Origin of the sequence: Acinetobacter ihumii (genome assembly GCF_900625095.1) — a bacterium.
In the GTDB taxonomy this organism is placed as follows: Bacteria; Pseudomonadota; Gammaproteobacteria; order Pseudomonadales; family Moraxellaceae; genus Acinetobacter; species Acinetobacter ihumii.
In genome coordinates, this window is the sequence record NZ_LR130760.1 from 1,605,455 (window position 1) to 1,720,797 (window position 115,343).

Consider the following 115,343-nt stretch of genomic DNA (forward strand, 5'->3'; position numbering starts at 1 on the left):
ATTTAAAAGCTGGCGATGACTTACTCTCACATGGCCAATGCCACACTACCATCAGCGCGAAGAGGTTTCACTTCTGAGTTCGGGAAGGGATCAGGTGGTTCACTCTTGCTATTGTCGCCAGCAAACTGTTATGGATAATCGCTTTAGTCTTATTCACTTTTGTGATGCTTTGCTTTTTCCAAATGAGTTTAACGGATTGGAATCGATCTGAATTTTATGTTCTAGCGTTAACTAAATCAAGTTTTGTATCGAATTTATCTTGATACAACAACTGTTTGGGTGTTGTATAGTCAAGCCTCACGAGCAATTAGTATTGGTCAGCTTCACATATCACTATGCTTCCACATCCAACCTATCAACGTCCTAGTCTTGAACGGCTCTTTAGAGGACATAAAGTCCTAGGGAAATCTTATCTTGAGGTAGGCTTCCCGCTTAGATGCTTTCAGCGGTTATCCCTTCCGAACATAGCTACCCGGCGATGCGACTGGCGTCACAACCGGTACACCAGAGGTTCGTCCACTCTGGTCCTCTCGTACTAGGAGCAGATCCTCTCAAATTTCCAGCGCCCACGGTAGATAGGGACCGAACTGTCTCACGACGTTCTAAACCCAGCTCGCGTACCTCTTTAAATGGCGAACAGCCATACCCTTGGGACCTGCTTCAGCCCCAGGATGAGATGAGCCGACATCGAGGTGCCAAACACCGCCGTCGATATGAACTCTTGGGCGGTATCAGCCTGTTATCCCCAGAGTACCTTTTATCCGTTGAGCGATGGCCCTTCCATACAGAACCACCGGATCACTAAGACCTACTTTCGTACCTGCTCGACTTGTGGGTCTCGCAGTTAAGCGCGCTTTTGCCTTTATACTCTACGCGTGATTTCCGACCACGCTGAGCGCACCTTCGTACTCCTCCGTTACTCTTTAGGAGGAGACCGCCCCAGTCAAACTACCCACCAGACACGGTCCTCGTCCCGGATTACGGGACAGAGTTAGAACCTCAACATTACCAGGGTGGTATTTCAAGGATGGCTCCATTGGAACTGGCGTCCCAAATTCATAGCCTCCCACCTATCCTACACAAGTAAGGTCAAAGTTCAGTGTCAAGCTGCAGTAAAGGTTCACGGGGTCTTTCCGTCTAGCCGCGGGTACACTGCATCTTCACAGCGATTTCGATTTCACTGAGCCTCTGCTGGAGACAGCGCCGCCATCATTATGCCATTCGTGCAGGTCGGAACTTACCCGACAAGGAATTTCGCTACCTTAGGACCGTTATAGTTACGGCCGCCGTTTACTGGGGCTTCGATCAAGAGCTTCGCTTACGCTAACCCCATCAATTAACCTTCCAGCACCGGGCAGGCATCACACCCTATACGTCCACTTTCGTGTTTGCAGAGTGCTATGTTTTTAATAAACAGTTGCAGCGGCCTGGTTTCTGCGGCTGCCAAGCGCTCAGGGAGCTAGTCCCATCACCCTCAGCAGCGTACCTTCTCCCGAAGTTACGGTACCATTTTGCCTAGTTCCTTCAGCAGAGTTCTCTCAAGCGCCTTGGTCTACTCGACCTGACCACCTGTGTCGGTTTCGGGTACGATTCCTGTGTAACTGTAGCTTAGAGACTTTTCTTGGAAGTATGGTATCAGCCACTTCACTGTACAAGTACAGCTTGATATCGACTCTCAGCATAGAGCACCCCGGATTTGCCTAAGATGCATGCCTACAGCCTTCCACCTGGACTACCAACGCCAGGCTGACTTAACCTTCTCCGTCCTCTCATCGCATTACACAGAAGTATTGGAATATTAACCAATTTCCCATCGACTACGCCTTTCGGCCTCGCCTTAGGGGTCGACTCACCCAGCCCCGATTAACGTTGGACTGGAACCCTTGGTCTTTCGGCGAACGGGTTTTTCACCCGTTTTGTCGTTACTCACGTCAGCATTCGCACTTCTGATACCTCCAGCATACTTCTCAATACACCTTCTTCGGCTTACAGAACGCTCCCCTACCACTTGACTATTGTCAAATCCGCAGCTTCGGCACATAGTTTTAGCCCCGTTACATCTTCCGCGCAGGCCGACTCGACTAGTGAGCTATTACGCTTTCTTTAAAGGGTGGCTGCTTCTAAGCCAACCTCCTAGCTGTCTATGCCTTCCCACATCGTTTCCCACTTAACTATGATTTTGGGGCCTTAGCTGGCGGTCTGGATTGTTTTCCTCTTGACTACGGACGTTAGCACCCGCAGTCTGTCTCCCGGATAGTACTCATAGGTATTCGGAGTTTGCATCGGTTTGGTAAGTCGGGATGACCCCCTAGCCGAAACAGTGCTCTACCCCCTATGGTATTCGTCCGAGGCGCTACCTAAATAGCTTTCGGGGAGAACCAGCTATCACCAGGCTTGATTAGCCTTTCACCCCTATCCACAAGTCATCCCCTGGCTTTTCAACGACAGTGGGTTCGGTCCTCCAGTTAGTGTTACCCAACCTTCAACCTGCTCATGGATAGATCGCCTGGTTTCGGGTCTACACCCAGCAACTATTCGCCCTATTAAGACTCGGTTTCCCTACGGCTCCCCTATGCGGTTAACCTTGCTACTGAATGTAAGTCGCTGACCCATTATACAAAAGGTACGCAGTCACATAACAAAGTATGCTCCCACTGCTTGTATGCATGCGGTTTCAGGATCTATTTCACTCCCCTCACAGGGGTTCTTTTCGCCTTTCCCTCACGGTACTGGTTCACTATCGGTCAGTCAGGAGTATTTAGCCTTGGAGGATGGTCCCCCCATATTCAGACAAGGTTTCACGTGCCTCGCCCTACTCGTCATCATTGTGTGTGCCCTTTCGTGTACGGGAATATCACCCTCTACGTTCGCACTTCCCAGAGCGTTCCACTAAAACACACATAACTTAATGGGCTGATCCCCGTTCGCTCGCCGCTACTAAGGGAATCTCAATTGATTTCTTTTCCTAAGGGTACTGAGATGTTTCACTTCCCCTCGTTCGCCTTGCATACCTATGTATTCAGTATGCAATACCTACCTTATAGTAGGTGGGTTCCCCCATTCAGACATCTCCGGATCAAAGGATATTTGCCGCCTCCCCGGAGCTTTTCGCAGGCTATCACGTCTTTCGTCGCCTCTGACTGCCAAGGCATCCACCACATGCACTTAATTACTTGACTATACAACCCCAAACAGTCGTTAATACCTACAAGTAGTATTACCAACATTACAGTTTGAAGTACTGTGAACTTAATCACCGTACAGCTTCAATCTAAATTCATATACCAAAACGCTTGATTCAGTTAATTTGCTAGTTCTCAATTAACTCCAAGTTCAGAATCTCTTCTTCCCTCTTTGTTATTGAGTGAACAATTTATTTCAGACTCAATTCTCAATCTGTTAATGAATTAATGTAACCTCGTCAGCTACATTAAACTGTGATAAATCACAGAGGTTAATAAACCAAGATCTTTTCAATCTTCTTATTTATTAATCTCTATAATTTACTCTAGCCCGTACTCTTTAAGTACGTGGTGGAGACTAGGAGAGTCGAACTCCTGACCTCCTGCGTGCAAAGCAGGCGCTCTACCAACTAAGCTAAGTCCCCAGCTTAAAACCATTATGTATCTTTAGTCTTGGTGGGTCTGACAAGACTTGAACTTGTGACCCCACGCTTATCAAGCGTGTGCTCTAACCAACTGAGCTACAGACCCTGAGAAAGTTTTAAAGCTTCGCTTTAAAAGTTTCGCAAGACAAACAGCTCCGCTGTGCGTAGTGTTCGCTTTATCTCTTGCTTTATTTAAAGGCTTTACTCTAAATCTTCAAAGATACATCAAGAAGAACAACTTGTTGTGGATTCTTACCAATCAACCAATCTTTTCGTTAAGGAGGTGATCCAGCCGCAGGTTCCCCTACGGCTACCTTGTTACGACTTCACCCCAGTCATCGGCCACACCGTGGTAACCGCCCTCAATTAAGTTAGGCTAGCTACTTCTGGTGCAACAAACTCCCATGGTGTGACGGGCGGTGTGTACAAGGCCCGGGAACGTATTCACCGCGGCATTCTGATCCGCGATTACTAGCGATTCCGACTTCATGGAGTCGAGTTGCAGACTCCAATCCGGACTACGATCGGCTTTTTGAGATTAGCATCCTATCGCTAGGTAGCAACCCTTTGTACCGACCATTGTAGCACGTGTGTAGCCCTGGTCGTAAGGGCCATGATGACTTGACGTCGTCCCCGCCTTCCTCCAGTTTGTCACTGGCAGTATCCTTAAAGTTCCCATCCAAAATGCTGGCAAGTAAGGAAAAGGGTTGCGCTCGTTGCGGGACTTAACCCAACATCTCACGACACGAGCTGACGACAGCCATGCAGCACCTGTATGTGAATTCCCGAAGGCACCAATCCATCTCTAGATCGTTCTCACTATGTCAAGACCAGGTAAGGTTCTTCGCGTTGCATCGAATTAAACCACATGCTCCACCGCTTGTGCGGGCCCCCGTCAATTCATTTGAGTTTTAGTCTTGCGACCGTACTCCCCAGGCGGTCTACTTATCGCGTTAGCTGCGCCACTAAAGCCTCAAAGGCCCCAACGGCTAGTAGACATCGTTTACGGCATGGACTACCAGGGTATCTAATCCTGTTTGCTCCCCATGCTTTCGTACCTCAGCGTCAGTGTTAGGCCAGATGGCTGCCTTCGCCATCGGTATTCCTCCAGATCTCTACGCATTTCACCGCTACACCTGGAATTCTACCATCCTCTCCCACACTCTAGCCGACCAGTCTTGAATGCAATTCCCAAGTTAAGCTCGGGGATTTCACATCCAACTTAATCAGCCGCCTACGCACGCTTTACGCCCAGTAAATCCGATTAACGCTCGCACCCTCTGTATTACCGCGGCTGCTGGCACAGAGTTAGCCGGTGCTTATTCTGCGAGTAACGTCCAGTAGCTGGTAGTATTAATACCAGTACCCTCCTCCTCGCTTAAAGTGCTTTACAACCATAAGGCCTTCTTCACACACGCGGCATGGCTGGATCAGGGTTCCCCCCATTGTCCAATATTCCCCACTGCTGCCTCCCGTAGGAGTCTGGGCCGTGTCTCAGTCCCAGTGTGGCGGATCATCCTCTCAGACCCGCTACAGATCGTCGCCTTGGTAGGCCTTTACCCCACCAACTAGCTAATCCGACTTAGGCTCATCTATTAGCGCAAGGTCATTACTGATCCCCTGCTTTCTCCCGTAGGACGTATGCGGTATTAGCGTCCCTTTCGAAACGTTGTCCCCCACTAATAGCCAGATTCCTAAGCTTTACTCACCCGTTCGCCGCTATCTATTCTAGCAAGCTAAAATAAACCGCTCGACTTGCATGTGTTAAGCCTGCCGCCAGCGTTCAATCTGAGCCATGATCAAACTCTTCAGTTAAAATCATTTTGTGCCTTTCTTAAAGAACAAGACACCAATTCTGGCTCATCAATTTCCTGACTTAAATTTCGCTCAAATAAACTTCGAGTAATTTAAACCAATTCATCAATGATAATTTATCAATCAATCAATCAGTAAAAATCCACACAAGTTGTTCTTCTTCAATTCTTAATGATCTTTTTCCTGACTTAAATTTCGCTCAAATAAACTTCGAGTAATTTAAACCAATTCATCAATGATAATTTATCAATCAATCAATCAGTAAAAATCCACACAAGTTGTTCTTCTTCAATTCTTAATGATCTTCTCAACGCTTCGTCAGCATCAAGCTAGGTCGGCTATATTACTCTCAATCTCTTAAAAGTCAACACGCAATTTAGATATTTTTAAAACTCTTTTTACTCTTCCAACGTCTCAATCAAATCTCAGTGTAAAACCACTAATACCCAATCAACACACTGTTTTTCAACAAGTTTTTATCTAGCTCGCCGCCGATAGGTGCGCATTCTACAGCATCCTCACTCCAACGCAATACCTTTTTTATGAAAAATGCATCAAATGATCATTATTTACACCAAATTGTTTACTTAACTCTATTTAGAACTTTTTTTAAACAGTTTATTTCAGTAGAATTAAAAATATTTCACGTATTGATAAGTTTTAATGGCATGTTTCGCAAAATAAATAAGAGCATGATTTTTTTTGTGATCATTTGGGTCATTAGCGAACCTGTAACTGTTTTTGCAGCATCTGTACATAATGCTTATAGTATGACTTTGGCAATTTTAAGCTATAGCAAATGGCCCAATAATGTCACCCCCACGCTGTGTGTTATTGACAATCCAACAGCAACTCAAGCTTTGCAGAATTTAGTGAAACAATCCGCTTATAATTATCAAGTTTTAGGTTTAACTGCCAATAATTTTCCGAAATCTCAGTGCCATGCAGTTTTCTTTTCCAATATTTCTGCTGCTCAACAACAAAATCTCATTAATGTTTATCCCAATAGAAACTTATTGTCTTTTAGCAGCAATAATCCTGAGTGCGAAATTGGGAGTATTTTCTGTCTGTATTATGAACGCGGTTCTATGACATTTAAAGTGAATCTGGATGCTTTAACTCATTCCCAAGTTCATATCGATCCTCGCGTCTTGCTTTTAGCGCGTAATGCGGAGTAAGGCGAAATGATTGCAAATTTATACGAATCTAAATCTTTACATTCTTTATTCCGTAAATCTCAGGTGACGATTTTCGCAATCACATTTGTTATTTGTACATTCACCTTTGTTTTAATTTCTATTTTTACGATAGAAACCTACGCTAAACAAAATTTAAATATTTTAAGCTTAACCGTTAGTGAAAGGATTCAACCTGCACTGGTATTTAAAGATCAAACCACATTGCAGCAAATTTTAAATGAATACACTGAGCAACATTCAATTCGTCGTATTCTTATTTATGACAAAGCCAATCGTGAGTTAGCATCAAGTTCTAAACCACCAGTTTATAATAGCCAGTTACAGGAGTTCCTTGATCGTCTATTTTTAAAAGAACCTGTTAAGTTAATGGTTTATCATCACGACCAGAAGATTGGGGAGTTGGTGCTGTTTGGTAGCTCAGAAAAAATCATACAATTTATTATTACAATTTTAATTGGTCTAGCCATCGCAATGATTTTCATGGTGATCGCATTATGGTGGTCAACCAACTGGACTTATCGTTATATTATGCAATCTATGCAACCTTTAACTCAGATTGCACAAATGGTAAGCGACCAGAAAGCCTATAATTTACGTTTCCCTCATAATGATATTCGAGAGTTTCAAGATTTAAATCAGGTTTTTAACCAATTATTAGAAGAAATTCAAAAGTGGCATACGCATTTACAAAATGAAAATCAGCAATTATCGATCAAAGCCTCTCATGATCATTTAACTCAACTCCCAAATCGCAGCTATTTTTATCAGGAATTGGTCAATCTTTTTGACGATCCACACAAGCAAAACAATGCTGCCCTCATTTTTATCGATAATAATAATTTTAAGCAAATTAATGATCAATTTGGGCATTTAGCGGGTGATGCTGTATTACAAGAAATGGCCAAACGGTTGAAATCACGTTTAAGGCATCAAGACTTTATTGCGCGTTTAGGCGGTGATGAGTTTGCAGTCATTTTACAATCGATTCATCAGGTGGATCATTTGATTCATATTGCAGAAAATTTGATTGCCAGCAGCCAACAACCTATTTCATTTGAAAAACATACTATTCATTTTAGCTTTAGTCTAGGTATCGCGTTCTCCAGATATGCCTCAACTCCTGAAGATTTGATCACACAAGCAGATCAATCTATGTATAAAGCCAAACATTTAACTCATCACTGGTTTATTTATAAACCTTAATTTTCGGAATTTTCATGTTTAATTTCTCTCTTAGATTTTCACTTATTGCCGCGATCTGTATCGCTTTGTCAGGTTGTTTAAGTTTCGGGCCGTTAAAATATAAACAAGTACGCATGCTAAAAAAAGAAGGATTTGTTTTAACAGATGAAGGCTGGACTTTAGGTTTACCTGAACGCCTGTTATTTGGCTTTGACAGTTCAACAATTGAAGCCGCTCATGAACAACAAATTGTTCGTTTAAGCAATCAATTACAAAAATACGATCTACAAAAAGTGAAGATTGTCGGTCATACCGATAACGTTGGTGCTGTTGCTTATAATCTAAAACTTTCACATGAACGTGCACAAAGTGTTGCTAATATTTTCTTAACTCAAGGTTTTAAATCACAGAATATACAAATTATTGGGCGAGGATCTGAACAACCTATACGACCAAATACGACTGAAGAAAATCGTGCTGTAAACCGTCGAGTTGCGATTATTATTATTCCTTAAAATTAAATAGCCTCTATACTATTTTGTCTTAGAGGCTTTTAATTGAATAAAATCAAGATATTTAGACATAAAAAAACCGCATTTAAGCGGATGATCTATTTTCTAACAAGGAATAAAATGGTCGGAGCAGTAGGATTCGAACCTACGACCCCCTGGTCCCAAACCAGGTGCACTACCAGGCTGTGCTATGCTCCGATATCTCTTTTATAAAACATCTATAAAAAGAGTGGGGTGAATGACGGGATTCGAACCCGCGACAACTGGAATCACAATCCAGGGCTCTACCAACTGAGCTACATCCACCATCAAATTTGATTCTACAGTACCAAGCTACCAAATGGCGCGCCTGACAGGATTCGAACCTGTGACCATCCGCTTAGAAGGCGGATGCTCTATCCAACTGAGCTACAGGCGCGTAACCGATGATAAAACATATCATGCGATATTTCGCCGACCTTAAAATAATCCTAAAACTTACTTTAAGTGGTCGGAGCAGTAGGATTCGAACCTACGACCCCCTGGTCCCAAACCAGGTGCACTACCAGGCTGTGCTATGCTCCGATTTATCTCAGCTTTTGCTATATCGCACATCGTGCGGTACGGTGTGCATTCTAGGCGCGGCGTGTGATTACGTCAACACCTAGAATTAAAAAAAGTTAAAAATCCTTACCGAATGTATATTTAAGCATCATTTTAGCGTTTCAATGACGCACTAAATGCCAACATACGATCTAAAGGGAGTTTGGCACGTTGGGCCAATGCTGAATCTACGTGTATTTCCTGATCAGCATGTTGTAACACATGTAAAATGCCATCCAGCTCATTCATTGCCATCCACGGGCAATGCGCACAAGAACGACAAGTCGCCCCCTCTCCAGCCGTTGGTGCTTCGACTAATATTTTGTCTGGCACTGCCTGCTGCATCTTATAGAAGATTCCACGATCCGTTGCAACAATCAGACGCTGCTGTGGCAAGGTCTGAGCTGCTTTAATCAGTTGCGAGGTGCTTCCCACCGCATCAGCAATATCCACCACAGATTCAGGTGACTCTGGATGAACCAGCACAGCCGCATCTGGATACAAGGCTTTCATATTGGCAATACCACGTGCACGGAACTCTTCATGCACAATGCACGCCCCATCCCAAAGTAACATCTCTGCACCCGTTTTCTTTTGGATATAACGACCGAGATGCTGGTCTGGTGCCCAAATAATTTTTTCACCCAGACTATCTAAATGTTCAATGATCTCCACCGCACAACTGGATGTCACCACCCAATCAGCACGTGCTTTAACGGCTGCTGACGTATTGGCATAGACCACAACAGTATGATCTGGATGCTGATCACAAAATGCGGAAAACTCTTCTACAGGACAGCCCAGATCAAGCGAACAGGTTGCCTCTAAAGTTGGCATTAAAATGGTTTTTTCAGGTGATAAGATTTTTGCAGTTTCACCCATGAACTTGACTCCAGCCACCACTAGGGTGCTTGCCGCATGATCTCGTCCAAAACGCGCCATTTCCAGTGAGTCAGACACGCAACCGCCCGTTAACTCTGCAAGTTCCTGTACATCAGGATCACAATAATAATGCGCTACAAGGACTGCATCGCGTTTTTTGAGTTCTGCTGCAATTTCAGCAAATTTTGCTTGCTTAACATCTGGACTTAAATGTTGATCTTTTGGCTCGCCTAAACGATCTAAATGCGCTTGCACAATATTTTTTGCTTCATTCGCAATTAAATTCGCACTACTCATAAACGTCTTCTCATCCTTTACGCATACGGCTTGCATGCTTATAACGTTGCATCACAAGTGATTGGCAATGCTGCTATCACCTGTTACCACAAGAGGCTGTTAAAAAAGCCTCACGAAGGAGGCCTTTTGTTGCTGATATTATAACTGAATATTTAAGATCGGTAATCTGCATTAATTTTCACATAATCATAAGACAAGTCACAGGTATATACTGTATCCACAGCCTGACCACGTCCAAGATCAACACGAATCGTAATTTCTTTTTCAGCCATGACCGCCGCCCCCATTGCTTCGGTGTAATCGGGATTAGCTCCACCATCTAAGCAAATCTGCACGTCACCTAACCAAACTTGAACCTTATGGCTATCCAGATTTTCAATTCCTGCTTTCCCAATGGCCATCACAATTCGTCCCCAGTTTGGATCCGAGGCGAATAACGCAGTTTTGATGAGTGGTGAATCGGAAATACTATAGGCCACATCGCAGCATTCTTGTGTATTTGCCCCACCCTCTACGGTCACGGTAATAAATTTAGTTGCACCCTCACCATCGCGTACAATCAATTGTGCCAAACGATTCATTATACGAGCCAATACATCGAGCACTACCGTATAACGTGGGTCATCACTGGACTGGATTTCCTCTCCACTTGCCTGCGCAGTTGCGACAAAAATACAGGAGTCATTGGTTGATGTATCGCCATCAATGGTAATGCGGTTAAAAGAATGCTTAACTGTGGTCTGCAATAATTGTTGAACCATTGCCTGGCTGATCGGCGCATCGGTTGCAACGAAACTGAGCATGGTCGCCATGTTGGGACGAATCATGCCTGCCCCTTTGCTAATCCCTGTCATGGTATAAGTGATACCATCAAGCTCAAATTGTTCAGAAGCTCCCTTGGGTACCGTATCGGTGGTCATAATGCCAAAAGCGGCATCCGTCCAACTTGCTTCATCTAAAGTATTTAATGCTGGTTGAATACCATTGAGTAAACGTTCAATCGGAAGTTGTTCTCCAATCACGCCCGTTGAGAACGGTAAAACCTGATGAGTTTGCACATGGGTAAGTTCAGCCAGTTTTGCACAAGTTTTTTCGGCATTTTCCAAGCCAAGTTTTCCTGTTGCAGCATTGGCATTACCCGTATTGATAATTAAATAACGTGGCTGTTGTGTTGCCGAACTTTCATTTAAATGTTGTTTACTGATTAATACGGGTGCAGCCGAAAACGCACTTTGGGTAAATACTCCAGCAACCTGTGAGCCTTCTGCAAATTCGAAAATCACTAAATCTCGTCGATTTGGGTAACGTACATAAGCCTGTGTTGAGCCAATTTTTACACCCTTTACCACATGCATATGCGGCATTGTTACGTCACCAACAGCCATTTTAAATTTTCCAGTGCGTTCGTTATTGAAAAGAAAAGCTTAGTGCAAAATCATTTAAAAATCGAGCATTCAAACGGAATTTCAAACAATAAAAAACCAGCAATATTGCTGGTTTTTTCGACTCTGTATCTTTAATTGGCAGCCAATTGCGCTGAAGTCCCCAATAATGCCTGTTTGGCTTTTTCCTGACTTGCCGCAGACAATGCTGGATTGGCTGCAACAATACGATTCACATTGGCAGAATTTGCCGCAGTGATTGCCGCTGTTTTTAATACAATTGGACGATTTCCAGTATTCCCCAGTGTGTAACGGATTCCAGTTCGTGGACTTACAATCGTTGTAGTTTGATTTTCAACACTGACCTGAGCTGTAGTTGGACCTTGTGCCGCCAGCACTTTGTCTACAGTAGTCGTTTGATTCGATTGAGGTTGAACCGCATCAGTTGCAGCAAATGTAAACGTTGGAATAACCACAGCAGCCATTGCGAATGTTTGTAATACTTTTTTCATTGTCTTTACCAATTTTCACGTCAATGTGTGCAAGTAAATACCATTTAATCCAATAAACTGCAAACAGTATTCGCCACTTGCAACATCTCGTAAAAAAAGCAGAACATAAATGTTCTGCTTTTTTTCAATCATTTTGGTTTCTTAACCCAAACGACCATGACATTGTTTATATTTTAGTCCTGAACCACATGGACACGGTGCGTTACGGCTTGCAGGTGGAATAATTTCCTGCTGCGGTGCCATCTCATCAATTTCATGAGGGGTCACAGTGCCTGTTAAACCATCCACTTCATCATGTTCAAAGGACAAGCGCATAGCTTCAGCTTGCTGCTGTTGTTGCGCTTCAAGTTCAGCTAACTCTTCTGGTGTAGGAATATGTACACGAGATAAATCGGTCACTACGTCCGATTTAATAATACCCAACATATTAATGAATAAATTAAAGGCTTCTTTTTTGTATTCCTGTTCAGGATTTTTCTGCGCATAACCACGTAAATGAATACCTTGGCGTAGATAATCCATTGCCGCCAGATGATCTTTCCAGTGACGATCCAGAGAATTCAACATAAAGTGACGTTCTAGGGTAGCCGCAGTGTCTTCACCCATTTGGCTACGACGCGCACGATAACGAGCAATCACGTCATCGGTAATGCGCTCAACCAGTCCTTCTTCGTCCAGACGGCGATCTTCATTCAGCCATTGCTGAATCGGTAATTCAATACCCAAATCCACACGAAGTGCATTTTCCAAACCGTCGATATCCCATTGATCATGGATCGATTCAGGTGGAACGAAGTTTGCAATCATGCCTTTCATGACATCGCGATGCATTTCTTCAATGTAATCTTGCAGGGTACTTTCTGCTAAAACTTCATCACGTTGTGAATAAATGATCTTACGTTGTTCGTTATTGACATCATCATACTTCAATAAGTTTTTACGAATATCAAAGTTACGTGCTTCAACTTTACGCTGTGCATTTTCAATCGAACGACTCACCATTTTATGTTCAATGGCTTCATCTTCTTTTAAACCCATGGCGCGCATCATTGCAACCACACGATCACCCGCGAAAATACGCATTAAGTCATCTTCGAGCGACAAGTAAAAGCGTGATACGCCCGGGTCACCCTGACGACCCGCACGACCACGCAACTGGTTATCAATACGACGTGATTCGTGACGTTCAGAACCGACAATATGTAAACCGCCTGCATTCAGTACGGTTTCATGATCTCGCTCCCATTCTTCTTTTAAACGAGCTTCATCTTCCGCAGTTGGATTTTCAATCTTAGCCAGTTTAGCTTTCCAGTTACCACCCAAGATAATATCTGTACCACGACCTGCCATGTTGGTGGCAATGGTTACCGATTCAGGACTACCTGCCTGTGCAATAATATCCGCTTCACGCTCATGCTGCTTGGCATTCAGCACTTCATGCTTGATACCTGCCTGAGTTAATTTATGTGACAATACTTCACTGGCTTCAATGGTGGCAGTACCGACCAGAATTGGCGCACGTGTTTCCTGAATACGTTTAATTTCCTGCACAATCGCATCGTACTTACCATTACGATTGAGGTAAATTAAATCGTTTAAATCCTGACGCACCATCGGACGGTGGGTTGGAATAATGACCACATCCAGACCATAAATTTCTTTCATTTCCGCAGCTTCGGTATCAGCCGTACCGGTCATACCTGACAGTTTTTTGTATAGACGGAAATAGTTCTGGAAGGTGGTGGTCGCAAGCGTCTGGTTTTCAGGCTGGATTTCCAAACCTTCTTTCGCTTCTACCGCCTGATGCAGACCTTCAGACCAGCGACGACCTGGCATGGTACGACCTGTGTGTTCATCGACAATGATCACTTCGCCATTGTGGATAATGTAATGCACATCGCGGTGATACAAAAAGTGCGCACGAATCGCTGCGGTCACATGATGTACCAGATTGAGATTGGTCGCAGAATAAAGACTTTCACCTTCTGCCAATAATCCCATGGCAATCAATTCTTGTTCAACAGTTTCAAAACCAACTTCGGTCATTTCAACCGAACGTTGTTTTTCATCAATCCAGAAATGCCCGCCATCTGCAACCTTCTCTTCTTTTTGCGCACGAAGCTTAGGCGGAATGTTATTGATGGCTGCATAGAGCTGAGAAGAATCTTCACTTTGACCCGAAATAATCAACGGAGTACGCGCTTCATCAATCAAGATCGAATCGACCTCATCAATAATGGCATAATTTAGACCACGTTGTTTTTTCTCAGGAAGTGAGAACACCATGTTGTCACGTAAATAGTCAAAACCGAATTCGTTATTGGTCCCGTAAGTAATGTCGGCTTGATAAGCTTCGGCTTTTTCGACTGGAGATTGCATGGAATAAATCGTACCAATGCTTAATCCCAAGAATTCGAATAATGGACGGTTTAACTCGGCATCACGCTGTGCCAGATAATCATTGACGGTAATCACATGCACGCCCTGACCGCTGAGTGCATTTAAGTAACACGCCAAAGTCCCCATCAGGGTTTTACCTTCACCCGTACGCATTTCGGCAATTTTGCCTTCATGAAGGGTAATACCACCAATCAATTGCACATCATAGTGTCGCATACCCATGACACGTTTTGCTGCCTCACGACAGACTGCAAAAGCTTCTGGTAATAATTTATCTAGGCTTTCACCTTTTTTATAACGTTCTTGAAATTCTGGAGTTTTTGCAGATAAGTCTGCATCGCTTAGTGCTGATATCGTCGGCTCGAGCGCATTGATTTGATCGACAATTTTACGCATGCGTTTGAGTTCACGCTCATTTTTTGTACCGAAGATACCTCCGATCAGACTTGCCAACATGGATTAAACTCTCTAAATCTTGCTTGTCAAATGAATAAATTTTTTCTCAAAGCCTATTATGGAGCCAGAAATTTGAAGTACAAGGGTTTTACACACATCCACTGCAAAAAATGATCACGCACAATCATGCTTAGAATCGTTAAAGCAAACTAATTTAACAAATTTCATGAGCTCACGCAGAGCGTTTTATGACAAAACACCATAATAATTTTCAATGAATGACGTCCTCTTATATACATAAAATTCATAACAACATGCGAAAACAATAATTTTAAATGCAATAAAAAACCTGCATATTAAAACCATATAAGCCATTAACAATGAAATGAGGTTTTAAAATGAGTTTACGTTTAGGCGATACTGCACCCAATTTTGAACAACAGTCCAGTGAAGGATTAATTCATTTTTATGATTATTTGGGAGACCAATGGGGGATCTTGTTTTCGCATCCGGCTGACTATACGCCTGTATGCACAACTGAACTCGGCTATACTGCAAAACTTAAAGATGAATTTGCCAAACGTGGAGTCAAAGCGATTGCGCTTTCAGTCGATGATGTTGAATCACATCATGGCTGGATTAAAGATATTAACGAAACTCAAAACACGACGGTAAATTTCCCCATCCTTGCCGATAAAGACCGTAAAGTTTCAGAGCTTTATGGATTTATTCACCCAAATGCCAGCGAAACGACCACAGTGCGTTCATTGGTGATTATTGATCCAAATAAAAAAGTGCGTTTAATTATTACGTATCCTGCATCGACAGGTCGTAATTTTAATGAAATTTTACGTGTAATAGATTCACTACAACTGACCGACCATCATAAAGTCGCCACCCCGGCAAACTGGCAACAAGGTGATGACGTAGTAATTGTGCCATCTCTTAAAGATGAAGAAGAAATTAAACAACGCTTTCCAAAAGGCTATAAAGCAGTAAAACCTTATTTACGCCTCACCCCACAGCCTGAGTGAAGATAAAACGAGCAATGCTCGTTCTGAACGCAAGGCGAACAGCTATGCTGTGAGTAAATAAATTGAAGCAACGCTTCAATTTTTCGCAAGACAAGTAAAGCGCGTAGTCTAAGAACAAAACACTTCAAATCTTCGCAAGAAGATGAACAGCGATGTTATGAGTGAAAGGTTAAAGTAATGTTTCAATCTTTCCTAAGACCAATGACGCACTTATTATTAAATCAACACTTTAAATAAAGTTAGCAGGATAAAAATAAAACGTAAATATAAAAATAATAACTCATACCGCTGTTTCTCCACACAATGTCCACCTGATGGTGGGCTTTTTTTACTGGGCTATTTGGTAAAATCAGCAGACTCCGTTATAAAGAAAACAAGTTAATAAGAACAATCAAGCTATGATTTATAACATTCATCATTTACATTGTGGCACGATGTGCCCCGCATGCGCACCCTTGATTCATCAAAAAGGGATACAAGCGCATATTATTTGCCACTGTTTGCTGGTTGAAACTGATCGCGGCTTAGTCTTGATTGATACTGGCTTAGGATTACAGGATTATTTACATCCTCAACAAAGACTTGGCTCTCTTATTCATCAACTGGGTCAGATTGAATTGAATACTGGCTTGAGTGCCGTACAGCAAATTCAGCAGCTTGGACTTAACCCCAAAGACGTGCAGCATATCTTTGTGACTCATCTGGATTTTGATCATGCTGGGGGTATTTCTGACTTTCCTCAAGCTACAGTACATGTGCTTGCCTCCGAGTTTAATACCACGCAATCTTTATCTTTTAAAAACCGCATCCGTTACAAAACCAATCAGTTTAAGCAGCATCGTTTCTGGAACTTTATTGAACACACTCAAACTGAGCGTTGGTTTAATCTGGAAAAAGTGACAGGTCTACCTTTGTTTCAGGATGAAATTTTGATGATTCCATTATTGGGACATTCTGCTGGGCACGCAGGAATTGCCATTAAACAGGCAGAGGGCTGGATTTTATTTTGTGGTGATGCTTATTTTTCCTCACTCGAGCTAGATGCCTCAAAACAGCTAAAAGGATTACATCTGTTTGAAAGCATACTCGCGTATGACAACAAAATGCGTTTGCATAATCTCAAACAGCTGCAATCTCTGGCTCAACAACAACCGCAGATCGAACTGATTTGTGCGCACGACCTTCAAGAATTTATACGTTACCGACCATTATCATGAAAACTTTATTTTTATCTCCTTTGTTGATTGCATTCACTTTAAATCTGTCAGGTTGTATGACGCATCCTTCAATTCCAGATGCGCAACGTCCAGCGCATTGGGGCAAGCTGATTCAGGCAGAACATAATTTTTATAAAATTAGCGATGATTTATATCGCAGTGAACAACCATCACAAGCATTACTGCCACAGTTAACGCAGCAGCAGATTCAAACTGTGATTAATCTACGTAGCCGTAATGACGATATAAAGGTACTGGATCAACAGCAATTTGATTTAATCCATGTCCCGATTCATACATGGGCGATTGATCGTAGCGATTTATTACAAGTCATGCAGCATATTCAAACAGCGAAACAAAAGCAGCAGAAAGTGCTGTTACATTGTTATCACGGTTCCGATCGAACTGGAGCTAGCGTTGCGATGTATCGTATTATTTTTGAAAATTGGTCCATAGAGGATGCCGTTCAGGAAATGAAGCGTGGGGGCTATGGATATCATCCAATTTGGGTCAATATTGGAAATTTATTTACCCCTGAAAATGTAAAATGGATTCGGGAGCAACTCGCGAATCCATCTTAAAATATCAAAAATGCTTAACGTTGATCGAGTGGTACCCAGTCAATGACCCAAGCGGATTTCATATTTAAGCTGCTATCCGAGACAATTTTCTTACGCGCTGCATCTGCGGTTTCACGGCTTTTAGATGGCCCCACCATAATCCGAATGCCCTTTGACGTTGGACTGGTCGTTACTTTATAGCCTTTGGCACGCAGTTTGGACACCACAGCGTCGGCATTGGCCTGATTGGCTGCCAACGCCACTTGTACCATCCAGTTTTTATCGCCATTTTCAAGCAAATCACGGGCTTTGTCTGCATCGGCTTTTTTCTTGGCGTCTTCTTCCGCTTTGCGTTTTTTGTCATCTGCTGCTTTTTTCTCAGCTTCAGCTTTACGCTTATCTTCAGCGGCTTTCTTTTCAGCCTCTAGTTTACGCTGTTTTTCTTCGGCGGCTTTCTTCTCGGCCGCTTGTCGCTCTTGTTCACCTTTACGTTTAGCTTCAGCATCTTTTTGCTTTTTCAGTTCATCTGCTCTTTTCTGCTCGGCTTTTTGTACTTCAGCCTGTTTTTGAGCTTCGGCTTGTTTTTTCTGTTCCGCCAGCTTTTTCTCAGCATCTAGTTTTTGCTGATCAGATTTTTTCTGATCATCGGTCTTTTGTGCTGTATTTTGAGCAGCAGCTTTGGCCTGATCACTCATTTCAGGTGGAATATTGTCCGAGCTTTCCTGAGCCGCATTACGACGCGCATTGATGGCAGCGTATTCCTCGGCTGCTTTACGCGCTGCTGCGGCTTCTGCTTGTTGTTGCTGGGCGAGAAAATCAGCAGCACGTGCTTCTTGTTCTGCCACTGCTTTTTCACGGGCACGACGTTGCTCTTCCAATAGACGTTTTTCAGTTTCGACATCAACAGCAAGCGGTTGTAATTGAACCAGTTCACCCGCCTGATTTGAGCTATTGTTGTTCTTGGCAGGTTGTTGCACTTTTTGTTGTGTTTCAACTTGCGTCTGATGTATCTCTTCTTTTCCTTTGAGGAGTAATGCTGCCAATAAAACACCACCACCAAGTAAAACAACGCCACCCATCCAACGTTGTTTGTTATTCATTGACATTGTTCCAGATACTCCCACACCGCTTCTAATGTATGAAACGAACCACAGACTAAAATGAGCTGATTTTTTTTGCTCTGCTCAAGTGCTAATTTAAATGCATCTTGGATACTTTCAAAACTTTGTACGGTTTCACCGTGTAAAGCCGCTATCATTTGAGCCAAAGGCGCAGCACGTGGTACATGCAACGGCGCAATCTTCCAATTTAAAACAGTCGGCTTTAACAGTTCCACCACTGATTTTATATCTTTGTCTGCCAGCATTGAAAAGACTGCGACCACTTCTGTGTACTGTTTATGGTATTCCAAGAAATTTCGCAATTGCTTTAACAAAAATTCTACACCATGTGCATTATGCCCAGCATCAAAAATAATGGTTTTATTTGCGATGACTCGTTGTTCAAAGCGACCTGCTAATTGTGCTTTTTTAATCCCGTTGGCCAATGCAGCCTGAGTGATCTCTAAGCCACTTAACAGTACAGCAGCCACCGCAGTCGAGATGTTTTCCAGTGCTAAAGTACCAAGCGGAAGTTTGAGTGTGGTACCAGACGAAGCAAAATTCCAAGTTTGACCATCACCAGCCTCCTGATAAAAATAATCTTTTTGTGCGACATATAGCTTGGCGTTGACTTGTTCTGCTTTGGCTTGAATTGCTTGTGGTAAGTCTTGTAATCCTGCAAAAATCACAGGAATATCGGGACGCATGATGCCTGCTTTTTCAAAGGCAATTTTTTCAATGCTATCACCAAGCCAATCAGTATGATCCAGTCCAATATTGGTAATCACAGCGACATCAGGGTCAATCACATTAACCACATCCAGACGCCCACCTAAGCCGACTTCAAGCACCCAAACGTCACATTGTTTTTGTTTAAAAATAACGAAAGCCGCCAAAGTGGTGGCTTCAAAGAAAGATAAACTTAGCTCACACTGCCGGCGCGCTTGATCAACTTGTACAAAGGCATCAATTAAAGTCTGGTCATCGACTTCCTGACCATTTAATTTCACCCGCTCATTAAACCGATAAATGTGGGGCGATTGATAAAGTCCAACCCGATAACCTTGCTCAGTTAAAATAGAGGCTAATGTGGTAGTGGTCGAACCTTTGCCATTGGTTCCTGCAACGGTCAATACTCGAGCATCTGGCTGTGTCACGCCCAAGGCTTCAGCCACAGGAATAACACGCTCAAGTCCTAAATCAATTCCTGTAACATGAACATGGCCCCAATAATCGAGCCATGTCTCTAAACGATCTGTTATTTTTGGAGCTTCATGTTTCAAGGTAGACTCATTAATTTCGCCACAATACGCGATACAGTATCACGTAATGCATGACGATGAACAATTTGATCGATTACACCATGATCAAGCAAATATTCCGCACGCTGAAATGGCTCATCCAGCTTTTCACGAACGGTTTGTTCAATAACCCGTTTACCTGCAAAACCAATCATGGCTTTGGGTTCAGCAATATGCACATCACCCAACATCGCCAATGATGCCGTCACACCACCGTAGACCGGATGAGTCAAAACTACAATATACGGTAAACGTGCATCTTTCATTTTTTGAATAGCAGCAGACGTTCTTGCCATTTGCATGAGTGACAGCATACCTTCCTGCATACGTGCACCGCCTGAAGCAGCAAAACAGATTAAAGGTTGTTTCAGTTCCATGGCACGTTCAGCCGCCTGAACAAAGCGGTCACCCACTACGGTTCCCATTGAGCCCCCCATAAAGTCGAACTCAAAAGCACAGGCAACCATCGGGATGCTATTTACAGAACCTTGCATGACCACTAATGCTTCAGTTTCGCCTGTTTTACTTTGTGCTTCACGCATACGTTCAGGGTACGGTTTGCTATCGACAAAATGAAGAGGATCTTTTGCAACAAACTCCTGACCCAGTTCTGTTTGTACCTGATCAAAAAACCAGCTCAAACGATCACGTGCTTTCATACGAAGATGTTCGTCACATTGCGGGCATACATAGGCATTAAATGCCATTGCCGTACGTGTGACCAATGCGTGACATTCAGGGCATTCAATCGTTGGTTCAGTAAACGTTGCCTTAATCACCTGTTGTTCATCAGGCGTGTGGATTCCAGGAACCTGACGCTGTGTCCACGGTATCGATGGGCTTAGAATTTTCCCTGATTTCACTTCTTGATTCATACTAACTCATCGAGCGCAGCTCGAAGCTCCTTGACTTTATTAACCGTGTGTTCAACCGCTTGGTCGATCGCTAATGTAGCAAAAGGTTTAACCAAGGCACTTCCCACAATCACCGCATCGGCCACCTGTCCCATGGCTTTGGCTGAGCTTGCATCACTAATTCCAAAACCAACACCAACAGGTACGCTGGTATGCGCTTTGATTTTAGCAATACGTGCCGCAGCTTCAGCCGTATCCAGTGTGGCAGCACCTGTCACGCCTTTGAGAGAGACATAGTAAATAAATCCACTGGCCTGTTTCACCACATGCTGAATACGTTCATCGGTCGAAGTCGGGGCAAGCAAAAAGATTTGATCCATCTCGTGCTGTTTCAGCACAATATCTAACTCTTTGGCTTCTTCGGGCGGCATATCTACCAATAAAATGCCATCCACCCCACAGTCTTTCGCAGTCGATACAAATGTTTCATAGCCAATGACTTCAACAGGATTTAAATATCCCATTAAAACCACAGGGGTTTGGGTATCTTTCTGGCGAAATTCCTTAACCATCTTCAAGGCATCCAGCGTATTGGTACCACCCGCTAAAGCGCGTTCAGCCGCCAGTGCAATGACGGGACCATCTGCCATCGGATCGGAAAAGGGTAAGCCCAATTCAATCACATCAACACCAGCTTCCACCATTTTATGTAACAAAGGTACGCTGACATGCGGTTGCGGATCACCTGCCATCACATAAGAAACTAATGCTTTACGTTGTTGGGATTTAAGCTGTTCAAAACGAGTGGCAAGACGTGACATAGGGTTGTGTTTTCCTTGATTATTAAAAACCTGATTTTTAAAAAAGGGAGTTGTTTGTAGAAATACAGAACACCGCATTGTAACGCTATTTTTTGTTCATTGAACAGTATTCGCTTTAACAGATGAAATGTTGATGTGATTCCCTACAACCCAGACTGTACATTTATCAATATTTTACTTTTTTTCTCAATGATCAAAGCTTCCTATTTTTCAGCTGAATTTTGAAAAATAAAACGCTGCATTTGAGCAGCAATGATTAAAAAATCAATACAAAAACAAAATCATAGCTGGTTATTTTTTCTCTTTAGAGGGATCAAGCAATTTATAAACCATATGGCAGTTTCATCTATAAGACCACAAAACTTCTGTGCCAATCTTATTAATGAGTAGCGCTACGCACCAATACAACGTCCAAATTCAATCTCTTTCCTGTATAAACTTACGATTGAACTGATACTTTAAACCCGCATATTAAAAACCATGATTATTTTAAGACACAATTATTTTAAGAACTGTTTGGGGGTTTGTCCTGTCCAGCGTTTAAAAGCTCGACCGAACGCACTTTGGTCGGCATAACCCAATAATTCTGCGATTTCGACCAATGAACGTCCCTGTTGTAAATAGGATTGACTTAAACCAAGGCGATATTCATCCAGAATATCCTGAAAATTAAGCTGATAGGCTTTGAGCTGTCGTTGTAAAGTGCGTTCAGAACAATGCATTTGTTGGGCAACATGCTTCTGAATGACATCATTTTGCTGTTTTAATGCTTGCTCAATACATCCGACCACTTTTTGTTTTAATAACTGTTGTCGATGTTCAAAAGTATCCGTTTGTTGCAAGGACTGCTGGGCTTGCGTAGACAACACCTGATTGAGTTGCTGGTCGGCTGCGAAACTTCGCGCCAGCAACACCTCTTGATCAAAGCAAATTTTATATTGCCCCGCATAGATTTGAATGTTACATCCAAAAAATTGTTCATAATGTCTCAGTGACAATTGTGGAGTGAGTCCTAGTTGAATAAAACTAGGCGAGATTAACTGTTCCTGCACGATCAGTTTGGCAATTTTAAAAATCAGTGCCAGATTCAATTCATAAATTTCACGATAATCCTCATAATGCGCACTCCAGATGATCTGAATAAGCTGATGCTGTTCTACAATTTTAAGCTGCTCCAGATTGGTTTGTTTAAACAGCAATGGATAATATTGTTCCAGCAAATACATCGCCTGCTGTAAATTTAAACTGGTGGATGCCAGATATCCCATCATCCCGACATCTTGCAAGCTGGCATGTTCAGCCATTACCAGACTAATGGGACGTTTAAAATACTGTTGTAGCTGCTTGAGGAGTTGCACATACACTGTTAAATCAAAACCCTGTTCAGAATCGTGACCTAATGCCTGATTAAATTGCTTCCATTGCAATGGTTGTTCCGAACCCTGAAGTAAATGTTCAAGCTGATAATGTTGCAAGACACGCTGCAAAAGACGCACATATCCCACAATAATTTTCACTGTCATTCTTCCATCCTTCTCGGTCTACGTCGCTATTTGTATAAAATATGGCAACAACTGTCAAAACAAAACGGATGGTTGTCGCCATACTAAAATCATTGTTTCAACCGAGAATTAAAACAAATGAATGCGCATGTTCAATATCAAGTCGATCCAGTGGTTCGTAGTAAACTGGATTTCAAACTCGAAGAAGTTCCTCGTTTTTGGTTTGCAGGTGACCCGTTTCGTACCCGTGTCTTTGATGCCTTGAGTCTGACTTTTCCCGACGGTGAACGTTATTTCATTGAGTGCGTCCGTTTATTTCGCGACAAGATTCAGGATCCTGACTTGCAAGCACGTGTGGCAGACTTTATTAAACAGGAAGCGCAACATGGTATTGCCCATGACAAAATGAACCAACTGATGAAAGAACAAGGTATGCCTGTTGATCAGTTCACCACCATACTCAAGAAAATTTTTCGCTTTGAACTGACAAAACGCTCACCACAGTACAATATTGCCATGACTGCGGCGGCAGAGCATTTGACTGCACTCATGGCTGAAACTTTTTATAGCAAAAAAGAAACGCTACAAGAGGTACATCCTTATGTTCGTGCCTTATTGGCATGGCATTCCATTGAAGAAATGGAACATCGTGATGTGGCTTTTGACGTGATGCAACAGGTCGGTGAAGTTCCCGAAGCCACCCGTAAATTTACGCTGGCAATGACCACAGTTCTAATGCTGGGCTTTACCCTTTATCGTGCCAATGTCATGTTGCGTTGCGATGGCTTTACTGGAATGCAACGTTTGCAACTGTTTGCTAAAGGCCTGCCGTGGTTTCTAGGGCGCAAGGGAATTTTAACGGCGATGAAAAAAGAATATCTGGACTGGTACAAGGCCGATTTTCATCCGAGCCAGCACCCTGTGATCCACCAATACGATGTCTGGGTCAAAACCTATAACGAAACTAGCGATCCGATTTTAGCGGGTCAGGCATTTTGGGAAGCAGGCTATTGATGCCTGCTTTTGATTTAATGCTTTTGACGTCAATCAAATAAATGACTGAGAAAATTACCACTTGGCGTAATGCTGTTCCAGTAAAGCATATTCATGATTTAGGCAAATGACTTCAGCTTGTTCTAGCTGGATCTGCCCCGTCACTTTGGCCTGCCACTGACTAAACTGACTGCCGACCATTCTCAAATTAATATTTTCATAACGTCGCCAGCCTGTTTCAATTTCAAGTTGCAACTTTTCATCTAAAGAGCGAATACGCCAGTGATGTTCTTGTAGTCGCTCAAACAACACATCAGCGAGCGGATAAAGTCGTCCATTGACCCAAAGACAGTTTTCATTACCAAAACTTTCATTCACACCCGATGCCAGATTTAGACCAATGCGTTGCCCCTGAGTATCCCAAAAATGACAGGAGAACCAAAACCAAGCGGTTTCAGGACGCAAAAATCCACAGGTATCATCCAAAGCCGCAAAGGTTTTATCATTAAACTCGATCAATTGATTTTGTTTATTGATGAAATAGCCCTCAACTGCCAGCGTGGTTTTCTTTTGGGTATAGGTCCAGCCATTAATACCATTGGGTGAACATAAACTTAAAGGCTCTGTACCTGCACAAAAAATACGGGCACTGAGTTGAATCTCTCCATATTTACTCACGCGAAGGTAACGTACCCCATTGGCATGTTGCATTTCGATTTCAAATGGCGATTTATAAAAATAACTTTGATTGAATAACGGTTGTTCATCGACATGGGTTTTACGCGCCAAAGGCTGTATTGCGTTCCACTCCAAGACCTGTTGCGTCGAATGATCATAGATATAGACAAAGCTATGTCCGACCCAAGCGATATCTGCAATGGCTAGACCAATCGAATAATGTTCATGCTGAATACTACAAAACTTAAACTTTTTGTATTTAAGTTTGCGCCGCCAACCCTTTTCTATTTTGCCAAAAGGCGATTGATAGACATATCGATTCAGACTAATCGCACTCGGGATTTCTTTAAAACGACCATAACGAGGTTGTCCACTTTCTTGTATTAAATCCATTTTCAGCTATCCGTATCCATCATCCATTTTAACATCAGGACATACGCATAAATTTTACACAGTTTTGTTGATTGCTGGAAATAGATATTTGTTTTCTAAGATGATTGTATCAAGCCAAAGTGAGATAGGTATTTTGCCACTCTGTTGCTTTAAACTTACCCTGTACCAAATGTATATAACGTCCATGCACACAGTCAATCGCCAAACAGTCATCCACATCAAGCACTCGGTCAGTATGAGCTTTCTGCCACTTTCGATCGATATAAACTTTGCCCTTTTGTTTAGCAATCGCAACATTCGGCGCAAGTACTAAAACATAACGGTGTAGTTCACCAAATTCTTGTGCATCGTACCCCCCCAGATTAATCAAATATAACTTTTGATCGGTTGCAGCAGGCGCCATATTTGAAAATCTGACTTGATAAGACACGCCCTCAGACTCAATGCCATCCACTTTCATCCACGCATCAATATGTAAGCCTTTTAGCTCCCCAAACCATGCTTGCTTAAGTTGTGGCGTGATGTCTTCAAGTGATGATCCGACAGCAAACACTACATCATGCACTTCGGTATTGGCGCGAGCATGGCGACCACCGAGCATGACCACAAATAAGTTTGACATGTTTAAGTCCTCTTCATTGAAGAAAAAGGCCGCCTTGTGGGCAGCCTCCATCTTGAAAAATACATTTGTTATTGCTTACATCTCGACCATTTCAACACCATCGACACGGGCAACGGTCATCAAATCTTTATCACCACGACCTGAAACGGTTGCAATAATAATTTGATCTTTTGACATGGTTGGCGCAAGTTTGGTGACATACGCCATTGCATGAGCACTTTCCAAAGCAGGAATAATGCCCTCAATCTGGGTCAAATCACGGAAACCCTGTAAAGCTTCATCATCATTGATTGGCACATATTGTACGCGCTGCATGTCTTTTAAGAAACTGTGTTCAGGTCCGACACCTGGATAGTCCAAACCAGCTGAAATACTATGTGTTTCAATGATTTGCCCTTGAGCATCACTCATTAAGTAAGTACGATTGCCATGCAATACGCCGACATGTCCTGCATTGAGTGGTGCAGAATGTTTCCCTGTTTCAACGCCATAACCTGCGGCTTCAACACCGTACATTTTGACATCAGCATCATTTAAGAATGGATAGAATAAGCCCATCGCATTAGAACCGCCACCGACACATGCCACAAGTGCATCCGGTAAACGACCTGCCTGTGCCTGAATTTGCTGACGTGCTTCACGACCAATAATCGACTGGAAATCACGGACTAATTGCGGATATGGATGCGGCCCTGCTACTGTTCCAATCACATAATAGGTGGTATCAACATTGGTCACCCAGTCACGCATGGCTTCGTTCATGGCGTCTTTCAGGGTTTTTGAGCCACTTTGGACAGGCACTACCGTTGCACCGAGTAAACGCATACGATACACATTCATGGCCTGACGTTTGACGTCTTCGGCACCCATAAACACTACACATTCCAAGCCCAAACGTGCCGCAATGGTCGCCGTTGCCACACCATGCTGACCCGCACCAGTTTCCGCAATAATACGTTTTTTACCCGAAAGTTTAGCAAGTAATGCTTGCCCAATGGTGTTGTTCACTTTATGTGAACCTGTGTGATTTAAGTCCTCACGTTTTAAATAGATCTGCGCACCGCCCAACTCATTCGACCATCGCTCCGCATGATAGAGCGGACTCGGACGTCCGACATAAAAAGCCAGATCACGGTCGAATTCTGCCAAAAATTGCTCGTCATTTTTCATACGGTTATAGAGGCTTTCTAAATCCTCCAAAGCCGCCATGAGCGTTTCTGACACAAAACGTCCGCCATGAATACCAAAATGCCCACGCGCATCTGGGTATTGCGTATAGTCAACCATCTGACCGTTTTGACTAGCGTTTTGCTGATCCACGTTGGACTCCTTGCATAAATCGTTCTATAAGTTGTTGGTCTTTAATACCTTTGGCAGATTCTACACCACCACTCACATCTACCGCATAAGCTTGTGTTGTTACAATGGCCTCTGCAACATTGTCAGAGCTTAAACCGCCTGCCAAAATCAGAGGAATATCCAATTGAGGAAACTTGGTCCAATCAAATTGCTGCCCGGTTCCACCCTTCAGTTCAGGATGCCATGCATCGAGTAAAATTGCACTCGCTCCTGCCGCCTGATAACGCTGAATTTCTGCCACCACATCCAGATCAGGTTTCACCTGAATGGCCTTGTACCAACGGCGTTTACACGCGCGTCCAATCTGCTGACATTGCTCAGGCGTTTCATCGCCATGCAACTGAATGATATCTAAAGCAATCTGATTTAATGTGGATTGAATTTCGTCGGCATTGGCATTAACAAATAAACCCACTACCTGCACATACGGCGGAATATCTTCAATCAGTTGCTGTGCTTGCTCTGGACTAACATAACGCGGACTCGGTGGAAAAAATACAAATCCAATCGCGTCTGCACCTGCCTGAACTACCGATAACACATCTTGAGAACGGGTAATACCGCAAATTTTTGCGCGCGTTCGCATAGGGACAAGGCTCTTCAATTGCCTGATCTATAGCCATCTATAAATCATGAAAGTGGACTATTGTAATGCAATTTCGATCGGTTGCGTTAAAGTTAGCATGAATAGATCGTATTCAGATTGTTTAATTCGCAGCCAGACTTTATACTTCGCGAAAATGGCAACAAGTTATCGCAATCGCCATAGGGAAGCTGGTGAGACTCCAGCACTGCCCCCGCAACGGTAAAAATGTAAAGCATATTGATTAAACTATTTTGAGTTTAACACCACTGCATGGTGTCATGTGGGAAGGTGGTTATGTGAATATCGCAAGATATGACATTTAAGTCCGGAGACCTGCTTGTTGCTCTCTACCACTCAATCATTCACGTGGGGTGAATGTATGGAGCTTATTATGTCTATTTCTTTACAGCCTACTCGTTTAGTAGGCGCAATCGCTATTGCGATGGGGTTTTCATCTGTCTCTTTTGCTGATGAAACAACAACCGCGACCAAACTTGATCCAATTGTAGTGACGGCATCCAAATCTGAGGAACAAATCAGTCAGGTTCCTGCACGAATTTCAATTATTGAACCCCAAATTATCGATCAATCCCCAATTGCATCTTTACCTGATTTATTAATGAGCGAAGCAGCCATTAATATGGTGCAAAGTGGTGGTTATGGTCAAACCGCCTCGATTTTCTTGCGTGGTGGTAACTCTAATCAGACTCTTATTCTACGAGATGGTGTTCGTCTAAATTCTGCCACCTCAGGCATCGCATCTTTACCCTTTATTGACACCACTGATATTAAACAAATTGAAGTCCTCAAAGGGCCTGCTTCTGTCCTATACGGTTCAGATGCCATTTCAGGTGTAGTTCAACTGATTTCAAAAACACCAGAAAAAAATTCAGCCTTTGTTACAGGTGAAATCGGCGAAAATAAAACTTATAAATCTGTTGTCGGTGCAGATTTAGCTGAAAATGGTTTTTATGCGCAAGTACGTGGTCAACGCCTTGAAACTGATGGCACACCCGTAAAAGAAGCCGCGAATGCTCCTGATGCGTCTTATGATCAAAAAGGTTTTAGCACTAAAATAGGTGTCGATAAAGAAAATTATGCCGCTTCTGTCGACTATAGCCAAAATGAAGGCAATAGTGCTTATGATAATTTCGGTAATTTGGTCAATCAAGATTTTAAAAATGAAGTGATCAATGTAAAAGGCAAAGTTAAAATTGTGGATAACGTTGAATTAAATGCGCGTTTATCTCAGTTTAAAGATGAAGTTGATCAGAAAGATCCTAACTATTTAAATAGTTATGACTTCGTTCATAGCAAAACACAAGAAGCTGAACTTTACGGAAAATGGAACTTCACGGCGCATCAAAACGTTCTCTTAGGGGTAACGCAGCGTAATATTGATGGTGATGTTTTATCTTTTGGTGCACCGTACAGCGAAGACATTGATTCAACGGGTTATTACATTCAACATCAATATAACCAAGCTGGCTTAAACACCCAAGTCGGTGTCCGTGTTGAAGACAACGAAAAGTTTGGTACACACACTGTCGCTCAAGGGGCAATTCGTTATCAACTGCTTCCACTAACCAGTGTTTATGCCAATATTGGTTCGGCATTTAAAGCACCAACATTAAATGATATGTATGGTTATGGTGGTAATCCCGATTTAAAACCAGAAGAAAGTATTTCTTATGAAATTGGGGTAGATCAAAAACTTGCCTACAACATTTCAACTGGTTTATCACTCTATACCACTCAAGTGGATGATTTGATTAATTTTGGCAGCACTCGAATGGAAAATGTCGACAAAGCTAAAATGGAAGGCGGTGAAGCCTATGTAAAATGGCAGGGCGATAACTTATATGCCAATTTAGGTTATCACTATGTCCGAGCCAAAGATGACAAGACCCATGAAGATTTAAGCAGACGTCCACGTCAAAATATTTCGTTGACAACTGGCTGGCAAGATGACGTTTATGGCTTCTCCACTACATTTATGGCCAATAGTGGATACGACAACAGTGCTTATGACACTATCAAAGTGCCGGGGCATCTACGTATTGATATGCATGGACACTACAATGTAAACAACCATCTTCAAGTCTTTGCCAATATCCAAAATATCGGCGATTCAAAATATCGTACTGCTTATAGCAGTGGAAGTTACTACATCAACGGCGGTCGACTCGCCTCTGCTGGAGTGACACTTCGCTACTAAATTAAAAAAAGCATAAAAACATTTCAAATAGCGCAGTTTAGGGATAATGTAATGACCGACATTATCCTTTTTTTAATGTTCAATCACAGGAAAACTTATGGGACACCGTTTAAGTAAAATCTATACACGTACTGGCGATGCAGGCACAACAGGTTTGGGCGATGGCTCCCGCGTTCCCAAAGATGATTTACGTATTGCAGCACTCGGTGAAGTGGATGAACTCAATGCAATTTTAGGTGTATTACGCGCGCACATTGCACTTTCGGATTCACTTGAAAAAGCCAAATGGGAAAAACATTTAAGTCTGGTCCAACACTGGTTATTCGATCTGGGTGGTGAAGTCTGTATTCCCAATTACACTTTGTTGCAAGAGTCCAGCATTGATTATTTAGAAAATAGTATTGATCAGATGAATGAACAGCTCCCCAAGCTCAAAGAGTTCATTTTACCGTCTGGAAGTTTAGCCTGTAGCTATGCACACCAAGCACGTGCTGTCTGTCGTCGTGCTGAACGCAGTTTAATTACTGTACAGCAACGCGATCAAAATATCCAAAGCACATCTTTACGATTACTCAATCGTTTATCGGACTGGCTATTTGTCGCTTCTCGGACTTTACAACGTGAAAGTGGTGGCAGTGAAGTTTTGTGGCAACGCAATATCAATGACACTATATCTGATTTAACATAAATTAAATTGTAGATGATTTAGGCAAAATATGCAGATTATTGGTCATCGTGGCGCACGTGGCGAAGCACCCGAAAATACGCTGGGCGGCTTTCGATATTTAAGAGATTTAGGCATTCGCGCAGTTGAATTTGATATTCGTCAACTCAACAATGATCAACTTGTTATTATTCACGATGATAATTTTCTACGCACCACAGGCATTGCTGGCTCTGTATATGATCAAGACCTTGATCTCCAACAATTTGATCATCGGAAAAACTGGCGACACTGGACACAAGTTGAATACACGCCATCCCTTGAACAGGTTTTAAGGTTACTACACGACTTTAAGCATATCGAAGTTGAAGTTAAAGCGGTCAATCATCAAGTTGAAGCTGACAAGCTGACTCAACGCTTGGCTCAGTCTCTGGAAGGATTTGAACAGCAAGTTACCATTACCAGTTTCGATGAAAAAATTTTAACATCCCTACAACAACAAAATAGTCCGTTTAAACGTGGCTTATTGATTGAAGAAGACATCAAGGCCCTTGCCATTGAGATTGCCGAGCGCTTAGGCTGCTGTCATATTGGCTGGATGGATCAACTCGCCAGCCCTGAAATGCTTGCACTTTCACATCAAGCCAAACTCAATATCAGTGTCTGGACTGTCAATAATGTAGAACGCGCAAAACAGCTCAGAGATCAAGGTATTCAGGGCTTAATTACTGATTTTCCAAAACGGATGCTAGCACAGCTTTAATCTTTTAGAACTTGAATGTCCTCAATCTATATATAGGATGAGTTATTTTTTCTGGGCTTGCAATAAAATTTGTCCGCTTTGATCTAACATCAATAGCTCATTGCCCTGTAGCTTAAACCGTTTTACTCGCTGTAGAGCATCAATCAATTCGGCTTCCTGTGCTAAAGCACCATCACAGCTTTGATGACCTGCCCGAACATCCAGATCTAACTGCTGTAAAGCAAAATTATAGGTATAACGACCAAAAATTGCATTACAGCCTGTACTGCCCTGCACCGTTTGTACGGCTGAGTTCAAGACTAAAAAAGGAGTCTGATTAAAGAACTTGGTCCGCTTTTGATGAACAAGACTCAATGTCCATGTCACATCCTGTACCCCATCTACACTTTTTCGCGCAGGCTGAACATGCTGTGGACTCACCCGCGAATGAGCATGTTGCGAGGCAACCTTATTTTTTTGTACAGGAGCTGTTGTACTTTGGCAAGCTGCCAATCCCAAAAAAGAACCTAAAAACAGTAATTTGTGTAAAGATTTTTTCACAAAATGCCTACCCTTATTGAGTCATCGTTTATCTTTCATAAAGATGATGGATCTTGCGATAAAATCAATAAACACATTGTTGAATTCTGTTACTGTTTTGCGGGATACACTTGTACAATATTGCTAGTGAACATGTGTTCGCTCATGTTAGTATGTTCACTTCATAGCCCGTCATGTTGGTTATCGTTTCAGGGCCAGATCGAATTATTTAAACCTTTCATACAAAGGTTTTCAGGAGCGCTGATGGAGATGAATACTCCCGCAACTCAAGCCCCAATTAACTGGATTGCAATTTTTGCTTTAGTTTTTTTACCTATTGTCGCGATCATTGCGATTCCGTTTTATGCTTATCATCATGATTTTAGCTTAGCTGCATGGATCAGTATGTTTGTATTACTTGGATTCAGTAGTCTAGGCATTACTGCAGGTTATCATCGCCTATGGGCACATCGTGCTTATGAAGCATCCTTGCCTTTAAAAATTATGCTTATGATTATGGGAACCTTTGCGGTTCAAAATAGTATCTTGTTCTGGGCATCGGGACATCGTACCCATCATCGCCATGTGGATGATATTGATAAAGACCCATACTCAATTAAAAAAGGTTTCTGGTATGCACATCTAGGCTGGATGCTACGTGACTATCCTGCGGCAGAACCAAACTTTAAAAATGCCCCAGATTTGTTGAATGACAAACTCGTCATGTTTCAGCATAAATATTACATTGTCATGGTCGTTGCGGTTCACGTGGTGATTCTGGGTGCAGTCGGCTGGGCAGTCGGCGATATCTGGGGGGTGATGTTATTGGGTGGTTTGGTTCGTTTGATTTTGAGCCATCATGTTACCTTCTTTATTAACTCGCTGTGTCATATGTGGGGCAAACGTCCTTATACCGACGAAAATACAGCGCGTGATAATTTCTGGCTGGCCATTGCCACTTGGGGTGAGGGCTATCATAACTATCACCATATCTTCCAATACGACTATCGTAATGGGGTGAAATGGTGGCAATATGACCCAACTAAATGGTTGATCTGGTCTTGTTCAAAGTTGGGTTTAGCCAAAAACTTACGCCGTATCCCAAGCTTTAATATTCAAAAAGCCGAATTAGCGATGCGCTTTAAATATGCTGAACAGGATTTGGCAATTTATGGTCATGATGTCAATACTGACCTTGCTCAAATGAAGCAACGTATTGCGCAGGAATATGAAGCATTTACCCTGACTCTCAATGACTGGGCAAAGCTCAAAGAGCAAGAGTTACAAGCTAAAAAAGCAGCGGTGGCTGAAAAGATTCACCAAATGGATCATAAACTTAAAGTCGATTTTCAGTTACTTGAACATCGTTTAAGTCACCACCGAGAATGTTTAGAAACCTTGATGCGTAACGTTAAAAAACGCAATCCTGTTTCACAATAGAATATACACATCTAGCTCTCCATCAAAAAAGCCAATCAATGATGATTGGCTTTTTTGTGTTTGGACATTCACTACAGCTGAACGCGCAGTTAATTTCCTTGCACCAAGCGTCGCGCACTGATAATTCCTGGCTGCTGCTCAAGACGTGCCAACAAACGCGATAGTTGTGCAAGCCCCTTCACTTCAATCAATAGTTTCATATTGGCGATTCCATCTGCTTCGGAAATGGTGTTCACCTGACGAATATTAATCTGATCCGAGAAAATCACCTGCGTCAGATCTTTCAGCAAACCACGACGGTCATAGGCATCAATCACGATTTGCACACTTTGACCACGGGTCGGCTGCATTTCCCAATCCGCTTCGACTGCACGCTCTGGTTCATGCTTGATCATCCGCTGATAATCTGGGCAGCCAATTTTGTGAATACTAACGCCACGATTCAACGTGATATATCCACCAATCGATTCGCCATGCACTGGCTGACAACACTGTGCAATGTGCAGTTCGACATTGTCCAGACCATCAATCAAAATGCCATGTGCGGACAAGGTGTGACTGGCACGTGGATTCAGCGTTGGTTTTAATACCAGTTCAGGCTCATCATTATCCAGATGCATCTGACGATTAATCTGATTGATCAGTGCATGCAAACTAATGTCACCACTCACCAGATTCACCAGAATGTCATCACCTGTTTTAACATTGAAGTGCGATGAATAATCGTTCAGGTCGATACTTTTTGGGTGAATTGCTAAACGTGCCAATTCTTTATTTAGAATTTCACGTCCCACTTCCAGATTTTTGCTGCGATCCTGCTGTCTAAACCAGTGACGGAGTTTATCGCGAGCACGGGCTGTTTTGATATAACCCAGTGAATTAACCAGCCAATCACGATTCGGTTCACGATCTTTTTTGGTTAAAATCTCAACCTGTTCACCTGTTTTTAACGCATAAGTGAGTGGCACATAACGCTGATTGACCCGTGCGGCGTAGCATTTATTACCGACTTCGGTATGTACATGGTAGGCAAAATCCAAAACGGTAGAACCACGTGGCAATTCTTTAATATCACCATCACGGCTGAATACATAAATTTTTTCAAAGTCTTCAAAATTTTGAAGATCTTCCAGATTTTCCGACTCATCATCATGTTTATGCACATTACTTTCATTACGTTCCTGATAATGTTCAAGTACCGCACGCAAGGAATGTAAGCGATGATTAAAAGAATGATCTGTGTTTTTCGCACCTTCTTTATAGTTGAAGTGCGAACATACTCCAAGCTCTGCTTCTTCATGCATTTCATAAGTACGAATCTGTACTTCGAGTGATTTGTTTTCAGCAATCACCGCAGTATGCAAAGAGCGATAACCATTGGCTTTCGGATTGGTAATATAATCATCAAATTGATGCGGAATATGACGCCAAATCTGATGAACAAGACCAAGCGAGTGATAGCATTCAGGAATGGTATTGACCAGTACACGTAGCGCGCGGATATCATACAATTGATCGAAACTTAAGTTTTTACTCTTCATTTTTCGATAAATTGAATAAATGTGTTTTACCCGACCTGTAATTTCAGCCTCAATCGCATGTTCACCTAATTCCGTTTTGAGCTTATCAATGACAAACTGAATGTATTGCTCTCGCTCCAGCCGTTTTTCATTGAGCAAAGATGCAATTTCTTTATAACGATCTGGTGCCAGATAACGGAACGCTAAATCTTCAAGTTCCCATTTGAGCTGTGCAATCCCTAAACGGTGCGCCAATGGCGAATAGATCGTTAAAATTTCTCGTGCTACACGTTCCTGCCGTTCACGCGATGAAGTCGCTAACTCACGCAGTGCCAATGTACGTTCGGCTAATTTAATCAGTACAACACGCACATCTTCCGTCACTGAAATCAGCATTTTGTAGATGCCGCTTAAGTGTTCACGCTGGTTATTGTTAAAATGATCTTCTAAACGTTTATTCTTTTCAATCAGTTCAGATAATTTACCCATTGCCAAAGTGCCTTTGACAAGGTTATAGACCTGATCTCCAAATTTTTTCTGAATCTCGTCAAGTGTAATGACATTTTCACGGACGCAACGATACAACATGGCAGCACATAAAGTATCTTCATCTACATGTAAATGCGCCAGAATATCGGCCATACCAATCCCGGTTGAGAAAGTATGCGAAGAATGATTGGCACTGAGAGCCAGCTCTTTTTGTAGTATATGATAGGCAATACTTTCTAGCTGTTGCAGTTTAGCCCCGTCTAAAATTTCACGAACACGATCTAACCAAGTGGCAAGTTCGCGTTGTGCTTCTTCGGCATGTTCTACAGTCGTTTCCTCTGACAACTCAATCAGTCGTTCAGGTAACTGTTCACGTACTGTGACCATACCATTCTCCTATGGTGATACTCATATTTTAATCGTTTATCTCTTTGATTTTTTCAAATAAAGCAATGGATTCGACATGACCTGTATGGGTAAACATGTCCATTACCCCTGCCTTTTTTAATTGGTACCCTTGCTCAGCCAGTACACTTGCATCCCTTGCCAATGTTGCTGGATTACACGATACATAAACGATTCTTTTTGCTCCAAAGTTTGGGATATATTGCATAACCTCAAAAGCACCCGCACGTGGAGGATCTATCAATAATGCATCAAATCCCCGTTTTGCCCAAGAATGATGCGAAAGATCTTTTGTTAAATCTTGTGAATAGAACTCGACCTGTGAAATATTATTGCGTTTTGCATTTTCCATTCCACGTTGTACCATTTCATCACTGCCTTCGACAGCAACAACCCGCCCAGTAACACCGACACGGCGCGCCAAAGCCAAACTAAAGTTGCCCAATCCACAGAATAAATCAAGCACTTGCTCGCCTTCGCGTAGCTGTAGCAATTCACATGCCAATTGTACCATCTGCTGGTTTACACTTGGGTTAACTTGCGTAAAATCAACAGGAGAAAAAGCAAAATTTAAGTCAAAATCAGGCAAACTGTAATGCAAACGCATCTCAGCGCGCAGGTCATCTATACGTTTTAAGCTGCTGGTATGACTTTTCGGTTGTAGATAAAGCTGCCAGCCTTTGTTTTGAACATACTTCAATAATGCCTGCTGATCTATATCAGCTAAGGGCTGCACATGGCGAATTAACAATGCAATTTCCTGATCGCCCATCGCCAATTCTATATGACCAATATCCGCTTTGCCTTTTAGACTTTGGAGTAATTGTTTTAATTCAGGCAAGGCATCTGACAATTGTTTTTGCAGAATCGGGCAGGTGTGAATTGAAGTTAAATGATTACTCTGATGCTCTCTAAAACCCATCATTAACTTTTTCTTGGCTGCGAGATAACGCACCCCAATTCGCGCTCGATGCCGATAGTCCTGCCGCGCTGAACGGATCGGGCTTAACCATTCAGTTGCTTCTAACCCCGCAAAATGTTGTAGATGAGACTTTAGAACATTCTGTTTTAATTCAATTTGCTCATCAGGATGCATATGCTGCATGCTACAGCCTCCGCACACGCCATAATGCGGACAAATCGGATCGACACGTAAGGCAGAAGGTTCGCTCAACAATTCAAGCAACTCACCTTCTTCCAAGCGTTTGGTTTCATGGCTAATTTTGGCTCGAACAGTTTCACCGGGTAAAGCATAGCGAATAAATACCTTCTTGCCGGTTTTGGCTTGAGGATGCGCTACATCTGTTCCGAAATGCGCAATACCCCGCCCCTCATGCGATAAGGATTCTACCTGAAATGTATAAATCGCAGGTTGGGCAGAAGATTTAACAGCATGTTTCAAAAGATTACCTAATTATTTGACGGGTTGTTTGACGAATGGGCGGGTATGTCGTGAAAATTCGAGGGGAAATAATGTTGGGTGAACTGAGTCTGTTGCGACGTGTGTTGCCACACCTGCAAAAACTCCGTGTGCTGGGACTGCTGTTGTAAATAAGCAATGGTGGCTTGAATCCATTGCTCATGATCCTGCGGCAACAATTGACCTTTGAGTAACAACCAACGTAGATAAATCAGCCACGTGTTGAGCACATCACCTTCACAATAGCTGGTTAGCTTAAGCCATTGCTCCTGTTGAACATAGGTTGGAACATGATAGCCTGACTCACCTCGTTTTCCCGGGAAACCGAGCAGTGATGCAATATCATCCAGCTTTTGAAAATTTCGACCGTTGAACATTGCCATGACGTCCATGACATCGGTATGCCGATGATGATAACGATTTTGGTAGTTATTATAACGCTTTTGCGTATCTAACTCACCCTGATCGAACAAACTTGGCGCAGACAAACCATGATACATGGCACGAAACAAAATCACAGGTAAATCAAACTGCGAACCATTCCAGCTCACCAGAGTTGGATGACGCTTATCAAAAATAGATAAAAATTTGGTTAAAATTTCTGCTTCTGAGTATTGTTCCTGACTAAAGGAAAACAGTCTTAAACCTTGCTCATCAATCCACAAACCGGAAATACAGACAATTTCATGCAAAGGCAAACGCTGAAAATCCATGCCTGATTCCTGACGACGAATCTTGCTCAGTGCCTGCTCCAGATCATCATCAGGCAAATCCAGATGATACAAATGCGCCCCCGCCTTTAAATCGGTCAAGGTTTCAATGTCAAAAACCAGTGTCGGAAAGCGCATCATCTTCTCGATATTACTTTGTAAACGATTTACGCAGGATCTTGCACAGAGAATAGCCCGGTCGATAAATAACGATCCCCCCGGTCACAGATAATGCAGACAATCACCGCATCTGGCTGTTCTTCTGCAATTTTGAGCGATGCCCAGACTGCACCGCCTGATGATGTTCCTGCACTAATCCCTTCTTCACGTGCCAGACGGCGCATGGTTTTTTCCGCTTCAATCTGTGGAATATCAATAATACGATCTACACGTGATGCATCAAAAATAGTGGGTAAATATTCTTTTGGCCAACGACGAATGCCTGCAATACTCGACCCTTCGGAAGGTTGTAAACCAATAATTTGAATCTCTGGATTTTGTTCTTTTAAGTATTTAGACACGCCCATAATGGTGCCCGTTGTGCCCATCGAACTGACAAAATGGGTAATTTTGCCGCCAGTTTGCTCCCAAATTTCAGGGCCTGTGGTTAAATAATGCGCTTCAACATTGTCAGGATTACCAAATTGATTCAATACCAAACCCTGACCTTCTTCCTGCATTTTCAACGCTAAATCACGAGCACCTTCCATACCTTGTTGCTGCGTCACTTCAATCAGTTCTGCACCATAAGCCAACATGGCATCTTTTCGCTCCTGACTCATATTATTAGGCATGATCAGTTTCATTTTATAACCGCGCATGGCAGCAACCATTGCCAAGGCAATGCCCGTATTGCCACTGGTGGCTTCAATAAGAGTATCCCCCGGTTTAATCTGACCGCGCTTTTCTGCCTGCATAATCATGTTATAGGCGGGACGATCTTTTACAGAACCAGCAGGATTATTGCCCTCTAGTTTTGCCAATACTGTCGTTCGACTATTGGTAGCTAAACGCTGTAAACGAACCAAAGGCGTTTTACCTACATAGTGATCCAGTAAAAATTCATCGGCAAAAAAATTAGGGTCTGTACTACTCATGATCTACACCTAAATCGAAGTGCGGCTATTGTATGAAAAAATGACCTTCACTGCATCCATTTCACAGGCTTTTTCTTGAAAATACTCAAAGCATCATCAGTTTCTGAGCAAGCCGTGCTAATATGCCGATCAAAGAGATAGATCTGATCGGGCTATGTCAAATTTCAATAAAAAGTTATCCAAACGCTTACATCTGAATCATGCTTATGGTCAGCTGATTGCCCTGATTTTTGTCCCGATCATGGTGTTGACAGGCGTAGGGACGGTGCTGGTGCTGAATGAAACCAGTAACTCTGCCAAATTGCAGCAACGCCACGCTGCTGCTGCGTTATTAACACGCTATCAGTCCACCTCAGAAAATTTACTTAAACTGGTTGAGCTGCGTCCAGATCAATATGATCATGCACAAGCGATTATGCAAAGCATGTTTGCGGAGCGAAACTTACAGCGCGCCGCGATTATCGATGATCAAGGACAGGTGCAACTCAGTATCGGTTATCGTGACACCCGATTTTGGCCCAATATTCCTAATCAGGTTTTTTTTGGTCCCATCAAACATGGTAACAATAGTATTTATGGATTAAAGCTTCAAAGTCCTCCACAACAGTCTACATGGCTGGTGGTGGAAATGGATAATCAGCCTTTGCAACTGGCACGTTATCGAGTATTTACAGTCCTGATCATTACTGGGCTGATCACGCTGCTTTTGTTATTGCTATGTCTGAACTTTTATTCACGTCGCTGGATTGCGCCGATGTATGAAATTCGGATGCAGTTGCAACGTTTAAATGCTGACACCCTCGATCAACATATGGTGATTAACAGTACAGGCGAATTGCGGTTATTACAACGTGACATTGCCAATATGGTCAAACGTCTGCATTTTAGTTTTTTGGAACTCAAAGAACATACTGAACAAACTGAAGATGATTTAAGACGTACCTTAGACACCCTTGAAGTGCAAAATATTACCTACCGTCAAGCACGCGATCAGGCAATTTCAGCCAATCAGGCCAAATCAGTATTTCTCGCCAATATTAGCCATGAACTGCGCACACCATTGAACAGTATTGATGGTTTTATTCATTTGATGCTACGCCAGCACAACCTAAATAACGAACAAAGTTTATATTTGCAGACCATTCGTAAATCATCAGCGCATTTATTGGCACTGATTAATGATGTACTGGATTTTTCCAAAATTGATGCAGGCAAACTTGAACTGGAAACCGCTTCTTTTGATCTGGAAGAAGCCATTTTTGATGTGATGGATATGCTCTCGCCACTGGCGTCACAAAAACACATCGACATGGCATTTTATTTTGATGACTTAATTCCACCACAAGTCATTGGCGATGTGCTGCGCTTTAAACAGATTCTGACCAACCTGATTTCCAATGCAATTAAATTTACCCCTGATGGTGAAATTATTGTACGGGTGCGTATGGAACAGGATGATATTGGACAATGCCTGATTCATTTTAGCGTTCAGGACAGTGGGATTGGTTTAAGCGGTACTGATCGTAAAAAACTATTTGAATCCTTCTCACAAGGCGATGCTTCAGTCACCCGCCAATTTGGTGGCACAGGGCTGGGACTGGCAATTTCCAAACAGCTCGTGCATTTAATGCATGGACAAATTGGTTTTGAAGACAATCAGGAACGCGCCCCAACAGAAAAAGGTTCGACATTCTGGTTTACCGCGTTGTTTCAGGTCGATGAAGACATTCACATTCAACATCCGCAATTTAAACATTTACATGTGGTGTCTTTTCTGGCGCATCCAGCTACGGCCAATATCTTACGGCATTATCTCGAAAACTATCGGGTACAACACACCGAAGCCCAATCTATTCTGGACTTATTTAGCCGATTAAATAGCTTAGACACACTGGAAAATACGTGGTTGATTGTAGATCACAGTGGTGATACCGAAGCCTTGCTCAAGGAAATTCGCAGCCGTTATACAGGCAATCTGGCGATATATGGCTACCAAATGGCACTTGAACCGAACATGCTGCATGAGTATCGAGCCAGACCATTATATCAACCACTTAGTCGTGCAGCACTGATTCAACTGTTAAGCAATCAGCCTGTTTTTGAACCAGAGCATGAACAATTTGATGGACAAGGTCTACATGTGCTTGCCGTCGATGACCATTTACCCAACCTGATTGTACTCGAAGCCTTGTTGGGAGAGCTTAATGTCAAAACCACCAAGGCTTTGAGTGGGCAAGAAGCATTAAACATTATTGAAAAGCGCCTGCAACATCAGGAAAAACCATTTGATATTGTGTTTATGGACATTCAAATGCCCGTAATGTCAGGAATCGATACGACACGCGCAATTCGATCGCTGGAATCCACATTAGATGGAAAAATGCGGCTGCCGATTATTGCATTAACCGCGCATGCCCTTTCCGATGAAAAACAAAAATTGCTCAAAGTCGGTATGGATGATTACGTCACCAAACCCATCCAGATTGAACAAATTATTCACATCTTAAATGAATGGACGAAAAACAACTTTAGCGCGACCAGTAAAACAGAGAACAGTATTTTCATTGATGCGCTGGACCCAACGATTCTGGATTGGCAACAAAGCCTGCAACTGGCAGCTAATAAAGAAGACTTGGCACAGGATTTACTCCGAATGCTGGTCGATAGTTTTGAGACTGAACTCAATGAAATGCAGCAACTGATTGAGCTGGAAGACTTTCCACAACTCGAACATGTTTTGCATCGTTTATATGGTGCGACACGTTATGTAGGCACCCCAAAATTGCAACATGTGACGGGTGATTTTGAACAGTTTGTCTCAACCTTAAGAAAACAGCGTCGTCGGGCAGACGAACAATTTATTCAGGATGTACTGCTTCGCTTTGAAGAGTTACAACTCACCATTCATGAAGTGCAAAGTGCAGCGCAACAAATCTTAAATAGCAGTTCATAATTAAATTGCTCACAGCCTATACGCATTCAGAACGAAGCTAAGATGACTGAGCTGTCATGCTTCAAAAGCCAGCTCATGTTATGCTGCATTCATCCATAAAAATTAAAGGACTCGCCGTGGCACTTTTGAACGTCAGCAAAAAAAATGGAATCGTGACTGTCAGTTTAAATCGACCTGAAAAGCGTAATGCCATGAGCTTTGCATTACTCCGCGAATTGGTCAGCACTGCCAAAAAAATTGAAAAAGATCGCAGCGTACGCTGCGTTATTTTAACAGGTGAAGCACAGGTATTTAGTGCAGGCATTGATCTGGCAGATTTAAATGCGCCTAAAAATACAGTGTATGCCGCGTGGGAATTGCTTAAACCGGGTCAAAGTCTATTTCAAAAAGCATTTTTAGTTTGGCAGAACTTGCCTGTCCCTGTCATCGCTGCGATTGAAGGTTATTGCTTTGGGGCAGGTATGCAATTGGCTTTAGCAGCTGATATTCGTATTGCTGAACCGTCAACCCAAATGTCAATTATGGAAAGTCGCTGGGGGCTAGTCCCAGATATGGGTTTAACCCGAAGTATTAAAGGTTTGGTCGGGGTCGATCTAGCCAAAGAACTTACGCTGACTGCGCGTATTTTTAATGCAGACTATGCCAAAGAAATTGGTTTAATTACTCATCTTTCACAAAACCCCATCGAACGTGCACAGCAACTTGCATTAGAATTTTCGCAACGTTCACCCGATGCGTTAACTGCTGCGAAACGGGTATTGGATGCCATGGAACACCAACCTGAAAAAGCTTTACGCCTAGAAAAACTTTGGCAACTCAAATTACTACTGGGTAAAAATAGCCGAATCGCACGTAAAAAAGATAAGCATCCTGAAACAGAGTTTTTACCGCGCCAATACAAATAATATTGAGTTGATCAGGAAAACAAGATGTCTGTTGAGATGAATTTTGATGTGAATACTCCAATCGCCTTTTTAGGTATGGGACTCATGGGTCGCCGTATGGCAAGTCGGTTAATTGATGCCGGATTTAAAGTGGCGGTTTGGAATCGGACTGAAACTGCCTGCGAAGCTTTACTCGCCAAAGGTGCGAGTGCCCTGCTATTGTCCGAGATTAGTCATTACCCTATCATTTTACTCTGTTTGGCAGATGATCAAGCCGTCAATGCAGTGTTTGGACAGATCAAACCTCATTTACAAGCTCAGCAAGTCATCGTCGATTTTTCCAGCCTTTCTGTAAAGACCACACAGGATTTAGCCGAGCAAACCAATCAACGACATGCGTATTGGATTGACTCTCCTGTTTCTGGCGGTACGGGCGGTGCTGAGCAAGGTACGCTGGTGATCTTTGCTGGTGGAGATGCACAGGTGATCGAACAACTTGGTCCTGTGTATCAAATTCTGTCACAACGTGTCACCCGCATGGGCGAAAATGGCACAGGACAAGCCACCAAAATTTGTAATCAACTGATTGTTGCTGCCAACAGTGCTTTAATTGCCGAAGCAGTTGCTTTAGCTGACTTGGCTGGGGTAGACACCACCTTACTGGCTCCCGCGCTGGCAGGTGGATTCGCCGATTCCAAGCCCTTTCAGATTTTAACACCACGAATGGCGACTCAAACTTTTGAACCTGTGCAATGGAAAGTGCAAACCTTGTCTAAAGACCTGAACAATGCCGTACAATTGGCAAAAGATTTTCACTTAGATATTCCTGTCGCGGCAAAAGCATTAGATCAGTTACAAGCACATCAACAAAAGGGCTTTGCCGAGCAAGATTTAGCGACTATGATCAAACAAGTAGAGAATTATTCCTAAAGGATGAAGATCATGAGCCAACTCGCGGTGAATCTATCCCTGATTTTTACTGAAGTGCCGCTCATTGAACGTTTTGCATTGGCACAGCAATATGGTTTTCAGCATGTCGAAATCCAGTTTCCTTATGAGCTGAGTATTCATCAGATTAAAGATCAACTCGAACAATATCATTTAAGTCTATGTCTGATTAATGTGCCTACAGGCGATTTAATGCAGGGTGGCAATGGTCTAGCTGGAATACCGGGTAAAGAAATTGAGTTTCATCAGGCACTGGAACAAGCCATTCAATATGCAACAGCCTTGAATGTCCCTCGCGTCAATATTCTGGCGGGCAAACAACCCGAAGATGCCGATCTATTACCTTGTTTGAATACGCTTGCCAATAATTTAAAGTTGGCCTGTCACTTATTTACAGAACATGGCATTGAGCCTGTGTTCGAGATGATTAATGGCACAGATATGCCACGCTTTTTAATCCAAAATATCGCGCAGGCACAGGAAATGCTGGAAGCGGTGAATCATCCTGCCTTAAAAATGCAATATGACTGTTACCATATGGCGATGATGGGTGAAGATGTACTTGAAGGTTTGAAAGAAAATATTGATCAAATTGGACATATTCAGTTTGCTGACTGTCCGGGACGACATGAACCCGATACGGGAAACATTCATTTTCCCCAGATTTTCCAATGGTTACAGCACAGCGATTATCAAGGCATTATTGCTGCCGAATATAGACCTCAACACAGCTCTGAACAATCCTTTGTCTGGAAAGAGAAATATTTTTCAGATGATGTGAATACATAAAGTGTTACAGCGAGGGTTTGAATTTTAGTCAAAATTTCGCTATATTAGACAGTGAGTAATTGTCAGGAAATTATACCCTTTATGAATTTAGAACCATCGCCCAGCGTTTCTAATTCTCACGACCTCGCCTTGAATTCAACGCCGAACAATGTACAGTCTTGTTTAAAAGTCGTACATGATGCACTTACAGATGTAAAAGCCAAAGATATTATCGAACTTGATGTGAGTAGCATTAGTAATGTTGCTGATGCAATTGTTATTGCCAGTGGTACTTCAACTCGTCACGTCAAAGCCCTTGCCGACAATGTTGCTGACGAAGCAAGAAAAGCAGGTTTTCGCCCAATTGGTATTGAAGGTGAACGCGATGCCGAATGGATTTTAATTGATCTCGGTTTTGTTGTTGTTCACGTCATGTTACCGACTGCACGTAAGTTTTATGATTTAGAAAGCCTATGGCGCAACGCTCCAGCTTCTGAGGCGATTGCCTAAAAAATTATAAGAGCACAAGAAAGCGACCGAAAAGGTCGCTTTCTTTATATATAATAGATTGCTTTTTAAATATTGAATATAAACTTCATAATTAATCAAATAGTTAAAATCGGTTATAAAAATGGAATTAAAAAATCACCCCTCAAAACAACCCACATCTACGATACAAATCATTGCTTATCTTTTACTTGGCGTGCCTGCAAGTATGTGTATAGGTAATTTTATTGCACAAATCTTTGTAATGAATGTATCCGGCTTTGAAGGCGCTGCGGGATTTGCTTGGCTAACATTCTTTTTTATTGCCAGTCCAGTGATCTATGTTATATGCCTCATTTTATTGCCAATCCTCATCAAAAAATCGCCTCAATCTTTAGCCACCGTTATCGGTGTCTTTGGCCTACTCACTCTTATCTTTTTAATCATGATTGCTGCTATGTTTTAAATAAACATACATAAAAATTAAAACATGATACATATCTTTATTGTTTTAAATGCTTTCGTGCAATTGCACAGATGGTTAACAATATTCAATCTAGTGTCTCGTTCTACCCATTTGGCTAGAGTAATTGTAGGCTTTAATACAAACACAGAGATATAATGCTAGTCTAAAGTCTTCGTTTTATTCTTGATCTAAAACGGCCCTACAAAAAAACCACCCGAAGGTGGTTCTTTCTAGTCAAGTCAGATTAGTGACCACCACCATTAATGGCTTTCGTCATATCTTCTACAACTTTTTTGGCATCACCAAAGACCATCATGGTTTTTTCGTTATAGAACAAGTCATTGTCCAGACCTGCATAACCTGTTGCCATAGAGCGTTTGATCACCATAATCGTACGTGCTTTATGTGCTTCCAAAATTGGCATTCCATAAATTGGTGAGCTTGGATCATCTTTAGCCGCAGGGTTTACAACGTCATTGGCACCAATCACAAGCACCACATCGGTTGCAGGAAAGTCAGAGTTAATCTCATCCATTTCCAAAATATCTTCATACGCAACGTCTGCTTCTGCCAAAAGTACGTTCATATGACCTGGCATACGACCCGCAACTGGGTGAATCGCAAAACGAACTTTTACACCTTGTTCTTTCAAGATTTCACATAGTTCTTTCACCGCATTTTGCGCACGACCCTGAGCCATACCATAACCCGGCACAATCACCACGCTATCCGCATTTGACATCAAGAAGCCTGCATCATCTGCTGAACCTGAACGGTAGTTACGCTGAACTTGCTCACCTTTGGCTGCACTTGCAACCGCAGCACCCCCCATTGCACCACCAAATAAGACATTGATGATGTTACGGTTCATGGCTTTACACATGATGTAAGACAGAATCGCACCCGATGAACCAACCAATGACCCTGCAACAATCAACATATTGTTTTCAAGCGTGAAACCAATACCAGCAGCCGCCCATCCAGAGAATGAGTTAAGCAGTGATACCACCACTGGCATATCGCCACCACCGACCGGTGCAATCCACACCCAACCAAAAGCAAGTGCAAGAATGGTCATCGCCCAAAATGCGGTCATATTGCCCGTCGAGAAGAAGTAAAAACCACAAGCCAACATCGCAAGAAAGATAATCGCTTGGACAGGTTTTACCCACGCCCCTGAAATGGTTTTTGCCCATTTCTTCGCTGCCAATTTACCGTAGGCAAATACAGAAGCAGTAAAGGTAATCGCCCCCACAAAACAACCCACAAACAATTCAAATAAATGCACTGAACTCATATGTGCATGTTGAACGCCCGCAGTAGTTAATGCAGCTTCATCTTGTTCGAAAAGCACATTAAGCTGGTTATTGTGTAAAATTGCAGCAATTGCAATCAGTACCGCAGCCAAACCCACCAAAGAGTGCATGAGTGCAACAGTTTCTGGCATTTGCGTCATTGGAACAGTACGGGCACGTACAATACCCACAATCGCACCTAACCCCATTGCGCCTACAATCATCCAGACCACAGGATGATCCGCTACAAAAAACGTGGTCAATACAGCAATCGCCATACCGATCATGCCGTAACGGTTACCTGAAATCGCAGTTTTAGGACCTGATAAGCCACGAAGCGTCATAATAAACAGGACAGCACCAACGAGGTAGAACCACTCCGCATTCGCTCGAATAAATTCCATGTTTTCGTCCCCTTATTTCTTTTGCTTTGGCTTAAACATTTCCAGCATGCGCGCAGTCACTGCGAAACCACCAAAAATGTTAATACTGGCCAAGAACACTGCAATTGCGCCAAGCACACTCACGACGTTAATGGATTGAAAATCCACATTGCCTTCAACTCCAATCACGGGCAGACCGACAGTTTGAATCATCGCACCTACGATAATGATCGAAGATAAGGCATTGGTAACCGCCATCAATGGCGTATGTAATGCAGGTGTCACACCCCAAACCACGTAATAACCTACGAAGATGGCAAGGACGAAAATTGTAATCGTTTCAACCATGAGAGATCTCCTTAACCACGTTTTAGCAGTACTTGACCGCCATGAGTGACCAATAGGGCTTTTTGAATTTCTTCTTCTGGATTAATCGAGAAGTTTTTGTCAGCATCAAATAATGTTTCTACAAAGTTAAAGACATTACGTGCATACAGTGCTGAGGCTTCGGTTGAAAGGGTCGATGGAATATTGGGAACACCCAAAATTTTCACGCCATTTTCAGTAAATACAGTTTCACCGACTTGAGATCCTTCAACATTACCGCCCGTTTCAACCGCCATATCTAAAATGACTGAGCCCGGTTTCATTTTCGCCACCGTTTCAGCTTTAATCAGACGTGGTGCATTACGACCTGGCAATAACGCCGTGGTAATGACGATATCTGCATTCGATACAGCTTTATCAACAATCGCAGCTTGATCCTTGATGTATTGTTCACCCGGTGTCCAGCCATAACCATTTTTAGCTGCTTCATCAGCACGTGCTTGTTCTTCTGGTGACATCGGTACGTCTAACCATTTCCCACCCAAAGATTCAACTTGCTCTTTAGCTGTTGGACGTAAATCTGTTGCTTCAACCACTGCACCTAAACGTTTCGCAGTTGCAATTGCCTGAAGACCTGCAACACCCACACCCATAATCACCACACGCGCAGGTTTTACTGTACCTGCTGCGGTCATGAGCATTGGAAACATACGTTGGTATTCAGCCGCAGCAAGTAATACAGATTTATAGCCCGCCAAGTTGGCTTGAGACGATAAAACATCCATATTCTGTGCACGTGATAAGGTACGTGGTAATAGCTCTAACGCAAATGCAGACACGTTTTGACTCGCGAATGTATCCAGATCTGGATTACGATAAGGGTCAAACATTGCCACAACGGTCGTATTGGCTGATAGTTTTTGAATTTCGTCACTTTGCGGTGCACGAACTTTCAAAATCAATTGGCTGCCCTGATAGGCATCATCCGTAATGGTCGCACCAACCTGTTCATAAGCACTGTCGATATAAGCAGCTTTAACCCCTGCTCCACGTTCAATGACTACGCTATGGCCAGCGCCAATCAACTTCTTTACTGTCTCTGGTGTCGCAGCGACACGATTTTCACCAGTGACCGTTTCAGTTGGGATTCCGATCTGCATGAGCGTTCCTCAAGCTAAATTTCTTAAGTACAAACAATCGTAATAAACGATGTTTTCCCCAGGTGTTTTTGTTGAATTTTTGGATTTTAAGCAAACTTTTAGAAAATACCACCCATTATTTATTTAATAAATACCCATATTTTGAACTAATGATTCACGTTTCACTTTACCCAATATACAATTCATCGGTTTTGCCTTGAATTTGAGCCAAACAACGCCCTCCAACATGGCTTTTGAATGAAACGTTTTTTATCTGCAACACAGATCGGCTCTTTATTTGCCCTTTGTGCGGCATTCCTATTTAGTACCAAAGCAATCTTTATTAAACAAACGTATGTGCTTTCACCATTGGTCGATGCAACCGTGCTCATGGCATTACGTATGGGAAGTGCTTTGCCGTTTTTCCTCATCATTTGCTGGTTGAATCGGCATCATAATCACGCAATCAGCAAGAAAGATTGGCTGATTTTGGTTTTAGCTGGGCTATTAGGCTACTACTTTGCCAGTTGGCTGGATTTTAAAGGCTTGATGTATATCAGTGCATCTCTTGAACGGATTATTTTATTTTTATACCCGACGTTGACGGTACTCGCCTCAAGTGTGATCTACCAGCAAAAAATAAATGTAAAAAGTTGGTTTGCCATTTTTTTGAGTTATGGAGGAACGGTTCTTGTCATGTTACAAGAGTATAGTTCCGCACCAATTCAGGGCGGTTTTTGGTTGGGTGTCAGTCTGGTTTTTGCCAGTGCGGTAGCATTTGCTGCATATCTATTAATGACACCTGTTTTAATTCAAAAGTTTGGTTCATGGAATTTTACGGGACTAGCGTTAAGCGTGGCTTGTCTCGGCACTTTAATACATTTTTTTATACAAACAACCGCACCACTCCAGCTCTTACAACAATTACCTTTAAGCGTGTGGTGGTATGGCATTGGACTGGGATTTTTTGTCACCGTTTTACCCACAATTTTATTGATGCAAAGTATTCAACGCTTAGGGGCTTCTCAATCTGCGATGATTGCATCCATTGGTCCAATTCTGACTATTTTACTGGCGGTCGCATTTTTAAATGAACATTTAAATGGATGGCAATGGTTAGGTTGCATTTTAAATATTATTGGAGTACTCATGATTAGCTTAAGCAAAAATCGACTTAAACACTAAGCTTGTTTTTGCTCAAGTTGATCCAATGCCAATAAAATCCGTTGAAAATGAGCGCCTGAAGATTGCTCTGCAAGAGAGTCATCAGGATTGCGTAACGGACATTGTTCCATCGAAAGGCAGCCACAACCAATACACCAGTCCAATTGTTGCCTTAATTGCAATAAGGTTAAAATTTTCTCATCCAGTTGTGATTTCCACAGCTTGGACATATTTTGCCAGTCTTGTTTAGAGGCAATTTGATCTTGAGGCAACACCGAAAAAGCCTGTTTAACTTCTTCTAAACGTATCCCAACTACTTGTGCAATTTTAATAATCGCCACACGCCGCAGCATTGCTCTCAAATAACGCCGCTGATTACCATTAGTTCTGATACTCCAAATCAACTGCTTTTCTTCATAAAAACGCAAGGTCGCCACACTCACGCCACTACGTTTTGCTAGCTCACCAATACTGATGAATTGCTTGAGCTGATTTTTCTGCATACACACTTGACCTCAAGTTAACTTGAGCTTTGATACTAGCACAATATTTATTTTGTATTGAGAGTCTGCTCAAATGTCACGACACGAATCGCATCTAAGATTTTTAAATCCAAGCAATTTGTATAATCCCCAGCCATTTGGATACAGTCACGTGGTTGAAGTACATAATTTTCGACGTATCATACACATTGCAGGTCAAGGGGGTGAAAATGCTCAAGGCAATCTTTCAAGAGATTTTTCCCGACAAGTTTTACAAGCCTTTTACAACTTAAAACTAGCATTGGACAGTGTCAATGCGACGCTTCAAGATATTGCGATGTTACGTATCCTTATTGTCCAGCACGATGAATATAAACTTCGTATTTTGATTCAAATGATGCGCCAGCTTTGGCTTGACCAAAAATTTCCTGCTTGCACACTTACTCCAGTTTCACAGCTTGCAATAGCCGATATGCTTTTCGAAGTTGAAGCAACTGCTTATTCATCTTAATACGAGTTTTTTATGCAACCTACAGCTGACATTAGTCAGAATAAAAACCTGCTCTGGCTCATGGCAATCGCCTGTGGACTCTGTGCAGGTGCCAATTATTATAGTCAGCCCTTGATTCATTCTATACAGACTTATTTCAATGTGACTCAAGGTCAAGCTGCTTTGACGGTGACTTTTGCACAGGTTTCGTATGCTTTGGGACTACTTTTTATCGTCCCATTGGGCGATGTAGTCAATAAAACTAAATTTATCCCTTGGTTAATATTTCTAGCCGGAATTGGACTTTTACTCTGTGGATTCAGTGTGAATTTGCCAATGCTATGGCTAGGCACACTGATGACAGGTTTATTTTCTGTTGCCGCTCAAGTTTTAATTCCACTTGCAACCATGGCGGTTAAACCTGAAAAAACTGGTGAAGTCGTTGGTTTTTTAATGAGCGGTTTACTGGTAGGTATTTTACTTTCAACGAGTTTGGCAGGTCTTCTATCTAATTTATTTCAGTGGAAAGTGATTTATTTACTCAGTGCAATACTGATGTTTATTGTGGCTTATTTACTCAGAGGTAAACTGCCATATGTTTTACGTTTTCAACTCAATTATGCTCAGATTTTTAAATCTATGGGGAGCTTATTGGTTGAAGAAAAGAGATTGCTCTTGCGTGCACTAGTGGGTGCTTGTGCCTTTGGTTCAATGAGTAGTTTATTTTCAACCATGGCACTGTTGCTATCCGCTCCACCCTTTCAGTTAAAAGATTTTGTCATCGGGCTTATTAGTCTGGTGGGCGTATTTGGTGCGTTATCGACAGCATATGCAGGAAAATTAGCGGATCGAGGCTTGACCACCACATTGACATGGGCAGGCTGTTTACTTTTGACGTTCAGTTGGGTCTGTTTTTTCTTTGCCAAAGTTTCGCTAATTTTTTATATCTTAGGATTCGGACTCATTAACTGGGGACTCGCACTGATCCACACCAGTAATCAAAATATTATTTTCAAATTACGCCCAGATGCAAAATCACGACTAAATGCTATTTATATGACGCTCTATTTTACTGGAGCAGCCAGTGGCTCGGCGATTGGTATTTTTGCATGGCGACATGGTGGCTGGATCATGACTTGTAGTGCAGGAATAGGGCTGACGATTTTTGCTGCGTGCTTCGCCCTAATTGATCGCATCCATTTCCATCAAAAAAAGCGCCCCATCTGAACTTAGGAAAACTGAATAACGGGAAAAAATGGCGTTGAATAATCAAAACCTTGGGGGTTTTCGAGCAGGATGGTCATGAAGATAGGAAGCAAAACGGTGAGGATTTGAGCCGCATCACTGATCAGTTGACGATACACCTGACTCTGATTAATTACGCCACCCAAACTCATTTGAGTATGCAACATGGCGATTCGTTGCAGGATGAAACTCAATAATTCCGCATCTTGTTGCTCTTGAATCTTGACTAGCAATTCTTGCTTTTCAATCTGACGCGCATGTTGAAATTGCATTTCATCCATTTCAGCATGCTGGAATCGCCAGAATTCATACGAGAGATAAGGGCTCTGCAAAAAATCATGTAGACTTAGATCGAGTCGACTCATTAAAGTCCGACTTATTTTTTTCTCAACATCATGATCAGACAAATAATGTAAAAATCTTCTCAGACTGTGCTGTCGTTGTTCAAAGTTTTGATTAATTTCGGATATATATAACGAGTTTAAAGCGATCCAGTGGTAGAAAAGCTTAACTTCAGCATCCTGATCTTGCTGACTAGCTTGTTTTATCCAACTTAAAGCGCGCTGTAAACGAAGATCTAGATTTTTAGATATTTCACTACGTTTTTCTTTAAAAATCTCTTCAAATACAAACACTTTCCACCCTAACATTATTTTTATATAATCATATGATCGTATTTTGCAGTTTATTACAATCTCCCCCTTATTTTCATCTCCAATCAGCATCATTTTATGAACTTTACACAACGTACATTTAGAATCAACAACCACAAATAAAAAACCCTAAACTTAGTTAAAAGTTTAGGGTTTTTAAAATTCTGTTAAGAATCAATGGTCCCGAGGGTCGGACTCGAACCGACACGTCATCGCTGACAGTGGATTTTGAGTCCACCGCGTCTACCAATTTCACCACCTCGGGAGAGTATGATGCTTTGTGATCGGTATAATAGCGCGTTTTAAAAACTTGTCAACGATAACTCTTGGACTATTGCCTACTTTTACAGCAAACAAACTTTTAGCAGGAAAAAACATCATGACTCCCTTCTAAAAGCCAAAAAGACTATACTAAGCGCAAATTTTGTTATGTCCCGTATTATGCAGCTTTCAGACTTTAGCTTTGATCTTCCAGATGAACTTATTGCCCGCTATCCACTTGAATCACGCAGTGCCTCACGTCTTTTACATTTAGATGCACAAGGTCACTATCATGACCGCATGTTTACTGAGATTGTCGACTTATTAGATGAAGGGGATTTGCTGGTTCTGAATGACACCAAAGTCATGAAAGCGCGCTTAAAGGGTAAACGCGCGACAGGCGGCGCAGTCGAAGTTTTGGTTGAGCGAATGTTGGATCAAAAAATTGCCCACTGCCACATCAAAGCCAGTAATAGCCCTAAAGCAGGTACGGAATTATTCATTGGCGAAGATGGCATCAAAGTTACGGTACGAGGTCGCAATGAAAACTTATTTGTTGTCGAGTTTTCTGAAGCCATATTATCGGTGTTAGATCGTTATGGACAACTTCCAATTCCACCCTATTTTAATCGGGAGGCAGAAGCGATCGATACGGAACGTTATCAAACCGTATTTCATGACCCTGAAAAAATTGCCAGTGTTGCTGCGCCAACAGCCAGTTTGCATTTTGACGAAAAACTACTTGAGCAGTTAGCGCAAAAAGGCATTCAAAAAACCTTTGTCACCTTACATGTCGGTGCTGGTACTTTTATGCCTGTACGTACAGATGATATTAAAAACCACATCATGCATAGTGAATGGTGTGATGTACCTCAAGCAACGGCAGAGCTAATTCATCAAACCAAAGCACGGGGTAATAAAGTGATTGCTGTTGGCACAACTGCGACTCGCGCTTTAGAAAGTGCAGCTCAGGCACATCAAGGTCAAATTGCAGCGTGGACGGGTGACACTCAGATTTTTATTTATCCTGGTTATAAGTTTGCTGTGGTCGATCGTTTAATTACTAATTTCCATTTACCCGAATCGACCTTATTAATGTTAGTTTCAGCCCTATCTAACCGAGAGAATATTTTAAAAGCATACTCACATGCGGTAGCTGAAAAATATCGTTTCTTTAGCTATGGCGATGCCATGTTAATTGATCAAGCTCAACTCGGTTAAATCTTCGTCATGCCAATCCAGAGCGTACAACACGCGTTACATATCCGTCGTAGAAAAAATGCGCATGTATTTCGCAATATTGCACGGCTCTGGGAACTTGCAGAAAAAGCTGAAACGCATCAGCAAATTTTGGATGAATTGCATCCATGGCGAGATCATCCTTCGTTGCATTTTGATAATGGTTTGCCTAAGTTTTTAGTCGTGTTGGGCGCAATCAGTTTGCTGCTTATGTTTGCTTTACCAACTTTTGGTCTACCTGCAATTTTAGGTCTATTGGGTGCAATTGCCCTGTTTTTCTTGGCTTTTATGCTCTATGAAACCGATGATGCCATTGAGGATGTCGTTCGCTATCTCGAAGAAAAAGTGATTGAAACACGTTATGGTTTAAAGTTTGGACATGTGCCAGATCATTTATCCTCATATGCTCGCCCCGCTTTATTCATTCAGCAATTCAAAAACAGTTTTCCCTTTTTCAATAAAGGGCATGATTCCAATCAAATTGCATGCTATGCCAATACCACACTCAAAGATGATCAAGATAAAGAATATCCAGCCTTTGTTTTTCAATATCATTATGTCGATAAAATTGAGGTAATGGATGACAATGGTGATAAAGTAACAGTACGACGTATTGAAAAAAACTTATATGGACTGTGTATTTTTGAGACAGCGATTCAAGGACTTGCTGTGACTAACTTAGGTCAAAACATAGGTTTTCCTTATCAAGTACGCTGGAACAGCAGTGATATCCAAATTAATCAACAACTACAAATTTATGGCACGGATCAACTGCATTTGGTTAAAACTTTAAATCCTGCACTTTTATTAGCTTTGTCTGATTTTTTTCGATCTCGTAAAGGCGAGCTCATTTTTCATTCTCATCAAGCCATGATCTGCTTTTTAGGCGATACGGACTTATTTGAACTGAGTTCCAAGACTCGGAAAATTCAGGACATTTCAAGTTTGCGTGGACATTTGCGTACCTTTCGATTAAAACACTATGAACAACTATGTTCTGATCTTAGCCGTTTTTTAAAATAACAATTTTGGGGAAACACGATGGGTTTATGGCTTTTTCTACTCATTATTTTAGCGATTATTATTTTTGGTATTTTCATTCGCAATAAAATTGTACTGCACTTTAATGCCACCAAACGTGCATGGGCAGATGTTGCCACCTACGAACGCCAGAAATTAAAAGTTCTGGATGAACTTGCACCGTTGGTTGAACAATATGCCAGTTTTGAAAAAGGAACTTTGGAAAAAGTCACTGAACTGCGTCAAAGTATTTTAAATCTAAATGTAGAGCAGGCGGATATTGCACAATTACAACGCATTGAAAATTTAAATAAAGAACTGATGCGTAGTCTAAATGTGGTGGTAGAAAATTACCCAGAACTGAAAGCCAATGAAATCTATTTACGCATGATGAATGAGATTGATGAGCAAAATGACAATGTCAGCGCCGCAATCACCATTTTTAACCGCAATGTTGAACTATTTAACAATCATATTGAAGTCTTCCCCAACAACATGATTAACACTTTAACTTTAGGTAAGAAATCCATTCGTCCATTTCGTGATCATGCTGCTGCACAAAGTTTTGATTATCGCCCTAATTTTTAAAGTGATGGCGTTTTATCGTCCTTATAACATTTAGTAGTAGAACTCCACGCATAAATCTAGGAAAATAGCGCTCTTTATTTTAGCCATCAGCGAACTGTTTTTTCGCCTCGATTTGGAAAGTGGTATGAAGTTTGAAAAATTAGGTCAGTCGGGGCGCGCCCGTCGGGGCCGTTTGACTCTTGAACATGGGGTCGTTGAAACTCCCGTATTTATGCCAGTAGGTACTTACGGTACGGTTAAAGGCATGTTACCCCGTGACATTGAAGAAATTCAGGCGCAAATTATTTTGGGGAATACCTTTCATTTGTACTTACGTCCCGGTCTTGAAGTCATTAAAGAACACGGTGGATTACATGAGTTTATCAAATGGAATAAGCCAATTTTGACCGACTCTGGCGGCTTTCAGGTGTTTAGTCTGGGCGCAATGCGTAAGATTAAAGAAGAAGGTGTCACCTTCCGCTCACCGATTGATGGTTCAAAGGTATTTTTGTCCCCTGAAATCTCCATGGAAATTCAGCAGGTGCTTAACTCGGATATCGTGATGATATTTGATGAGTGTACGCCTTATCCTGCAACCCATGAAGAAGCACAAAAGTCTTTACAACTTTCGCTACGTTGGGCAAAACGCTGTAAAACACATCATCATGATCAACTGAAAAATACCAATGCTTTATTTGGCATTATTCAGGGCGGCATGTATGAAGATTTGCGTGATGAATCCTTAAATGGCTTGCTTGAAGTTGGTTTTGATGGTTATGCGATTGGTGGTTTATCAGTCGGTGAGCCGAAAGATGAAATGATCAAGGTGCTGGATTATCTGCCAAATAAAATGCCGCATGATAAACCACGTTATCTGATGGGCGTTGGGAAGCCTGAAGATATTGTGGAAGGGATTCGTCGCGGGATTGATATGTTTGACTGCGTGATGCCCACCCGTAATGCGCGGAATGGACACTACTTTGTGACAGACGGTCTGGTGCGTATCCGTAATAGCAAGTATCGTCATGATCAAAGTCCGCTTGATCCGCATTGTGATTGTTATACCTGCAAAAACTTTACTCGTGCCTATCTGTATCATCTTGAAAAATGTGGTGAAATGCTGGCATCGATGTTAGGGACTATCCATAACTTACGTTATTACCAGCGCTTTACCCAAGATATCCGAAATGCTTTGGATCACGGGACTTTCGATGAATTTGTGACAGACTTTTATACCCGTCGTGGTTTAGAAGTTCCCGCTTGTCCTGTAGATTGATGCAACTAGATTTGCGCTCAACAAAAAGACAAGGTAAATTGCAGAACGAACTCGTATTTTGTCAGGATTTGACAATCCTTTTTTAATTTAGGTTTTAAGTTTAGGAAATCGAAATGAGCTTTTTAATTTCTTCTGCTCACGCAGCACCAGCAGCGGCACAAGGCCCAAGCATGGTCACCAACTTACTGATGATTGCAGTATTTATTGCGATCTTTTATTTCTTGATCTGGCGTCCTCAATCTAAACGTGCCAAAGAGCATCGCTCCCTCATTGAGAGTCTAGGTGTTGGTAGTGAAGTCGTTTTTGCGGGTGGTTTGATGGGCCGTATCACCAAAATCGAAGGTGATTATGCGGTAGTTGAACTGAATCGTGGTAATGAAGTTAAAATTCAACGCGCAAGTGTGATTTCAGTTCTTCCTGAAGGCACTCTAAATAACCTTTAATCATAAAAACAGTCGTGCTTGTTGCACGACTTTTTCATTTTAAGAAGAAAGCGAATGCGTTACCCTGCATGGAAATATGTACTGATTGTGGTTGTACTCATCATCAGTACACTCTACGCGCTGCCAAGTTTGTATCCAGATGAACCTGCTGTTCAGATTTCAGGTGCCAAAGCCGGTACTCAAATTGATCAGAGCATTGTACAAAAAGCAGAGCAAATTTTAAAAACTGCCCATATCCCAAGCCATGACAATACCTTCAGTGCCAATGCGGCCTTGTTGCGTTTAAGTTCATCTGAAGATCAGCTGAAAGCGCAGGATGTCTTACGTCGTGATTTAGGTGAAAACTACGTGGTGGCACTCAATCTTGCACCCACAACCCCAGAATGGTTGCAGAAGATTGGGGCGAAGCCGATGAAGCTTGGTCTTGACTTACGCGGTGGTGTCCACTTCCTGCTTGAAGTTGATATGGACAAAGCCATTGCGCAACGTATGGAAACATCGGCGAGTGATATTCGTCGTCAATTCCGCGACAACAACATCAAGTTCAATAGTCTTTCACTCAATAACAATGCGATTAACGTTCAGTTTGCCAATAATACTGACCGTGATGCGGCGATGGATTTCTTACGTCGTAATGGCAATGAATTCACCCAACAGGCTGTGGCAACGGATAACGGTTCAAGCTTGCGTTTGACTTATACCGATGCTCGTCGTCAGGAAATTCAGTCTTATGCGGTAAATCAGAACTTAACCACACTGCGCAATCGTATTAATGAGTTAGGGGTGGCAGAAGCACTGGTACAAACTCAGGGTAATAACCGCATCGTGGTGGAATTACCGGGTGTACAGGATACTGCCGAAGCGAAACGTGTTTTAGGCCGTACAGCGAATCTGGAATTCCGTTTGGTTTCAGACCAGAACGATCAATATATTGACCGCTACACAGGAAAATATAATGGTCAGCCATTACCGCCAGGTACAGAAGTTTTTGCGTATGAATCATTGGATAGTGGCCGTCAGTTATTACTGAATCGTAACCGTATTTTGACCGGTGAACGTGTTCAAAATGCAAGTTCTGGCTTTAGTCAGGATACAGGTGGTGCAGAAGTGAACATCACACTGGACAGTGCGGGTGGTAAGCTGATGGCGGATGCTACACGTAATTCTGTCGGCAAACGTATGGCGGTATTGTTTATTGAAAATAAACAACGCATTAGCTATGTGGCTGATCCTGTGACAGGGGCGCAAACTGAAGTTCGTACGCCTTATACAGAGTCGGTAGTCATTAATGCCGCAACCATTCAAGCCGTTTTGGGTTCACAATTCCGTATTACAGGACTTGCATCTCCACAAGAAGCTTCTGAACTTGCATTGATGTTACGTGCAGGCGCATTGGCAGCCCCAATGTACTTTGTTGAAGAACGTGTCGTCGGCCCAAGCTTAGGTCAGGAAAATATCGACAAAGGTATCTTATCGACCGAAGTCGGCTTTATTTTAGTCGCCATCTGGATGATCGTGTTCTTCCGTCTGTTTGGTTTGATTGCCAACTTTGCCTTGGTCTTTAACCTTGCCATGATTTTAACCGTCATGTCGTGGATTGGCGCTTCCCTGACCCTGCCAGGTATTGCAGGGATCGTGATCACCATTGGTATGGCCGTCGATGCCAACGTCCTGATCTGTGAGCGAATACGAGAAGAAATGAAATGGGGTGCTTCGCCCAAACAAGCCATTGTTGCAGGTTATGATCGAGCTTATAACACCATTTTTGACTCGAACCTCACTACGTTCCTTGTTGCATTTATTCTTTTTGCGATTGGGACAGGTCCAATTAAAGGCTTTGCTGTCACGCTGATGATTGGTATTGTCTGCTCAATGTTCACTGCAATTACAGTAACTCGAGCGATTGTACAGCTCATTTATGGCAAACGCCGTAATTTGAAAAAGTTGAGCATATAAGGAGATCGATGATGACTGATATGACTCAACAAAAACCAAAACAATATGGTCGACCGGATGATGAACGTATCATCCCGTTTATGAAAATTGCCAAACCAGCAGCAATTTTCTCGATCCTACTCACCATTGCCAGTATTTTCTTTATTGCCACCAAAGGTCTAAATTTAGGTTTGGACTTTACTGGCGGTGTATCAGCAGAGCTGAATTATGCACAACCAGTGAATCAGGCTGCTGTGACTCAGGCACTGGAAAAAGCAGGCTTTAAAGATGCTGTGGTACAAACCTTAGGCAGCAATAAAGACCTGATTGTACGCATGCCCGTACAGGAAATTCAGGTCGATGACTTGAGTAAAGCCATTTCCCAAGCTGCGCAACTGCCAAACAACACTGCTGTCGTGCATAAAGTGGATGCAGTAGGTGGACAGGTCGGAAATGAACTTTATGTCCGTTCTGCTGGTGCTGTAGCACTTGCCCTGATCCTGATGCTGATCTATGTGACCATTCGTTTTGAGTTTAAACTTGCGATGGGTGCGGTGATGTCATTATTCCATGACATTTTGATCATCATTGGCGCATTTGCCTTGTTCCAGTGGCCATTTGACCTGACTGTTTTGGCTGCCGTATTAGCGGTAATTGGCTTCTCATTGAACGATAACATCGTCGTTTCAGACCGTATTCGAGAAAACTTCCGTAAAATTCGTGGTGCGACGCCACGTGAAATCGTGGATATTGCATTGACCGAAACCTTACGTCGTACCATCCATACTTCTATGACGCTACTTCTTGTGGTGGTGTCGATGATGTTCTTGGGGGGCGATGGCTTAAAATGGTTCTCGGTGGCGATGTGTGTCGGGGTATTTGTCGGAACCTATTCTTCGATTTATATCGGAACTGCCTTTGCGTTATGGCGTGGTTTGAATCGTCAAGACTTTATCGTGCAAGTTAAACCTGAATTTGAAGATGATATTCCTTAACGTTTAAGCAGTTAAACCTAAAATGCCAGTGAAATACTGGCATTTTTTATAGGTGTTGTTGAGTGATTTGAATTTTAGGTACGATAAATTTGCCACAACCTAAACCTGAACGCCAAGCCACACTCAGCATGGCATGTCCCAAGTCAAAACATTGATAGGCAAATACACCCAAACGCTCATCCACAATCTGACCATTGTCATGTGTAGGATGCATCTGAGTATTCAAACTATTTAAATCCAGACGAATGCCCATACCATGCGCTTTTAAAATCGCTTCTTTCGTGGTCCAGACTTTAAACCAATAATTGGTATCTTCGCCTAAAGCTTTCCAGCATTGGTATTCTTGCGGATGAAAAGCATGTTTGGCGAGTGCCTCAAAACGAATTTTACGATTTAAACTTTCAATATCGACACCTAAATCCTGAACATTTTGACTAAGTGCCAAGGCATAATCATGCTGACTATGTGAATGATTAAAATGCAGGTCTTGATTCTGAAGATACGGTTTGCCTTGTTCTGCAATTGCATAATTAAGTTGTGAAATTGGGATATGAAGAAATTTTGAGATTAACTGATCTCGATACTGATAAATTTTTGTTTTTTTATACTGCTGATATTCAGTGCGATTGGCAAAATCCTGAACAGATAACTCAAGAAGATCAGCCAATGATCGAATATACACTTGAATGTTTTTCATGATCATTGGCTCACTTCTGAATGATACGGTTTTAAGTCAAATTAAAATTTAACAATATCACCTTTTAATGCGACACTTGCCACAGCCATGCCTTTATAGCATTGGTAAGTGGTTGTACTTTTTACTTCATTAGATTTGAAATAACTGACGATATTGGTCACAGCATTGCCGCCTTTGGCTTTTGCTGAATTTTGTAATTGAATCAAAGCCGAACGCAGTACCCAATCACAAGAGGTTTCAGCCGATTTGGCAAAACCGTTGGTCTTTTTATTGGTGACGATCCCCTGCTGTAAAACTCGCCCACCAGATTTTGTTCCATTTAAATAGAACTGGACTGAACCATCTAGTGTTCCATCTGCCACTGCACGATCAACAGCCACTTTAAAATCAAGATCATACACTTGATCTGCTGCCTGCACTGTTCCCATAAGTCCCATACAAAGTACAGCAAAACTGAGTTTTTTCTTGAATGACATTGTTGTATTCCTTTTATTTAAGGTGTTGAAAAATTAAGGAGGTATTAATGCCTCCAAAGGCAAAATTATTACTCATCATTATGTTGGCATTTAAAGGTCTTATTTCTCCCTTAATATAATCAAGATCACCACACAGTGGGTCAACCTGATCCAGATTTAGCGTCGGAATAAATTGCTTCCGATGCAGCATTTCAATACTGAGCCATGCTTCAATCGCGCCACAAGCACCCAGTGTATGACCAAAATAACTTTTTAATGAGCTAATCGGTTTTTTTCCCAGAACCTGTGCAGTCGCTTGAGTTTCAGCAATATCGCCCTGATCCGTCGATGTACCATGTGCATTGACATAGTCGATTTGATCCGCTGTTATTCCCGCATCCTTTAAAGAAAGTTGCATGCAACGCGCCATCATTTCCTGATCGGGTCGTGTCACATGCTGACCATCGGTATTACTGCCATAACCCAAAACTTCTGCATAAATTTTGGCACCACGTGCTTTGGCATGCTCATATTCTTCTAAAATCAGACATGCGGCACCTTCACCAATCACTAATCCATCCCGATGTTGATCAAACGGTCGCGGGGTGCGTTCAGGCTGATCATTCATGCCACTGGTGGCCAATAACACATCAAATACCGCAGCACCTGCCGCACTGAGCTCCTCTGCACCACCTGCCAACATCAAGGTTTGCTTGCCATACTTAATCGCCTCAAATGCCTGACCAATTGCCATTGAACCCGATGTACAGGCACTTGAGGTCGGTAGTGTTAGGCCTTTTAAACCAAAGTAAACTGTCATGTTGACGGCACTGGTATGTGACATCATACGAATATACGTGGTCGCGTTCATTTTGGTCATGTCATTATCAATCAACATACAACCAAACTCGCGAATCGCATCGACACTTCCAGCAGATGAACCAAATGCGACACCTGCATCACCACTTTTTAAAATTGGATCATTTTGTAATCCAGCATCTGCCAAAGCGGTTTCCGCACAGACCACAGACATCAAAGCCACACGCCCCATACCACGCGTCACTTTGCGATTAAAATGTTTAGGAACGGTAAAGCTTTCGACAGGCCCACCCAGTTTGGTACGCAAATCTGTATATTTTTCCCAATCTGGTATATAGCGAATACCACTTTTTCCTAAAGCAAATTGTTCAAAAATTGCATCGGCGGTTTCACCGAGTGAGGTAATTCCAGCCATACCTGTCACGACAACACGCTTCATTAAATCAGTCCTCCATTGACTGAAATTACTTGTCGGGTGATATAGGAGGCTTCATCCGAACACAAAAATTTCACCACACTGGCTACTTCATCGACATGTCCCATGCGCTGTAAGGGAATCATTTTTAAAGCATGTTGTTTTACTTCTTCTGTGACCATTTCAGTCTCAATTAATCCTGGAGCCACGCAATTGACGGTAATTTTTCGTTTTGCCAATTCCAGAGACAACGCTTTAGTGGCACCAATCAAACCTGCTTTTGCAGCACTATAATTGACTTGCCCCCGATTACCCATTAACCCAGATACCGAAGATAAGGTCACGATACGTCCACCTTTTCGAAGATGAATCATCGGCATAATCAGTGGTTTAAGAATATTATAAAAACCATCCAGTGAGGTTGAGATCACGTCATCCCACTCATGATCACTGAGGGCTGGAAAAGCAGCATCATGGGTTAAACCCGCATTTAAGACGACCCCATAAAATGCCCCATGCGCCTCGATATCTTGCTCAAGAATTTGTCGAGCCAGCTCACGATCTGTGACATCAAACATTAAGATATGACTGTTTCGCCCCAAGCTTTGAATTTGTGCTGCAACAGCTTGCGCTTCCTTTACTCGGGAACGTGCATGTACCGTGACATCAAAACCGGCCTGAGCTAATTGCAACGCAATTGCCTGACCAATTCCACGACTTGAGCCAGTGACTAAAATTCGTCTATTCACAGATTTTCCTTATGATCTTGATCGCCTGTCGGCTCATAAACACTTAACAAGGCTGAGATTTTATGATCTTTATACTCAATCTCACAGGCAAATTGTCCCAAACCTTCATGTAAATATTGCTGTTCAGCCCGAATGAGTAATGTACTGCCTATCTCAAAAAAAGGCACGGGTAACGCCAATTTTCGAGTCCCCAATAAAAAACCAACTTTAGGCATTTGACCTTGTTGTTGACCTTTGCAACCTGAATAGGCACTAATGGTTTGCGCCATCAATTCAATACTGGCCCATGTCGGTAAGCCTTCAGCTTCACAAAATAATAATTCTGGACGAATGACTAAATTGGCAACAGGTCCCTGTTCAGACATCTCGACCAGATCATCAATAAAAACCATGGGTGCTTGATGAGGAATATATTGAATCGCCTTTTCCTGAATTTTCATGGTAAACAGGTTCCAAAAATCAAACTGACGTTACTGCCACCAAAGGCAAAAGAGTTACTCATCACATAGTTTAATAGCTGATCACTCATGTTTTTCGGGACATGACTTTGTTTCACAAAATTTTGATCGGCGAGCTCTGGATCAATTTCACCTTGCTGATGCAAGGGTAACCATGTCTGATCGAGCAACACTTGTTGGCAAATATAAGCTTCGACTGCACCCGCAGCCCCCAGACAGTGTCCAGTTTTATGTTTGGTGCTACTGATTAAAACAGGATAATCTTGAAACACCTGACGTACTGCTTTAATTTCCATCGCATCATTTTGCGGTGTCGCGGTACCATGTAAATTTAAATAATCAATTTGATCAGCTTGCAATTTGGCATCTCGCAACGCGCGTTGCATCGCCTGAGCTGCACCTAAACCCTCTGGATGCGGTGCAGAGATATGCCATGCATCCATCGATTCGCCGCCGCCTATCAACATGACGGGTGCAAGCTCTCGAGTCAGTAAAAATAAACTGGCGGCTTCACCAATATTGATGCCATCTCGTTCATAACCACAAGGCTGACAAATAGTGTCAGATAAACTTTCCAGACTATCAAAACCATTTAAGGTCAAACGACACAAGGTATCGACGCCCCCCACTAACACCGCATCAGCAAGATTTGCATTGAGGAGTCGTTGTCCTGCAATAAATGCTTTGGCACTGGATGAACATGCAGTCGAAATGGTATATGCCACACCTTGCCAACCCAGATAGGCCTGCAAGCCTTTGGCCAATGCATTCATTTCCTGTTTATGGTGATCAATCTCGACGTCAGTTTTGCCTTGAAAATATTCAGCCAGAAGCGGCTCGTTGTCTGCAATGCCTGAGGTTGATGTTCCCATCACGATTGCTAAACGCGCTGGATGAATGTCTGCGGTTAAATTATGCAAGGCTTTTTCAATTTGCTGTAAAGCCGTCACTGCAAAACGTAAATTCCGAGACGTCCTTGCGCCACAGCGGTCGGGTAAATGTGGCAGCATGGCTCCGGTATAAGCCCCGACCCAAACTGAACGTTCTGGCAGCCAACCAGACTGTAAGGATAAGCTCGTTTCTGCTGAGCTGAGCTGCTCACGCAGTTGTTGTGGACTATGTCCCAACGCTGAAAGACTGCAACTGAGTTGAATGCCAACAGCAGAAGAATGTTGTTTTTGTTGCATAATTTTATCTATTGATTGGACTGCAAAGTATTTTCAATCGGTGAAAACGTCATCTGATAAGGCACCTGTACATTCTCAAGCTCCATTTGATCTTTAGATAGATATTGAATCTTTAAAACCAATTTTTTTTGAATATAAATTTCTCCACCTGCTGCATAGATTTGATCCTGAATAAGCGCAGGATTGATCGTCGCTTGTTGTTGGGAAAAATCAGGATATGTGGCCAATAAAATATCACGCACCAAAAACTCAAAAGGCAATAAGCGCATTTGTTCTATACGCTGTTTGACCTGAATATGCTGTCCATCATACTCAATTTGAAATAACGGCTGCCCTGTCAGACTTAATGCAATCAACTCCAGTATCTGCCCTTTTTGCTGTTGATACAGTAGAAAACTAAAACTCTGACCACGCCATTGCACCTCAACCTGATCCTGACGCTGATATTTCTGTTGCTGCCATGCAGGAAACGCCAGCCCAGCCGCTTTAGGCATCATCTGTTGACAAGCTGTGACTGTCATCAATATAACGCTCAATAGCAGAATATAAATGTTTCGCATATTAGTTTCCTAATGCCTGTTCGAGTGGCAGTGCTTCTCGGCAATATTCAGCCAATGTTGCTAAACGTCTTTTGGCATTTTTATACATCGGATTTTGCATATCCCATGCATAACCTGCTAAAAGTGATGCAATCATGCGTTCAATGTCTGGATTTTTATGTCTGGAAAAAACCACATCCTGAAACTCGCCTGTGTACCATGCTTCTACATAAGCACGAAATACATTGATTCCTTGACGTAGTGGTTGTTCATATTCAGTCAACCAATCGACCTGTTCACCATGAAGTACGCGCTCCACCAGTGGAATCGCCAGACTCGATGATTTCAGTGCAATGGTCACTCCAGATGAAAATACCGGATCCAAGAATTCGCCAGCATTGCCCAACAAGGCATAATTCGACTGTGCCAAATGTTTCACATTGGCTGAATATCCCACCAAAGTTCTCACAGGCGTATCAAACTTGGCCTGAGCTAAAACGTTGGACAGACTCATATCATCCGCCAGAATCCGCTTCAACAAAACCTCGTTTTGATCCTGTTCAGCATTTCCAGTCAAATAAGCATCAAAAAAATCCTGCTCAGCAACCACGCCAAAAGAACTACGTCCATCGGCAAAGGGAATGAGCCAGTACCATGCACGATGATCTTTGTCATGTACCGTAATCAAAATTTTATGACGATCAAACTCTGGATTGTTGCCAATACCATCTTCAATATGGGTAAACAACGCACGGCGTACAGGAAAATTGGATGGCGATTCCAGATTTAAAAATTGAGGTAAAATCCGTCCAAAACCACTGGCATCTAATAAAAACTTGGCCTGTAATTGGTAGACCTCAGCCTGTTCAGAACGAATGGTTAAGATAGGATGAACAGTCTCAACATCGACTGCAATCACTTCATGGCCAAATCGAATCTCTGCCCCTAAAGCTTGCGCCTGCTCGGCCAATAATCGATCGAAATCAGCACGACGAACCTGCCATGTGGTTCCCGGTCCTGCACTAAACTTCTGGGTAAAATCATAAAAGCTACGCTGCTGACCACGTAAAAATGCGGCGCCATTTTTAAACTGAAAGGCACACTTTTCAACGTGTTCACACACGGTATCTAAGAAACCTGCTTCTTCTAAAAACACCATACACTGCGGCAATAAGGACTCACCAATCGAAAAACGCGGAAAATGCTGCTTTTCAATGATGGTGACTTTAAAGCCTTTTTTACGCAGTAAAGCAGCCGCTGAACTGCCCGATGGTCCTGCCCCAATAATCATCACATCTGTTTGTTGTATCGTATTTTGTTGCATCTCTTGCATGGCTGAATGACCTTTTTAATTTCAGCTCTTTGACTGATAATGTGAAATCACCCCATGTTGTTCGTCCGATGGCGTAAACAAGGTGGCGTAAATAAATGAAAAAATGACCCCAAACAGTACCGTTAAACCAAAACAATGAATGGCATAAGTATGACTGAGCGATAATAAACCAAAGCCCAGCAAAGTCGATATCATACATAAAAATAAGGCCGTGCCCACCACTTGAGGATGGTCATGGCCATGCCGATAAAAGATCGCATAATCCACCCCAATTCCAACAATCAAAAATGTGCCCATAATACTAAATAAATTCAGTTCAACGCCCAACCAAGCCTGTATCGCAAAGGTACTGAGCAGTGCCAGACTGACTGGCATCACTAAGGGTACAATAGATCGCCAGCCATAAATCACACTTAAACCAAGCGCAAGCGCGATGAGGGCATAGACAAATAAATACTGTGCCTGTAAGCGATGTTGCTTAAATAAATCTGACAATTGGGTCATTGGTTGCTGCAAAATCACCTGTTCATTTTGCAACTGCTTTAAAGCATGAACATCTTTAATTCCATTTAAAAGGACTAAACGCTCATTGGCATGCACCTGTAAAAAAGCCAATGGATGCTGTTTAAAGTCGTGTAAGGTTAATAATGGCAAAGTATTCAATTGTTGCTGCCAAGCTGTTAGCTCATTGAGAGGCAGCCCCATATTCTGGGCGTACTGCTGTAGAGCAGACTCAGGAATCGCCTGAAGCGCGGCAATGTTATGCCGCTGCTGTTGCTGAGTGGGAATCCATTGTCCTAAGGCCTGAAAACTCGTGAGCTGATCTTGATGCTGTAAAACCTGCAACTTTTGGATTAAAGCTTGCTCATGGGCTTGCATTTGTTCAGGGGTCTTCCCTCGCACCACAAAATAATCACTGCCCTGTTGCCCCATAAAACGTTCGCGCACATACTGATCTTCCTGCTTTAAGGTCTGATCTATACTTTGCAGATTACGAATATCATCATTGGTCTTTAAGAAAAATAAACTGCTTGTCCCAATCAAGACAATACTCAGCAAACTGATATAACGAATGAACCGATGTTGTTGAAACCAGATTCTAAACTCGCCAATCCATTTTAAACGCTGAATGGCTGGCTCGGCATTGAGTGCGGGTAAGCGTGGCAATAATAAAATACTGGTGACCCAAGCCGAAACCAGACCTACAATCGAAAACACCGCAATCTGTTTAAACCCCGGAAAAGGAGTAAAACTTAAAAACACATAAGCCACAACGGTGGTCATCAAGCCCATAAACAGGCTTGGCAATAAAGGTTTTAATACGTCAAAACCTGAAATGTTACGATGCTGCGATTGCATCGCCATAAAATAAAAAGAAAAATCAACACAGACCCCAATGAGGCTTGCGCCAAACACCAAGGTCATCAGATGGATTTCACCAAATAGCCCATGTGTCGCAGCAAATGCCACTAAACAGCCAGTAGAAACCGCAACGAACTCAGTCAATAAAGGTCTTAATGAGCGAAAACCAAACCAGACCAATAAAATCAGTCCCAGACTTGACCCCAAACCGATCGTTGAAATTTCTTTTTGGGCAGACTGTGTGCCGTAGTTTGCAAATAATAATGTACCAGTCCAATGACTCTGCACCTGCATAGTGGCCAACTGCTGTTGAGTCGCCCTGATCCATGCTGAGGTTTGCTCCTGATAATCAATGCTATAAGGACTGTGTTTTAATTTTAGACTAAACAAACGTGAAATTTTATCTGGATCATGAATGGTGGCAAAACCATTTTCTAGCTGTACATTGTTGTGTTGTACGTATTGACTCACCCCAAGCAAATAACGGCTAAACAGCATAAAAGGATCGTGTTTTAAGCTCTCTGCACTGACTGGTAAACCCGGCGTAAACAATTGCATCAGGCTTTTTTCAGTCAAACTTGAATAGTCCTTTTGATCAAGTAACTGCTGATCCTGCTGACTGATTAATCCTGCACGGTGTTGATATAAAATTCGCCCGAGTTGTTCCGTATCGACCTGTGCCTGCAACGGTTCAAACACCGAGCTCTGTCCAACTGCATGTTGCAAAAAATCAGTGGCCTGTTGTAACTGCTGATTATTTTTGGCATCCACCACCACGAACACATTACTATTCAATTGCTCACTGACATAGTGCTGCGTATTGGCTAAATCAGCATCCTGATTTAGTTTTGGCAATAACGCAAAAATATCGGTCTGGATATGAATATCTTGTTTAAGCCATGCTACGCCCATAAACAAACTGATCAGTATCAGTATGATCAGCCAGACAACGCTGCATTTATTTTGCCAATTGGAAAAGTGCTTGTTCATTGCTGGTCAGTGCCGTAGGTTGAGCGCGTTGCTGGCTAAAATGAAGAGTGGTTGTGTTGTTGCCCTGTTCTGCAATGACAATTTGATTCACATACTGTTGTCCCTGTACATCGACCTGAACAAATAACTTTTTAAATAAGTTACTTTTTGGACGCAGACTCATTGTCCAACCTTGCGCTGTGATATTGGTTTTACTGATCGTAAAGTGTTGATCCAATAAGGCTGAATTACCCGACATCAGTTGTAAAAATAAAGTCGCTACTGAACCATACGGCGACTGAGTGACATCTAGTTGGCTCATGGTTTTGGCGGTTTTTTGCACCAGTTTTTTTGGCGTGACCACAAGATCGGCTTGAACTGGACGCTGTAACTGCCAAAGTACGCCATTATTTTTGGAAAAAACCACCTCACCATTGGAGATAAAAGTTTTCTGTAGTGAAGCCAGTTTCTTTTGCTGTTCAAATTTGGCGCGTACCAGTGCTGTTTGGGAAAGCTGTTTAAAAATTTGCTCGGCCTGTGGTGAAGCCGCCTGTATTGTGTTGATTGAACAACTCCAGCTCAATAACAGTATCGCAAAAATGGCAAAGCCAAGCCTTTTTGCTTGTCGATTGAAAATAAAAACCATGATTATTTCCTCACCTCTACAGCTTGAAACTCAGACCATGCATGTAGACGATCCAACAAAACTTGCGGAGACTGAAAACACATTTCACGTGTCTGAATTTCAACAGCAACCTGTGTGGTATAGCCTTTGGTCAGCCGTTTTCCTGTTACCTCATCAAAAATCAGATAATCAATTTTTAAACGATTTTCCCATTCTTTTAAAATCGCGCGTACCCGAATTTTTTGTTCAAACTGAATACCCTGCGCATAGCGCACATGGCTTTCAATCACAGGCCATGCATAGCCTGAAGCCTGCATTTGCATATAGTTATAATCAAACTGATCCAGAAGCTTACAACGCGCAATTTCAAAATATTTAAGATAATGCCCATGCCAGACCACGTTCATCATATCGACATCATGAAAAGGCACTTCAATCACGACTTCAGCATGCATAGATTTGCTCCTGTTGCAGCATCCAGTCTGTATTAGACAGTTCAAAATTGGCAAAACGATCTACAATCTGTTGTAATTCAGTTTGTAATGGTCGGTCTTCTACCACCAGTGCAAAGCTGTGTAAAGTCCAGTTCATAAAGGCGCTCAGCACTGGGGAAAGCTGTTGGCTCAAACCTTTTAAATGAATCGCCTGCACACTGGCACAGCATAAAGCTGCAACCACTTGTTCGGTGAGTACCATCACGCGTTCGGCATCACGTGCTGCAATGGTTCCCATACTCACTTTATCCTGATTATGGCATTCGGTAGAGCGTGAAAAAATCGAGGCAGATAAAGTCTGTTTCAGTGCTTCGGCTGTCCAAGCAGACACACCAATTTGTACTGCTTTAAAACCATGATTTAAAGGTAAACGTTCTGCTGTTGCACCAGTTAAGTTACGTGGTAAACCATGATTCATTTTATGATCCACCAGTTGCGCCAACTGCCGATCCAGTAAATCTGCAATATTGGCCATCATGATTTTTAAACTGTCCATGGCTTGTGCAATATGTCCACCATAAAAATGCCCACCATGTAAAACACGCAAGTTGAGAGGATCAATCAAAGGATTGTCATTACTGGAGTTCAATTCATTCTCAATAAACTGACGCAACCAAACTTTCGAGTCTTCAAAAACCCCAATCACATGCGGTGCACAGCGCAAGGAATAACGATCCTGCAAACGTGGACTTTGGTGGGCAGTCTGTACTTCACTTTGTAACCAGTCACGTAGCTGTGCTGCAATTTTTTGTTGTCCCATATGTGGCTTTTGTGCAAACAGCACTTCATCAAAATGCGTTGGATTGCCTTCGAGTGCTAAAACATTTAAAGCGGTGATCAGCGTTGCACTATTTGCAATCTGTTCGGCACGTTTATAATTTAAACAGGCGATTGCCGTCATGACGGCTGTGCCATTCATCATTGCCAAACCTTCTTTGGGACGCAAGGTTAAAGCTTGCATGCCTTTTTCTGCATATACCTGCTGGACAGGCACAATTTGTCCGTGGTCATAAACCTCTCGCTCCCCCACTAGTATCGCTGCAATATAAGAAAGCGGCGTTAAATCACCGCTTGCCCCGACCGAGCCTTCGGATGGAATCACAGGAATTACGTTTTCATTGAGTAACCAAACCAAACGCTCTAATAATGTCAGTGAAACGCCTGAATAGCCTCGAGCCAATGAACATAATCGTGTGACCACCACTGCACGTGCCGTGATCAGATCCAGATTTTTGCCCAAACCACAGCCATGAAAACGAGAAAGATGCAACGGCAGTTCATTGACTTGGTGGGTCGGCACTTGTACAAGGCAGGAATCACCATAACCCGTGGTGACGCCATAAATCACGCCTTCCTGTACTAATAATTCATCCAGAAAGTCCGCGCCTTTTTGAATCAAGTCACGCCATGCGGCTTGTTGCGGTAAGGCAACGCGATAATGCCCATGTGCGACACGCACCACATCTTCAATGCTTAATGGTTCAATTCCTACAGTAATGAATTGTTTAATCCCCGTGTTTAATAAGTTGTTATTCAATTTATTTTGTCCAAAAATCATAAAAATTAAACCATTGGTAAGGTGCGCGTAAGCAATGTTGCTCCAGCAAAGCCACGTATTGTCGTGTTACAGTTTGCATGGCGTCTAAACGGCTATTTCTCGGTAAATCGATGGCATCGGCAATTTTATGAATATGCACTTCAAAATGCTGCTGTTGTCGATAACAAAACACAGCCAGAACAGGAACTTTAAGTAAATTTGCCAGTATCCAAGCCCCTTGCGGCCACGTAGCATCTTTTGCCAAGAATTCAACATGTTGCACCCGATTTGATTGCACAGGTGCACGATCTGCCGCCACAATGACCCATTCACCTTGCTGCATTTTTTCTTCGAGTAAAATCGCAGTTTCTAGTCCTAACTCATCGACGGAAATTAAATTTACGTCCGCCTGATCATTCAGTTTTTTCAAAAAGGCATTAAATTGTGTGGCATGTTTTTGATAAACCAAGACATTAATTTTTTGAGGATGCTCAGATTTGACCGCACGTAATAGCTCAATATTACCAAAATGCGATACGATCAATAGCGCCCCTTTTTGATAGACTTGTTGAAAATGCGCATGACCAAAAAGCTGTAATTGTTGCTCAGGAATCTGTCCCAGCCAGCCTTCCATCTTATCTAAAATACTGATACCAAACTGAATAAAATGCTGATAACTATTTGCCCAAGACGGTAAACTTGAAAATGGAGAATGGGTACCAGCAAACTGATGCAACTGTCGCAAATACCCTAGTGACGCCTGTCGTGCAGACACGGCAAATAACCAGTACCACACAATAATAAAATACAGCATAAGCTTACATAGCCAACGTCCACCCAAGCGATAAAAAAACAGGACTAAGCTAAGCAGCCCCAATCCGCCCCGCTCTTTACGATCGCTCCAGTGAGAAGATTGACGCTGCATCTCTAGCCCTTTATGTTTTGTTTGAGGAGTCGAGGTAAACGCCATAGCATGCCTGCAAATAATCGTGCATGCGCCCGACTCATGCCTAAATTATCGCGCCAGACATGAAAGTGAGAAATGCCATGTTCGGGATAAATCACAGGCGTTGGGACATTAATAACTTGGATATTTTCCCATTTCAGCCGAACTAAAATTTCACTGTCGAAACCCATACGTGGCTGAAATTTTGCCTGTTGTAACAGCGTTAAAGTGGGGGCTAAAGGATACACCCGAAAACCACACATGCTGTCTTTAATTGCAAACGACAAACTGTTAATCCAGACCCAGACATGCGTAACGTAGCGTCCATATAAACGTTTTTTTGGCACAGACTGATCAAAGACTGGTTGCCCAATCACCACTGCATCTGGGTGTTGTTTGGATAATTGCAAAAACTGATCAATATCTGCCCAGTGATGTTGTCCGTCGGCATCTAACTGCAAGGCATGGCTGAGTCCGATTTGACCTGCATAGTTCAGCCCTGTCATCACCGCCTGACCTTTGCCCTGATTATGCTCATGCTCTATTAAGTGAAGCTGGGAGTAAGCCTGATCTAAATGCCTTAATTGCAGGGTACATTCAGCATCACTCCCATCATTGACCACGATGATCGGTAAGTCATACTGGTTTAAAGTCTTAACTAATGCATCAAGATAATGGGGATGATTATATACAGGGATGACAAAACCATACGCTAGCATCATTGGGCTGTCTCCATATCTTTCAAAGCAAATAGTAAACGACCTGATGCTAAGCTGTGTTGTAAATCAGACAACTGAAAACTGACTTTATGCTGTTTGCGTGTCAGCTTTAATTCAAGCACATGATAAGGCTGGATCAAATGCTGAAATTTAAGTTGTTCATAGCCATTACACCAGTCCAGATCTGCCCAGATTTGTTTGGCAAAGCTCTGGATAAATCCAATCTGCCCCACACCGGGATAAATTGGCTGAGTGGGAAAATGCCCTTTAAAGCATAAGAGCTCAGGGGTAAATTCCAGTTGCATTTGATAAAACTCATCTGTTTGCAACCGTGACAAAATTACAGGCTGCAACATCGGCTGAAACAAACGTTTTAAATAATGTTTATCCAATTTGGACTGGGTATTTTGTGGCAGTTCGGTTAAAAATCGCCATAACCGAGGAATTGCGATTGTTTCCAATTTTTCATGGAGTTGCTGTTTGATCCCAGATACAAATGCTGCTTTGCCTATGTGTTGTAATTGCTGGCGTGCATCATCATGTAGCACCACAATACCTGCCAATAACTCACGCTGATCATGTTCCACTAAAAGCACGTGGCAATTTTTGATCTCTGGCAAGCTTTGAATGCTGTGTTCAATTGCATCCAGACTAAGCCGTTTTTCTTCGAGCTTGATCAGTCGATCTGCACGGCCCAACAGTTTAAATCTTAATTCTGGATTGCTTGGATTTTCCCAGACCGCCAGATCACCAGTTTCAATCCAATCCGTAGTAAATGCATGTTGCGTTTGTACTTTTAAAAGTTGTTGCTCAATTTCAATATTAACATCGGCAAAAGTTTGCCATGCACTGTCATCGACTGTTCGATAGGCTATTCCACCTGTTTCTGAACTTCCTAAAATTTCAGTAATCGAATGATGAATGGATGCTCGAACACCACTTTCCAGTTTACCGCCAGAAGAAAAAATAGCCTGACAACTTTCAAATGCCAACGCTGAAGTCCATCTTTTAAGCACAGCAGGACTTGAAATCAGATAATTCTCAAGTCCCATTTCGGCAAAGTGTTTTTGCATGGCAATCACATCTTCTGGAAACGCCAACTGCGGACTATAAAAACTTCGACCCTTCACTAACGGCCAAAGTACTTTAAATAATATTCCATAAATATGTTGATGGCTTACAGTGGCAAGTGCAATAACGTGTTCAGTCAGACCAAAGGTCTGATCAAGCCCCTGCACTTCTTTCAACAATTGCAACAAAGTACGTTCAATACGTTTTGGCTCGCCTGTTGAGCCAGAAGTATAAAAATCAATTCGTGCATGATGAATAAAATCCTCACTCAAATCGAGTACGAATTGACTGGTGGTTTCAGTCAAAATTTGACGTGATAAAAAGTAAATATTTTGGCTAGCTAAATTTTGTTCAAGCTCTGCCACCCGATGCGGAGCTAATAAAATGGTCTTTTTTGCCTGAAGTCCTGCAAATAACAGCACTAAAAATTCATAACTGTCCTGTTGCCATAGGGCAAATATGCGCTCAGAACGCGATGCCATCATTTGCGCTTGCTGAGAAACATCCTGCCAAAATGCAGCAAAAGAAATATGCTGATGCTCGGCGGTAATGGCTAGGGTCTGCTGTGACTGAATAAAAAAATTAAAGGAGTTGTTCATCATTATTGTTCAAACGCTGCTGGCGCTTTCTTAAAATAAATTCACCAAGTAAAAGAATGCCCATCAGGACATAAGAAATAAAACCGTTATACAGCACCCAAATCTGGGTAGAGGCGTAGACAATCGTACACCAAGCAATCAATGCATTACACAGAAAAAAACCACACCATAGTATGGTGACTTTTCGTGTCCATCGTACTCCTGACTCAGGCAAATCGGGCTGCATGATTCGCGCAAAACGCTCAATCATGGAAGGTGGTCGCCAGAGCGTCGATGCAAATATTCCCAAAGCCCCCAGACTCATCAGCACAGGATAAAATTTAAGCCATACTTGATCATTGAGCATCATGCTTAAACCGCCACATAAAATCGCAAACATCGAAAGTGGCCACAATAATCCATTGGACTTGAACATTAAACGCAACAGCCCCAGACCAATCAACAAGATGCTGACAGCCCAAAAATGACCGTGCGCCAGACTCCAGCCCACAATAAAGGGATAGGCGATGAAAAAGATCGCCGTGATCCATTTAAAAATGTGATTCATTAAGCCGTCATATTTTGAATAACAGTGACAACATCATGCACTGTTCTGACATTTTTAAAGTCTTCAGGCTTCACTTGTTTACCTGTCAATTCTTTAATTTTTACAATCAAATCCACCGCATCAATACTATCGACATCCAGATCCGAATAAAGATTGGACTCAAGTTGAATTGTTTCAGGTTCAATTTCAAATAAATCCTGCATCCATTCACGTAAAGTAGCAAGAATATGTTCCTGACTTAACATCGTATTGTCCTCTTATACTTGTTGTTGTGCTTCAACCAAAGTCACCAGACTTTGAATAGAGCGAAAATGCTGTTTGGTTTCATCCGACTCAGCATTTAAATGAATGTTGTAACGTTTCTTGAGGGCAAGCCCCAACTCTAAAGCATCTATTGAATCAAGCCCTAAGCCCTCTCCAAATAAAGGTGCCTGATCATCAATATCCTGAACAGTGATGTCTTCAAGGGCTAAAACATCAATAATCATTTGTTTTAATTGGTTGGCCAAATTGCTCATTTAGATAACTCTTGCTTAAAAAAGTGATGTAAATACTGATTTAAAATACGGACATTTTTAGGGCTGACCGTCAAATCAGAAAGTACCTCTGAAATATGGATGGCATCCAGAACTTTGATTTCGATATGAAAGGGTTGTGCAGGAACGTGATACCACTTTTCATTTTTGGTTAAGGTGGTGGGCGTACAGCGAATCAACACAGGTCGAATCGGCACATTAGCACGAATCGCAATGTTGGCAGCTCCACGCTGGAACTGATTGATCTGTTCATGTTTTTGTGTTCTGGTTCCTTCAGGAAAAATAATCAATGAGGCAGCCTCATGCTGCTGCAAGCGTGTCACACAATCATGGATAAATTGATTAGATCCTGCATTTAAAATGTAACCTGCACTCTGCACCGGACCACGTGTAAAAGGATTCGACCAGAGTGACTGTTTGACCACGCAATTGGCTTGCTGCATCAAACCAATTAACACCACCACATCAATTAAAGTCGGATGATTGGCAATCACCAACTCTTGTCGGCTTTGCTGTAATTTTTCCAGACCGTCCACCGAATAGGTCATAATGCCTAACTTGACCATCATTTCGGTAAAGCCTTTGAAACTGGTCCGAATCACCTGTTGGGCACGTCGCTGGCGAGTCGCTTGATCACGTGCAGTCAAACTTACACATGGTGCCACCACTGTCGCAATCGCAATGCCACCCAGACCAAAACTGGCAAAACTAAAACCTGTCGCCCCTATGCGCCAGATATAATTCATCTTGGCTTTAAATGATGTCTGACTTAACATTTTTGCCATCCTAGCCATGTTGTTTGCTGCCCATCTTGCCAAAAATGATAAAAGTCGAGTGCATCTATATGCTGAGTCTGCTCAAATGCACTGAACTCAACATTGGCATGAGGTAAGCTCAATACCGTTGCTAGAGCAAATGGCTGAAAATCTTGTTGATCCTGATAAATTTTAGGCAAGGATGCCTCATAAAAAACCACTAATACCTGTTTAATTTGAGGCTGACTATTTAAAAGGGCATAAGCTTCGAACATGGCCTCAGACCAGCCACAACTTAAACTCGTCGACACCGTGTCATCTTTACATAGAATGGAATAAAGACCTGCAATCGCATTATGCACCGAAGTTGAAAACTGTGTAGGTGATGGCGTTTGATTGGTCAATACATCCTGTAAAATCGCCAATGTTTTCGCTTCATCGCCATAACGCGACACCCAGACAATATAATCAACTGATTGTTGTGCCACAGTTTCAATTGCGGCATTCATCGCCAGTTTTGCCAAAGGCGACAGTCGTCTGCGCTGCATCGCAGGCAAAGACTCAAGTGCCTGACACTCATCCAGTGTAGAGCACAGTCGAAGCGCAGAAAGATGAAATCTGATCATACTGAATGCGAGCCTATGGCAAAAGGTGTTAGAAATTGGTGCAAAATTATAGCACCAGTCTGCAAATTAACAAAAATTTACATTTTAACTGAAATAACAATAAGATGCAGTGTCTAAAAATGCAAAAACCCCGAAACAAGCTCGGGGTTTGAAATATTTAAACTGATTAACGTTTAAATTTTTTCTCAGCTTTCTTAAATTTCTGGATATAACGACGTTTACGTGCAGCCACTCGTTCATCGATTTGCGACTTACGTCCTTCAAACGGATTTTCAGATGTTTTAAAGTCAATTCGTACAGGTGTACCTTCAAGCTTATAAACTTTACGGAACACATTTTCCAGATAACGACGATAATCCGCAGGTGTTTTATCGACTTTATTACCATGAATCACAATGGTCGGTGGATTTTGTCCACCCATATGCGCATAACGCATTTTAATACGTTTACCACTAATCATCGGTGGCTGATGCGCTTCAGTCGCATCATTTAAAATTTGAGTCAATTTTGCAGGGGATACTTTTAAATGCGATGAATCGTAAGCACGATGAATCGATGGATATAACTCACCTACGCCCGTACCATGCAATGCAGAAATCAAATGTACTTTTGCCCAAGGAATAAAATCAAAACGACGATCAACATCGAGTTTACATTGCTTGCGATCATATTCAGTCATGTTGTCCCATTTATTAATGGCAACCACCATGGCACGACCTGCTTCAAGCGCATAGCCAATCAAATGTAGGTCTTGCTCAACCACACCTTCACGAGCATCCAAAACCACAACAATCACATGGGCATCTTTAATCGCCTGTAGTGTCTTTACGATTGAAAATTTTTCAATCATTTCATCCACTTTACCTTTGCGACGCACCCCTGCGGTATCAATCAAGGTATATTGGCGACCATCGCGTTCGTAGGGAATATAAACTGAATCGCGTGTCGTTCCAGGCTCATCAAATGCCACTACACGCTCTTCACCTAACAAACGGTTGACCAGAGTAGATTTACCGACATTCGGACGACCAATAATCGCAAGTCTTAGTCCTGTATTTTTGTCATGTTCTTCTGGGTTTTCATCTTCAGGCACATCTTCAAGCACATCTTCAAGCATCTGTGCCACACCACGACCATGACTGGCTGCGACATGGATCGGTTCGCCAAAGCCCAATTTATAAAACTCGACTACGGCTGCTTCAGCGTGTACACCATCGACTTTATTAGCAACTAAATAAACCTTCTTGCCCAAGCTGCGGATTTCACGCGCAATTTGTTCATCAGAAGCCAAAAGCCCTGCACGTGCATCCACCACAAAAATAATAATATCTGCTTCATGAATAGCGGTTTTCGATTGTTCCGCCATGTAAGCATCGATGCCCGCTTCACTTTCACCGATACCACCAGTATCCACCACAATAAACGACTTATTCTGGTAAACGGCATCACCATATTTACGGTCACGGGTAAGCCCCGCAAAATCGGCGACAAGTGCATCACGACTCTTGGTAATCTGGTTAAATAGCGTTGATTTTCCAACATTTGGACGACCAATGAGCGCAATAACGGGTTTCATAAATTAACCTACATTCAAGATCAGCCATTTTGGCATGAACAAGGAAATAATAAGGAGGATTTTAGGTCAAAGACCTGAATAAAAAACAACGGGGCTTTGAACATGCAATATTCAAACACCCCGACGAATTTAAAGCAAAGTATTCGCGAATGACTAGTTTAACACAAGCCCGTCTAAAATTAACGGTTTTGCCAAACAGTAAATTCACCTTTGCGTGTCGATACATACAATTGATTCTCGACGACACGTAAAGTTCGCACTTCACCATTGGTCTTAGAGCGACCTACAAGTTGTCCGTTGTCTGGATTAATCAGATGTAAATAACCATCCAGATCACCCACCACCAAGTCAGAACCTAACATCACAGGATTACTCAGTTCACGATGTAATAGCACATCGCTTTCCCATGTTTTTTCGCCCGTAGTGAGATTATATGCCACAAGTTTACCATCGGTTTGCGCAACAAAGACCTTGTCATTGCTGACCTCAGCACGTTTATTGCTGCTGGCATCTTCGCTCCACACCACTTGTTGTGCAGCTAAATCAATCACAGTGACTTGACCTTGATAACTGGTTGTAACCAAAAACTGGCCTGCAACCACAGGGTCACCATCAATATCAATTAAACGCTGAACATCAGAACGTCCTTCACTGACCGCAACACGACGCTGAAAACGTGGAACACCACTAATGATATCAATGGCATATACATAAGCATTGGCTGATGCGACCAATACCGTACGTGGATCAAGTAAAACTGGAGAAGGTTGTCCGCGTAGGCTAAATTGCACATTTGGCATTTTGTATGCCCAAACCTGCTGCCCAGTGGCAACATCATGCGCAAATACCGTACCGTCATTGGCAATGGTAATGGCACGTCCTTCCTGAATAAGGGATGGGCTCAATAAGGCACCGCTCAATTGCGCGCGCCACTTTTGTTGACCTGTTGCCTGATCCAGTGCAAATAATTCGCCTTTCGCATTACCCACCAGTACCACGCCCTCTTTGGCTTCCACTCCAGAGGTTAAACCACGTTTGCTCACACGGGTTTGCCATAGGCGTTGCTTACCACGATAAGCAGCCACTTCGCCTTTAGGATTGACAATAAAGTTCACACCATTGTCAGAATCGAGTTGTAAGCGTAATGGATCTGCTTTATCAGTTGAGGTCACTCCTTGTGAAAACACAGGAACCAGTGTTTTCGCCTGAGCAAGCTTTGGCAAAGGATTTGGCTTTGGCTCTTCAACCTTGAGTTTATTACTAGAGCAACCTACTAAAGCTGCTGTAACTAAAGCAAGTGCAAACGGGAGCGTAATTTTCTTATCCATTAAGACTTATCCACCTGTGTGTCTAAAATCGGGCGTTCAATCTCAGGATCATCTACTAAAACGCCAACACTTTCGAGTTTAATTTGTAAAATTTGACGCTCTTGTTTGCGCTTTAACAAATCATCCCATGCACTTTTATATGCCTTTTGCGCAGACGCAATGTCTTTTTTCGCGACGTAAATATCGCCACGAGCTTCATCTGCTGTCGCTTTAAATGCAGGATCATTGACCGCAGACAATGTTTTTAAAGCATCATCATATTTATTTTGTGCCAGTTGTGCATACGCCAAACGAAGCTTGACCAGTTGCAACAAACCGTCATCATTAAGTTTAGAGCTTTCAACTTTCTTTAACGACTTTTCTGCCGCAGCATAATCTGCTTTGTCATACGCTACTTTGGCCAACATCAGTTCAGTTTGAATAGCTTGTACTGAATCGGGTGCATCTTTGGTAATTTTATCTGCTGAAGCATATAAATTAATTAATGCATCTGGATTTGACTCAGCTGCCTGTGCCTGATCCATCAGTTGCTGGACTTTTGCAGTACGCACCTGATTTTCGGCCAGTGTTTTTTTCTGCCAATACTGCCATCCAAAAAAGGCGATGAGCGCAATTAAAATCCCGCTAATAATGGCAGAACCATATTTTTTACCGAACGACTTTAAATTATCCAGTTGTTCTTCTTCAGTTAACGCACTCATCGACGTTCCTTTTCCTTCAGCTTTTTCGCTTATTTTGCCAATTTTTCAGTTAAAAATGAAACCAGTTGCTTAATCGCCACATTGGATTGTTCAGCCGTAGCCAACTCTTTTAGAGTCAACTCTCCTGCATCCCACTCGCGCTCGCCCAAAATCATAGCGTACACTGCACCAGACTGATCGGCTTTTTTCATTTGGCTTTTCATACTGCCCTGTGAACCTGTTTTAACGCGAAGCCGGCTGTTGACTGCTTCAAGCTGATCACGCAATTGTTCTGCCAAAATCAGCGCACGCCCCTGATAAGCAGGTTCAGCCACTAAAAATACGTCACAATCACGCGTTGTTTGTGCTTGTTCGACTTGTTCAAGTAATAGCAATAAACGCTCTATGCCCATGGCAAAACCGACCGCAGGCACAGACTGATCCGCTTTACCTTTTAACTGACCAACCAGACCATCATAACGTCCGCCTGCACAAACAGTGCCCTGTGAACCCAATGCTGTGGTGGTCCATTCAAAAACGGTTTTGTTGTAGTAGTCCAGCCCACGCACCAATTTTTGGTTAATCACAAAAGAAATACCTGCATCGCTTAAATACTGTTGCAGTTGCTTAAAGTGATCCATGCTGTCTTGTTTTAAAAAGTCATGCAGTTTCGGCGCATTTTCCAGAATTTTCTGAGTCGTTTCAATTTTTGAATCTAAAATTCGTAATGGATTAGTGCTTAAACGGCGTTGCGAGTCTTCATCCAGTGCATCTTTGTGCTGAGTTAAAAACTCAACCAATGCCGCACGATACTCAGCCCGCTCATCCATTTCACCCAAAGTATTCAGTTCAAGTTGAACTTTATCGGCTACGCCCATGCGTTTCCATAAACGCGCAGTCAATAAAATTACTTCAGCATCAATATCAGGCGTTGCCACTCCAAACGTTTCCACGCCAAACTGGTGAAATTGACGGTAACGCCCTTTTTGTGGTTTCTCATAGCGGAACATTGGCCCAAGATACCAGACTCGTGGTGTCGCACCGCGCAAAAGATTATGTTCTAGCATTGCACGGACACAACCTGCTGTTCCTTCAGGACGCAAAGTTAAGGATTCAGGCGGTGTTCCCTTGTCAAAAAAGGTGTACATTTCTTTTTCGACAATATCAGTTGCATCACCAATGGCGCGCTTAAATAAACCTGTTTGTTCAACAATCGGCAGTCGAATCTGTTGATAGCCATAAGTATCCATTAAAGATGCCAGATGTTGTTCTAAACGTCTCCATGCGCCCGTTTGGCTCGGAAGAATATCGTTAAAACCTTTAATTGCAACAATTGAACTCATGACTTACTCAGAACTTGTACGAATAATTTCTTTAGACTTTGCGTCTTCTAACGCTTTGATCCGTTCACGAACCATTGATTCGATTTCTTCAACCAATTGATCCGTCTCAATCAGATGGCTTTTTTCACCATTGCGATAAACCAGCGAACGAGGTGATGCCCCGACCACGCCAATATCCGCCTCTTTGGCTTCACCTGGACCATTCACTTTACAGCCAATGACGGAAACATCCATCGGTGTGCGCACATCTTCCAGACGTTCTTCCAGCATTTGCATCACTTTAATCACGTTAAATTCCTGACGCGAGCAGCTTGGACAAGCAATAAAGTTAATGCCGTTAGAACGCAATCCCAATGATTTTAAGATATCAAAACCAATTTTAATTTCATCTTCGGGTTCAGCCGCCAGTGAAATCCGCATGGTGTCGCCAATACCTTCCATCAGCAAACCACCAAGCGCGATTGCAGATTTGACTGTCCCTGTACGGTAAATACCCGCTTCAGTGACGCCTAAATGCAACGGATTATCAATCTGTTGTGAAAGCAGACGATAAGCATCCATGGTTAAAAACACATTAGAGGCTTTGACACTGACTTTAAATTCATGGAAATCCAGACGATCCAGAATATCAATATGACGCAGTGCAGATTCAAGTAAAGCTTGCCCTGTCGGTTCACCATATTTTTTCTGTAAGTCTTTTTCCAAAGAGCCGGCATTGACCCCGATACGAATGGAAATACCATGATGACGCGCCGCCGCTACGACCTCACGAACTTTTTGATCGGAACCAATATTGCCCGGATTAATTCGTAGACAATCTGCACCATAATCGGCTACAGCCAGCGCAATTTTATGATCAAAATGAATGTCGGCGACCAAAGGAACCGTAACACGTTTACGAATTTCCCCAAACGCCTCAGCCGCTTCCATCGAAGGTACTGAAACACGCATAATGTCCGCACCTGCATCCGCACAACGTTGAATCTGTGCGACAGTGGCATCGACATCACAAGTTTCGGTATTGGTCATACTCTGGACACTAATCGGGGCATCGCCACCGACATAGACTGAACCCACACGTATTTTCCGTGTTGGACGACGCTTGATTGGATTTTCGATCATTGTTTCACTCTAATTGAATCTTCATTAACGAGATAAACGGAAATCAGCTTTACCATTTACCGTATATGGAGACAATGAAATCGGTTCTTGGTTTAAACTTAATGACACAGCCGCCGCATCATCCAAACGAATTTGAAATGGTGATTGGCCATTGAGTGTTAGGGTGGTTGCCTGACGACCAGTCGCCAGCACTTTACCGCTAGCATCTACAATATGCACCGATGTCGGACGATTAAAGTTAAGCACCAATTCATCGCCTGAAGCCGTTGCTCCACTGTTCAATGGCAGCACTTCAACATTTGAATTTTCTGGAATCGCTGCTTCGTTTTTCTTGGCAGACCAATTTTGAATTGCTGTCACCAGCACCCCTAAAATCACCAATACCACCGCAAGGATTAGTCCGCGTTTCAACCATTTTCGGTTACGATCACTCTTAGAACCCGGCAATTTCCCCATAATTTTGATCGGGGAATTGGTCAAAGCATGATTAGGCAATAATCCTGTGTCATTGGCATAAATCTCGTCAAAACGCTGGATGATCGCAGTCGCATCCGCTTTCAGATATTTAGCATAAGAACGATAGTAGCCCTTAATGAACGCAGGCTCTGGCAGACTTTTATAGTCATCTTGCTCTAAGGCCGTTAAGGTTTTAGGGGGCATATTTAAAGCCGATGCCACATCGTTCAATTCAAGCTTTTGAGCAATACGAATCTGGCGTAAGTACTCGCCCGGACGCTGAACATTTCCTAATGCTGAAGTAGGTGAACTTGAGCCAGTTGGCTGCTGTGAATTAGGATTTATTTCCATACGGCCTCAGTACTGTACTGTAATTGCAAATAACGTTTATATTCTGAACTATCGGGAAATAAAGCACGCAGTTGATTCACCAATGCCTGCATTCCCACCCGATCACCATTTGCCCGCGCCACTCGAATTCCGACCCAGAGTGCACGCGCCCCCTGATTAGTCTGACCCACGGTACGTACATATTGTTCGTACATTTGTGTCGCAGCTGGTATTTGCTGTTGCAAATAAAAAATCTCTGCCAACTCTAGCATGGAGACGTAAGAGTCACGATTTGCCTGAAGTGCCTGCTTGAATGCTTTTTCAGCATTCATCTGATCACCAAGCAAAACATAAATACGCCCCTGATTTTCCAGCGCTCGAAAACGCTGATCATACCCCAGTGTTGCCCCAGCAATCGCAAATTGTTCAATCGCATCATTATAACGTTGTCGTTGATACAAGTACGTACCATAATTATTACGAGCCTGTGCATTATTTGAATCTTCTGATATGGCTCGTTTAAAATAAGTTTCTGCGCGCTCCAAATTGGCTGCACTACCCTCTTGCTGGAGCAGTACCCCCATCATCATATTGGCCATGGAATCGCGCGAGTTGACTTCGAGTGCCTGATCCAGTGCACGCTTTGCGGCATCCAAATCGCCTGACTTGATATATTCAGCCGCCAGTTGAGTCCGTACTTGTACGGCTTTTTTAGGGTCTTTTGTACTAGCGGGGGTTTGACAGGCTGATAGCATCATGCCCATCAAGCATGCTGATATCCAGACCTTGGAACGTGAAGTGAAACTGTTCAACAACTCTACCCCCAATATTATCCCTGCGAGCGAATAATCTCTTGTCGCTCAGCAACTTTCTTTTTCCATTGTTCAGCACGACGGGTTCGATCTGCAACCTGCCCAACCAGTTGACCACATGCAGCATCAATATCATCGCCACGTGTCTGACGAATCGTACACACAAATCCAGCATCAGACAAAGTTTTTTGAAAGGCAATAATACGATTTCGGCTCGAACGCCCATAAGGCGCATGTGGAAATGGATTAAATGGAATCAGATTTATTTTACTTGGTAAATTTTTTAATAGTTTTATTAATTGTTGCGCATGTTCAGGATGATCATTGACACCATCCAGCATCACATATTCGACCGTCACATGTTTACGTGTACTTTCATTACCACCTTTGGCCAGATAACGCTGACATGCTGCAATCAATTGTTGCAGTGGATACTTTTTATTGATTGGAACTAACTCATTACGCAGTTCATCATTCGGCGCATGTAAAGAAATTGCCAGCGCAACATCGATATCCTGTGCCAGTTGATCAATCTTGGGAACTACGCCCGAAGTAGAGAGTGTAACTCGGCGTTTGGACATGCCATAAGCAAAATCATCCAGCATTAACTGCATTGAACTCAGGACTGCATCGTAATTTAACAATGGCTCACCCATTCCCATCATCACGACATTGGTCACCGAGCGTTCACGCTCAGCCACAGGTACATCTTCCATATAAGACTGATTGGCGACCCAAAGCTGTCCAATAATTTCATCAGGCGTTAAATCACGTTGAAAACCCTGTTTGCCTGTAGAACAAAATGAACAGTCCAGTGCACAACCGACTTGCGATGAAATACATAAGGTTTTGCGAGAACCCGTTTTATCTTCAGCGGGAATCAAGACGGTTTCAACCAATGAACCAGCACCATCACCAACACGAAATACCCATTTACGGGTGCCGTCTTTGGAGTAGTTGCGATGTACCACTTCAGGGGCTTTAATTTCACAAACCTGCTCAAGCTTGGCGCGTAGCTTGCCTGAGATATTGCTCATTTCAGCAAAATCAGTGACAAAGTACTGGTGAATCCATTTCATCACCTGACCTGCGCGAAACTTTTTCTCTCCCAATTGTTCAAAGAATTTCTCTAACTCTGTACGAGACATACCCAGTAGATTCACTTTGGCACTGACAGCTTGAACCGCTGCATCAGCAGGCTGTGCATTCACTGTGGGTACTGTGCTATCGATTACAGAAGTCATGAGCTTACCTAAAACGTATATTCATGATGTTGTTGCGCTCATTTTTAGAGCAACACCATTCAGAGAGAATAAAAAAACCAGATAAGTATAATACCACTTATCTGGTTTGGATGCTTTCGATTAACGAGTGCGCGGGAAGATCTCTTCAGCAGCGAAGAAATACGCAATTTCACGTTCAGCAGAAGCAACAGAGTCAGAACCATGTGCAGCATTTTCATCAATGCTGGTTGCGAAGTCAGCGCGGATAGTCCCTGGAGCTGCTTCTTTCGGGTTGGTTGCACCCAAAATTTCACGGTGCGCAAGCACTGCATTTTCGCCTTCAAGCGCAGAAACAACCACTGGACCAGAAGTCATGAACGCAACCAAGTCAGCAAAGAAACCACGTTCTTTGTGCTCAGCATAGAAGCCTTCAGCTTCTGCTTGAGTCAATTGCTTGTATTTGATTGCAACTGGTTTTAAACCCGCTTTTTCAAAACGTGCAATGATTTCACCAATGTGGTTTTTACCAACAGCATCTGGTTTGATAATTGATAAAGTACGTTCGATTGCCATGTGTGGCTCCTCGCTTAAAATTTTAAACGTAAAAAATTGGGCGCATTATACCGATGTATACGGCAATAAGCAGCCATGATTATGTAAAAGTTATAAATTTCCGATGATTTTTTTAGCGAACTTCGTCGATCCATGCCATCTGAATGGCTTCAAGTAAGCCTTCTGTCGACTTGGCTGGATCATCACTGAATTCAGGGAGTGCACAAATCCATGCATGCAAATCGGTAAAGCGAATCCATTGCGGATCAACTTCTGGATGTGCTTCACTTAATTCAATGGCGATATCAATGGTATCCGTCCAGCGTAAACCCATAGCATTGTCCTGTTGTTTTTCATCAAATGAGTGCTACTTTAGCAAACTTTGGACCATTGAAACATGCAGATGTGTCGCTGCTTATAAGTAAATATTTAAAAGTGGCGCAGTAAAGATAATCGCACACCCTACCACAGTCCCAATCACGGCACCCACAATCACATCACTTGGATAATGTAATCCCAGCACCATACGGGACAGTGCCACCAAAATGGTAAATGGCAACATGACAGCGACCAGAATTGGCTGAATATAGCCTAAAGCAATGCTCGCCATCACCGCATGCAAAGTATGACCCGATGGAAAACTAAAATGATCCAAGGGACGCTCACCCAATACAATTACCTGATGCACCTGATAAGGGCGTGGACGCGTGGTTTTATGTTTTAAAAATTTATAGATACCCGTACCCACTGAGCCGCCGAGCAGTAAGTAAATGATTTGCAAACCATAAAACAACCCTTGTGACACCCACACAATAAAGAGCATGATGTACCAAAATAAACCATCGCCTAATCGACTGACAGTTTTAAAAAACAATGCAACACGCTGCGAATGAGAAAAATGATTTAGATAAACACAACCTTTTAAATCCAAATCAAGCATTCTAATTTTGGCATTTTTAAAATTCATGGTGACACTCCTCTCACATTTACTGAGATTTATACTCGGTAGCATTCTTTTACTACCTGATACAAGGCTTGTTCCATTTCATAAACTGGCTGTTGCCAACCGCTTTGCTTTACATGCTGTGCTGCCTGTAATCCCATTCGCCTTAACTGTTGTCGTGCTGGTAGCTGATACAGCGACTGTATAAAATGATTCACTTGTCCTAAAGGACTGAGCCAACCACTGACCTGCTGCTCGACGTATTGACCTGCGCAAGCATAATCGTATGCGACCACTGGTAAACCACTTGCCATGGCTTCTAAAACCACATTGCCAAAGGTTTCAACTTGACTCGCAAATACAAACACATCTGCACTTGCATATGCTGCTGCAAGATTCTTGCCAGTTAAGCTGCCAGTAAACTCAACATTGTTACATTTTACTAAGCTTTCTAAGCGAGCACGGTCTGGTCCATCCCCCACAATCACCAACTTATAATGACGTTGTTGCATCCGTTGCATTGCACTATGGGTTTCAATCAACAATTCAATTTCTTTTTCGGGTGATAACCGCCCTACATACAACATGACCGTTGTGTTATCTGTGACGCCCCATTTCTCACGCAATTTCTCGCAACGATATTGCGGTGAAAATTTTTCGGTATCTACGCCGCGCCCCACCACCTTCAAGGGACATTGAATACCAAAACTGCGTAACGCTTTTTCAGCATCATGACTTGGAACACAGGTCATATCTGTACTGTTATGAAACCAACGTAAATAGTTTTGTATCGGCTTGAGTAAAAAAGCTAAATCGAAGAAACGACTAAAATCCTGAAATGGCGAGTGGAATCCACTAGAGACAGGAATGCTTCTTGATCGAGCCGCGTGCAATGCAGTGAGCCCAAGCGGCCCTTCAGTGACGATGTGCACAACGTCTGGAGCAAATGCAGTAAAGGCTTTACTGACTTTCAAATATTGTGGCCAGCCAAATTGCAGCCCCGGATATTTGGGTAATGCCTGTGACATGACTAGACATTCTTTATTTGGGGAAAATTCATCGCAGTTGATTTTTTGTTGCGGACGAACCAGTAAGATTTTATGTCCCTGCTGCTGTAAACCCTTACAAAGCTGTAACAGCGATAAGGCAACCCCATTAATTTCGGGCGGCCATGTTTCTGTGACAATTGCAATTTTAAGTTTGGGACGTACCAGTTGATTGAGCGCATGCCAGTCTTGACTGACTTGGGCTTGTCTATTTTTAAAATAGAACTTAAAGTTTTCTGGAAAATTTTCTTGTTTTAGCAGCGTTGTAGCGAACACACCTTGCATACAACTATCCATTTGATTTATTTTCATAGCTCAAATATTAGACAGCCGTTTTGACACTTTGATGATGCCATGATGACATTTTAGTGACAAAAAAAAAGAGCATATCGAAATATGCTCTTTGATCTTAACCGCCTTTCAATGCGATAGTTTCATTGAGACGATGTCTTACTCGAGATTAAGAACGTCCTTGCACTTTGGCATAATCCAGCAAGACATTGGCTGCTTCATTTACAAAGGTCTCCTCTTCAGGCAAAGGTGGACGCGCATTGACTTTCATCTTGGCACGAGACTCACTTAAAGCATCCAGTGATGCCTGATAACTTTCCCAATTCGCAAATGGTTTCAAACCTGTTGCTGTTCGACGTTGATTTTCAGCATCCAGTGTGCGTTTTTCCAGTCTTAAAATTTCTGCTTTACGCTGATCAATATCCAGAACAATACGTTTTTGATCTTTGGTTTCATCCGCAATTGTTCGGCGAGCTTCAAGATATTTAAATTGCGGATCTATACTGACACGCGCTTTAGATTCTTGAGAGAGTTTTTCCACATAAGGCTGGATTGAACCTTCACGCTTAAATGGTGCAGTTGGAATGGTATCCCATTTCAACGCATTCTTGGCCTTACGCTCACCAAACTCTTCATCGTAAATATCCACCAATTTAATGTCTGGAATCACGCCTTTATTTTGAGTACTTCCACCCGTGACACGATAGAACTTACGTTGTGTTAAAGTCGCCTGACCGTGCGCCAAAGTATCCAGTTGAACTTGTGCTGTTCCCTTACCAGTCGTGGTACTACCAATCACGATTCCGCGCTCGTAATCCTGAATCGCAGCCGAGTAAATTTCACTGGCAGAAGCCGAAGCCAAATTGACTAATATCGCCAATGGTCCTGCATAGGTTTGCGCACCGCCATCATTGTCTTCAAAGACGCTGACATTGCCATTGCCATCACGAATTTGCACCACAGGACCAGATTTGATCACTTGTCCGAGCATACGTGCGACTTCTTCAAGTGAACCGCCCGGATTGTTACGCAAGTCGATAAGAATCCCATCAACATTTTTAGCCGAAAGTGACTTCAATGCATTATTGGTATCTTCAGATACCGAACGATATTCAGTTCCAGCACGGCGCGCACGATAGTTCAAATAAAATGAGGGAATTTCAATCACACCAAAAGTATGTTTTTTACCATCACGCATCACCTCAACTGTACGTGAACGCACACCCGCATCTTCTTCCTGAATCACGTCACGAACCAGACTGACGCTACGTGCCTGACTCATTGGTGCGCCCGGTCCAAGTAGCTTAATAGTCACTTTGGTGCCACGTTTACCACGAATCAAGCCAACAATTTCAGCACTCGACCAGCCAATCACATCGACCATTTTGTCGCCATCCTGAGCGACGCCAATAATGCGATCTCCTGATTTGACTTGACCCGACTTGCTGGCTGGGCCGCCCTCTACAATCGTTTCAATCTTGATGTAATCTTCATTGCCACGTTCAGGACGAATCGAAACCCCAATGCCTTCCAACTGTAGCGTGGTTTGCCGATTCAATTCCATCGCATCAATCGGTGGATAATAATTACTATGCGGGTCGTAAGTTGCCATCATGGCATTTAAGGTTTTATCCAGCACGTCATCGCTTTTCACTCGAGTGACTCGCTCCAACTGACGGGTATAACGCTTGGTCAGTGTTTGTACAGGAGTTAAATCCTCAGCACTGGCTAAATCCTGACCATTTGCCAATTCAGGATTGTCTTTTAAGGCTTTTTGTTTGGCCAGATCTTCTTCTTTGCTAATGGTCAAATTAATTAACTGTGACACCAGCATTTTACGCCAATAATCCTGCTGTTCAGCGGTATTTTTAAAATAGGCCGCTTTTTCACGATCAGTATCAATATAAACATTGGGCTGTTTTAAGTTTTGTGGCTTTTTCAGTTCAGCCAGCATGAACTCATAAAACATTTTTAAGCGTTTACGATATTGGTCATGTATCGCATAAGGACCTGTTAAGTTGCCTGCTTTTAATGCCGCACCAAAACTTGAACCATACTTCGCCTTGTAGTCCTGAACTTCGGGTGCCAAAAATAGCGAGTGATCAGGATCCAGACTATCCAGATACATATCCAGAATTCGATTGGACGTATTGGCATCCAAACGCATGTTTAAATAATGCTGACGGTCAACCAGCGTTGCCAATTGACGTGATACCAGTTGTTGTTCCTGAGTCGGCTGAATGTTTTGGGAGATGGTCGCAGGTGCAGTATCAGTTGCCGCAATTGCTTCGTTTATCGCATGCGTGAAAAACAATCCACCAGTCGCGACTGCAACCGCACAAGCTATCATTTGAAGTTTCATAAATTTTTAATACTTCCTTGGATTTTCCAATATACACACTGTGCCATCGACCCCGAATGTCACAGATTCAACATCTTACCCAACTTAATTTGTGTATGTCGTGTAGTTTTATCATATTCTATGCTGACAAAATGTAGCAAATCATTGCAGAATTCCGCTATTGTTTTATCCAGAAATTAGACGAGCAACCTTTATGATTGGCGCATTGATGCTAGACATTGCTGGCACAGAACTTACCTCAGAAGATATTGAACTATTGGGCAATCCGCAAGTCGGCGGCATGATTTTATTTGGGCGAAATATTGAATCCCCCCAACAGGTTCGCGCCTTGACTAATCATATGCGTCAAATCCGTCCAGATATTTTAATTGCTGTCGATCAGGAAGGCGGTCGCGTACAACGATTAAAAAGCGGATTTACGCTATTGCCTGCAATGGGACGTTTTGGTGAGCTGTATCAACAACAACCAGAAAAAGCCCTTCAACTGGCCGAGCAATGTGGCTGGTTAATGGCAACTGAAGTGTTAGCCGTCGGTATTGATTTTAGTTTCGCGCCAGTTTTAGACATTAATGCGATTAGCGATGTGATTGGGGATCGCGGTTTTGCCAAAAACCAGCAAGATATTGTGCCCTTGGCATCGGCGTTTATGAAAGGCATGCAACACGCCGGCATGGCAACGACGGGCAAACATTTTCCGGGTCATGGTTCAGTTCAGGCTGATTCGCACGTTGCCGCAGCAATTGACCCGCGCCCGTATGACGATATCTATCAACAAGACATGCAAACCTTTATTCAGTTGATGCCGCAACTGGATGCACTAATGCCTGCCCATGTCATCTATGAACAGGTCGACCCAAACCCTGCGGGTTTTTCACCTTTTTGGATTCAAGAAGTTTTACGCAAACAACTGAACTTTGATGGCGTATTATTTTCAGATGATTTGAGTATGCAAGCCGCGTGTGTGGCAGGTGGAGCAGATGCGCGTCTACATGCGGCACTCACCGCAGGCTGCGACATGGGACTGGTCTGTAATGACCGTTCATCGGCTTGTTTGGCACTCGATTCAATTCAAGATCTAGCTTTACCAAATCAGCAACGCCTAGAGCGTATGCGTGGTAAGATTCCTGAGTTAGAAATAGGTAATAGCCTTGCACTGGGTCAAGTGTGGCAGTCTCATAAAGATCAGATTGAGCAATTCAAAGATAGCTTTTAAGGTATTGAAGGTTATAATAAAGTCACTTTTTACATCATGAGTTGATTTCTTTCTTACGTGCTTTTTTATTTTTCTCTCTTTTTGAGAACATAAAAAGGAATTAAACAGTTAAGAAAGAAATCCAATCGATCGGCATACGCATGATGTTTTAAATGACACACGGATGATAAATAAAATAATAGGTTCAGGAATATGACCCAAGCCCTTTCAAAACATCGACATATCTCGTTTACTGCCCATTATACAGGGTATATCTGGTATCAAATGGGAATCTCTCATCAAGCACTGGCTACAAAAAAAGGGAAAACGCTCGCAGCACTGGTTCACCCACTGGAAAGCTGGGCCGAAAAGTATGTCGGTGGCAGTATGCGCAGCACGCTCAAACAACGGCATACCTTATTGGATGATCAACTGAAAAGCTTAATTGAACAGCATCCTCAATTACAGGTGCTCGAAATTGCCAGTGGTCTTTCGCCTCGTGGCTGGTGGTTTAGGCAGCATTATCCAGAGATTACTTACCGTGAACTAGATTTGCCCGATATGGCTCAAACCAAGCAGGCTGCATTACAACAGATTGAAGCTGATGCTCCTGACATGCTCTCGGTGGATTTATTTACTCAAGAATTTAAACAAGCCTTTGACTTATTTGACTCGTCCCTGCCTCTGGTGGTCATCAGTGAAGGATTAATTAATTATTTTGATAAGCCGTTATTGGCTCAACTTATTCAATCCATAGCTCAATATGGACGTACATTTCCCCAGCTGCATTATTTGACCGATTTATATCCTGAACCTGTCAAAAATAAACTGGCTCACATTATCTGGAGTAGCAGCAAACTTTTAAAATGGATGTCACGGAGTGCGTTTAGTTTTCATTTCACGACTCCAAACGATGTAGAACAGTTTTTTAAAGAAAATGGTTTTCATGAAGTCAAAGTAACACAACCAGCAGATAGTCATCACCTCACCCCTTCAAGCTCTACTGAGCATTTGGGCGATCTGGTCTGGACCATTCATGCCAGCAATAAAAAACAGCGTTAAAAACGCTGTTTTTTATCCCCAAATGACGTGACCCATACTGGCTTCTAAGGTATGAGTCCTTTCACGTCACACCACCTCAGCGTACTGAAGTTGATGTTCTTTTTGCCGCGCCACAAAGCGCAGTAAACGATCCGCAACAGCAAAACTACCATGCTTAAAAATCGCCCGAATTCCAGAGCCATCCACCTGAAAAATTAAACACTCGATACTAAAAGCACCTTCTTCATCTTCAAGGTGTAAAGCCAAGTCACGTGGATAATGCTCAACCTGACTCGCCTGATGTTGCTGCTCTAAATGCAACAATACCCCAAAAAAACTTAAATCACGAACTGAAACTTTGAACTGCTCAGGCAAATAACGATGTGTCAATTGTGTATGTGGTTGACTGATTTCAATTCGCTCTTCACCACGACGGTCCATATTTTTGATTTGCTCACGCGTCATCGGAATAATGCCATCCAAATCCTGAATTGACTCACCATTTAAAAAGGTCGCAAATAAATGCATGGTTTCCTTACGACGTTGCAACTGTGGTACATGGTCTGCATTGGCAATCAGCGCAAATTGCATATCTGGGCATTGCAAAGCAAAATTGGCATTTTCGAAAGGCAAGGTGAAACTATCGTACTGTCCAGCAGCGACTAAAGTTTTGCATTGTGGAATTGGAACATCTTTTAAACGCAATAATCGATTACAGTTAATTTCGTAACGCAATTGCTCAGTTTGAGTAAATTCAGCCATTTGGCGAAAAAATAGACGCTTCGCGGTTGGAGACATCCTAGTTTTATCAAGTTTGGCATGATTCACCAAATATAAAATCACGGCCTGCCCAAATTCTTCCATCCGTTCTTCTTGCATCAGCTTAAGCGATTCTTCCAGAATCATCCGCCAGCTTTTACGGGTCTTTTGCATGACTCCCATCAGCACCATGCGATCTACCAATTCAGGTCGCTGATGGGCAAATGAAGAAGCCACCACCGAACCTAAGGACATTCCCATCATGGATACTTTTGAAATGCCCACAATATCGAGCCACTCCCCCAACATTCTGGATAAATCACCCAGTTCCAAGGTTCCGGCAGAAACACCTGTATCACGATTCGTGATTTGTTGATTTGCCCCCATGGACGGTAAATCAATCAAAATGACAGGTCCACAGGCAAATAGTTGCTCTACGCAATATTTATAAGAGTTGAAATTTTGAAATGCGCCGCCCACAATCACAATCGGCGTTTGATGAATGGTTCGTACATCCGCCATCGCCATGTACTCAATTTTCCAACCATCAATCCACGTTTCACGAGCAGACTGTTTAAAAATATCCTTATGATACAGATCAAAAAAACCAAAAGGTGATCCTGACTGGTGAAGATCAGCGTCCATCTGGATAATGGAATTCATTTCCTGCCTCCTGCTTGCGTTGTTTTTATCTGTGCAAGCTCCGTTCCATGCGACACAACGGCTATGTATCCTTACTCAACTTTTTTGTATAACGTCAATAGCCTTATTGTTTCATTCTATACAGATGTCAGTTTTTTAAGCAACCCGTTTTGTTGACCGCTCATCTAATTTCAAGACTTTTCAAGTTTCAAAATATTTAAGCACTGAGGCATAGAACGAACTTTTTGCGCTAAATATTGCATTTGTGCACATTTAACCCAGATGCATGACTATACCAAATTGGGCATAGCCTGATACTATGCAACGTACATCTATATGGATTTTTAAACGATCAAAGACTGCTATGCAAGATTCTATTGAACACTATATGCAAACAGTGGGTCAACAGGCGCGTCAGGCTTCACGCTTGCTTGCCAGTGCCTCAACCCTAGTCAAAAACAATGCGCTCTCTGCGATTTTCACTGCGCTTGAAGACCGTCAACCGCAAATTTTAGCGGCAAACGCGATCGACATGAAAAAAGCACATGACAATCACTTAGACAGTGCACTGCTTGATCGTTTAGAGCTTAACCCCATACGCTTTAAGGGGATGCTACAAGGTTTAAAAGATGTGATTGGCCTGAAAGACCCGATTGGCGAAATCACAGATATGTCTTATCGCCCAACAGGAATTCAACTCGGTAAAATGCGGGTGCCTTTAGGGGTCGTTGGCATGATTTATGAATCACGTCCCAATGTAACACTAGAAGCGGCCTCTCTTGCGCTGAAGTCAGGTAATGCGATTATTTTACGGGGTGGTTCAGAAGCACTTGAGTCGAATAAAGCAATTGCGGAAGCCATTCAGCATGGTCTGCAAAAGGCAGGTTTGCCAGAACATACGGTTCAAGTGATCAATACATCTGATCGTGCCGCAGTCGGTCAACTGATTACCATGAGTGAATATGTCGATGTCATTATTCCGCGTGGCGGTAAAGGTCTGATTGAACGAATTACCCATGAAGCGCGTATTCCTGTCATCAAGCACCTCGATGGAAATTGTCATGTTTTTGTTGAAGCCGAGGCTGATTTACATAAAGCCCTTCCAATTGCCCTAAATGCAAAAACACACCGTTATGGTGTGTGTAACGCTATGGAAACTTTATTGGTCGATGAAAATATTGCGGACGAGTTTTTGCCGCGCATTGCAGAGCTTTATGCAGAAAAGCATGTCGAGCTTCGTGGCTGTGATCAGACCCGCCGCATTCTGGGTGAAAGTGTTAAAGTTGCGACCGAAGAAGATTGGTATACCGAATATCTAGCACCTATTTTAGCTATAAAAGTAGTGACAGGTATTGATGAAGCCATTACACACATCAACAAATATGGTTCACACCATACCGATGCGATCATCACTGAAAACTATTCTTTGGTGCGCAAATTTCTGGCAGAAGTGGATTCTAGCTCCGTCATCATCAATGCATCGACGCGTTTTGCCGATGGTTTTGAATATGGCTTGGGTGCAGAAATTGGCATTTCAACCGATAAAATTCATGCGCGAGGTCCTGTCGGTTTAGAAGGCTTAACTTCACAAAAATGGATCGTATTTGGTGACGGACAAATTCGTCAATAATTTAAGACTTCAAGGCTATTGTTGTGAGCACAGCAATAGTCTGAATTTTAAAATCTGACTTTTTAAAATTAGAAATGAATAATTATTTTCATGCTTCAAGTTACATAAATTACAACATGATCCATCTGTCAAACCGAGTCACTTCCCGCTATATTATTTTATAAAATAAATGTGGCTTAGGTTGGATATTCGTTGGTTTTAACTCATCAATGCTAACGATAAATTAATTGATGTTCGATAGTGCTTAAGTCTAATCGGCTAAAGTCTAGCTTGGACATAAAAACGACACATGTTACAACATGTCGCATTGATGTTCAGACTGATCCTATCAGCGCTGAAAAATCAATGTTTTAGGGAATACAATTTACAACACTTTTGGGTACAACACCGTGTCTACATCCGTTTTAGTTATTAACTGTGGTTCTTCTTCTATCAAATATGCCTTGATTTCAGAGCGTCGTGAAAATCGTATTTATGGTCTGGCTGAAAATCTAGGTACAGCAGAAGCTCGTATTAAAGGGATTACAGTCGGTGGTGAACCCTTGGAATTATCTATTCCGCATGCAGATCACGAAAAAGCACTTGAAACACTTTTAGCACGTTTAGCCAATTATAAGCCTCAAGCCATCGGACATCGTGTGGTACATGGTGGCACCTTAACCAAAGCTGAATTGCTGAGTCCAGAAATTATTGAACGTATTGTCGCGGCTACACCGTTGGCTCCGTTGCATAATCCTGCGCATTTGATTGGGATTGATGCCACCATGCGTCTTTTTCCTGAATTGCCTCAAGTGGCTGTGTTCGATACTGCATTTCATCAAACTCTCCCTGAACATGCGTATCGTTATGCTTTGCCGAAATTTTTTTATACTGAACATAATGTACGTCGCTATGGCTTTCATGGCACGAGCCATGCGTATGTGTCTGATCGTGCCAGTGAGTTGGCAGGTCAATTCCGGCAAGGTGGCTGGTTAACTGCACATTTAGGCAATGGCAGTTCAACCTGTGCTGTATGGAATGGTGAAAGTATTGATACCTCAATGGGTTTGACTCCTCTTGAAGGCATTGTGATGGGAACACGTAGTGGCGATGTTGACCCAAGCATTCATAGTTTTATTGCCAACAATTTGGGCTGGGATATCGATAAAATTGATAAAATGCTCAATAAAGAAAGTGGTTTACTCGGTTTATCAGACAATTTGTCCAATGACATGCGCACGCTGATTGAAGCCTCAGAAAATGGCAACCAAGATGCGACTCTTGCTATCGAAGTATTCAGCTATCGTTTAGCCAAGTCTTTGGCTGGGCTAAGTTGTGGTTTAGCTCAAATCAATGGTTTAATTTTCACTGGTGGAATTGGCGAAAACTCGGCGTATATTCGTGAAAAAACCATGGCATATTTGCCTCATTTCGGTTTCCATCTGGACAAAAATCAAAACAATACCCTACAGCGCGGCACGGAAGGTCGAATTGATAACGGTGAAGGACCACAGATCTGGGTCATTCCAACCGATGAAGAGGGACGTATTGCCCAAGAAACCAAACAAGTGCTTCAACATTTAAACCACACTGAACAAACAATACGTCAGATTTAATCTCAACAAATTTTTTGATTTAAGGTCATTATGAATACAATTTTAATGATTCCAACTGCTGAGGGAGTCGGCTTAACCTCAGCATGTCTTGGCATGATCTACGCGCTCGACTGTAACGGCATTAAAGCCGGATTTTTAAAACCTTTTTCGCAAGAAAATCAGAATCAGGTTGACCGCACCACGTCGTTATTTCACCATTTATTTCAACGTGATACCGTTCAATCTATTTCTCATGAGAAACTGCTGCAATATATTTCCGCAGGAGAAATGGATGATTTATTGGAAGAAGCGGTCAGCCTACATCGTATTATCGCTGCCCAGCAAGATGTGATTATTGTTGAAGGTTTACTACCTAATGGGCAAGATCATTTTGCGAGTGAACTGAATGCAGCACTTGCACAGGCACTAGATGCAAAAGTGATTTTAGTTAGCACAGCTGATATTCAAAACCCACGTAAAACTGCCGAAAAAATTGAAGCTCATTTGCGTCAGTTTGGTGGCATCAGCTCTAACCGTACTGCTGGGGTGTTATTCATGCGAACGCGTGGCTTACCCGAAGAAAGCGCGCAAATTCCGCTCACGATTGACCCTTCACTGCGTTTGTCTCAAGAAATTGAAAAATTTAGTCACGAATTACAGCAGTACAATCGGCATCTGGGTACGCAGGAATTACCTATTATTGGCATGGTGCCTTTTAGTAATATTTTGAGTGTACCTCGAACACTGGATATTGCCTCGGTTATTGATGGGGAATGGGTACATCAGGGCGAAGCCAAGCAACGACGAATTTTACATTCTAGTTTAATTGCCTCAAGCATCGAATATGAACTGAATAAATTTGTCGCAGGCGAACTGATTATCAGCGCATCAGAACGTACGGATGTTTTACTGGCCAGCAGTTTGGCCAGTAGCAATGGCATTCCTTTGGCTGGTTTGGTGTTAACCGAAAGAAATGCACCGAATACACAGATTCTGGATTTTTGTCAAAATGCGATTAAGCGTGGCTTGCCCATTTTACATACCAAGCTCAACACCCTTGAAACTGCTCAGCGTCTAGCCGATTTTGGCAATGAAATTCCAATTGATGACACTGAACGTGCCGAACAAGTCACACGTTTTGTCTCGAGCCACATCGATACTGCATGGCTGAAAGCGCAAGTGAACAGTCATCTGCGACCGCGTTTGTCTCCTTCTGCATTTCGACATGAATTGGTACAAAAATCCATTGCAGCGAAAAAGCGTATTGTACTGCCAGAAGGAGATGAGCCTCGCACGGTGCAAGCCGCTGCTATTTGTCAGGCACGGGGTATTGCGCAGTGTATTTTATTGGCGAAACCAGAATCTGTGGTCGAGGTTGCCAAAGCTCGCGGTATTGAATTACCCGATGATCTGGAAATTATTGATCCCGATAGCATTCGTGATCAGTATGTCGCACCTATGGTCGAACTACGTAAAGGTAAACTCAACGAGTTACAGGCCAAAGAACAACTTCAAGACACCGTGGTCCTCGGTACGATGATGCTGGCGCTCGATCAAGTCGATGGTCTGGTTTCAGGTGCAATTCATCCCACCGCCAATACGGTTCGCCCTGCCTTTCAATTGATTAAGACCGCTCCCGAATACTCCTTGGTATCATCCATCTTTTTTATGCTGTTGCCTGATGAAGTGTTTGTCTACGGCGATTGTGCGATTAATCCTGATCCTGATGCACAGCAATTGGCAGAAATTGCGATTCAATCTGCGGACTCGGCCAAGGCCTTTGGCATTGAACCACGTATTGCCATGATTAGTTATTCGACAGGCACTTCTGGTACAGGTGCAGATGTCGAAAAAGTCGCTGAAGCCACGCAAATTGCCAAACAACGCCGCCCCGATCTGTTAATTGATGGGCCATTACAATACGATGCAGCATCGGTAGAGAGTGTCGGTCGCCAAAAAGCACCCGATTCACAAGTCGCAGGTCGTGCCAATGTGTTTATTTTCCCAGACTTAAATACTGGTAATACCACTTATAAAGCCGTTCAACGTTCTGCCAATGTGGTCAGTGTCGGACCCATGTTGCAAGGTTTGAATAAACCTGTAAATGATTTATCACGGGGTGCATTGGTCGATGATATTGTATTCACCATTGCACTGACAGCCATTCAGGCTGAACAACAGGGCGAAGCAAAAGCAGCGCATCTAGCATCTTAGTCGGCATATTGATATCGCAGTAGTCCCTTGAACAAAGGGACTTTTTTATTTTTAAGCACTGATTTTCCAAAACACCTATTGAAACAATCATTAAAATGCTCAGGGTTATAATACTTAGCAAATAACACCTTAAACACAAAAAATGCGAAGAAAAAAACCGAGTTAATTGCTTAACTCGGTTTTTTGAATCATTCAGAGCAATCTATTTTAATTCAAACAGATCAACTCTCAATTATTTCAACATGTCTGCAATTGCAGCACGTTCTTCTTCAAGCTCATTAAGCGTAAAGTTGATACGCTCACGGCTGAATTCATCGATTTCTAAACCTTGAACGATTTTGTATTCACCGTTTTCAGTGGTAACAGGGAAACCAAACATCACCCCTTCAGGAATACCATATGAACCGTCAGATGGAATACCCATCGTCACCCATTTGCCGTTTGTACCCAACGCCCAATCACGCATGTGGTCAATGGCAGCATTTGCAGCAGAAGCAGCAGAAGATAAACCACGCGCTTCAATGATCGCAGCACCACGCTTACCTACAGTTGGAAGGAACACATCTTTGTTCCATTCTGCATCGTTGATTTTGTCTTTTAAGCTTACGCCATTTGCAGTTGCAAAGCGGTAGTCCGCATACATGGTTGGTGAGTGGTTGCCCCACACAGTCATGTTTTCAATATCAGCAACCGCAACACCTGCTTTTTGAGCAATTTGAGTCAAAGCACGGTTGTGGTCAAGACGTAGCATGGCAGTGAAGTTTTTCGCAGGAAGATCTGGAGCAGAATTCATTGCGATATAAGCATTGGTGTTTGCAGGGTTACCGACAACCAATACTTTAACATCACGGCTCGCCACTTCATTTAATGCTTGACCTTGACCGATGAAGATTTCACCGTTCACTTTCAACAAGTCAGCACGTTCCATACCAGGACCACGTGGACGAGAACCCACCAATAATGCATAGTCAGCATCTTTGAATGCTACTTTAGGATCATCAGTTCCGATCATGCCAGCCAATAATGGGAAAGCACAGTCATCAAGTTCCATCATCACGCCTTTTAGCGCTTGTTGAGCTTTCTCAACTGGAATTTCAAGCAATTGCAAAATCACTGGTTGATCTTTGCCTAACATTTCACCGCTTGCGATACGGAATAACAAGCTATAACCAATTTGACCTGCAGCGCCAGTAACGGCAACACGAACGGGTTGCTTCATGTAATTATCTCCAATTGAGGATCGTTAAGATGATTAAATAGTCGTTCCATTTAATCTAATAATCATAAACGGCAAAGATTGTACTCCAAACCACACAGAGATGCATTTAAAAGAGAATGAATTTCAACAAAAGTCTGATAGAAAATATAAATCAATTGCGACTTGGTGATTAATAACTACCCTTAATCGTGAATTCACTCGGACAATTTGCAACGATATGATTTGAACATTGTTTATAGGTTCCATTGACCTGATAGCAAACTTGAACCTCTGTCAAAATTGAATCTGAGCGGGAAGATTGACAATTGAAACGTATACCACTAGCAGGTAATGACGGGTTTAAACGCGTAAATTGCTGTTGTAAATTACTTCTTTCAATTTCCTTATTGGTGCTATTGGTCAAGTCTGATGGAATTTTTAAACGCTCTGCGTAGTTAATAATCATTCTAAAATATTGACTGGCTGACATGGGGATACACCCCCCAATACTACGCCACAATTGCGCTCTGGCATTTTCATCTGGCATGACCCTAGCCACCACTTTAGCCTGTAATGGCGACAACGTGGCAGATGAGGTTGTCTCACAGCTCGGATGTGCAGTTTCTGGCAATAATCCTGTAATAGTCAGGGAATAACCCTCAAGACATTTGCGTTGCTTTTGTCGGGATGAATCCAGCGCACAGACCGCTGGAGTCATTTGTATTTGCATGACATAGCCCTGTAGACGCGGCGTATCTGCATAAAGATTCGGAGCAAATAGATAAATATTCACCCAGAATAAACACCCAGCAGACCATAAACAGCAATGGTATATGAGACTCTTTTTTTTCATCGAACTAAAAACTTAACCGTTATCATTAAACGTCCGTACTCCTTAAGGTGTACTACGGACAGGTATGGGCTGCATACGTTGTTCTATGGATTGAGGCCCCCGCCCCAACATCACACCATAGTGTGCTGCATTGGTCATGACATGTTTGACATAATCACGCGTCTCAAGCAAAGGAATACTTTCCGTGTATTGGTCTGCCGCCAAAGATTGAAAATCAGGCTGCCAGCGACGGGCGCGATTTGGACCCGCATTATAACCTGCGGTTGCCAATACTGGATTGCCGCTTAATTGGCTTTGAATCATGGAGAGGTAAAATGTGCCATAACGCACATTGGTATTCATATCACTGAGTGCGGCAGGGTTGTAGGTTTCCCCCATTTGTCGGGCAATCAATTTTGCCGTGTCTGGCATAATTTGCATCAGCCCTCCCGCACCCACATGCGAACGTGCCGAAGTGACAAAACGGCTTTCCTGACGCATTAACCCATACGCCCAAGCAGGATCAATGCCTGCATTTTGACTGTGATTCACCACAGTCACTTTATGCGGCATGATATAACGATAAGAATAATTATGTTTATTGACCGTACGGTCTGCGGCATAAATCGCCCGATCATACCATCCAATTTCGCTAGCACGTTGGGCTGCCGCCAACAATAAACCATCATCATGTTTCAGATAAGCCTGACGAACTGCCCAGTTCCATTCACGATTAACATAATTATCTGGTGCATTGACATTTCTTAATGCAAAAGCGCGTCTAAAGTGAATATCCTGATTTAATCGCTGTAGATCTGCACTGCTTGCTTGTGAAAATTCAGGAATATCATTATATTTTTTCCCAAGATGATCACGCGCCAGTAAATTATGATAATCATCGCCCGATTGGGCAAGTTTCTGGTAAATTTGCTGCGCCTGTTGCTTGGCTTGACGGTCACTGCGTTGCTCTAAAGCACGAGCTAACCAATACTGCCAGCGATCCTCCTGTTTCTGGCTCACCGACATCGCATCGATCGCACGAATTAGACTTTCCCATGAACCAAAACGAATGGCCTGACGGGCATAAACTTCGGCTTCTTCAGGGCTAATCGGGTAGCCATAACTTAAATCGAAGTAATTTAGCACTTCACGATTGAAATTATTTTTCATCACCGTGGTACCGCCAATATAGCCCACAGTACGATATAAATATTTCTGTACATCTGGCGGTGTGCCTTCAGCCGCTTTTTTGACATTCGCCAGTGCTGAAGTTAAATCACTATCTGTCAAACGTCCCATGGCAAAGATCAAGTAAGCGTAATCCGCTTGTGATGCTTTCGGTGCAGCCCATAGGTAGTTTAAGGGATTAGACTGAATCTGATTCAACTGAGCCAGTGACAAACTCACGCCAAGGGTTTGCGCTGTCGATAATGCCAAGCCAGACTGCCCTGCGCGTAATTGTCCCCATAAGCGTTGCTGACGGTCCTGAGCAGACATTAGCGGGCTGGACTGCATCATTCGCCCCAGTCCATTACAGGAATCGGGCTGGGTATTGGTCGTGAGCCAGACATCTTTATATTCAGCAAATACCAAAGGGTCACCCGAACTGGCACGAACCTGTGCCAAGGCACAACTTTCCGCACGGTCAGGATTACTCACATAGGGAATGACGGGTTGTGCACCCGCAAAATCCCCTTGTTTGACTTTTTCTTCAACGTAATCAGCCGATAATTTTTCTGCCATCGCTGAGTTTGGATAGCGCTTAGCGAAATTAATAATGGATGCAGCAGGTTTTAAAGCAAGATCGGTATTGAGTAACCAATATTCTGGATAATAACCCAGCACATCATTTTGCATGGAAAACTGATATTGATTCAGGCTGCTCAAGTCCCCAGCATTGGCAGCACGCAATGCATCATTAAATTGTTCATCAGCGGCAAACACCATTGCCCCGTTCAATGATGCCCAAGCACTCAGAATACTGGTATAGATCCATTTATTTTTCAATAAAACTGTCACTGAAGATTTTCTCTTTTGTTTCCATGGCATAGACGCTTTTTAAGACCACAACAAACCACTGCGCTCAGTTAGTGTAATTATTCTTTACACTCGCTACTGTTGTGTTATGTAACCTGCTGATTCCCAAAAAGTAATATTCACATTATTTTAATTGAAAAATCAATAAGCTTCGGCAGAATTGCCCCAATAAGTTTTAGCAGAAACATTGCTATTTAAGTGATAATCGATTGCTGCTTATTTATTTTGATCGCTGGCGCTTAAATACTGCTACAATTGCGCGCTTTCCTTGGGTCAAACACCCATCAATCGTTTTTAATTTGTTTAGGAGCCTACATGACGGTTCAAACCTTCATTCCAAATGGTGCCAAAGCTGCCTCAGAAAACACTGTTACCCAGCCAACGCACACCCATGATGTTTCAATCAAGAAATTGTATATTGAAACTCAAGGGTGTCAGATGAATGAGTATGACAGTCACCGTATGGCAGACCTTTTAGGCGATTCTCACGGCTATGTTTTAACAACTGATCCGAAAGAAGCCGATATTCTGCTCATGAATACCTGCTCTATTCGTGAAAAAGCACAAGAAAAAGTGTTTAGTGAATTAGGACGCTGGCGCAAACTCAAAGAACACAACCCCGACTTGATTATTGGCGTTGGGGGTTGTGTTGCGTCTCAAGAGGGCGACAATATTCAAAAACGTGCGCCTTATGTGGATATGGTTTTTGGTCCACAAACCTTGCATCGTTTACCGCAAATGCTCGATCAACATCAGGATCAGGTTGAAAAACCAAAAAAAGATAAAATCAAACTGGTGGATATCTCTTTCCCTGATATTGAAAAATTCGACTTTTTGCCTGAACCGCGTGTCGAGGGCTTTAAGGCATTTGTTTCCATCATGGAAGGTTGCTCAAAATATTGTTCATTCTGCGTTGTGCCTTACACACGTGGTGAAGAAGTTTCTCGCCCACTCGATGATGTATTGGCAGAAATTGCAGGTTTGGCTGAAAAAGGTGTTCGTGAAATTTCCTTATTAGGTCAAAACGTCAACGGATATCGCGGTGAAACCTTTGAAGGCGGTATTTGTACTTTCCCTGAATTGTTACGACTCGTTTCAGAAATTCCCGGTATTGGACGTTTGCGTTATACCACATCGCATCCACTTGAGTTTTCTGATGAGTTAATTCAATGCTATCGTGATTTACCACAAATGGTTTCGCATTTACATTTGCCTGTGCAAAGCGGCTCAAATGCGGTGCTTCAAGCCATGAAGCGTAATCACACGATTGATGTCTACATTGAAAAGATTGCCAAGTTGCGTAAAATCCGTCCTGATATGCATTTATCCAGTGATTTTATTATTGGTTTCCCGGGCGAAACTGATGAGCACTTTGAAGAAACGTATCAGTTTATCAAAGACTTGGACTTTGACCATTCTTATAGTTTTATCTATTCAAAACGTCCCGGCACACCTGCTGCTGAACTTGAAGATACCACGCCAGAAGACGTGAAAAAAGAACGTTTAAGCAAAGTTCAACACTGGATTAAACAATCCAGCATTCGTAAAACAGATGCGATGTTGGGCAGTATTCAGCGTGTTCTGATCGAAAGTGTTTCCGAAAAAAATCCTGACCTTTTGGTCGGTACTGCGGACAATACACGATTGGTTACATTTGTAGGTGATCCTTCATGGGTGGGACGTTTCGCAGAAATTGAGATCACCGAGATTAAAACTTTGAATTTAGTTTATGGTGAGCTCTTGAATCTTGAGCCTGACGTGGCGTAATGTAAGGGTACAGAACAAGGCTACAAAAAGGATTCCTCTTTGACTGCAGCGATTCGACGTACCGTTACTTTTCCCGGCGTTTCAATGACCCGTTTAAAAAGCATGTTAGGTGCATACAACGGTCATTTGAAGCAGATTGAACAGCGTTTAGATGTACAAATAACTCATCGTGGTGACGCGTTCTACATCGATGGTGACATTGATGCAGTCGAGCGAGCGGAGTCATTACTCCAGCGTCTTTATGATGAATCAGAAATTTCAAGTCAGATCAGTGCAGATATTTTGCACCTGATGATTCAAGGTAGCCAGACAGACCGTGAACTGATGGATGATTCCGAACAGGAACATACTGGTTTAGATGTCTGGCTTCAAACGCCTAAAGGCCGAATTAACCCACGTGGTTCCAATCAAAAACGTTATGTCCAGCGTATTTTACAAAGTGATATCTCGTTTGGCATTGGACCTGCGGGAACCGGTAAAACTTATTTAGCCGTCGCGGCCGCAGTAGATATGCTTGAACGCAATGAAATTCAACGTATTTTATTGGTGCGACCAGCGGTTGAAGCAGGTGAAAAGCTCGGCTTTCTACCAGGTGACTTAACTCAAAAAATCGATCCTTATTTGCGTCCTTTGTACGATGCCCTGTATGAAATGCTGGGTTTCGAAAAAGTGGCTAAACTGATTGAACGTCAAGTGATTGAAGTTGCGCCATTGGCTTACATGCGTGGTCGTACCCTGAATCATTCTTTCGTGATTCTGGATGAAGCCCAAAATACCACGCCCGAGCAAATGAAGATGTTTTTAACTCGCTTGGGTTTTGGTTCTCGTGCCGTGATTACAGGAGATATTACTCAAGTTGATTTACCGCGTGGACAACAGTCTGGTCTGGCACATTCTTTACGGGTTTTAGAGCCAATCAAGGAAATCCATATTACTCGCTTTCATTCGCGTGATGTGGTTCGTCATCAATTGGTTCAAAAAATTGTGGAGGCGTATGAAGGCTGGGATTCTGAACAAAACCGTCTGACAGCCGAAGCACGCGCAGAGCGTAAAGCACGCCAGGATGCTTTAATGAGTGAAAATGATCTGGCTGCCGATGCCCAACATCAGGAAGCTTAATCAGCGATAATATTTTAGAGAAACACAAAATCAGGGGATTGCCATATGCATCCCCTATTTTTATGAAGGATCCAGCTTGAAACTTAATCTTAGTCTGCAACAAGACTTTAAATCTTCCGATTTAGTCTTGAAGCGTGTTCAAATTAAAAAAGCCATCGAAGTGACTTTGCGTCATGTTGATATCGAAACTGATTGTGAAATCGGGATTGCATGTGTCGACAATGAAGATAGCCATCGTTTAAATCTTGAATATCGTGGCAAAGATAAACCGACCAACGTATTGTCTTTTCCGAGTGATATTCCTGAAGAAGTTTTACCCTTACTGGACGCTCGTCCTTTGGGTGACTTAGTCATTTGTATTCCAGTCGTATTACAAGAAGCGATTGAGCAAAATAAAACTGCGCACGATCATTTTATGCACATGCTGGTTCATGGCACGTTGCATTTACTAGGTTATGACCATGAGCTTAGCGATGAAGATGCTGAAGAAATGGAAGCCTTAGAAATTGAAATTTTGGCCAAACTAGGATTGGATAATCCTTATTTGGAGCAATAGTTTTTATAGCGTCAAATAAAAATGACCACTTTTGTGGTCATTTTAAGAGATTCTTCAGAAACTATATCTTAATGTTAGTGTCGCTTTACGTGGATTTCCATAATTCATAGAGTTTGATCCAATACCTTCATAATATTTTTTATCAAAAATATTTTCAATATTCGCCTGAATACCGATATTTTTATCAATTTCATAACCTAACATTGCATTTACCAAAACAATCTCATCTTGTGCGATATAGTTCACTCCAGTTCCATCATAAAATTTACTTTTATAACTTAAACCTGTACCTGCTTTCCACTTGTCTTTTTCATATTTAATAAATAAATTAGAAGTGGTTCTTGAGTTCTTAGTATTTACTTTTTTACCTTGAGATTTTGCCTCAAAGTTTGCAATTCCAAAATTTATACTCCAGTTATCATTAATTTCCCCATCAGCCTCAAATTCAAATCCTTCACTTTTAACACCATCAATTCCATAATAGGCATTTTCATTTGAGTTATTAACTTTCACATTATTGCCTTCAGCATCGTACAAGAGTGAGGCAACATTATCTTGTTGAATTCTAAATATAGACAATGCTGTATTTAAACGATCATCGAACCACTGGCTTTTAATACCTGTTTCATACTATTTCCCAATAATGGGGTCTAGATAGCTACCATCCTGTTTTTTATTGTTTTGTGGCTTAAAAATGTCAGTATAACTGGCATATAGAGAGTGATTATGGACAAAGTCATAAATTACACCAAAATACGGTGTTACTTCATTATTAAATTTACGATTACCAGTACCTGTCTCTGTTTCATACTCCCAATTAGAAATACGAACTCCAGTGATTGCCTTTAAATTATCTAAAAATTGAAATTTACCAGCCAAATAAAAACCAGTTTGAGTGGTTTGATTTGGATAGCCTGCATAACTATCTGGTTGCCATGGAATATCTTTAATTAAAACTCCAGCACCATTCACGTAACTATAAGGGTGGGCTAAATAACTTGCCGCTCCACCGCCATAGGATGAGCCACCATATCTGTATTTAGTAGCTTCATTTCTATTCCATGAACCACCAATGATGATTTCCTGAGGTTGCTTAAATAACATGAAAGGGGCATTAATATAAACATCAACATTATTTTCTTCATTTTCTTGTTCTGCTTTCCAAACAGAAAGATTGTTAAATCCACTAGTGTTGGTTATCTTATCAACCTTCCCAGCAGTATATAGAAGTTGAGTATCCATTTCTGTTTGACGTAAGGTATAAGCTACATTTAAATTGACGTCTTTAAATAAATTATGCTTAATTCCAGCAAAAACCATTGTGTCATCTTGATTCCAATACGTCCAAGGTGCACTTACCGTTGTGCTTCTAGAAAAATTAGTTCGTGTTCCATCATTATAAAAGGCTGGAGTTCCCCCCCAACGTACACCAGAACGATTTAATTCTTGATAAGTTGCACATAGATATGCATTTGTTTTATCACTAATATCCCAGTCTAATGTCCCATAAATCACATTACGCTCTTTTTCATAATGATCCATAAATGAATTTTCATCAGAATACTTAATATATGTACGACCCCGCAAGGAACCATCATTATTTAAGGGTGCGGATAAATCTGCTGAAGTTGAATATGCATCCCATGAACCATAAGAAACATTTAATTTCCCAGTAAAATCTTTACTATTTGCACGCTTACGGACTAAATTCGTTGCCATAGCAGGATTTCCTGCTCCAGTAGTTAATCCATTTGCTCCTTTAATAATTTCAACATGATCGTAAATCCCTAAATCCAAATCATTTGAGCCCATATTTGTAGTGGTTGGCATACCATCAATTAAATAGTAATCGACTTGAAAACCACGTGCAAAAACAGATTGACGTTCATCAGTACGAGGAGTAGATACACCTGTAACAATATTAAAAACATCCTGCAAGGACGTTAGATTGCGGTCTTCCAGATATTCTTGGGTTAGAACTTTGATAGATTGAGGTGTTTCTCGCAAAGATAGATTTAATTTGGTCGATGTGTTCGTCGTTTTAGCAGCATAGCTACCACTCCCCTCAGTTATATTACTATGATCATTAGCTTGTACAGTGATTTGCGCCAACTGTTGTACCTGAACATTTTCAGATTGGTCTTCAGCATAAATCATCGAAGAAGCAATCATTGTCATAGCAACAACAAGAGGGTGGACTTTAAACACTTCAAAATTTGCATAAAACATGAGAAGAATTCCTACAAATATGTTTATGTGCCATAGATGGCACCAAAATAATTAAGAAAGTAAAGAAAACAGACTGCAAAAAATTATTAACAAAAAAACTATTGCTAATGATAATTGTTTTCATTATTTATTCAATTAACAACAATGGATTATACTTATGATTTATTCTTATATAAGATATTGATTAGTATATTTTTTGTTTATTAATGCACTTCAAATTCTGCTTGTGCGGGATTAAATTTCCATGTTCGAATAATTCGTAATTCGGAAATATCTTTCATTGCTGCATCAAAACGACCAAATGGTGCGCCACGGCGTACCGATGCTTTGGCTGCTTCATCTAATACAGGATGCCCTGAGCTTTCAATCAAGCGGATGGCACGAATCCCCCCTTGCATATTCAAAACCACCATTAGCCGAACCTCACCAGCTAAATTTTGCCGTTTAGCTTCATCGGGATAATAACGGTTGCCATAAAGTTCCACTTTATCTCGAAATTTATTTAAATAAGCTGCTGATGCATCTTGTTTGGCTTGTATGCCATCGACCGTCTTAATTCGTTGCTGACGACTAAAATTCTGCTGCCGCTGTAAATATTGCGCTTCAATACTGGCCACCATGGCTGCTTTGGCCTGAAACTGGCTTTGCAAATCGTCCTGTGCTTTTTTTCGCTGATTTTCTTCGGCTTGCTTTTGCCAACTTAAAACCGTCATCAACACTTTTTCTTCAAATTTTAGTTCACGTTGTTGCTGAATATGATCCAGTGTTTGTGTTGCAGACTCACCTGCACTTTGCTCAGGCATGGCTTTTGGCATATCACTTGACATGCGATGGGCTTGATGGAATTTCCCTGAACCTTTTTGATCGGATTGTGCCAAGAAATCAGCGTGTTCAATTTTATCTGAACTTGGACGAATCGCGATCGCAATTTCTTTGGTGGCAGTATCAGAAGGTGCAGGCATGGCAAAGTGAATCAGTAAAATAAAAATATGTAAAGCAGCGGCAATGACAACAGCCGACAATAAGATTGAATCCTGCCACCAGTATCGCCCGACTGGTAAATATGCTAGATTTTTTTTAAACATGACGTTCAACTAACAAAATATTGCATCCCCACCTGAAAAATCAGGATAAAATAAAACCATCTTTCATTTTTTAAATAAAGCGTGATCCACTTCAAAGCCAATAATAACGAGGCTTGAAGTTTTAAAAATGTAGCAATTAATTTTGTTAAACTGCAACCTATAAACTCAATTATTTTAATTGTTTTGCAAAATATTGTGGTGTCGCAATCAAATTAAAACGTATTTTTGGATAGGCATTATGTCAACACTACTTTCATCCATTTCTAAAGGCATACGCCGAGCTTATGAAAAAGCTGAAGGGTTTATTGAGGAAGAACGTGAAATTCCGATTTCTCAGGTCTTTTTAAACGCAACTTTTAAGCGTTATGTGACCGATAATCTAAGTTTTTTAGATGATTTACACGCCGACGTTTATGATGACTGGCTACGTTTATATGCCACTTTAGGTTTTAAAGGATTGAATACGACACTTTCGGTCGATTTAAAATTGATTCAGATGGAACTGAATAAAGATATTCAGCTTTTGGTGTTTGAACAAATCAGTGATACACAAGTGGTTGAAGCCAAATTTAAGAATGCTCTTCAAAAAATTGGTTTTAATGCTTATGTGTTTTTCTACCATAAAATTCTACATAAAGACCCACTTGGCCCAATTTTGCAGCGCTTTGATGTTGTAGAGGTTAAAGACGAATTGCTCTTTCTCGACCTCAATCGTTGGTTAGGCAAAAGTCGCAGTATTATCGACACTCTCGCCAAAGTCCATGTCAATCATGCACAATTAAGAGAAGCTGAGTTGGTCATTTTGGGTAATGTGAATCTTTTGGCGCTGTTTAATAAGTCACGCGATGAGGATGATGACGCAGAGCAAGAGCTTGAACTGGCTGAAACAACCGTGACCCCAATTCAGCAAAAGAAAAAGTGATCATTGCCTTTATTTGTAAAGAAAGATATTAAATATCAACATAATGAAACACTGCACCCGAAAAAACTGCATTTTTCTTCATGTTAAAATAGCATAATCTTTGTACTTGAATGAGTAGATTTAATTGGTCATTCGCCTTTTTACTCCCAACCTTAGGAATTTTCTTATGGCGCACCGTGTAACGAAAACCATGACTTTGGCAGCCAGCCTAACGACTGCCCTGCTGTTCGCAGGGTTCTCGACTCATACGCTAGCTATGAGTCCATTTCAGGCCAGCTATCAATTTTCTTATAATGGCAAAAATTTGGGTTCAGGTACTCGCACCCTTAGCCAACAAGGCAACAACTGGACTTATAATTTTTCTGCCAAAGCGGGAGCCATTGCTTCTGCCAGTGAAATCAGTAAATTTAGTTTAAATAACGGGCAAATTACATCACAGCAGTTTAATCGAAGCAGTAAAATTCTGGTGCATAACAACACGATGAATATCAATTTCAATCCTGCCAGCAAAACCATTAACACGCAAAAGGATGATCGCAAACGTTCCTTCGCATGGAAAGCGGGTGTGCTCGATGAATTAAATGCGGAATTACAAATTCGTGAAGATTTAAAAGGTTCAGGCATTAAATCTACCTATCCAATTGCCGATGCTAAAGGCATTGATATGCGTCGCTTTGTGAAACAGGGCACGGAAAATGTCAAAACACCACACGGTACTTTTAGTACAGTTAAAGTCATTATTCAATATGATAATAAGCCCGGACGCAGTACCACGTTCTGGTTAGCACCGAAACTGGATTATTTACCAGTCAAAGTCAGCCATGTCGACGAAAAAACCTCATATGGTCTTTTATTAACAGGCTATTCAGGTAAAACCAATTAAGTGATTGACACTTTATGGTTATAGTTGAAATATCAACAAAATCTAAAATTTGTCGATTTTGGCTTGATTTTTTTTGGATGCTTTTTAAAATACGCTTTTGCTGAAAAGGCATCCGCCCTAGAGGATTCTCCCGTGCACGCACTAGAACAGAAAATCTTAACTGAAGGTATCGTTCTATCTGATCAAGTGTTAAAAGTCGACGCTTTCTTAAATCATCAAATTGACCCAGTGCTGATGCAGCAAATTGGTAAAGAATTTGCTGCCCGTTTTAAAGATGCAGGCATTACCAAAATTATTACCATTGAAGCATCGGGTATTGCACCAGCCATTATGACAGGGTTAGAACTTGGTGTTCCTGTTATTTTTGCACGTAAATATCAATCATTGACGCTGAAAGATGATTTATATCGCGCCAAAGTATTTTCATTTACCAAACAAACTGAAAGTACCATTGCAATTTCCAATAAACACATCAATTCAAGTGACAAAGCACTGGTCATTGATGACTTCTTGGCCAATGGTCAGGCTGCACTTGGTCTTATTGATTTGATTCATCAAGCTCAGGCGGAAATTGTCGGTGTCGGCATTGTGATTGAAAAATCGTTTCAGTCAGGACGCGAGTTATTGATTGAAAAAGGCTATCGTGTTGAATCTTTAGCTCGTGTCAAATCATTGACTGATGGGAAAGTGACTTTTGTAAGAGAGTAATTTTTCAAAAATGCGCTATATTTTTTAAAAAGCACTTCGGTGCTTTTTTTATTTTCTTCAAAATGGTTTTCCCCCAACCAAATAGTCACTTTTGTAGTTTATTCTGATCATTCATTTACAACTGCGCTAAACTATTTTTATGCAATTCAGATAAACTGTTTCCAAGAAAAATAGGATCTTGCATTACATGAGTAAAGCACAAAAAGAAATGGAAGCTGCTGTTGTATGCCCAAAATGTGGATCAACTGAGCTGGAAAAACGCAATCACGAGCAAGTTTTGCAAAAAGCAGGTGGCGTATTGCTAACCTCTGCCGGTGCAGCCGCAGGCACGGTCGGTGGTGCAGCCTCTGGGGCTTCTATTGGAGCCGCAATTGGCACGGTGGCTGGACCGTTGGGTGTTATTGTCGGAGGTACAGTGGGGACTTTTGTAGGAGCAATCAGCGTTGGCGTCACAGGCGGCTTCTTAGGCAATCGTTTTGGAAAAAAAGCAGGCATTGTAATAGACCGAAATATTTTTCAGGACTATAAATGCCTTAAATGTGGTTATCGTTTCAAACAATAAACTGAAATTAACCCAGAAGCAGTCACATCAAATCATGAAATGCGTTTGGTTCTGTATGGCAGTTCCAAGCGCATTTTTTAGACTTAGACTAATTTTTTTACCAGTTTAGCCAAACGTTTGCCCATTGCTTCGCAAAGGGTTTTTTCATCCTGACTCAACTGTTGGTCATGTCTCGGACCACTGACATGACTTGCGCCATACGGTGTGCCGCCTGTTTTGGTATTAGACAAGGCAGGAATTGAATTAGGCAATCCCAAAATCATCATGCCATGATGAAATAACGGCGGTAACATAGTCAGTAAGGTACTTTCCTGTCCGCCATGCATTGAACCTGATGTGGTAAATACACAGGCAGGTTTATCATGTAATGCCCCATTCAGCCACAAACTGGTGGTCTGATCCCAAAAATATTTCATTTCACTGGCCATGTTGCCAAAACGG

General features: G+C 42.3%; 101 protein-coding genes, 7 tRNA genes, 3 rRNA genes, 1 pseudogene and 1 riboswitch (1 of these 113 cut by a window edge). Of the genes and pseudogenes, 39 read left to right on the plus strand and 73 right to left on the minus strand.

The window, feature by feature from the left end; genetic code table 11:
• Nucleotides 1-7: 7 nt before the first annotated feature.
• From rrf to E0D95_RS07490, 5 genes are all read right to left on the minus strand, one after another.
• A 5S ribosomal RNA gene (gene rrf, locus E0D95_RS07470) occupies nucleotides 8-122 on the minus strand.
• A 164-nt stretch (nucleotides 123-286) separates the two neighbouring features.
• A 23S ribosomal RNA gene (locus tag E0D95_RS07475) occupies nucleotides 287-3,179 on the minus strand.
• A 352-nt stretch (nucleotides 3,180-3,531) separates the two neighbouring features.
• Nucleotides 3,532-3,607 (minus strand) — tRNA-Ala (locus E0D95_RS07480).
• Between the two features lie 29 nt (nucleotides 3,608-3,636).
• Nucleotides 3,637-3,713: transfer RNA gene (locus E0D95_RS07485), tRNA-Ile, on the minus strand.
• 170 nt (nucleotides 3,714-3,883) lie between these two features.
• Nucleotides 3,884-5,422, minus strand: a 16S ribosomal RNA gene (locus E0D95_RS07490).
• Together the 16S, 23S and 5S rRNA genes with 2 tRNA genes alongside form the textbook arrangement of a ribosomal RNA operon.
• A gap of 692 nt (nucleotides 5,423-6,114) precedes the next feature.
• Here E0D95_RS07490 and E0D95_RS07495 point away from each other — a divergent pair.
• Genes E0D95_RS07495 through E0D95_RS07505 form a run of 3 tightly spaced genes read left to right on the plus strand, consistent with a single transcriptional unit; the run spans nucleotide 6,115 to nucleotide 8,318 of the window.
• Nucleotides 6,115-6,600 carry a regulatory sequestration protein YfiR gene (locus E0D95_RS07495; protein WP_228258839.1) on the plus strand — a complete coding sequence of 162 codons (486 nt, stop codon included), beginning with the start codon at nucleotides 6,115-6,117 and terminating at the stop codon, nucleotides 6,598-6,600.
• 6 nt (nucleotides 6,601-6,606) lie between these two features.
• Complete coding sequence (locus tag E0D95_RS07500; protein ID WP_130803294.1) at nucleotides 6,607-7,824, plus strand: diguanylate cyclase DgcN/YfiN; 1,218 nt, start codon at nucleotides 6,607-6,609, stop codon at nucleotides 7,822-7,824.
• 14 nt (nucleotides 7,825-7,838) lie between these two features.
• Nucleotides 7,839-8,318 (plus strand): outer membrane lipoprotein YfiB, encoded by a 480-nt coding sequence (locus tag E0D95_RS07505; RefSeq protein WP_130803295.1) that lies wholly within the window; start codon nucleotides 7,839-7,841, stop codon nucleotides 8,316-8,318.
• A gap of 118 nt (nucleotides 8,319-8,436) precedes the next feature.
• Here E0D95_RS07505 and E0D95_RS07510 read toward each other — a convergent pair.
• From E0D95_RS07510 to secA, 8 genes are all read right to left on the minus strand, one after another.
• Nucleotides 8,437-8,513 (minus strand) — tRNA-Pro (locus E0D95_RS07510).
• A gap of 32 nt (nucleotides 8,514-8,545) precedes the next feature.
• Nucleotides 8,546-8,621 (minus strand) — tRNA-His (locus E0D95_RS07515).
• A gap of 35 nt (nucleotides 8,622-8,656) precedes the next feature.
• A tRNA-Arg gene (locus E0D95_RS07520) sits at nucleotides 8,657-8,733 on the minus strand.
• Between the two features lie 69 nt (nucleotides 8,734-8,802).
• Nucleotides 8,803-8,879, minus strand: a tRNA-Pro gene (locus tag E0D95_RS07525).
• A gap of 132 nt (nucleotides 8,880-9,011) precedes the next feature.
• On the minus strand, nucleotides 9,012-10,076 hold the full coding sequence (nadA, locus tag E0D95_RS07530; RefSeq protein ID WP_130803296.1) for a quinolinate synthase NadA: 1,065 nt from the start codon (nucleotides 10,074-10,076) through the stop codon (nucleotides 9,012-9,014).
• Nucleotides 10,077-10,228: 152 nt separating this feature from the next.
• Nucleotides 10,229-11,461: a bifunctional glutamate N-acetyltransferase/amino-acid acetyltransferase ArgJ gene (gene argJ, locus E0D95_RS07535; RefSeq protein WP_130803297.1), complete on the minus strand. Its 1,233-nt coding sequence runs from the start codon at nucleotides 11,459-11,461 to the stop codon at nucleotides 10,229-10,231.
• A gap of 131 nt (nucleotides 11,462-11,592) precedes the next feature.
• A complete protein-coding gene (locus tag E0D95_RS07540) occupies nucleotides 11,593-11,970 on the minus strand; it encodes a hypothetical protein (RefSeq protein WP_130803298.1) in 378 nt (125 codons plus the stop codon).
• A gap of 141 nt (nucleotides 11,971-12,111) precedes the next feature.
• Nucleotides 12,112-14,826, minus strand: a complete 2,715-nt coding sequence (gene secA / locus E0D95_RS07545; protein ID WP_130803299.1) for a preprotein translocase subunit SecA — start codon at nucleotides 14,824-14,826, stop codon at nucleotides 12,112-12,114.
• A gap of 338 nt (nucleotides 14,827-15,164) precedes the next feature.
• Between secA and E0D95_RS07550 the strand changes: the two genes are divergently transcribed.
• From E0D95_RS07550 to E0D95_RS07560, 3 genes are all read left to right on the plus strand, one after another.
• Nucleotides 15,165-15,800 (plus strand): peroxiredoxin, encoded by a 636-nt coding sequence (locus E0D95_RS07550; RefSeq protein WP_130803300.1) that lies wholly within the window; start codon nucleotides 15,165-15,167, stop codon nucleotides 15,798-15,800.
• Between the two features lie 398 nt (nucleotides 15,801-16,198).
• Complete coding sequence (locus E0D95_RS07555) at nucleotides 16,199-17,017, plus strand: MBL fold metallo-hydrolase (RefSeq protein WP_130803301.1); 819 nt, start codon at nucleotides 16,199-16,201, stop codon at nucleotides 17,015-17,017.
• Complete coding sequence (locus tag E0D95_RS07560) at nucleotides 17,014-17,598, plus strand: dual specificity protein phosphatase family protein (protein ID WP_171478536.1); 585 nt, start codon at nucleotides 17,014-17,016, stop codon at nucleotides 17,596-17,598. The genes E0D95_RS07555 and E0D95_RS07560 overlap by 4 nt, the downstream gene beginning before the upstream one ends.
• A gap of 14 nt (nucleotides 17,599-17,612) precedes the next feature.
• Here the strand turns inward: E0D95_RS07560 and E0D95_RS07565 are convergent, their stop codons facing one another.
• The 5 genes from E0D95_RS07565 to E0D95_RS07585 form a co-directional block, all read right to left on the minus strand.
• Entirely contained in the window at nucleotides 17,613-18,683 is a 1,071-nt protein-coding gene (locus E0D95_RS07565) for an SPOR domain-containing protein (RefSeq protein ID WP_165443239.1), read from the minus strand.
• Nucleotides 18,674-19,960 (minus strand): bifunctional tetrahydrofolate synthase/dihydrofolate synthase, encoded by a 1,287-nt coding sequence (folC, locus tag E0D95_RS07570; protein ID WP_130803303.1) that lies wholly within the window; start codon nucleotides 19,958-19,960, stop codon nucleotides 18,674-18,676. The genes E0D95_RS07565 and folC overlap by 10 nt, the downstream gene beginning before the upstream one ends.
• The gene (gene accD, locus E0D95_RS07575) at nucleotides 19,957-20,853 is read right to left on the minus strand and encodes an acetyl-CoA carboxylase, carboxyltransferase subunit beta (protein ID WP_130803304.1); all 897 of its coding nucleotides are present in this window, start codon (nucleotides 20,851-20,853) and stop codon (nucleotides 19,957-19,959) included. Before accD ends, folC begins: the two co-directional genes overlap by 4 nt.
• Nucleotides 20,850-21,653, minus strand: coding sequence for a tryptophan synthase subunit alpha (gene trpA, locus E0D95_RS07580; RefSeq protein WP_130803305.1), 804 nt, complete (start codon nucleotides 21,651-21,653; stop codon nucleotides 20,850-20,852). Before trpA ends, accD begins: the two co-directional genes overlap by 4 nt.
• 500 nt (nucleotides 21,654-22,153) lie before the next feature.
• Complete coding sequence (locus E0D95_RS07585) at nucleotides 22,154-23,176, minus strand: helix-turn-helix transcriptional regulator (RefSeq protein WP_130803306.1); 1,023 nt, start codon at nucleotides 23,174-23,176, stop codon at nucleotides 22,154-22,156.
• Between the two features lie 117 nt (nucleotides 23,177-23,293).
• Between E0D95_RS07585 and E0D95_RS07590 the strand changes: the two genes are divergently transcribed.
• On the plus strand, nucleotides 23,294-24,169 hold the full coding sequence (locus tag E0D95_RS07590) for a metal-dependent hydrolase (RefSeq protein WP_130803307.1): 876 nt from the start codon (nucleotides 23,294-23,296) through the stop codon (nucleotides 24,167-24,169).
• Nucleotides 24,170-24,223: 54 nt separating this feature from the next.
• On the opposite strand, the gene E0D95_RS07595 is transcribed toward E0D95_RS07590, so the two are convergent.
• The 4 genes from E0D95_RS07595 to E0D95_RS07610 form a co-directional block, all read right to left on the minus strand.
• Entirely contained in the window at nucleotides 24,224-25,219 is a 996-nt protein-coding gene (locus tag E0D95_RS07595) for a DUF2804 domain-containing protein (RefSeq protein ID WP_130803308.1), read from the minus strand.
• A gap of 109 nt (nucleotides 25,220-25,328) precedes the next feature.
• Nucleotides 25,329-25,841: a DUF1543 domain-containing protein gene (locus E0D95_RS07600; protein ID WP_130803309.1), complete on the minus strand. Its 513-nt coding sequence runs from the start codon at nucleotides 25,839-25,841 to the stop codon at nucleotides 25,329-25,331.
• A gap of 75 nt (nucleotides 25,842-25,916) precedes the next feature.
• Nucleotides 25,917-27,128, minus strand: coding sequence for a tryptophan synthase subunit beta (trpB, locus tag E0D95_RS07605; protein ID WP_171478577.1), 1,212 nt, complete (start codon nucleotides 27,126-27,128; stop codon nucleotides 25,917-25,919).
• Nucleotides 27,129-27,141: 13 nt separating this feature from the next.
• Nucleotides 27,142-27,786, minus strand: coding sequence for a phosphoribosylanthranilate isomerase (locus E0D95_RS07610; protein ID WP_130803311.1), 645 nt, complete (start codon nucleotides 27,784-27,786; stop codon nucleotides 27,142-27,144).
• Between the two features lie 145 nt (nucleotides 27,787-27,931).
• A riboswitch (cobalamin riboswitch) is annotated at nucleotides 27,932-28,141 on the plus strand.
• A 36-nt stretch (nucleotides 28,142-28,177) separates the two neighbouring features.
• On the opposite strand from E0D95_RS07610, the gene E0D95_RS07615 reads away from it, so the two are divergent.
• The 3 genes from E0D95_RS07615 (at nucleotide 28,178) to E0D95_RS07625 (ending at nucleotide 31,431) form a co-directional block, all read left to right on the plus strand.
• Entirely contained in the window at nucleotides 28,178-30,004 is a 1,827-nt protein-coding gene (locus E0D95_RS07615) for a TonB-dependent receptor plug domain-containing protein (protein ID WP_130803312.1), read from the plus strand.
• Between the two features lie 97 nt (nucleotides 30,005-30,101).
• Complete coding sequence (locus E0D95_RS07620) at nucleotides 30,102-30,692, plus strand: cob(I)yrinic acid a,c-diamide adenosyltransferase (protein WP_130803313.1); 591 nt, start codon at nucleotides 30,102-30,104, stop codon at nucleotides 30,690-30,692.
• A gap of 28 nt (nucleotides 30,693-30,720) precedes the next feature.
• Complete coding sequence (locus E0D95_RS07625) at nucleotides 30,721-31,431, plus strand: glycerophosphodiester phosphodiesterase (protein WP_130803314.1); 711 nt, start codon at nucleotides 30,721-30,723, stop codon at nucleotides 31,429-31,431.
• Nucleotides 31,432-31,473: 42 nt separating this feature from the next.
• Here the strand turns inward: E0D95_RS07625 and E0D95_RS07630 are convergent, their stop codons facing one another.
• Nucleotides 31,474-31,971, minus strand: coding sequence for an META domain-containing protein (locus E0D95_RS07630; protein WP_130803315.1), 498 nt, complete (start codon nucleotides 31,969-31,971; stop codon nucleotides 31,474-31,476).
• 249 nt (nucleotides 31,972-32,220) lie between these two features.
• Between E0D95_RS07630 and E0D95_RS07635 the strand changes: the two genes are divergently transcribed.
• Complete coding sequence (locus tag E0D95_RS07635; protein WP_130803316.1) at nucleotides 32,221-33,390, plus strand: acyl-CoA desaturase; 1,170 nt, start codon at nucleotides 32,221-32,223, stop codon at nucleotides 33,388-33,390.
• 89 nt (nucleotides 33,391-33,479) lie between these two features.
• Here E0D95_RS07635 and E0D95_RS07640 read toward each other — a convergent pair whose 3' ends face one another.
• The 4 genes from E0D95_RS07640 to cysM are packed head-to-tail and all read right to left on the minus strand — an operon-like array spanning nucleotide 33,480 to nucleotide 39,031.
• Entirely contained in the window at nucleotides 33,480-35,786 is a 2,307-nt protein-coding gene (locus E0D95_RS07640; RefSeq protein WP_130803317.1) for a RelA/SpoT family protein, read from the minus strand.
• Nucleotides 35,787-35,814: 28 nt separating this feature from the next.
• Nucleotides 35,815-37,206, minus strand: a complete 1,392-nt coding sequence (gene rlmD / locus E0D95_RS07645; RefSeq protein ID WP_130803318.1) for a 23S rRNA (uracil(1939)-C(5))-methyltransferase RlmD — start codon at nucleotides 37,204-37,206, stop codon at nucleotides 35,815-35,817.
• An 8-nt stretch (nucleotides 37,207-37,214) separates the two neighbouring features.
• Nucleotides 37,215-38,072 (minus strand): 3'-5' exonuclease, encoded by an 858-nt coding sequence (locus E0D95_RS07650; RefSeq protein WP_130803319.1) that lies wholly within the window; start codon nucleotides 38,070-38,072, stop codon nucleotides 37,215-37,217.
• A gap of 29 nt (nucleotides 38,073-38,101) precedes the next feature.
• Nucleotides 38,102-39,031: a cysteine synthase CysM gene (gene cysM, locus E0D95_RS07655; protein ID WP_130803320.1), complete on the minus strand. Its 930-nt coding sequence runs from the start codon at nucleotides 39,029-39,031 to the stop codon at nucleotides 38,102-38,104.
• A gap of 154 nt (nucleotides 39,032-39,185) precedes the next feature.
• Here cysM and E0D95_RS07660 point away from each other — a divergent pair, with 154 nt between their 5' ends.
• The 6 genes from E0D95_RS07660 to E0D95_RS07685 all read left to right on the plus strand — a co-directional run bounded on the left by E0D95_RS07660 (nucleotide 39,186) and on the right by E0D95_RS07685 (nucleotide 45,536).
• Entirely contained in the window at nucleotides 39,186-41,984 is a 2,799-nt protein-coding gene (locus E0D95_RS07660) for a GacS-like sensor histidine kinase (RefSeq protein WP_130803321.1), read from the plus strand.
• Nucleotides 41,985-42,100: 116 nt separating this feature from the next.
• The gene (locus E0D95_RS07665; protein ID WP_130803322.1) at nucleotides 42,101-42,889 is read left to right on the plus strand and encodes a crotonase/enoyl-CoA hydratase family protein; all 789 of its coding nucleotides are present in this window, start codon (nucleotides 42,101-42,103) and stop codon (nucleotides 42,887-42,889) included.
• A gap of 36 nt (nucleotides 42,890-42,925) precedes the next feature.
• On the plus strand, nucleotides 42,926-43,798 hold the full coding sequence (locus E0D95_RS07670) for an NAD(P)-dependent oxidoreductase (protein ID WP_130804859.1): 873 nt from the start codon (nucleotides 42,926-42,928) through the stop codon (nucleotides 43,796-43,798).
• Nucleotides 43,799-43,810: 12 nt separating this feature from the next.
• Entirely contained in the window at nucleotides 43,811-44,605 is a 795-nt protein-coding gene (locus E0D95_RS07675; RefSeq protein ID WP_130803323.1) for a hydroxypyruvate isomerase family protein, read from the plus strand.
• A gap of 81 nt (nucleotides 44,606-44,686) precedes the next feature.
• A complete protein-coding gene (gene rsfS / locus E0D95_RS07680; RefSeq protein ID WP_130803324.1) occupies nucleotides 44,687-45,094 on the plus strand; it encodes a ribosome silencing factor in 408 nt (135 codons plus the stop codon).
• 121 nt (nucleotides 45,095-45,215) lie between these two features.
• The gene (locus tag E0D95_RS07685) at nucleotides 45,216-45,536 is read left to right on the plus strand and encodes a hypothetical protein (RefSeq protein ID WP_130803325.1); all 321 of its coding nucleotides are present in this window, start codon (nucleotides 45,216-45,218) and stop codon (nucleotides 45,534-45,536) included.
• A 244-nt stretch (nucleotides 45,537-45,780) separates the two neighbouring features.
• On the opposite strand, the gene E0D95_RS07690 is transcribed toward E0D95_RS07685, so the two are convergent.
• Genes E0D95_RS07690 through E0D95_RS07700 form a run of 3 tightly spaced genes read right to left on the minus strand, consistent with a single transcriptional unit; the run spans nucleotide 45,781 to nucleotide 48,701 of the window.
• On the minus strand, nucleotides 45,781-47,235 hold the full coding sequence (locus E0D95_RS07690; protein ID WP_130803326.1) for an NAD(P)(+) transhydrogenase (Re/Si-specific) subunit beta: 1,455 nt from the start codon (nucleotides 47,233-47,235) through the stop codon (nucleotides 45,781-45,783).
• A gap of 12 nt (nucleotides 47,236-47,247) precedes the next feature.
• The gene (locus E0D95_RS07695; RefSeq protein WP_130803327.1) at nucleotides 47,248-47,562 is read right to left on the minus strand and encodes a proton-translocating transhydrogenase family protein; all 315 of its coding nucleotides are present in this window, start codon (nucleotides 47,560-47,562) and stop codon (nucleotides 47,248-47,250) included.
• 11 nt (nucleotides 47,563-47,573) lie between these two features.
• A complete protein-coding gene (locus E0D95_RS07700) occupies nucleotides 47,574-48,701 on the minus strand; it encodes a Re/Si-specific NAD(P)(+) transhydrogenase subunit alpha (protein ID WP_130803328.1) in 1,128 nt (375 codons plus the stop codon).
• A 237-nt stretch (nucleotides 48,702-48,938) separates the two neighbouring features.
• Between E0D95_RS07700 and E0D95_RS07710 the strand changes: the two genes are divergently transcribed.
• On the plus strand, nucleotides 48,939-49,865 hold the full coding sequence (locus E0D95_RS07710; RefSeq protein ID WP_130803329.1) for a DMT family transporter: 927 nt from the start codon (nucleotides 48,939-48,941) through the stop codon (nucleotides 49,863-49,865).
• Here E0D95_RS07710 and soxR read toward each other — a convergent pair.
• Complete coding sequence (soxR, locus tag E0D95_RS07715; RefSeq protein ID WP_130803330.1) at nucleotides 49,862-50,347, minus strand: redox-sensitive transcriptional activator SoxR; 486 nt, start codon at nucleotides 50,345-50,347, stop codon at nucleotides 49,862-49,864. The genes E0D95_RS07710 and soxR overlap by 4 nt on opposite strands.
• Nucleotides 50,348-50,420: 73 nt before the next feature.
• On the opposite strand from soxR, the gene E0D95_RS07720 reads away from it, so the two are divergent.
• Both E0D95_RS07720 and E0D95_RS07725 read left to right on the plus strand, forming a co-directional pair.
• Nucleotides 50,421-50,837 carry a RidA family protein gene (locus E0D95_RS07720; RefSeq protein ID WP_130803331.1) on the plus strand — a complete coding sequence of 139 codons (417 nt, stop codon included), beginning with the start codon at nucleotides 50,421-50,423 and terminating at the stop codon, nucleotides 50,835-50,837.
• A 12-nt stretch (nucleotides 50,838-50,849) separates the two neighbouring features.
• Nucleotides 50,850-52,043 carry an MFS transporter gene (locus tag E0D95_RS07725; protein WP_130803332.1) on the plus strand — a complete coding sequence of 398 codons (1,194 nt, stop codon included), beginning with the start codon at nucleotides 50,850-50,852 and terminating at the stop codon, nucleotides 52,041-52,043.
• A 2-nt stretch (nucleotides 52,044-52,045) separates the two neighbouring features.
• Here E0D95_RS07725 and E0D95_RS07730 read toward each other — a convergent pair whose 3' ends face one another.
• Both E0D95_RS07730 and E0D95_RS07735 read right to left on the minus strand, forming a co-directional pair.
• Complete coding sequence (locus E0D95_RS07730; RefSeq protein WP_130803333.1) at nucleotides 52,046-52,696, minus strand: HEPN domain-containing protein; 651 nt, start codon at nucleotides 52,694-52,696, stop codon at nucleotides 52,046-52,048.
• A 196-nt stretch (nucleotides 52,697-52,892) separates the two neighbouring features.
• Nucleotides 52,893-52,979 (minus strand) — tRNA-Leu (locus E0D95_RS07735).
• A gap of 176 nt (nucleotides 52,980-53,155) precedes the next feature.
• Here E0D95_RS07735 and queA point away from each other — a divergent pair.
• From queA to secF, 7 genes are all read left to right on the plus strand, one after another.
• A complete protein-coding gene (gene queA, locus E0D95_RS07740; protein ID WP_130804860.1) occupies nucleotides 53,156-54,196 on the plus strand; it encodes a tRNA preQ1(34) S-adenosylmethionine ribosyltransferase-isomerase QueA in 1,041 nt (346 codons plus the stop codon).
• 9 nt (nucleotides 54,197-54,205) lie between these two features.
• Nucleotides 54,206-55,237: a hypothetical protein gene (locus E0D95_RS07745; RefSeq protein WP_130803334.1), complete on the plus strand. Its 1,032-nt coding sequence runs from the start codon at nucleotides 54,206-54,208 to the stop codon at nucleotides 55,235-55,237.
• A gap of 18 nt (nucleotides 55,238-55,255) precedes the next feature.
• Nucleotides 55,256-55,822, plus strand: coding sequence for a LemA family protein (locus E0D95_RS07750; RefSeq protein WP_130803335.1), 567 nt, complete (start codon nucleotides 55,256-55,258; stop codon nucleotides 55,820-55,822).
• A 124-nt stretch (nucleotides 55,823-55,946) separates the two neighbouring features.
• Complete coding sequence (tgt, locus tag E0D95_RS07755; RefSeq protein WP_130803336.1) at nucleotides 55,947-57,077, plus strand: tRNA guanosine(34) transglycosylase Tgt; 1,131 nt, start codon at nucleotides 55,947-55,949, stop codon at nucleotides 57,075-57,077.
• Between the two features lie 113 nt (nucleotides 57,078-57,190).
• Nucleotides 57,191-57,520: a preprotein translocase subunit YajC gene (gene yajC / locus E0D95_RS07760; protein ID WP_004992746.1), complete on the plus strand. Its 330-nt coding sequence runs from the start codon at nucleotides 57,191-57,193 to the stop codon at nucleotides 57,518-57,520.
• A gap of 54 nt (nucleotides 57,521-57,574) precedes the next feature.
• Nucleotides 57,575-59,476, plus strand: a complete 1,902-nt coding sequence (secD, locus tag E0D95_RS07765; RefSeq protein ID WP_004992743.1) for a protein translocase subunit SecD — start codon at nucleotides 57,575-57,577, stop codon at nucleotides 59,474-59,476.
• Nucleotides 59,477-59,484: 8 nt separating this feature from the next.
• Nucleotides 59,485-60,450, plus strand: coding sequence for a protein translocase subunit SecF (secF, locus tag E0D95_RS07770; protein WP_130803337.1), 966 nt, complete (start codon nucleotides 59,485-59,487; stop codon nucleotides 60,448-60,450).
• A 46-nt stretch (nucleotides 60,451-60,496) separates the two neighbouring features.
• On the opposite strand, the gene E0D95_RS07775 is transcribed toward secF, so the two are convergent.
• From E0D95_RS07775 to E0D95_RS07935, 33 genes are all read right to left on the minus strand, one after another.
• Complete coding sequence (locus tag E0D95_RS07775; protein WP_130803338.1) at nucleotides 60,497-61,153, minus strand: 4'-phosphopantetheinyl transferase family protein; 657 nt, start codon at nucleotides 61,151-61,153, stop codon at nucleotides 60,497-60,499.
• Between the two features lie 35 nt (nucleotides 61,154-61,188).
• Entirely contained in the window at nucleotides 61,189-61,623 is a 435-nt protein-coding gene (locus E0D95_RS07780) for an excinuclease (protein WP_130803339.1), read from the minus strand.
• A 13-nt stretch (nucleotides 61,624-61,636) separates the two neighbouring features.
• Entirely contained in the window at nucleotides 61,637-62,860 is a 1,224-nt protein-coding gene (locus tag E0D95_RS07785; protein ID WP_130803340.1) for a beta-ketoacyl-ACP synthase, read from the minus strand.
• On the minus strand, nucleotides 62,860-63,585 hold the full coding sequence (locus E0D95_RS07790; RefSeq protein ID WP_130803341.1) for a 3-ketoacyl-ACP reductase FabG2: 726 nt from the start codon (nucleotides 63,583-63,585) through the stop codon (nucleotides 62,860-62,862). The genes E0D95_RS07785 and E0D95_RS07790 overlap by 1 nt, the downstream gene beginning before the upstream one ends.
• A complete protein-coding gene (locus E0D95_RS07795; RefSeq protein WP_431830759.1) occupies nucleotides 63,582-64,019 on the minus strand; it encodes an ApeP family dehydratase in 438 nt (145 codons plus the stop codon). The genes E0D95_RS07790 and E0D95_RS07795 overlap by 4 nt, the downstream gene beginning before the upstream one ends.
• 2 nt (nucleotides 64,020-64,021) lie before the next feature.
• On the minus strand, nucleotides 64,022-65,230 hold the full coding sequence (locus tag E0D95_RS07800; RefSeq protein WP_171478537.1) for a beta-ketoacyl-[acyl-carrier-protein] synthase family protein: 1,209 nt from the start codon (nucleotides 65,228-65,230) through the stop codon (nucleotides 64,022-64,024).
• Between the two features lie 8 nt (nucleotides 65,231-65,238).
• Nucleotides 65,239-65,790 (minus strand): DUF3261 domain-containing protein, encoded by a 552-nt coding sequence (locus E0D95_RS07805; RefSeq protein ID WP_130803344.1) that lies wholly within the window; start codon nucleotides 65,788-65,790, stop codon nucleotides 65,239-65,241.
• A gap of 1 nt (nucleotide 65,791) precedes the next feature.
• A complete protein-coding gene (locus E0D95_RS07810; RefSeq protein ID WP_130803345.1) occupies nucleotides 65,792-67,102 on the minus strand; it encodes an NAD(P)/FAD-dependent oxidoreductase in 1,311 nt (436 codons plus the stop codon).
• A gap of 21 nt (nucleotides 67,103-67,123) precedes the next feature.
• Complete coding sequence (locus tag E0D95_RS07815; protein WP_130803346.1) at nucleotides 67,124-69,454, minus strand: MMPL family transporter; 2,331 nt, start codon at nucleotides 69,452-69,454, stop codon at nucleotides 67,124-67,126.
• Nucleotides 69,423-70,082, minus strand: coding sequence for a LolA family protein (locus E0D95_RS07820; protein ID WP_431830760.1), 660 nt, complete (start codon nucleotides 70,080-70,082; stop codon nucleotides 69,423-69,425). Before E0D95_RS07820 ends, E0D95_RS07815 begins: the two co-directional genes overlap by 32 nt.
• The gene (locus tag E0D95_RS07825; RefSeq protein WP_130803348.1) at nucleotides 70,082-70,513 is read right to left on the minus strand and encodes an acyl-CoA thioesterase; all 432 of its coding nucleotides are present in this window, start codon (nucleotides 70,511-70,513) and stop codon (nucleotides 70,082-70,084) included. Before E0D95_RS07825 ends, E0D95_RS07820 begins: the two co-directional genes overlap by 1 nt.
• Complete coding sequence (locus tag E0D95_RS07830) at nucleotides 70,503-72,110, minus strand: HAL/PAL/TAL family ammonia-lyase (protein WP_130803349.1); 1,608 nt, start codon at nucleotides 72,108-72,110, stop codon at nucleotides 70,503-70,505. The genes E0D95_RS07825 and E0D95_RS07830 overlap by 11 nt, the downstream gene beginning before the upstream one ends.
• On the minus strand, nucleotides 72,091-73,014 hold the full coding sequence (locus tag E0D95_RS07835) for a lysophospholipid acyltransferase family protein (protein WP_130803350.1): 924 nt from the start codon (nucleotides 73,012-73,014) through the stop codon (nucleotides 72,091-72,093). The genes E0D95_RS07830 and E0D95_RS07835 overlap by 20 nt, the downstream gene beginning before the upstream one ends.
• A gap of 2 nt (nucleotides 73,015-73,016) precedes the next feature.
• Nucleotides 73,017-73,757 (minus strand): glycosyltransferase family 2 protein, encoded by a 741-nt coding sequence (locus E0D95_RS07840; RefSeq protein WP_228258840.1) that lies wholly within the window; start codon nucleotides 73,755-73,757, stop codon nucleotides 73,017-73,019.
• Nucleotides 73,754-75,424: an ApeI family dehydratase gene (locus tag E0D95_RS07845; protein WP_431830745.1), complete on the minus strand. Its 1,671-nt coding sequence runs from the start codon at nucleotides 75,422-75,424 to the stop codon at nucleotides 73,754-73,756. The genes E0D95_RS07840 and E0D95_RS07845 overlap by 4 nt, the downstream gene beginning before the upstream one ends.
• Nucleotides 75,408-75,971 (minus strand): COG4648 family protein, encoded by a 564-nt coding sequence (locus E0D95_RS07850; RefSeq protein ID WP_130803352.1) that lies wholly within the window; start codon nucleotides 75,969-75,971, stop codon nucleotides 75,408-75,410. The genes E0D95_RS07845 and E0D95_RS07850 overlap by 17 nt, the downstream gene beginning before the upstream one ends.
• Nucleotides 75,971-76,216, minus strand: coding sequence for an acyl carrier protein (locus E0D95_RS07855; protein ID WP_130803353.1), 246 nt, complete (start codon nucleotides 76,214-76,216; stop codon nucleotides 75,971-75,973). Before E0D95_RS07855 ends, E0D95_RS07850 begins: the two co-directional genes overlap by 1 nt.
• Nucleotides 76,217-76,228: 12 nt before the next feature.
• The gene (locus E0D95_RS07860; protein WP_130803354.1) at nucleotides 76,229-76,489 is read right to left on the minus strand and encodes a phosphopantetheine-binding protein; all 261 of its coding nucleotides are present in this window, start codon (nucleotides 76,487-76,489) and stop codon (nucleotides 76,229-76,231) included.
• Nucleotides 76,486-77,283 (minus strand): lysophospholipid acyltransferase family protein, encoded by a 798-nt coding sequence (locus tag E0D95_RS07865; RefSeq protein ID WP_130803355.1) that lies wholly within the window; start codon nucleotides 77,281-77,283, stop codon nucleotides 76,486-76,488. Before E0D95_RS07865 ends, E0D95_RS07860 begins: the two co-directional genes overlap by 4 nt.
• Complete coding sequence (locus tag E0D95_RS07870; protein ID WP_130803356.1) at nucleotides 77,277-77,888, minus strand: beta-ketoacyl synthase chain length factor; 612 nt, start codon at nucleotides 77,886-77,888, stop codon at nucleotides 77,277-77,279. The genes E0D95_RS07865 and E0D95_RS07870 overlap by 7 nt, the downstream gene beginning before the upstream one ends.
• Before the next feature lie 166 nt (nucleotides 77,889-78,054).
• Nucleotides 78,055-79,464, minus strand: coding sequence for a ribosome biogenesis GTPase Der (gene der / locus E0D95_RS07875; RefSeq protein WP_130803357.1), 1,410 nt, complete (start codon nucleotides 79,462-79,464; stop codon nucleotides 78,055-78,057).
• Between the two features lie 179 nt (nucleotides 79,465-79,643).
• Nucleotides 79,644-80,792 carry an outer membrane protein assembly factor BamB gene (gene bamB / locus E0D95_RS07880; RefSeq protein ID WP_130803358.1) on the minus strand — a complete coding sequence of 383 codons (1,149 nt, stop codon included), beginning with the start codon at nucleotides 80,790-80,792 and terminating at the stop codon, nucleotides 79,644-79,646.
• On the minus strand, nucleotides 80,792-81,493 hold the full coding sequence (locus E0D95_RS07885) for a YfgM family protein (protein ID WP_130803359.1): 702 nt from the start codon (nucleotides 81,491-81,493) through the stop codon (nucleotides 80,792-80,794). Before E0D95_RS07885 ends, bamB begins: the two co-directional genes overlap by 1 nt.
• Nucleotides 81,494-81,522: 29 nt before the next feature.
• Entirely contained in the window at nucleotides 81,523-82,815 is a 1,293-nt protein-coding gene (gene hisS, locus E0D95_RS07890) for a histidine--tRNA ligase (protein ID WP_130803360.1), read from the minus strand.
• A 3-nt stretch (nucleotides 82,816-82,818) separates the two neighbouring features.
• Nucleotides 82,819-83,937, minus strand: a complete 1,119-nt coding sequence (gene ispG / locus E0D95_RS07895) for a flavodoxin-dependent (E)-4-hydroxy-3-methylbut-2-enyl-diphosphate synthase (protein WP_130803361.1) — start codon at nucleotides 83,935-83,937, stop codon at nucleotides 82,819-82,821.
• Between the two features lie 24 nt (nucleotides 83,938-83,961).
• On the minus strand, nucleotides 83,962-84,744 hold the full coding sequence (locus tag E0D95_RS07900) for a helix-turn-helix domain-containing protein (protein ID WP_130803362.1): 783 nt from the start codon (nucleotides 84,742-84,744) through the stop codon (nucleotides 83,962-83,964).
• Complete coding sequence (gene pilW, locus E0D95_RS07905) at nucleotides 84,735-85,487, minus strand: type IV pilus biogenesis/stability protein PilW (protein ID WP_130804862.1); 753 nt, start codon at nucleotides 85,485-85,487, stop codon at nucleotides 84,735-84,737. The genes E0D95_RS07900 and pilW overlap by 10 nt, the downstream gene beginning before the upstream one ends.
• Before the next feature lie 65 nt (nucleotides 85,488-85,552).
• A complete protein-coding gene (gene rlmN / locus E0D95_RS07910) occupies nucleotides 85,553-86,779 on the minus strand; it encodes a dual-specificity RNA methyltransferase RlmN (RefSeq protein ID WP_130803363.1) in 1,227 nt (408 codons plus the stop codon).
• Nucleotides 86,780-86,899: 120 nt separating this feature from the next.
• Nucleotides 86,900-87,331 carry a nucleoside-diphosphate kinase gene (gene ndk / locus E0D95_RS07915; protein ID WP_130803364.1) on the minus strand — a complete coding sequence of 144 codons (432 nt, stop codon included), beginning with the start codon at nucleotides 87,329-87,331 and terminating at the stop codon, nucleotides 86,900-86,902.
• A gap of 112 nt (nucleotides 87,332-87,443) precedes the next feature.
• Nucleotides 87,444-87,644 (minus strand): Fe-S cluster assembly protein IscX, encoded by a 201-nt coding sequence (iscX, locus tag E0D95_RS07920; protein ID WP_130803365.1) that lies wholly within the window; start codon nucleotides 87,642-87,644, stop codon nucleotides 87,444-87,446.
• An 81-nt stretch (nucleotides 87,645-87,725) separates the two neighbouring features.
• A complete protein-coding gene (locus E0D95_RS07925) occupies nucleotides 87,726-88,277 on the minus strand; it encodes a phosphatase PAP2 family protein (RefSeq protein ID WP_130803366.1) in 552 nt (183 codons plus the stop codon).
• A 29-nt stretch (nucleotides 88,278-88,306) separates the two neighbouring features.
• Entirely contained in the window at nucleotides 88,307-89,584 is a 1,278-nt protein-coding gene (locus E0D95_RS07930; RefSeq protein WP_130803367.1) for a glycosyltransferase family 4 protein, read from the minus strand.
• Nucleotides 89,585-89,759: 175 nt separating this feature from the next.
• Nucleotides 89,760-91,952, minus strand: coding sequence for a carboxy terminal-processing peptidase (locus tag E0D95_RS07935; protein WP_130803368.1), 2,193 nt, complete (start codon nucleotides 91,950-91,952; stop codon nucleotides 89,760-89,762).
• A gap of 193 nt (nucleotides 91,953-92,145) precedes the next feature.
• On the opposite strand from E0D95_RS07935, the gene nagZ reads away from it, so the two are divergent.
• Both nagZ and E0D95_RS07945 read left to right on the plus strand, forming a co-directional pair.
• On the plus strand, nucleotides 92,146-93,165 hold the full coding sequence (gene nagZ, locus E0D95_RS07940; protein WP_130803369.1) for a beta-N-acetylhexosaminidase: 1,020 nt from the start codon (nucleotides 92,146-92,148) through the stop codon (nucleotides 93,163-93,165).
• 192 nt (nucleotides 93,166-93,357) lie between these two features.
• A complete protein-coding gene (locus E0D95_RS07945; RefSeq protein WP_130803370.1) occupies nucleotides 93,358-94,206 on the plus strand; it encodes a class I SAM-dependent methyltransferase in 849 nt (282 codons plus the stop codon).
• A gap of 66 nt (nucleotides 94,207-94,272) precedes the next feature.
• On the opposite strand, the gene E0D95_RS07950 is transcribed toward E0D95_RS07945, so the two are convergent.
• The gene (locus E0D95_RS07950; protein WP_213073699.1) at nucleotides 94,273-95,607 is read right to left on the minus strand and encodes an alpha/beta fold hydrolase; all 1,335 of its coding nucleotides are present in this window, start codon (nucleotides 95,605-95,607) and stop codon (nucleotides 94,273-94,275) included.
• Nucleotides 95,608-95,950: 343 nt separating this feature from the next.
• Here E0D95_RS07950 and E0D95_RS07955 point away from each other — a divergent pair, with 343 nt between their 5' ends.
• The 3 genes from E0D95_RS07955 (at nucleotide 95,951) to pta (ending at nucleotide 101,004) form a co-directional block, all read left to right on the plus strand.
• The gene (locus E0D95_RS07955; protein ID WP_130803371.1) at nucleotides 95,951-97,216 is read left to right on the plus strand and encodes a glutamate-5-semialdehyde dehydrogenase; all 1,266 of its coding nucleotides are present in this window, start codon (nucleotides 95,951-95,953) and stop codon (nucleotides 97,214-97,216) included.
• Between the two features lie 389 nt (nucleotides 97,217-97,605).
• On the plus strand, nucleotides 97,606-98,811 hold the full coding sequence (locus E0D95_RS07960) for an acetate/propionate family kinase (RefSeq protein ID WP_130803372.1): 1,206 nt from the start codon (nucleotides 97,606-97,608) through the stop codon (nucleotides 98,809-98,811).
• 30 nt (nucleotides 98,812-98,841) lie between these two features.
• A complete protein-coding gene (gene pta, locus E0D95_RS07965; RefSeq protein WP_130803373.1) occupies nucleotides 98,842-101,004 on the plus strand; it encodes a phosphate acetyltransferase in 2,163 nt (720 codons plus the stop codon).
• 232 nt (nucleotides 101,005-101,236) lie between these two features.
• Here the strand turns inward: pta and E0D95_RS07970 are convergent, their stop codons facing one another.
• The 3 genes from E0D95_RS07970 to E0D95_RS07980 form a co-directional block, all read right to left on the minus strand.
• Entirely contained in the window at nucleotides 101,237-102,223 is a 987-nt protein-coding gene (locus tag E0D95_RS07970; RefSeq protein ID WP_130803374.1) for a malate dehydrogenase, read from the minus strand.
• 169 nt (nucleotides 102,224-102,392) lie between these two features.
• On the minus strand, nucleotides 102,393-103,055 hold the full coding sequence (locus E0D95_RS07975; protein WP_130803375.1) for a ribonuclease T2 family protein: 663 nt from the start codon (nucleotides 103,053-103,055) through the stop codon (nucleotides 102,393-102,395).
• Between the two features lie 42 nt (nucleotides 103,056-103,097).
• Nucleotides 103,098-105,041, minus strand: coding sequence for a lytic transglycosylase domain-containing protein (locus E0D95_RS07980; RefSeq protein WP_165443259.1), 1,944 nt, complete (start codon nucleotides 105,039-105,041; stop codon nucleotides 103,098-103,100).
• A 345-nt stretch (nucleotides 105,042-105,386) separates the two neighbouring features.
• Between E0D95_RS07980 and miaB the strand changes: the two genes are divergently transcribed.
• The 3 genes from miaB (at nucleotide 105,387) to ybeY (ending at nucleotide 108,513) form a co-directional block, all read left to right on the plus strand.
• Nucleotides 105,387-106,838 (plus strand): tRNA (N6-isopentenyl adenosine(37)-C2)-methylthiotransferase MiaB, encoded by a 1,452-nt coding sequence (gene miaB, locus E0D95_RS07985; protein ID WP_130803377.1) that lies wholly within the window; start codon nucleotides 105,387-105,389, stop codon nucleotides 106,836-106,838.
• A gap of 39 nt (nucleotides 106,839-106,877) precedes the next feature.
• The gene (locus E0D95_RS07990; RefSeq protein WP_130803378.1) at nucleotides 106,878-107,957 is read left to right on the plus strand and encodes a PhoH family protein; all 1,080 of its coding nucleotides are present in this window, start codon (nucleotides 106,878-106,880) and stop codon (nucleotides 107,955-107,957) included.
• A 76-nt stretch (nucleotides 107,958-108,033) separates the two neighbouring features.
• Nucleotides 108,034-108,513: an rRNA maturation RNase YbeY gene (gene ybeY, locus E0D95_RS07995; protein ID WP_130803379.1), complete on the plus strand. Its 480-nt coding sequence runs from the start codon at nucleotides 108,034-108,036 to the stop codon at nucleotides 108,511-108,513.
• 54 nt (nucleotides 108,514-108,567) lie between these two features.
• On the opposite strand, the pseudogene E0D95_RS08000 reads toward ybeY, so the two are convergent.
• Both E0D95_RS08000 and E0D95_RS08005 read right to left on the minus strand, forming a co-directional pair.
• Nucleotides 108,568-110,742, minus strand: a pseudogene (locus E0D95_RS08000) (TonB-dependent siderophore receptor).
• Between the two features lie 203 nt (nucleotides 110,743-110,945).
• A complete protein-coding gene (locus E0D95_RS08005) occupies nucleotides 110,946-111,827 on the minus strand; it encodes an energy transducer TonB (protein ID WP_130803380.1) in 882 nt (293 codons plus the stop codon).
• Nucleotides 111,828-112,065: 238 nt separating this feature from the next.
• On the opposite strand from E0D95_RS08005, the gene E0D95_RS08010 reads away from it, so the two are divergent.
• From E0D95_RS08010 to E0D95_RS08025, 4 genes are all read left to right on the plus strand, one after another.
• Nucleotides 112,066-112,749 (plus strand): hypothetical protein, encoded by a 684-nt coding sequence (locus E0D95_RS08010; RefSeq protein WP_130803381.1) that lies wholly within the window; start codon nucleotides 112,066-112,068, stop codon nucleotides 112,747-112,749.
• A 166-nt stretch (nucleotides 112,750-112,915) separates the two neighbouring features.
• Nucleotides 112,916-113,632, plus strand: a complete 717-nt coding sequence (locus E0D95_RS08015; protein ID WP_130803382.1) for a DUF3108 domain-containing protein — start codon at nucleotides 112,916-112,918, stop codon at nucleotides 113,630-113,632.
• A 132-nt stretch (nucleotides 113,633-113,764) separates the two neighbouring features.
• Nucleotides 113,765-114,340 carry a xanthine phosphoribosyltransferase gene (locus E0D95_RS08020; protein WP_130803383.1) on the plus strand — a complete coding sequence of 192 codons (576 nt, stop codon included), beginning with the start codon at nucleotides 113,765-113,767 and terminating at the stop codon, nucleotides 114,338-114,340.
• A 208-nt stretch (nucleotides 114,341-114,548) separates the two neighbouring features.
• Entirely contained in the window at nucleotides 114,549-114,902 is a 354-nt protein-coding gene (locus E0D95_RS08025) for a hypothetical protein (RefSeq protein ID WP_165443261.1), read from the plus strand.
• Between the two features lie 83 nt (nucleotides 114,903-114,985).
• On the opposite strand, the gene wrbA is transcribed toward E0D95_RS08025, so the two are convergent.
• Nucleotides 114,986-115,343, minus strand: partial view of an NAD(P)H:quinone oxidoreductase gene (gene wrbA / locus E0D95_RS08030; RefSeq protein ID WP_130803385.1) — the 3' portion only. The gene runs 233 nt beyond the window's last position; the window shows 358 of its 591 coding nt (coding positions 234-591); its start codon lies off the right edge, out of view; it ends in the stop codon at nucleotides 114,986-114,988.

Coding starts and splice junctions, on each gene's coding strand:
- E0D95_RS07495 (WP_228258839.1), top strand. CDS start 6,115: ATGATTTTTTTTGTGATCATTTGGGTCATTAGCGAACCTGTAACTGTT.
- E0D95_RS07500 (WP_130803294.1), top strand. CDS start 6,607: ATGATTGCAAATTTATACGAATCTAAATCTTTACATTCTTTATTCCGT.
- E0D95_RS07505 (WP_130803295.1), top strand. CDS start 7,839: ATGTTTAATTTCTCTCTTAGATTTTCACTTATTGCCGCGATCTGTATC.
- nadA (WP_130803296.1), bottom strand. CDS start 10,076: ATGAGTAGTGCGAATTTAATTGCGAATGAAGCAAAAAATATTGTGCAA.
- argJ (WP_130803297.1), bottom strand. CDS start 11,461: ATGGCTGTTGGTGACGTAACAATGCCGCATATGCATGTGGTAAAGGGT.
- E0D95_RS07540 (WP_130803298.1), bottom strand. CDS start 11,970: ATGAAAAAAGTATTACAAACATTCGCAATGGCTGCTGTGGTTATTCCA.
- secA (WP_130803299.1), bottom strand. CDS start 14,826: ATGTTGGCAAGTCTGATCGGAGGTATCTTCGGTACAAAAAATGAGCGT.
- E0D95_RS07550 (WP_130803300.1), top strand. CDS start 15,165: ATGAGTTTACGTTTAGGCGATACTGCACCCAATTTTGAACAACAGTCC.
- E0D95_RS07555 (WP_130803301.1), top strand. CDS start 16,199: ATGATTTATAACATTCATCATTTACATTGTGGCACGATGTGCCCCGCA.
- E0D95_RS07560 (WP_171478536.1), top strand. CDS start 17,014: ATGAAAACTTTATTTTTATCTCCTTTGTTGATTGCATTCACTTTAAAT.
- E0D95_RS07565 (WP_165443239.1), bottom strand. CDS start 18,683: ATGTCAATGAATAACAAACAACGTTGGATGGGTGGCGTTGTTTTACTT.
- accD (WP_130803304.1), bottom strand. CDS start 20,853: ATGAATCAAGAAGTGAAATCAGGGAAAATTCTAAGCCCATCGATACCG.
- trpA (WP_130803305.1), bottom strand. CDS start 21,653: ATGTCACGTCTTGCCACTCGTTTTGAACAGCTTAAATCCCAACAACGT.
- E0D95_RS07585 (WP_130803306.1), bottom strand. CDS start 23,176: ATGACAGTGAAAATTATTGTGGGATATGTGCGTCTTTTGCAGCGTGTC.
- E0D95_RS07590 (WP_130803307.1), top strand. CDS start 23,294: ATGAATGCGCATGTTCAATATCAAGTCGATCCAGTGGTTCGTAGTAAA.
- E0D95_RS07595 (WP_130803308.1), bottom strand. CDS start 25,219: ATGGATTTAATACAAGAAAGTGGACAACCTCGTTATGGTCGTTTTAAA.
- E0D95_RS07600 (WP_130803309.1), bottom strand. CDS start 25,841: ATGTCAAACTTATTTGTGGTCATGCTCGGTGGTCGCCATGCTCGCGCC.
- trpB (WP_171478577.1), bottom strand. CDS start 27,128: ATGGTTGACTATACGCAATACCCAGATGCGCGTGGGCATTTTGGTATT.
- E0D95_RS07610 (WP_130803311.1), bottom strand. CDS start 27,786: ATGCGAACGCGCGCAAAAATTTGCGGTATTACCCGTTCTCAAGATGTG.
- E0D95_RS07615 (WP_130803312.1), top strand. CDS start 28,178: ATGTCTATTTCTTTACAGCCTACTCGTTTAGTAGGCGCAATCGCTATT.
- E0D95_RS07620 (WP_130803313.1), top strand. CDS start 30,102: ATGGGACACCGTTTAAGTAAAATCTATACACGTACTGGCGATGCAGGC.
- E0D95_RS07625 (WP_130803314.1), top strand. CDS start 30,721: ATGCAGATTATTGGTCATCGTGGCGCACGTGGCGAAGCACCCGAAAAT.
- E0D95_RS07635 (WP_130803316.1), top strand. CDS start 32,221: ATGAATACTCCCGCAACTCAAGCCCCAATTAACTGGATTGCAATTTTT.
- E0D95_RS07640 (WP_130803317.1), bottom strand. CDS start 35,786: ATGGTCACAGTACGTGAACAGTTACCTGAACGACTGATTGAGTTGTCA.
- E0D95_RS07650 (WP_130803319.1), bottom strand. CDS start 38,072: ATGCGCTTTCCGACACTGGTTTTTGACATTGAAACCTTGACCGATTTA.
- cysM (WP_130803320.1), bottom strand. CDS start 39,031: ATGAGTAGTACAGACCCTAATTTTTTTGCCGATGAATTTTTACTGGAT.
- E0D95_RS07660 (WP_130803321.1), top strand. CDS start 39,186: ATGTCAAATTTCAATAAAAAGTTATCCAAACGCTTACATCTGAATCAT.
- E0D95_RS07670 (WP_130804859.1), top strand. CDS start 42,926: ATGAATTTTGATGTGAATACTCCAATCGCCTTTTTAGGTATGGGACTC.
- E0D95_RS07675 (WP_130803323.1), top strand. CDS start 43,811: ATGAGCCAACTCGCGGTGAATCTATCCCTGATTTTTACTGAAGTGCCG.
- rsfS (WP_130803324.1), top strand. CDS start 44,687: ATGAATTTAGAACCATCGCCCAGCGTTTCTAATTCTCACGACCTCGCC.
- E0D95_RS07685 (WP_130803325.1), top strand. CDS start 45,216: ATGGAATTAAAAAATCACCCCTCAAAACAACCCACATCTACGATACAA.
- E0D95_RS07690 (WP_130803326.1), bottom strand. CDS start 47,235: ATGGAATTTATTCGAGCGAATGCGGAGTGGTTCTACCTCGTTGGTGCT.
- E0D95_RS07695 (WP_130803327.1), bottom strand. CDS start 47,562: ATGGTTGAAACGATTACAATTTTCGTCCTTGCCATCTTCGTAGGTTAT.
- E0D95_RS07700 (WP_130803328.1), bottom strand. CDS start 48,701: ATGCAGATCGGAATCCCAACTGAAACGGTCACTGGTGAAAATCGTGTC.
- E0D95_RS07710 (WP_130803329.1), top strand. CDS start 48,939: ATGAAACGTTTTTTATCTGCAACACAGATCGGCTCTTTATTTGCCCTT.
- soxR (WP_130803330.1), bottom strand. CDS start 50,347: ATGCAGAAAAATCAGCTCAAGCAATTCATCAGTATTGGTGAGCTAGCA.
- E0D95_RS07720 (WP_130803331.1), top strand. CDS start 50,421: ATGTCACGACACGAATCGCATCTAAGATTTTTAAATCCAAGCAATTTG.
- E0D95_RS07725 (WP_130803332.1), top strand. CDS start 50,850: ATGCAACCTACAGCTGACATTAGTCAGAATAAAAACCTGCTCTGGCTC.
- queA (WP_130804860.1), top strand. CDS start 53,156: ATGCAGCTTTCAGACTTTAGCTTTGATCTTCCAGATGAACTTATTGCC.
- E0D95_RS07745 (WP_130803334.1), top strand. CDS start 54,206: ATGCCAATCCAGAGCGTACAACACGCGTTACATATCCGTCGTAGAAAA.
- E0D95_RS07750 (WP_130803335.1), top strand. CDS start 55,256: ATGGGTTTATGGCTTTTTCTACTCATTATTTTAGCGATTATTATTTTT.
- tgt (WP_130803336.1), top strand. CDS start 55,947: ATGAAGTTTGAAAAATTAGGTCAGTCGGGGCGCGCCCGTCGGGGCCGT.
- yajC (WP_004992746.1), top strand. CDS start 57,191: ATGAGCTTTTTAATTTCTTCTGCTCACGCAGCACCAGCAGCGGCACAA.
- secD (WP_004992743.1), top strand. CDS start 57,575: ATGCGTTACCCTGCATGGAAATATGTACTGATTGTGGTTGTACTCATC.
- secF (WP_130803337.1), top strand. CDS start 59,485: ATGATGACTGATATGACTCAACAAAAACCAAAACAATATGGTCGACCG.
- E0D95_RS07775 (WP_130803338.1), bottom strand. CDS start 61,153: ATGATCATGAAAAACATTCAAGTGTATATTCGATCATTGGCTGATCTT.
- E0D95_RS07780 (WP_130803339.1), bottom strand. CDS start 61,623: ATGTCATTCAAGAAAAAACTCAGTTTTGCTGTACTTTGTATGGGACTT.
- E0D95_RS07785 (WP_130803340.1), bottom strand. CDS start 62,860: ATGAAGCGTGTTGTCGTGACAGGTATGGCTGGAATTACCTCACTCGGT.
- E0D95_RS07800 (WP_171478537.1), bottom strand. CDS start 65,230: ATGCAACAAAAACAACATTCTTCTGCTGTTGGCATTCAACTCAGTTGC.
- E0D95_RS07805 (WP_130803344.1), bottom strand. CDS start 65,790: ATGCGAAACATTTATATTCTGCTATTGAGCGTTATATTGATGACAGTC.
- E0D95_RS07810 (WP_130803345.1), bottom strand. CDS start 67,102: ATGCAAGAGATGCAACAAAATACGATACAACAAACAGATGTGATGATT.
- E0D95_RS07815 (WP_130803346.1), bottom strand. CDS start 69,454: ATGAACAAGCACTTTTCCAATTGGCAAAATAAATGCAGCGTTGTCTGG.
- E0D95_RS07825 (WP_130803348.1), bottom strand. CDS start 70,513: ATGCATGCTGAAGTCGTGATTGAAGTGCCTTTTCATGATGTCGATATG.
- E0D95_RS07830 (WP_130803349.1), bottom strand. CDS start 72,110: ATGATTTTTGGACAAAATAAATTGAATAACAACTTATTAAACACGGGG.
- E0D95_RS07835 (WP_130803350.1), bottom strand. CDS start 73,014: ATGCAGCGTCAATCTTCTCACTGGAGCGATCGTAAAGAGCGGGGCGGA.
- E0D95_RS07840 (WP_228258840.1), bottom strand. CDS start 73,757: ATGATGCTAGCGTATGGTTTTGTCATCCCTGTATATAATCATCCCCAT.
- E0D95_RS07845 (WP_431830745.1), bottom strand. CDS start 75,424: ATGAACAACTCCTTTAATTTTTTTATTCAGTCACAGCAGACCCTAGCC.
- E0D95_RS07850 (WP_130803352.1), bottom strand. CDS start 75,971: ATGAATCACATTTTTAAATGGATCACGGCGATCTTTTTCATCGCCTAT.
- E0D95_RS07855 (WP_130803353.1), bottom strand. CDS start 76,216: ATGTTAAGTCAGGAACATATTCTTGCTACTTTACGTGAATGGATGCAG.
- E0D95_RS07860 (WP_130803354.1), bottom strand. CDS start 76,489: ATGAGCAATTTGGCCAACCAATTAAAACAAATGATTATTGATGTTTTA.
- E0D95_RS07865 (WP_130803355.1), bottom strand. CDS start 77,283: ATGTTAAGTCAGACATCATTTAAAGCCAAGATGAATTATATCTGGCGC.
- E0D95_RS07870 (WP_130803356.1), bottom strand. CDS start 77,888: ATGATCAGATTTCATCTTTCTGCGCTTCGACTGTGCTCTACACTGGAT.
- der (WP_130803357.1), bottom strand. CDS start 79,464: ATGAAACCCGTTATTGCGCTCATTGGTCGTCCAAATGTTGGAAAATCA.
- bamB (WP_130803358.1), bottom strand. CDS start 80,792: ATGGATAAGAAAATTACGCTCCCGTTTGCACTTGCTTTAGTTACAGCA.
- E0D95_RS07885 (WP_130803359.1), bottom strand. CDS start 81,493: ATGAGTGCGTTAACTGAAGAAGAACAACTGGATAATTTAAAGTCGTTC.
- hisS (WP_130803360.1), bottom strand. CDS start 82,815: ATGAGTTCAATTGTTGCAATTAAAGGTTTTAACGATATTCTTCCGAGC.
- ispG (WP_130803361.1), bottom strand. CDS start 83,937: ATGATCGAAAATCCAATCAAGCGTCGTCCAACACGGAAAATACGTGTG.
- E0D95_RS07900 (WP_130803362.1), bottom strand. CDS start 84,744: ATGGAAATAAATCCTAATTCACAGCAGCCAACTGGCTCAAGTTCACCT.
- pilW (WP_130804862.1), bottom strand. CDS start 85,487: ATGGGCATGATGCTATCAGCCTGTCAAACCCCCGCTAGTACAAAAGAC.
- rlmN (WP_130803363.1), bottom strand. CDS start 86,779: ATGACTTCTGTAATCGATAGCACAGTACCCACAGTGAATGCACAGCCT.
- ndk (WP_130803364.1), bottom strand. CDS start 87,331: ATGGCAATCGAACGTACTTTATCAATTATCAAACCAGATGCTGTTGGT.
- iscX (WP_130803365.1), bottom strand. CDS start 87,644: ATGGGTTTACGCTGGACGGATACCATTGATATCGCCATTGAATTAAGT.
- E0D95_RS07925 (WP_130803366.1), bottom strand. CDS start 88,277: ATGAATTTTAAAAATGCCAAAATTAGAATGCTTGATTTGGATTTAAAA.
- E0D95_RS07930 (WP_130803367.1), bottom strand. CDS start 89,584: ATGCAAGGTGTGTTCGCTACAACGCTGCTAAAACAAGAAAATTTTCCA.
- E0D95_RS07935 (WP_130803368.1), bottom strand. CDS start 91,952: ATGAAACTTCAAATGATAGCTTGTGCGGTTGCAGTCGCGACTGGTGGA.
- nagZ (WP_130803369.1), top strand. CDS start 92,146: ATGATTGGCGCATTGATGCTAGACATTGCTGGCACAGAACTTACCTCA.
- E0D95_RS07945 (WP_130803370.1), top strand. CDS start 93,358: ATGACCCAAGCCCTTTCAAAACATCGACATATCTCGTTTACTGCCCAT.
- E0D95_RS07950 (WP_213073699.1), bottom strand. CDS start 95,607: ATGAATTCCATTATCCAGATGGACGCTGATCTTCACCAGTCAGGATCA.
- E0D95_RS07955 (WP_130803371.1), top strand. CDS start 95,951: ATGCAAGATTCTATTGAACACTATATGCAAACAGTGGGTCAACAGGCG.
- pta (WP_130803373.1), top strand. CDS start 98,842: ATGAATACAATTTTAATGATTCCAACTGCTGAGGGAGTCGGCTTAACC.
- E0D95_RS07970 (WP_130803374.1), bottom strand. CDS start 102,223: ATGAAGCAACCCGTTCGTGTTGCCGTTACTGGCGCTGCAGGTCAAATT.
- E0D95_RS07975 (WP_130803375.1), bottom strand. CDS start 103,055: ATGAAAAAAAAGAGTCTCATATACCATTGCTGTTTATGGTCTGCTGGG.
- miaB (WP_130803377.1), top strand. CDS start 105,387: ATGACGGTTCAAACCTTCATTCCAAATGGTGCCAAAGCTGCCTCAGAA.
- E0D95_RS08005 (WP_130803380.1), bottom strand. CDS start 111,827: ATGTTTAAAAAAAATCTAGCATATTTACCAGTCGGGCGATACTGGTGG.
- E0D95_RS08010 (WP_130803381.1), top strand. CDS start 112,066: ATGTCAACACTACTTTCATCCATTTCTAAAGGCATACGCCGAGCTTAT.
- E0D95_RS08015 (WP_130803382.1), top strand. CDS start 112,916: ATGGCGCACCGTGTAACGAAAACCATGACTTTGGCAGCCAGCCTAACG.
- E0D95_RS08025 (WP_165443261.1), top strand. CDS start 114,549: ATGGAAGCTGCTGTTGTATGCCCAAAATGTGGATCAACTGAGCTGGAA.